The sequence below is a fragment of the Christiangramia pacifica genome (genome assembly GCF_057221535.1).
Window position 1 is genome coordinate 22,501 of sequence record NZ_CM170146.1, and the last position, 115,343, is coordinate 137,843.

Annotated in this window: 113 protein-coding genes, 2 tRNA genes and 2 rRNA genes (2 of these 117 only partly in view); 35 read left to right on the top strand and 82 right to left on the bottom strand. The window is 36.5% G+C overall.

The features are described from left to right. The 4 genes from AC2S94_RS00105 to AC2S94_RS00120 form a co-directional block, all read right to left on the bottom strand. Nucleotides 1-379, bottom strand: a 23S ribosomal RNA gene (locus tag AC2S94_RS00105) (it extends 2,453 nt beyond the left edge of the window). A 207-nt stretch (nt 380-586) separates the two neighbouring features. Further along, nucleotides 587-660: transfer RNA gene (locus AC2S94_RS00110), tRNA-Ala, on the bottom strand. A 121-nt stretch (nt 661-781) separates the two neighbouring features. Beyond that, nucleotides 782-855: transfer RNA gene (locus tag AC2S94_RS00115), tRNA-Ile, on the bottom strand. Nucleotides 856-954: 99 nt separating this feature from the next. Then, nucleotides 955-2,484 (bottom strand): 16S ribosomal RNA (locus AC2S94_RS00120). Together the 16S and 23S rRNA genes with 2 tRNA genes alongside form the textbook arrangement of a ribosomal RNA operon. A 774-nt stretch (nt 2,485-3,258) precedes the next feature. Here AC2S94_RS00120 and thrS point away from each other — a divergent pair. The 4 genes from thrS (at nt 3,259) to rplT (ending at nt 6,471) form a co-directional block, all read left to right on the top strand. Beyond that, the gene (gene thrS / locus AC2S94_RS00125) at nt 3,259-5,211 is read left to right on the top strand and encodes a threonine--tRNA ligase (protein ID WP_484629492.1); all 1,953 of its coding nucleotides are present in this window, start codon (nt 3,259-3,261) and stop codon (nt 5,209-5,211) included. A gap of 21 nt (nt 5,212-5,232) precedes the next feature. Beyond that, entirely contained in the window at nt 5,233-5,784 is a 552-nt protein-coding gene (gene infC / locus AC2S94_RS00130) for a translation initiation factor IF-3 (protein ID WP_484630877.1), read from the top strand. A gap of 36 nt (nt 5,785-5,820) precedes the next feature. Then, nucleotides 5,821-6,018, top strand: a complete 198-nt coding sequence (rpmI, locus tag AC2S94_RS00135; RefSeq protein WP_011708523.1) for a 50S ribosomal protein L35 — start codon at nt 5,821-5,823, stop codon at nt 6,016-6,018. 108 nt (nt 6,019-6,126) lie between these two features. Beyond that, complete coding sequence (rplT, locus tag AC2S94_RS00140; protein WP_300438439.1) at nt 6,127-6,471, top strand: 50S ribosomal protein L20; 345 nt, start codon at nt 6,127-6,129, stop codon at nt 6,469-6,471. A 53-nt stretch (nt 6,472-6,524) separates the two neighbouring features. Here the strand turns inward: rplT and AC2S94_RS00145 are convergent, their stop codons facing one another. The 6 genes from AC2S94_RS00145 to tgt all read right to left on the bottom strand — a co-directional run bounded on the left by AC2S94_RS00145 (nt 6,525) and on the right by tgt (nt 13,261). Then, nucleotides 6,525-6,953, bottom strand: a complete 429-nt coding sequence (locus tag AC2S94_RS00145) for a secondary thiamine-phosphate synthase enzyme YjbQ (protein WP_484629493.1) — start codon at nt 6,951-6,953, stop codon at nt 6,525-6,527. Continuing rightward, the gene (locus tag AC2S94_RS00150; protein WP_484629494.1) at nt 6,950-8,161 is read right to left on the bottom strand and encodes an asparagine synthetase B; all 1,212 of its coding nucleotides are present in this window, start codon (nt 8,159-8,161) and stop codon (nt 6,950-6,952) included. The genes AC2S94_RS00145 and AC2S94_RS00150 overlap by 4 nt, the downstream gene beginning before the upstream one ends. A gap of 112 nt (nt 8,162-8,273) precedes the next feature. Beyond that, nucleotides 8,274-9,824 (bottom strand): replicative DNA helicase, encoded by a 1,551-nt coding sequence (gene dnaB, locus AC2S94_RS00155; RefSeq protein WP_484629495.1) that lies wholly within the window; start codon nt 9,822-9,824, stop codon nt 8,274-8,276. A gap of 168 nt (nt 9,825-9,992) precedes the next feature. Continuing rightward, the gene (locus AC2S94_RS00160; protein ID WP_484629496.1) at nt 9,993-10,946 is read right to left on the bottom strand and encodes an acetyl-CoA carboxylase carboxyltransferase subunit alpha; all 954 of its coding nucleotides are present in this window, start codon (nt 10,944-10,946) and stop codon (nt 9,993-9,995) included. Nucleotides 10,947-11,044: 98 nt separating this feature from the next. Further along, complete coding sequence (locus AC2S94_RS00165; protein ID WP_484629497.1) at nt 11,045-12,121, bottom strand: LptF/LptG family permease; 1,077 nt, start codon at nt 12,119-12,121, stop codon at nt 11,045-11,047. 9 nt (nt 12,122-12,130) lie between these two features. Further along, the gene (gene tgt, locus AC2S94_RS00170) at nt 12,131-13,261 is read right to left on the bottom strand and encodes a tRNA guanosine(34) transglycosylase Tgt (protein WP_484629498.1); all 1,131 of its coding nucleotides are present in this window, start codon (nt 13,259-13,261) and stop codon (nt 12,131-12,133) included. Nucleotides 13,262-13,369: 108 nt separating this feature from the next. On the opposite strand from tgt, the gene AC2S94_RS00175 reads away from it, so the two are divergent. From AC2S94_RS00175 to AC2S94_RS00185, 3 genes are all read left to right on the top strand, one after another. Beyond that, a complete protein-coding gene (locus tag AC2S94_RS00175) occupies nt 13,370-14,275 on the top strand; it encodes a transketolase (RefSeq protein WP_484630878.1) in 906 nt (301 codons plus the stop codon). Between the two features lie 36 nt (nt 14,276-14,311). Further along, nucleotides 14,312-15,265, top strand: coding sequence for a transketolase family protein (locus tag AC2S94_RS00180; protein ID WP_484629499.1), 954 nt, complete (start codon nt 14,312-14,314; stop codon nt 15,263-15,265). Nucleotides 15,266-15,384: 119 nt separating this feature from the next. Then, nucleotides 15,385-15,987 (top strand): outer membrane beta-barrel protein, encoded by a 603-nt coding sequence (locus AC2S94_RS00185; protein ID WP_484629500.1) that lies wholly within the window; start codon nt 15,385-15,387, stop codon nt 15,985-15,987. 49 nt (nt 15,988-16,036) lie between these two features. Here the strand turns inward: AC2S94_RS00185 and AC2S94_RS00190 are convergent, their stop codons facing one another. After that, nucleotides 16,037-18,235, bottom strand: coding sequence for a RecQ family ATP-dependent DNA helicase (locus AC2S94_RS00190; protein ID WP_484629501.1), 2,199 nt, complete (start codon nt 18,233-18,235; stop codon nt 16,037-16,039). An 84-nt stretch (nt 18,236-18,319) separates the two neighbouring features. Here AC2S94_RS00190 and AC2S94_RS00195 point away from each other — a divergent pair, with 84 nt between their 5' ends. From AC2S94_RS00195 to AC2S94_RS00215, 5 genes are read left to right on the top strand one after another with little or no spacing between them, the layout of a single operon-like run. Then, the gene (locus AC2S94_RS00195) at nt 18,320-19,285 is read left to right on the top strand and encodes a KpsF/GutQ family sugar-phosphate isomerase (RefSeq protein WP_484629502.1); all 966 of its coding nucleotides are present in this window, start codon (nt 18,320-18,322) and stop codon (nt 19,283-19,285) included. Continuing rightward, nucleotides 19,285-20,118 (top strand): twin-arginine translocase subunit TatC, encoded by an 834-nt coding sequence (gene tatC, locus AC2S94_RS00200; protein ID WP_484629503.1) that lies wholly within the window; start codon nt 19,285-19,287, stop codon nt 20,116-20,118. Before AC2S94_RS00195 ends, tatC begins: the two co-directional genes overlap by 1 nt. A gap of 3 nt (nt 20,119-20,121) precedes the next feature. Further along, nucleotides 20,122-20,472 carry a carboxymuconolactone decarboxylase family protein gene (locus AC2S94_RS00205; RefSeq protein ID WP_484629504.1) on the top strand — a complete coding sequence of 117 codons (351 nt, stop codon included), beginning with the start codon at nt 20,122-20,124 and terminating at the stop codon, nt 20,470-20,472. A 43-nt stretch (nt 20,473-20,515) separates the two neighbouring features. Then, nucleotides 20,516-21,256 carry an LPS export ABC transporter ATP-binding protein gene (gene lptB / locus AC2S94_RS00210; protein ID WP_484629505.1) on the top strand — a complete coding sequence of 247 codons (741 nt, stop codon included), beginning with the start codon at nt 20,516-20,518 and terminating at the stop codon, nt 21,254-21,256. 25 nt (nt 21,257-21,281) lie between these two features. Beyond that, nucleotides 21,282-23,129 (top strand): hypothetical protein, encoded by a 1,848-nt coding sequence (locus tag AC2S94_RS00215; RefSeq protein ID WP_484629506.1) that lies wholly within the window; start codon nt 21,282-21,284, stop codon nt 23,127-23,129. Here AC2S94_RS00215 and AC2S94_RS00220 read toward each other — a convergent pair. Beyond that, a complete protein-coding gene (locus AC2S94_RS00220) occupies nt 23,110-23,868 on the bottom strand; it encodes a CDP-alcohol phosphatidyltransferase family protein (RefSeq protein ID WP_484629507.1) in 759 nt (252 codons plus the stop codon). The two genes, AC2S94_RS00215 and AC2S94_RS00220, sit on opposite strands and share 20 nt — an antisense overlap. 150 nt (nt 23,869-24,018) lie before the next feature. Here AC2S94_RS00220 and lnt point away from each other — a divergent pair, with 150 nt between their 5' ends. Continuing rightward, nucleotides 24,019-25,611 carry an apolipoprotein N-acyltransferase gene (gene lnt / locus AC2S94_RS00225; protein WP_484629508.1) on the top strand — a complete coding sequence of 531 codons (1,593 nt, stop codon included), beginning with the start codon at nt 24,019-24,021 and terminating at the stop codon, nt 25,609-25,611. 5 nt (nt 25,612-25,616) lie between these two features. Here the strand turns inward: lnt and AC2S94_RS00230 are convergent, their stop codons facing one another. The 42 genes from AC2S94_RS00230 to AC2S94_RS00435 all read right to left on the bottom strand — a co-directional run bounded on the left by AC2S94_RS00230 (nt 25,617) and on the right by AC2S94_RS00435 (nt 71,487). After that, complete coding sequence (locus tag AC2S94_RS00230) at nt 25,617-27,011, bottom strand: sugar transferase (RefSeq protein ID WP_484629509.1); 1,395 nt, start codon at nt 27,009-27,011, stop codon at nt 25,617-25,619. A 36-nt stretch (nt 27,012-27,047) separates the two neighbouring features. Next, entirely contained in the window at nt 27,048-28,055 is a 1,008-nt protein-coding gene (locus AC2S94_RS00235) for a glycosyltransferase family 4 protein (protein ID WP_484629510.1), read from the bottom strand. Then, nucleotides 28,055-29,068, bottom strand: a complete 1,014-nt coding sequence (locus AC2S94_RS00240; RefSeq protein WP_484629511.1) for a glycosyltransferase family 4 protein — start codon at nt 29,066-29,068, stop codon at nt 28,055-28,057. The genes AC2S94_RS00235 and AC2S94_RS00240 overlap by 1 nt, the downstream gene beginning before the upstream one ends. Next, nucleotides 29,022-30,389, bottom strand: coding sequence for an O-antigen ligase family protein (locus AC2S94_RS00245; protein WP_484629512.1), 1,368 nt, complete (start codon nt 30,387-30,389; stop codon nt 29,022-29,024). Before AC2S94_RS00245 ends, AC2S94_RS00240 begins: the two co-directional genes overlap by 47 nt. Next, nucleotides 30,386-31,447 carry a glycosyltransferase gene (locus AC2S94_RS00250; RefSeq protein ID WP_484629513.1) on the bottom strand — a complete coding sequence of 354 codons (1,062 nt, stop codon included), beginning with the start codon at nt 31,445-31,447 and terminating at the stop codon, nt 30,386-30,388. The genes AC2S94_RS00245 and AC2S94_RS00250 overlap by 4 nt, the downstream gene beginning before the upstream one ends. Then, on the bottom strand, nt 31,444-32,553 hold the full coding sequence (locus AC2S94_RS00255; protein ID WP_484629514.1) for a glycosyltransferase: 1,110 nt from the start codon (nt 32,551-32,553) through the stop codon (nt 31,444-31,446). Before AC2S94_RS00255 ends, AC2S94_RS00250 begins: the two co-directional genes overlap by 4 nt. A gap of 1 nt (nt 32,554) precedes the next feature. Then, nucleotides 32,555-33,355, bottom strand: coding sequence for a class I SAM-dependent methyltransferase (locus tag AC2S94_RS00260; RefSeq protein WP_484629515.1), 801 nt, complete (start codon nt 33,353-33,355; stop codon nt 32,555-32,557). Between the two features lie 18 nt (nt 33,356-33,373). Beyond that, nucleotides 33,374-34,381: a glycosyltransferase family 2 protein gene (locus tag AC2S94_RS00265; RefSeq protein ID WP_484629516.1), complete on the bottom strand. Its 1,008-nt coding sequence runs from the start codon at nt 34,379-34,381 to the stop codon at nt 33,374-33,376. 4 nt (nt 34,382-34,385) lie between these two features. Then, on the bottom strand, nt 34,386-35,933 hold the full coding sequence (locus AC2S94_RS00270; protein ID WP_484629517.1) for a glycosyltransferase family 2 protein: 1,548 nt from the start codon (nt 35,931-35,933) through the stop codon (nt 34,386-34,388). Continuing rightward, nucleotides 35,930-37,081, bottom strand: a complete 1,152-nt coding sequence (locus tag AC2S94_RS00275; RefSeq protein ID WP_484629518.1) for a glycosyltransferase family 4 protein — start codon at nt 37,079-37,081, stop codon at nt 35,930-35,932. Before AC2S94_RS00275 ends, AC2S94_RS00270 begins: the two co-directional genes overlap by 4 nt. Beyond that, nucleotides 37,082-38,443 carry a glycosyltransferase family protein gene (locus tag AC2S94_RS00280; RefSeq protein WP_484629519.1) on the bottom strand — a complete coding sequence of 454 codons (1,362 nt, stop codon included), beginning with the start codon at nt 38,441-38,443 and terminating at the stop codon, nt 37,082-37,084. Between the two features lie 72 nt (nt 38,444-38,515). Further along, nucleotides 38,516-40,222, bottom strand: a complete 1,707-nt coding sequence (gene asnB / locus AC2S94_RS00285; protein WP_484629520.1) for an asparagine synthase (glutamine-hydrolyzing) — start codon at nt 40,220-40,222, stop codon at nt 38,516-38,518. Beyond that, on the bottom strand, nt 40,222-40,914 hold the full coding sequence (locus AC2S94_RS00290; protein WP_484629521.1) for an acylneuraminate cytidylyltransferase family protein: 693 nt from the start codon (nt 40,912-40,914) through the stop codon (nt 40,222-40,224). Before AC2S94_RS00290 ends, asnB begins: the two co-directional genes overlap by 1 nt. Continuing rightward, nucleotides 40,911-41,708, bottom strand: a complete 798-nt coding sequence (locus AC2S94_RS00295; RefSeq protein WP_484629522.1) for a formyltransferase family protein — start codon at nt 41,706-41,708, stop codon at nt 40,911-40,913. Before AC2S94_RS00295 ends, AC2S94_RS00290 begins: the two co-directional genes overlap by 4 nt. Continuing rightward, nucleotides 41,683-42,663: a polysaccharide deacetylase family protein gene (locus tag AC2S94_RS00300; RefSeq protein ID WP_484629523.1), complete on the bottom strand. Its 981-nt coding sequence runs from the start codon at nt 42,661-42,663 to the stop codon at nt 41,683-41,685. Before AC2S94_RS00300 ends, AC2S94_RS00295 begins: the two co-directional genes overlap by 26 nt. 1 nt (nt 42,664) lies before the next feature. After that, nucleotides 42,665-43,822, bottom strand: a complete 1,158-nt coding sequence (gene neuC, locus AC2S94_RS00305; protein ID WP_484629524.1) for a UDP-N-acetylglucosamine 2-epimerase — start codon at nt 43,820-43,822, stop codon at nt 42,665-42,667. Between the two features lie 23 nt (nt 43,823-43,845). Further along, nucleotides 43,846-44,850, bottom strand: coding sequence for an N-acetylneuraminate synthase family protein (locus AC2S94_RS00310; protein ID WP_484629525.1), 1,005 nt, complete (start codon nt 44,848-44,850; stop codon nt 43,846-43,848). Beyond that, nucleotides 44,851-45,948 carry a glycosyltransferase family 2 protein gene (locus AC2S94_RS00315; RefSeq protein ID WP_484629526.1) on the bottom strand — a complete coding sequence of 366 codons (1,098 nt, stop codon included), beginning with the start codon at nt 45,946-45,948 and terminating at the stop codon, nt 44,851-44,853. Next, nucleotides 45,949-47,106, bottom strand: coding sequence for a glycosyltransferase family 4 protein (locus AC2S94_RS00320; RefSeq protein ID WP_484629527.1), 1,158 nt, complete (start codon nt 47,104-47,106; stop codon nt 45,949-45,951). A gap of 3 nt (nt 47,107-47,109) precedes the next feature. Then, nucleotides 47,110-48,351: a glycosyltransferase family protein gene (locus AC2S94_RS00325; RefSeq protein WP_484629528.1), complete on the bottom strand. Its 1,242-nt coding sequence runs from the start codon at nt 48,349-48,351 to the stop codon at nt 47,110-47,112. Next, the gene (gene wecB, locus AC2S94_RS00330) at nt 48,344-49,444 is read right to left on the bottom strand and encodes a non-hydrolyzing UDP-N-acetylglucosamine 2-epimerase (protein WP_484629529.1); all 1,101 of its coding nucleotides are present in this window, start codon (nt 49,442-49,444) and stop codon (nt 48,344-48,346) included. The genes AC2S94_RS00325 and wecB overlap by 8 nt, the downstream gene beginning before the upstream one ends. A gap of 3 nt (nt 49,445-49,447) precedes the next feature. Further along, nucleotides 49,448-50,398: a glycosyltransferase family 2 protein gene (locus AC2S94_RS00335; protein WP_484629530.1), complete on the bottom strand. Its 951-nt coding sequence runs from the start codon at nt 50,396-50,398 to the stop codon at nt 49,448-49,450. Nucleotide 50,399: 1 nt separating this feature from the next. Then, the gene (locus AC2S94_RS00340; RefSeq protein WP_484629531.1) at nt 50,400-51,344 is read right to left on the bottom strand and encodes a glycosyltransferase family 2 protein; all 945 of its coding nucleotides are present in this window, start codon (nt 51,342-51,344) and stop codon (nt 50,400-50,402) included. A gap of 59 nt (nt 51,345-51,403) precedes the next feature. Further along, nucleotides 51,404-52,513, bottom strand: a complete 1,110-nt coding sequence (locus tag AC2S94_RS00345) for a hypothetical protein (protein ID WP_484629532.1) — start codon at nt 52,511-52,513, stop codon at nt 51,404-51,406. Beyond that, on the bottom strand, nt 52,473-53,348 hold the full coding sequence (locus AC2S94_RS00350) for a glycosyltransferase family 2 protein (RefSeq protein ID WP_484629533.1): 876 nt from the start codon (nt 53,346-53,348) through the stop codon (nt 52,473-52,475). The genes AC2S94_RS00345 and AC2S94_RS00350 overlap by 41 nt, the downstream gene beginning before the upstream one ends. After that, nucleotides 53,341-54,555 carry a glycosyltransferase family 4 protein gene (locus AC2S94_RS00355; protein WP_484629534.1) on the bottom strand — a complete coding sequence of 405 codons (1,215 nt, stop codon included), beginning with the start codon at nt 54,553-54,555 and terminating at the stop codon, nt 53,341-53,343. The genes AC2S94_RS00350 and AC2S94_RS00355 overlap by 8 nt, the downstream gene beginning before the upstream one ends. 8 nt (nt 54,556-54,563) lie before the next feature. Then, nucleotides 54,564-55,505, bottom strand: coding sequence for a glycosyltransferase family 2 protein (locus AC2S94_RS00360; protein WP_484629535.1), 942 nt, complete (start codon nt 55,503-55,505; stop codon nt 54,564-54,566). 15 nt (nt 55,506-55,520) lie between these two features. After that, nucleotides 55,521-56,630 (bottom strand): glycosyltransferase, encoded by a 1,110-nt coding sequence (locus AC2S94_RS00365; protein ID WP_484629536.1) that lies wholly within the window; start codon nt 56,628-56,630, stop codon nt 55,521-55,523. Then, nucleotides 56,623-57,552: a glycosyltransferase gene (locus tag AC2S94_RS00370; RefSeq protein WP_484629537.1), complete on the bottom strand. Its 930-nt coding sequence runs from the start codon at nt 57,550-57,552 to the stop codon at nt 56,623-56,625. Before AC2S94_RS00370 ends, AC2S94_RS00365 begins: the two co-directional genes overlap by 8 nt. Next, entirely contained in the window at nt 57,549-58,691 is a 1,143-nt protein-coding gene (locus AC2S94_RS00375) for a glycosyltransferase (protein WP_484629538.1), read from the bottom strand. Before AC2S94_RS00375 ends, AC2S94_RS00370 begins: the two co-directional genes overlap by 4 nt. Further along, entirely contained in the window at nt 58,688-59,752 is a 1,065-nt protein-coding gene (locus tag AC2S94_RS00380) for a polysialyltransferase family glycosyltransferase (protein WP_484629539.1), read from the bottom strand. The genes AC2S94_RS00375 and AC2S94_RS00380 overlap by 4 nt, the downstream gene beginning before the upstream one ends. Beyond that, complete coding sequence (locus tag AC2S94_RS00385; protein WP_484629540.1) at nt 59,749-60,768, bottom strand: polysaccharide pyruvyl transferase family protein; 1,020 nt, start codon at nt 60,766-60,768, stop codon at nt 59,749-59,751. The genes AC2S94_RS00380 and AC2S94_RS00385 overlap by 4 nt, the downstream gene beginning before the upstream one ends. Next, nucleotides 60,747-61,934: an ABC transporter ATP-binding protein gene (locus tag AC2S94_RS00390; protein WP_484629541.1), complete on the bottom strand. Its 1,188-nt coding sequence runs from the start codon at nt 61,932-61,934 to the stop codon at nt 60,747-60,749. The genes AC2S94_RS00385 and AC2S94_RS00390 overlap by 22 nt, the downstream gene beginning before the upstream one ends. Before the next feature lie 11 nt (nt 61,935-61,945). Continuing rightward, nucleotides 61,946-62,776 carry an ABC transporter permease gene (locus AC2S94_RS00395; RefSeq protein WP_484629542.1) on the bottom strand — a complete coding sequence of 277 codons (831 nt, stop codon included), beginning with the start codon at nt 62,774-62,776 and terminating at the stop codon, nt 61,946-61,948. Between the two features lie 204 nt (nt 62,777-62,980). Further along, nucleotides 62,981-63,535 (bottom strand): sulfotransferase family protein, encoded by a 555-nt coding sequence (locus AC2S94_RS00400; protein WP_484629543.1) that lies wholly within the window; start codon nt 63,533-63,535, stop codon nt 62,981-62,983. Nucleotides 63,536-63,541: 6 nt separating this feature from the next. Continuing rightward, nucleotides 63,542-64,375, bottom strand: coding sequence for a polysaccharide pyruvyl transferase family protein (locus AC2S94_RS00405; RefSeq protein WP_484629544.1), 834 nt, complete (start codon nt 64,373-64,375; stop codon nt 63,542-63,544). A 385-nt stretch (nt 64,376-64,760) separates the two neighbouring features. Then, nucleotides 64,761-65,735, bottom strand: coding sequence for a glycosyltransferase family 2 protein (locus AC2S94_RS00410; RefSeq protein ID WP_484629545.1), 975 nt, complete (start codon nt 65,733-65,735; stop codon nt 64,761-64,763). A 17-nt stretch (nt 65,736-65,752) separates the two neighbouring features. Continuing rightward, nucleotides 65,753-66,475: a hypothetical protein gene (locus tag AC2S94_RS00415; protein WP_484629546.1), complete on the bottom strand. Its 723-nt coding sequence runs from the start codon at nt 66,473-66,475 to the stop codon at nt 65,753-65,755. Between the two features lie 38 nt (nt 66,476-66,513). Beyond that, entirely contained in the window at nt 66,514-67,362 is an 849-nt protein-coding gene (locus tag AC2S94_RS00420) for a class I SAM-dependent methyltransferase (protein WP_484629547.1), read from the bottom strand. 25 nt (nt 67,363-67,387) lie between these two features. Beyond that, entirely contained in the window at nt 67,388-68,197 is an 810-nt protein-coding gene (locus AC2S94_RS00425) for a polysaccharide pyruvyl transferase family protein (RefSeq protein ID WP_484629548.1), read from the bottom strand. A gap of 33 nt (nt 68,198-68,230) precedes the next feature. Next, nucleotides 68,231-70,699 (bottom strand): GumC family protein, encoded by a 2,469-nt coding sequence (locus AC2S94_RS00430; protein ID WP_484629549.1) that lies wholly within the window; start codon nt 70,697-70,699, stop codon nt 68,231-68,233. Continuing rightward, nucleotides 70,699-71,487 (bottom strand): polysaccharide biosynthesis/export family protein, encoded by a 789-nt coding sequence (locus AC2S94_RS00435; RefSeq protein ID WP_484629550.1) that lies wholly within the window; start codon nt 71,485-71,487, stop codon nt 70,699-70,701. The genes AC2S94_RS00430 and AC2S94_RS00435 overlap by 1 nt, the downstream gene beginning before the upstream one ends. A gap of 97 nt (nt 71,488-71,584) precedes the next feature. On the opposite strand from AC2S94_RS00435, the gene AC2S94_RS00440 reads away from it, so the two are divergent. The 7 genes from AC2S94_RS00440 (at nt 71,585) to secA (ending at nt 79,683) form a co-directional block, all read left to right on the top strand. After that, entirely contained in the window at nt 71,585-73,459 is a 1,875-nt protein-coding gene (locus AC2S94_RS00440) for an ABC-F family ATP-binding cassette domain-containing protein (RefSeq protein ID WP_484629551.1), read from the top strand. A 3-nt stretch (nt 73,460-73,462) separates the two neighbouring features. Further along, complete coding sequence (locus AC2S94_RS00445; RefSeq protein ID WP_484629552.1) at nt 73,463-74,239, top strand: O-methyltransferase; 777 nt, start codon at nt 73,463-73,465, stop codon at nt 74,237-74,239. Between the two features lie 44 nt (nt 74,240-74,283). Then, nucleotides 74,284-74,985, top strand: coding sequence for an ABC transporter ATP-binding protein (locus tag AC2S94_RS00450; RefSeq protein WP_484629553.1), 702 nt, complete (start codon nt 74,284-74,286; stop codon nt 74,983-74,985). 50 nt (nt 74,986-75,035) lie between these two features. Further along, entirely contained in the window at nt 75,036-75,209 is a 174-nt protein-coding gene (locus AC2S94_RS00455) for a hypothetical protein (RefSeq protein WP_484629554.1), read from the top strand. Between the two features lie 78 nt (nt 75,210-75,287). Further along, entirely contained in the window at nt 75,288-75,860 is a 573-nt protein-coding gene (locus AC2S94_RS00460; RefSeq protein WP_484629555.1) for a cob(I)yrinic acid a,c-diamide adenosyltransferase, read from the top strand. A gap of 152 nt (nt 75,861-76,012) precedes the next feature. Then, the gene (locus AC2S94_RS00465; protein ID WP_008272287.1) at nt 76,013-76,234 is read left to right on the top strand and encodes a DUF2795 domain-containing protein; all 222 of its coding nucleotides are present in this window, start codon (nt 76,013-76,015) and stop codon (nt 76,232-76,234) included. Between the two features lie 89 nt (nt 76,235-76,323). After that, nucleotides 76,324-79,683 carry a preprotein translocase subunit SecA gene (gene secA / locus AC2S94_RS00470; RefSeq protein WP_484629556.1) on the top strand — a complete coding sequence of 1,120 codons (3,360 nt, stop codon included), beginning with the start codon at nt 76,324-76,326 and terminating at the stop codon, nt 79,681-79,683. Between the two features lie 138 nt (nt 79,684-79,821). On the opposite strand, the gene AC2S94_RS00475 is transcribed toward secA, so the two are convergent. Continuing rightward, nucleotides 79,822-80,208: a hypothetical protein gene (locus AC2S94_RS00475; protein WP_484629557.1), complete on the bottom strand. Its 387-nt coding sequence runs from the start codon at nt 80,206-80,208 to the stop codon at nt 79,822-79,824. Further along, entirely contained in the window at nt 80,192-80,779 is a 588-nt protein-coding gene (locus tag AC2S94_RS00480; RefSeq protein ID WP_484629558.1) for an RNA polymerase sigma factor, read from the bottom strand. The genes AC2S94_RS00475 and AC2S94_RS00480 overlap by 17 nt, the downstream gene beginning before the upstream one ends. Before the next feature lie 138 nt (nt 80,780-80,917). On the opposite strand from AC2S94_RS00480, the gene AC2S94_RS00485 reads away from it, so the two are divergent. Next, complete coding sequence (locus tag AC2S94_RS00485) at nt 80,918-81,268, top strand: DUF6249 domain-containing protein (RefSeq protein WP_484629559.1); 351 nt, start codon at nt 80,918-80,920, stop codon at nt 81,266-81,268. A 114-nt stretch (nt 81,269-81,382) separates the two neighbouring features. Further along, nucleotides 81,383-81,865 (top strand): DUF4199 domain-containing protein, encoded by a 483-nt coding sequence (locus AC2S94_RS00490; protein ID WP_484629560.1) that lies wholly within the window; start codon nt 81,383-81,385, stop codon nt 81,863-81,865. Here AC2S94_RS00490 and AC2S94_RS00495 read toward each other — a convergent pair. Genes AC2S94_RS00495 through AC2S94_RS00510 form a run of 4 tightly spaced genes read right to left on the bottom strand, consistent with a single transcriptional unit; the run spans nt 81,862 to nt 85,100 of the window. Next, nucleotides 81,862-82,539: a peptidoglycan DD-metalloendopeptidase family protein gene (locus AC2S94_RS00495; protein ID WP_484629561.1), complete on the bottom strand. Its 678-nt coding sequence runs from the start codon at nt 82,537-82,539 to the stop codon at nt 81,862-81,864. The genes AC2S94_RS00490 and AC2S94_RS00495 overlap by 4 nt on opposite strands. Nucleotides 82,540-82,578: 39 nt before the next feature. After that, a complete protein-coding gene (locus tag AC2S94_RS00500) occupies nt 82,579-83,982 on the bottom strand; it encodes a hypothetical protein (protein ID WP_484629562.1) in 1,404 nt (467 codons plus the stop codon). Next, nucleotides 83,963-84,571, bottom strand: a complete 609-nt coding sequence (locus tag AC2S94_RS00505; protein WP_484629563.1) for a hypothetical protein — start codon at nt 84,569-84,571, stop codon at nt 83,963-83,965. The genes AC2S94_RS00500 and AC2S94_RS00505 overlap by 20 nt, the downstream gene beginning before the upstream one ends. After that, a complete protein-coding gene (locus AC2S94_RS00510; protein ID WP_484629564.1) occupies nt 84,555-85,100 on the bottom strand; it encodes an RNA polymerase sigma factor in 546 nt (181 codons plus the stop codon). The genes AC2S94_RS00505 and AC2S94_RS00510 overlap by 17 nt, the downstream gene beginning before the upstream one ends. A gap of 176 nt (nt 85,101-85,276) precedes the next feature. Here AC2S94_RS00510 and AC2S94_RS00515 point away from each other — a divergent pair, with 176 nt between their 5' ends. Then, nucleotides 85,277-85,870: a DUF2911 domain-containing protein gene (locus tag AC2S94_RS00515; protein WP_484629565.1), complete on the top strand. Its 594-nt coding sequence runs from the start codon at nt 85,277-85,279 to the stop codon at nt 85,868-85,870. A gap of 5 nt (nt 85,871-85,875) precedes the next feature. Here AC2S94_RS00515 and AC2S94_RS00520 read toward each other — a convergent pair whose 3' ends face one another. After that, nucleotides 85,876-86,301, bottom strand: coding sequence for an organic hydroperoxide resistance protein (locus AC2S94_RS00520; RefSeq protein WP_484629566.1), 426 nt, complete (start codon nt 86,299-86,301; stop codon nt 85,876-85,878). A gap of 104 nt (nt 86,302-86,405) precedes the next feature. Here AC2S94_RS00520 and meaB point away from each other — a divergent pair, with 104 nt between their 5' ends. Next, nucleotides 86,406-87,482: a methylmalonyl Co-A mutase-associated GTPase MeaB gene (meaB, locus tag AC2S94_RS00525; RefSeq protein WP_484629567.1), complete on the top strand. Its 1,077-nt coding sequence runs from the start codon at nt 86,406-86,408 to the stop codon at nt 87,480-87,482. On the opposite strand, the gene AC2S94_RS00530 is transcribed toward meaB, so the two are convergent. The 5 genes from AC2S94_RS00530 to AC2S94_RS00550 form a co-directional block, all read right to left on the bottom strand. Next, nucleotides 87,468-88,049 carry a phosphatase PAP2 family protein gene (locus AC2S94_RS00530; protein ID WP_484629568.1) on the bottom strand — a complete coding sequence of 194 codons (582 nt, stop codon included), beginning with the start codon at nt 88,047-88,049 and terminating at the stop codon, nt 87,468-87,470. The genes meaB and AC2S94_RS00530 overlap by 15 nt on opposite strands. Next, nucleotides 88,050-88,280, bottom strand: coding sequence for a hypothetical protein (locus AC2S94_RS00535; RefSeq protein ID WP_484629569.1), 231 nt, complete (start codon nt 88,278-88,280; stop codon nt 88,050-88,052). A 10-nt stretch (nt 88,281-88,290) separates the two neighbouring features. Further along, nucleotides 88,291-89,652, bottom strand: a complete 1,362-nt coding sequence (locus tag AC2S94_RS00540; RefSeq protein ID WP_484629570.1) for an MATE family efflux transporter — start codon at nt 89,650-89,652, stop codon at nt 88,291-88,293. A gap of 85 nt (nt 89,653-89,737) precedes the next feature. After that, nucleotides 89,738-91,159: a M20/M25/M40 family metallo-hydrolase gene (locus tag AC2S94_RS00545; RefSeq protein WP_484629571.1), complete on the bottom strand. Its 1,422-nt coding sequence runs from the start codon at nt 91,157-91,159 to the stop codon at nt 89,738-89,740. A 52-nt stretch (nt 91,160-91,211) separates the two neighbouring features. Next, nucleotides 91,212-92,099, bottom strand: coding sequence for a PPK2 family polyphosphate kinase (locus AC2S94_RS00550; protein ID WP_484629572.1), 888 nt, complete (start codon nt 92,097-92,099; stop codon nt 91,212-91,214). An 81-nt stretch (nt 92,100-92,180) separates the two neighbouring features. Between AC2S94_RS00550 and AC2S94_RS00555 the strand changes: the two genes are divergently transcribed. Continuing rightward, nucleotides 92,181-92,786 carry a hypothetical protein gene (locus AC2S94_RS00555; RefSeq protein WP_484629573.1) on the top strand — a complete coding sequence of 202 codons (606 nt, stop codon included), beginning with the start codon at nt 92,181-92,183 and terminating at the stop codon, nt 92,784-92,786. Here AC2S94_RS00555 and AC2S94_RS00560 read toward each other — a convergent pair. From AC2S94_RS00560 to AC2S94_RS00585, 6 genes are all read right to left on the bottom strand, one after another. Continuing rightward, entirely contained in the window at nt 92,783-93,949 is a 1,167-nt protein-coding gene (locus AC2S94_RS00560; protein ID WP_484629574.1) for a sigma-54-dependent transcriptional regulator, read from the bottom strand. The genes AC2S94_RS00555 and AC2S94_RS00560 overlap by 4 nt on opposite strands. Before the next feature lie 100 nt (nt 93,950-94,049). Next, entirely contained in the window at nt 94,050-94,982 is a 933-nt protein-coding gene (locus tag AC2S94_RS00565; RefSeq protein ID WP_484629575.1) for a mechanosensitive ion channel family protein, read from the bottom strand. Between the two features lie 2 nt (nt 94,983-94,984). After that, the gene (locus AC2S94_RS00570; protein ID WP_484629576.1) at nt 94,985-96,283 is read right to left on the bottom strand and encodes an ABC transporter permease; all 1,299 of its coding nucleotides are present in this window, start codon (nt 96,281-96,283) and stop codon (nt 94,985-94,987) included. Continuing rightward, nucleotides 96,276-97,205 carry an ABC transporter ATP-binding protein gene (locus AC2S94_RS00575; protein ID WP_484629577.1) on the bottom strand — a complete coding sequence of 310 codons (930 nt, stop codon included), beginning with the start codon at nt 97,203-97,205 and terminating at the stop codon, nt 96,276-96,278. The genes AC2S94_RS00570 and AC2S94_RS00575 overlap by 8 nt, the downstream gene beginning before the upstream one ends. Before the next feature lie 210 nt (nt 97,206-97,415). Beyond that, nucleotides 97,416-98,531, bottom strand: a complete 1,116-nt coding sequence (gene dnaJ, locus AC2S94_RS00580) for a molecular chaperone DnaJ (RefSeq protein ID WP_484629578.1) — start codon at nt 98,529-98,531, stop codon at nt 97,416-97,418. 33 nt (nt 98,532-98,564) lie between these two features. Beyond that, on the bottom strand, nt 98,565-99,158 hold the full coding sequence (locus AC2S94_RS00585) for a nucleotide exchange factor GrpE (RefSeq protein WP_484629579.1): 594 nt from the start codon (nt 99,156-99,158) through the stop codon (nt 98,565-98,567). Nucleotides 99,159-99,312: 154 nt separating this feature from the next. Between AC2S94_RS00585 and AC2S94_RS00590 the strand changes: the two genes are divergently transcribed. Further along, nucleotides 99,313-99,981, top strand: a complete 669-nt coding sequence (locus AC2S94_RS00590; RefSeq protein WP_484629580.1) for a YceI family protein — start codon at nt 99,313-99,315, stop codon at nt 99,979-99,981. A 49-nt stretch (nt 99,982-100,030) separates the two neighbouring features. On the opposite strand, the gene AC2S94_RS00595 is transcribed toward AC2S94_RS00590, so the two are convergent. From AC2S94_RS00595 to AC2S94_RS00605, 3 genes are all read right to left on the bottom strand, one after another. After that, nucleotides 100,031-100,933, bottom strand: coding sequence for a TIGR01777 family oxidoreductase (locus AC2S94_RS00595; RefSeq protein ID WP_484629581.1), 903 nt, complete (start codon nt 100,931-100,933; stop codon nt 100,031-100,033). A 71-nt stretch (nt 100,934-101,004) separates the two neighbouring features. Then, a complete protein-coding gene (gene mnmC2, locus AC2S94_RS00600; RefSeq protein WP_484629582.1) occupies nt 101,005-101,679 on the bottom strand; it encodes a tRNA (5-methylaminomethyl-2-thiouridine)(34)-methyltransferase MnmC2 in 675 nt (224 codons plus the stop codon). A gap of 1 nt (nt 101,680) precedes the next feature. Further along, nucleotides 101,681-102,193, bottom strand: a complete 513-nt coding sequence (locus tag AC2S94_RS00605) for a DUF4920 domain-containing protein (protein WP_484629583.1) — start codon at nt 102,191-102,193, stop codon at nt 101,681-101,683. Between the two features lie 119 nt (nt 102,194-102,312). Between AC2S94_RS00605 and AC2S94_RS00610 the strand changes: the two genes are divergently transcribed. Then, entirely contained in the window at nt 102,313-103,362 is a 1,050-nt protein-coding gene (locus tag AC2S94_RS00610; protein WP_484629584.1) for a branched-chain amino acid aminotransferase, read from the top strand. A 55-nt stretch (nt 103,363-103,417) separates the two neighbouring features. Here the strand turns inward: AC2S94_RS00610 and AC2S94_RS00615 are convergent, their stop codons facing one another. Next, nucleotides 103,418-103,915 carry a Gmad2 immunoglobulin-like domain-containing protein gene (locus AC2S94_RS00615; protein ID WP_484629585.1) on the bottom strand — a complete coding sequence of 166 codons (498 nt, stop codon included), beginning with the start codon at nt 103,913-103,915 and terminating at the stop codon, nt 103,418-103,420. A 10-nt stretch (nt 103,916-103,925) separates the two neighbouring features. Continuing rightward, nucleotides 103,926-104,312 (bottom strand): pyrophosphohydrolase domain-containing protein, encoded by a 387-nt coding sequence (locus tag AC2S94_RS00620; protein ID WP_484629586.1) that lies wholly within the window; start codon nt 104,310-104,312, stop codon nt 103,926-103,928. Nucleotides 104,313-104,358: 46 nt separating this feature from the next. Here AC2S94_RS00620 and AC2S94_RS00625 point away from each other — a divergent pair, with 46 nt between their 5' ends. From AC2S94_RS00625 to AC2S94_RS00650, 6 genes are all read left to right on the top strand, one after another. Continuing rightward, nucleotides 104,359-104,547: a hypothetical protein gene (locus AC2S94_RS00625; RefSeq protein WP_484629587.1), complete on the top strand. Its 189-nt coding sequence runs from the start codon at nt 104,359-104,361 to the stop codon at nt 104,545-104,547. Nucleotides 104,548-104,617: 70 nt separating this feature from the next. Beyond that, nucleotides 104,618-105,673, top strand: a complete 1,056-nt coding sequence (locus AC2S94_RS00630; protein ID WP_484629588.1) for an SRPBCC family protein — start codon at nt 104,618-104,620, stop codon at nt 105,671-105,673. Continuing rightward, nucleotides 105,669-106,037, top strand: a complete 369-nt coding sequence (gene crcB / locus AC2S94_RS00635) for a fluoride efflux transporter CrcB (RefSeq protein WP_484630879.1) — start codon at nt 105,669-105,671, stop codon at nt 106,035-106,037. The genes AC2S94_RS00630 and crcB overlap by 5 nt, the downstream gene beginning before the upstream one ends. 167 nt (nt 106,038-106,204) lie before the next feature. Then, nucleotides 106,205-106,543, top strand: coding sequence for a P-II family nitrogen regulator (locus tag AC2S94_RS00640; protein WP_484629589.1), 339 nt, complete (start codon nt 106,205-106,207; stop codon nt 106,541-106,543). Nucleotides 106,544-106,575: 32 nt separating this feature from the next. Beyond that, nucleotides 106,576-107,802, top strand: coding sequence for an ammonium transporter (locus AC2S94_RS00645; RefSeq protein ID WP_484629590.1), 1,227 nt, complete (start codon nt 106,576-106,578; stop codon nt 107,800-107,802). A gap of 134 nt (nt 107,803-107,936) precedes the next feature. Beyond that, nucleotides 107,937-109,025, top strand: coding sequence for a porin (locus AC2S94_RS00650; protein ID WP_484629591.1), 1,089 nt, complete (start codon nt 107,937-107,939; stop codon nt 109,023-109,025). Here the strand turns inward: AC2S94_RS00650 and AC2S94_RS00655 are convergent, their stop codons facing one another. Beyond that, nucleotides 109,026-109,640, bottom strand: a complete 615-nt coding sequence (locus AC2S94_RS00655) for a DUF1684 domain-containing protein (protein ID WP_484629592.1) — start codon at nt 109,638-109,640, stop codon at nt 109,026-109,028. It lies immediately after the preceding gene. A gap of 78 nt (nt 109,641-109,718) precedes the next feature. Between AC2S94_RS00655 and AC2S94_RS00660 the strand changes: the two genes are divergently transcribed. After that, nucleotides 109,719-110,924 carry an MDR family MFS transporter gene (locus AC2S94_RS00660; protein WP_484629593.1) on the top strand — a complete coding sequence of 402 codons (1,206 nt, stop codon included), beginning with the start codon at nt 109,719-109,721 and terminating at the stop codon, nt 110,922-110,924. Here AC2S94_RS00660 and AC2S94_RS00665 read toward each other — a convergent pair. The 3 genes from AC2S94_RS00665 to AC2S94_RS00675 all read right to left on the bottom strand — a co-directional run bounded on the left by AC2S94_RS00665 (nt 110,921) and on the right by AC2S94_RS00675 (nt 113,317). Next, nucleotides 110,921-112,354, bottom strand: coding sequence for a hypothetical protein (locus tag AC2S94_RS00665; protein ID WP_484629594.1), 1,434 nt, complete (start codon nt 112,352-112,354; stop codon nt 110,921-110,923). The genes AC2S94_RS00660 and AC2S94_RS00665 overlap by 4 nt on opposite strands. 104 nt (nt 112,355-112,458) lie before the next feature. Beyond that, on the bottom strand, nt 112,459-112,656 hold the full coding sequence (locus tag AC2S94_RS00670) for a DUF1328 domain-containing protein (RefSeq protein WP_484629595.1): 198 nt from the start codon (nt 112,654-112,656) through the stop codon (nt 112,459-112,461). 208 nt (nt 112,657-112,864) lie between these two features. Further along, nucleotides 112,865-113,317 carry an Lrp/AsnC family transcriptional regulator gene (locus tag AC2S94_RS00675; protein ID WP_484629596.1) on the bottom strand — a complete coding sequence of 151 codons (453 nt, stop codon included), beginning with the start codon at nt 113,315-113,317 and terminating at the stop codon, nt 112,865-112,867. 115 nt (nt 113,318-113,432) lie between these two features. On the opposite strand from AC2S94_RS00675, the gene AC2S94_RS00680 reads away from it, so the two are divergent. Further along, nucleotides 113,433-113,831: a hypothetical protein gene (locus AC2S94_RS00680; protein ID WP_484629597.1), complete on the top strand. Its 399-nt coding sequence runs from the start codon at nt 113,433-113,435 to the stop codon at nt 113,829-113,831. A 67-nt stretch (nt 113,832-113,898) separates the two neighbouring features. Here AC2S94_RS00680 and AC2S94_RS00685 read toward each other — a convergent pair whose 3' ends face one another. Further along, nucleotides 113,899-115,343, bottom strand: the end of a protein-coding gene (locus AC2S94_RS00685) for a methylmalonyl-CoA mutase family protein (RefSeq protein ID WP_484629598.1). It continues 2,011 nt past the right edge of the window; 1,445 of the gene's 3,456 nt are visible here — the last part of the coding sequence; the start codon falls outside the window, past its right edge — the gene reads right to left on this strand; the stop codon is at nt 113,899-113,901.

Sequence of the window (115,343 nt, forward strand, 5' to 3'; positions counted from 1 at the left end):
TTTATATCAACTTACTTATACCGGGCTGTCACCGTCTATGGCCAGGCTTTCCAACCTGTTCTAATTCCTGATACAAACAATGTTGCAGTCCTACAACCCCAATAAGTCCGTAAACTCATTGGTTTGGGCTACTGCGCGTTCGCTCGCCGCTACTAGCGCAATCACTATTGTTTTCTCTTCCTCCGGGTACTTAGATGTTTCAGTTCTCCGGGTTCGCCTCCTTGCGGATACTACACCTTCAATGTAGTGGGTTGCCCCATTCGGATATTCGCGGATCAATTTGTATGTGCCAATCCCCACGACTTTTCGCAGCTTATCACGTCCTTCTTCGCCTCTGAGAGCCTAGGCATTCCCCATACGCCCTTATCTAGCTTGTATGCGTTTTGCTTAATGCTCTAATCTAACTGATTACTCAGTTAGAAGTATTATAATGTATTACTTTATTAAATATTTCTATCTAATAGTGTTCTCGTATTCTTTGTTTCTCAATATGTCAATGAACGTGGCGAATCGCCACCGATAATTAAATTATCAGCGCTCCTTCGCGGCGAATCACTTAAGATTTACATCTCAAGGCATCGCCTTGTGGAGAATATCGGAGTCGAACCGATGACCTCCTGCGTGCAAGGCAGGCGCTCTAGCCAGCTGAGCTAATCCCCCATTATTTTAGTATCGCGCTAACCAGTTATCAGTTAACAGTACTTATAACGGCTACTCAACCTCTAAAATTTCCTAATTTCAAATGAACTTCTCGTTAAACCTGATGGCTTACTCTCTCAAGTAGTCTCAGGCAGACTCGAACTGCCGACCTCTACATTATCAGTGTAGCGCTCTAACCAGCTGAGCTATGAGACTGTCCATATAATCAAATTGACATAAGAATCAAGACCCGAAGGCCATGCTAAACTTCCCTTACTAATTGTCGCTAGCATTCTAGTGAATGCATCGCTCTAGAAAGGAGGTGTTCCAGCCGCACCTTCCGGTACGGCTACCTTGTTACGACTTAGCCCCAGTTACCAGTCTTACCCTAGGCGGCTCCTTGCGGTGACCGACTTCAGGTACCCCCGGCTTCCATGGCTTGACGGGCGGTGTGTACAAGGCCCGGGAACGTATTCACCGCATCATGGCTGATATGCGATTACTAGCGATTCCAGCTTCACGCAGTCGAGTTGCAGACTGCGATCCGAACTGTGATAGGGTTTGAAGATTCGCATCCCCTCGCGGGGTAGCTGCCCTCTGTCCCTACCATTGTAGCACGTGTGTGGCCCAGGACGTAAGGGCCGTGATGATTTGACGTCATCCCCACCTTCCTCGCGGTTTGCACCGGCAGTCTGGCTAGAGTTCCCGACATTACTCGCTGGCAACTAACCACAGGGGTTGCGCTCGTTATAGGACTTAACCTGACACCTCACGGCACGAGCTGACGACAACCATGCAGCACCTTGCAATCTGTCCGAAGAAGGGTCTGTTTCCAGACCTGTCAGACTGCATTTAAGCCCTGGTAAGGTTCCTCGCGTATCATCGAATTAAACCACATGCTCCACCGCTTGTGCGGGCCCCCGTCAATTCCTTTGAGTTTCATTCTTGCGAACGTACTCCCCAGGTGGGTTACTTATCACTTTCGCTTAACCACCCAGCCCTCAATTAGGCCGGACAGCTAGTAACCATCGTTTACGGCGTAGACTACCAGGGTATCTAATCCTGTTCGCTACCTACGCTTTCGTCCATCAGCGTCAATACATTATTAGTGATCTGCCTTCGCAATAGGTGTTCTGAGTAATATCTATGCATTTCACCGCTACACTACTCATTCCAACCACTTCATAATGATTCAAGAACAACAGTATCAATGGCAATTCTACAGTTGAGCTGCAGACTTTCACCACTGACTTATTATCCCGCCTACGGACCCTTTAAACCCAATGATTCCGGATAACGCTTGGATCCTCCGTATTACCGCGGCTGCTGGCACGGAGTTAGCCGATCCTTATTCGCAGAGTACCGTCAGCTCCCCACACGTGGGGAGGTTTCTTCCTCTGTAAAAGCAGTTTACAACCCATAGGGCAGTCTTCCTGCACGCGGCATGGCTGGATCAGAGTTGCCTCCATTGTCCAATATTCCTCACTGCTGCCTCCCGTAGGAGTCTGGTCCGTGTCTCAGTACCAGTGTGGGGGATCTCCCTCTCAGGACCCCTACCTATCGCGGTCTTGGTAAGCCGTTACCTTACCAACTAACTAATAGGACGCATACTCATCTTTAAGCCATAAATGTTTAATATAATCACCAGGAGGTGGCTATATACTATGGGGTATTAATCCACGTTTCCATGGGCTATTCCCCGCTTAAAGGCAGATTGTATACGCGTTACGCACCCGTGCGCCACTCGTCATCAGAAAAGCAAGCTTTTCTATGTTACCGTTCGACTTGCATGTGTTAGGCCTGCCGCTAGCGTTCATCCTGAGCCAGGATCAAACTCTTCATCGTTAAATCTTATATATATTCAACAACTACTAAAGAAATTGCTCAGTATGACTTCTTCTAGTCTTAATTCTTATACACTATAATAAAACATCGCTATTTTATTATTGTTGTCAATTCAATATATCAATGAACTTCGATCGGTCTCCCAATCTGTCTTAGTTAAAACCCAAGGATTCGAACCTCTCTAATCATGCCCCATCCGGCCGTTTTAATTCATTCTCAGTCTGTATCTCTGAACGTTTGCTCGCTCGCAAAGCGGGTGCAAATATACAACGCTTTTTCTTTTCTAACCAAAACTTTTTAATAAAAATTTTTGATTTCTTTTCAAAGCGCAATCCCTCAATTGCTTACTCCCAAATCATCCTCTATTTGAACTTCACTTCGTTTCCAAAGCGGATGCAAATATAAAACGAGTTTTACTCACCAACCAAATTAAAACCTAAAAAAATTTATTTATTTTTTTAACCCCTTTTTACGTGGTAAGCCCTACTCTCAGTACTTTCAGTGAACTTCGCCTTGCTCTCAAAGCGGCTGCAAATATACACCCCTTTTTTCATTACAACCAAAATAAATTCAAGGTTTTTTGAGAAGATTTCAAAATTAAAATATAATTGTTTGCTCATCAGCGCTTTCCAAGAAAAATAAATTTCAAACTATAAAGACACCATCAATACCTTATTATATAGGCACTATTTTATATTACTACCTATATACATATATGTATTGCGCAACCAAACTCAACACCTTATCTTTGTGCCTTCGTAAAAAATGTAAATAATGATCAAGATTACTCTGCCAGACGGAAGTATTAAAGAGTTTGAAAGCGGCACTACTCCAATGCAGGTCGCCAAAAGTATAAGTGAAGGTTTAGCTCGAAATGTAATTTCAGCTAAATTCAATGATGAAACTGTAGAAACATCCACGGCTTTAACTACCGACGGTAATCTTATTCTATATACATGGAACGACGAGGAAGGTAAAAAAGCATTTTGGCACTCAACATCTCACGTAATGGCGCAAGCAATTCAGGATCTTTATCCAGGCGCTAAATTAACTATTGGACCAGCTATTGAACGCGGATTCTATTATGATGTAGACTTTGGTGAGCATAAGATTTCAGAAAACGATTTCAAGAAAATTGAAGATCGAATGACTGAAATTGCAAGAGGAAAACATGATTTCGAGATGAGAGAGGTTTCCAAGCAGGAAGCTCTTGATTTTTACAAAAAGGAAAACAATCAGTTTAAGGTAGAACTTATTGAGAATCTTCAGGATGGAGATATCACTTTTTGTGACCATGATACCTTTACTGATCTTTGTCGTGGTGGGCATATTCCGAATACAGGAATTATCAAAGCCATAAAGCTGATGAGCGTGGCCGGAGCTTACTGGAGAGGAGATGAGAACAATCCGCAGTTGACCAGGGTTTACGGAATTTCATTTCCGAAGCAAAAGGAATTGAAAGAATATCTTGAACTATTAGAAGAAGCCAAGAAAAGGGACCACAGAAAACTTGGAAAAGAATTAGAACTATTCACTTTTTCACAAAAAGTAGGTCAAGGCCTTCCATTATGGTTACCAAAAGGGGCTGCTTTAAGAGAGAGATTGGAAAACTTTCTGAAAAAAGCGCAGAAGAAAGCTGGTTATGAAATGGTGGTAAGTCCACATATTGGAAGTAAGGAATTATATGTTACCTCTGGACATTACGCTAAATATGGTGAAGACAGCTTTCAGCCCATTTCTACTCCAAACGAAGGAGAGGAATTCATGCTAAAACCAATGAATTGCCCTCACCACTGCGAAATGTACAATGCCTCTTCTTGGAGTTATAGAGATTTACCAAAGAGATTTGCTGAATTCGGAACTGTATACAGATATGAACAAAGTGGTGAATTACATGGATTGACAAGAGTTCGCGGATTTACTCAGGATGATGCGCATATTTTCTGTACTCCAGAACAATTGGATGATGAATTTAAAAAAGTGATCGACCTTACCTTATATGTATTCTCTTCTTTAGGTTTTGAAAATTTCACGGCTCAGGTTTCATTAAGAGATCCTGATAATAAAGAAAAATATATAGGTTCTGATGACGTTTGGGAAAAAGCTGAAAACGCCATCCTAACCGCAGCGAAAGAAAAAGGCCTGAATTACGTGGTGGAAACAGGTGAAGCTGCTTTTTATGGACCGAAGCTGGATTTCATGGTAAAGGATGCCTTAGGTAGAAGCTGGCAATTGGGAACCATCCAAGTAGATTATAATTTACCGGAACGTTTTGACCTGACATATAAAGGAAGTGACAATGAGTCACACCGTCCGGTCATGATCCATCGCGCACCTTTTGGAAGCATGGAAAGATTTGTAGCTATTTTACTTGAGCATACTGGAGGGAACTTTCCTCTTTGGCTAATGCCGGAGCAGGCTATTATTCTCTCACTCAGTGAGAAATATGAAAAATACTCACAAAAAGTTTTAACTTTGCTTGAAAATAACGAAATTCGCGCCCTTGTTGACAACAGGAGCGAGACGATCGGAAAAAAAATAAGGGAAGCAGAAGTTAACAAATACCCTTACATGTTGATTGTTGGGGAGCAGGAAGCCAAAGATGGTACGATTTCTGTTCGTAAACATAGTGAAGGTGATTTAGGAACTATGAAAATTGAGGATTTCGCTAATTTGATTAATACAGAAATCAGTAGTACCTTAAAGCCTTTTAAAACTGAAGTTTAATTTAAATTTTAAGCCATAGCAATACGTAGAAGAAAACCGAACAGATTCGGACGTCAAAAAGAAGAACAACACCGAATCAACGAGAAGATTAAAGCAGACGAAGTACGCCTGGTAGGTGACAACGTGGAAATGGATGTATATCCAACCAAGAAAGCCCTTTCCATAGCTCAGGAATTAGGACTTGATCTTGTGGAGATTTCTCCAGACGCAAAACCACCGGTTGTAAAAGCCATGGATTACAAGAAATTTCTTTATGAGCAGAAGAAACGTGAGAAGGCCATGAAAGCCAAGGCCAGTAAGGTTGTGGTAAAAGAAATTCGTTTTGGTCCGAATACAGATGACCATGATTACGAATTTAAAAAACGTAATGCTGAGAAATTCTTGAAAGACGGTGCAAAGCTAAAGGCTTTCGTATTTTTTAAGGGACGTTCTATCGTCTTTAAGGACAAAGGAGAGATCCTACTTTTAAGACTGGCTCAAGATCTTGAGGAATACGGTAAAGTAGAACAAATGCCGAAATTAGAAGGAAAAAGAATGACTATGTTCTTATCTCCGACTAAGAAATCGAAATAAAGAAAATAAGAGAGTTAATTATAAAAAAGGACAGCAATGCCTAAGATGAAAACAAAATCCAGTGCCAAGAAGCGTTTTAAGCTTACCGGAACTGGTAAAATCAAAAGAAAGCACGCGTTTAAGAGTCATATCTTAACAAAGAAGTCTAAAAAACGTAAGCTAGCCTTAACGCACAGTACTTTGGTACATGATGCAGATAAGGACAATGTCAAACTTCAATTACGTTTAAAGTAATTTGAAGCTCTTGAGGTTTAATTAATTTATTTAACCATGGAGTTGGGCAAAATTGAAAGATTTTAAAAGTATCGTTAATCGAGCGCCTGCTACAAAAAAATGTAAAATATGCCAAGATCAGTAAACTCAGTTGCCAAAAGGGCACGTAGAAAAAAAGTTTTAAAGCAAGCAAAAGGATATTTCGGACGTCGTAAAAACGTTTGGACTGTTGCTAAAAATGCGGTGGATAAAGCAATGCTCTATGCATACAGAGACCGTAAAGCTAAGAAACGTAACTTCCGTTCTTTATGGATTATGCGTATTAATGCTGCAGCCAGACAAGAAGGATTATCTTATTCTCAATTTATGGGGAAACTTAAAACCAGTGATATAGGATTGAACCGTAAAGTTCTTGCCGACCTGGCGATGAATAACCCAGAGGCTTTTAAAGCAATTGTAGAAAAAGTAAAATAAACGATTATACTCTCTTATAGAAAAATCCTGCCGATTGGCAGGATTTTTTGTTTTTAACCTTCTCCAAAAGCTGTCAATACTAATTTTCTCGATCCACCACGGTCTCTATGTTCGCATAAGTAAATTCCCTGCCAGGTTCCCAAATTCAATTTACCGTCAGTGATAGGGATTTGAAGTGAAGTTCCCGTCAATGATGATTTGATGTGCGCAGGCATATCGTCTGAGCCTTCAGTAGTATGTTTATAATAAGATTGATTTTCCGGAACCATTTCATCAAAATGACTTCTAAAATCTTCTCTTACCGTAGGATCAGCGTTTTCGTTGATAGCTAATCCCGCTGATGTATGTTTTATAAATATTTGTAAAAAACCAATATCTATATCTTCTATTTCAGTAAACTGGTCTACAATCTCGTCAGTTATCAAATGAAAACCTCTTGATCGAGGTCTGAGTCGTATTTCGGTTTGATAAAATTCTGTCATGTTTTTTGTTCTTTTTTCTTTGCGGCTGGGAAAAGTACATTGTTCAATATAAGTCGGTAACCCGGAGAATTAGGATGAAGCTCCAATTCTGTTTTTGGATCCCCTACCCTATGCTGGTAATCTTCAGGATCGTGACCGCCATAGAAAGTAAAAAATCCTTTTCCTTTAACACCATGGATATATCTCGCTTCTCCGTTCAATTTACTTTCTCCCATAATCAAAACACCGGGTTTCACCGTATTTGGATCATAGCTTGTAGTCTGTCCCATAAAACCTTTAACCAACCTGGTATGGTTTTGTGTTAGCATTGTTGGCACTACGTCCCATTTTGCTGAATAATCCATCAGGGTAAAATAATCACTTTCCTTTTGGATCTGTCTTTTCTCAGTCATATCAATACTCGAAAACTCATAAACCATAGGGCTTCGCTCCAGTTCAAAATCTGTAAACGCAAATGTATTTTCAAAATTGATCTTGGACTGATAGCCCGGCTCGCTGGGATCACCATCAAACATCGCTTCAGCAATATCTACTCCTTCAGCCGCAAGTGCGATATCAAAGCTATCTGTAGCACTACACATTGCGAACATAAATCCGCCACCGATTACATAATCTCTGATCTTAACTGCCACGGCTAACTTTTCTTCAGAAACCTTTGAATAGCCCAGTTTTTTAGCCAGTTCTTCAGCTTCCTTTTTCTCTTCAATATACCAGGGAGTAGTTCTAAAGGCTCTATAAAATTTTCCGTACTGACCGGTAAAGTCCTCGTGATGTAAATGTAACCAGTCATATAGCAATAAAGCATCATTCAGCACTTCTTCATCGTAGATCGTTTTATAAGGTATCTCTGCGTATGTGAGCGCCATGGTCACGGCATCATCCCAGGGTTTATTTCCTGTTGGACTGTATACCGCAATTTTCGGTGCCTTTTCCAGAACTACAGATTCCATGTTTTTTGAAGGACTACTAATTTCTTCCAAGATAGAATTTGAAAGATCATCACTCAAAACTTCAAAATCAACTCCCCGGATCTGGCATTCTTTTCTAAGGTTTTCCGAATCTGTAACCAAAAAAGAACCTCCGCGATAATTTAGCAACCAATTAACCGAAAGTTGATTTTCCAGGGAATAATATATAATTCCGTAAGCTTTTAAATGGTTTCCCTGGGAATCCGCATCCATTGGAATTAATAATTTGGACGCTAACATTTGAAAACTGGTCAGTATAAAAAACGAAAGCAGCAAAATGGTTTTAAACACTTTGCTGCTTTTAATATTTCTAATTACGGACGTTTCCTGAAATTTGATCAGTTTAATATCATTAGAATGGAACGTCATTATCGTCATCATCGCTATTCATTGAGCTTCCAAAAGCCTCATCGGCACTTGGGTTAGGCAGATTAAAATTCCCAAAATCGCTATCAGAATCTCCACTGTTCATACTTGAAGGAATTTCTGATGGGAAATTAAAGTCTTCTAAATTATCAAATTTACCGAGTTCCCCAATAAATTTAAGCCTGATATTTTCCAATCCACCATTACGGTGCTTTGCTACTATGAATTCCCCTTGACCTGCAGTTGGAGTTCTTTCTTCATCATCCCACTCTTCGATCTTATAATATTCCGGACGATAAATAAACGATACAATATCTGCATCCTGCTCAATTGCTCCAGATTCCCTAAGGTCAGATAGCAGAGGTCGTTTACTTCCACCACGTGTCTCAACGGCACGGGATAACTGGGAAAGTGCAATAACAGGTACATTTAATTCCTTTGCCAAGGCTTTAAGGTTACGTGAGATTGTAGAAATCTCCTGCTCTCTATTTCCACCCTTTTGCGATCCACCGGCTGTCATTAACTGAAGATAATCGATCACGATCATTCTAATTCCATGTTGTGAAGCGAGTCTTCGAGCCTTTGCTCTTAGATCAAAAATTGATAGTGAAGGAGTATCATCAATAAACAATGGTGCTTTTTCAAGATCTTTTACTTTCACGTTCAACTGTTCCCATTCGTGTTGTTCTAACTTTCCGGTTCTAAGCTTTTCCGAAGAAAGACCTGTTTCTGAAGATATCAAACGGGTAATCAACTGTACCGAGGACATCTCCAGAGAGAAGAAGGCCACCGGGATTCCCTGATCTACCGCTATATTTCGCGCCATAGATAAGGTTAGGGCGGTTTTACCCATACCAGGACGGGCCGCCACGATAATCAAATCTGAAGGTTGCCAGCCAGAAGTTAGCTCATCAAGTTTATCAAAACCTGAAGGAACTCCACTAAGCCCCTCTTTATTCGAAATTTCCTGGATCTTCTTTTTCGCCTGGATCACTAAACTTTGCGCAGTCTCAGTAGAACGTTTAATATTTCCCTGGGTTACTTCATAAAGTTTTGATTCTGCTGAATCCAAAAGATCAAAAACATCTGTTCCTTCATCAAAAGCTTCCTCAATAATTTCATTGGAGATCTTGATCAAACTTCTCTGAATATATTTCTGAAGGATGATCCTCGCGTGGAACTCGATGTGAGCTGAACTTGAAACTTTTTGGGTAAGCTGGATCAAATAATAATCCCCTCCAACTTTATCAAAAACCTTTTCTTTCTTTAATTGATTAGAAACGGTTAATAAGTCAATTGCCTCAGAAGCATCAAATAATTTTTTGATCGCATCATATATAAGCTTATGACTGTTTTTATAAAAAGCTTCCGGAATTAAAATATCGATAATTTCATCTACACCCTTCTTGTCAATCATCATAGCTCCCAGCACAACCTCTTCTAAATCAACGGCTTGCGGCGGAACTTTTCCTTTTTCTAAACTAACTACATTAGATTTTTTGTAGGTAATATTCTGGGGGGAGGTGATTTTTTCCATAAAACGAAAATAATTAATTTGTTAAGACAATCTTAATAAAATCGACCTTAGTTACTTAACAGGTAATCAACAATCTACCTGTTGATAAGTATATTTTTCTGTTAATAAGATAAAAAAATCCGGAATTTTCTTCCCGGATTTTCTAACGATGTTGTATAAATAAAGAGCTTATCCTTTAAAGACTCCCATGTCTAAATATTTGTCCATTCTCTTTTCCACCAATTCTTCTGGTGATAAGTTTTTGAATTCAGAATAAGCTTTGGAAATCGAAGATTTTACCGTATTGAAGATCTCTTCTCTGTTTGCATGTGCACCACCAAGAGGCTCTTTTACGATCTCATCTATCAACTTCTGTTTTTTCATATCTGTAGCGGTAAGTTTAAGCGCTTCTGCAGCTCTTTCCTTGTATTCCCAGCTTCTCCATAAAATTGAAGAACAAGATTCCGGAGAGATCACAGAATACCAGGTATTCTCAAGCATCATTACCTTATCACCAACGCCAATACCCAATGCTCCTCCACTGGCTCCTTCACCAATGATCACTACAAAGATCGGCACTTTTAGCCTTGTCATTTCAAGTATATTTCGGGCAATGGCCTCTCCCTGTCCGCGTTCTTCAGCTTCCAAGCCTGGATATGCTCCCGGAGTATCTACGAAACATACAACAGGCACACCAAACTTTTCCGCAGATTTCATAAGTCTTAACGCCTTTCTATAACCTTCAGGATTTGCCATCCCAAAATTTCTATACTGCCTAGTCTTTGTATTATATCCTTTTTGCTGACCAACGAACATAAAACTCTGATCGCCGATCTTTCCAAGACCACCAATCATTGCTTTATCATCCTTTACATTTCTATCACCATGCAATTCCAGAAAAGTATCTCCACAAATCGCATTTATGTAGTCTAAAGTATATGGCCTGTTTGGGTGTCTTGAAAGTTGAACACGCTGCCAAGGAGTTAAATTCTTATAGATCTCCTTCTTCTTTTCTATTAACTTCTTCTCGATCTGCTTGCAGGTAGCAGTTACGTCAACCTCGCTTTCTTCACCAATATTACATGCCTTAGAATACTGTTCTTCAAGCTCTTTGATTGGTTGTTCAAAATCTAAATACTCCATATTGTTTATGGTAATTATTTTTTAATAGCTTACAAATATAACAACTTTGAAAGGATAGATTTCCCCGATAAAGTTTAAATTTTAAAGGATTTTGCCTATTAACGTTTCGCGCGGAATAAAAGCACAACCGCAAGTACTCCAAATACAATATTAGGAAACCAAACGGCGATAAGTGGTGAAAAAGTAGATTGCTCAGCCATGGTACCAAAAACCTTGTCGAAAAAGATGAAAATGAAAGCTAGCGTAATACCAACGGCCAGGTTCACTCCCATTCCTCCCCTTCTTTTAAAGGAAGCCACCGCTACAGCGATAATGGTCAAAATGAATGCTGAAATAGGGATACTCCAACGTTTGTAGGCAACCACGAGATACCTGTTAATATTACCCGAACCACGACGTCTTTCTTTCTCTATGAATTCGTTTAATTCAGTATAATTTAAAGTTTCAGCGATATAAGATTCAGGAGTCAATTCATCAAATTCAAAAGGAAGAATGGTATCCAACGTTCTATAGAACATGATGCTATCTTCTTCTTTTCCAATAATCCTTTTATCCACTCTGTTTAACTCGTAAAGGCTGTCTTCTTTATTATATTTAAGACTTGCAGCGCTAATCTTAAACTTTAATTGGTTTCCTTCAAAATGTTCCAGTGTAAAGTTCCTGGCAGATTTACTTTTCGGTTGGAAGTGACTTGCGTAGATATATTCGTTATCATTGATCTGCCTGTAAACATCGCTTGTCTCCTGGACCTGTTCCCCGCGTTTGAGATACTGATATTTGAACTCATTAAATCCTTTACTCGCCTGTGGAGCCAAATACATGGCCAGGATCAAAGCTCCAACGCACACGATACTTGCACCAATTAAATATGGCCTTAAAAACCGGTAAAAAGATACTCCACTACTAAGAAAAGCTACAATTTCTGTATTCATCGCCAGCTTGGAGGTGAACCAGATTACTGAGAGAAAGAGAAATATCGGGAATAATAGGTTCGCGAAATAAATGGTGAAATCGAGGTAATAATTGGCAACTTCAATAAACGGAACTTCATTTTCAAGGATCTTATCGATCTTTTCAGCTAGATTTACCGTAATTCCTATAGGTATGAAAAGAACCAGCATCATCGTGAAGGTTCCGAGGTATCGTTTAAGTATGTACCAGTCTAGAATTTTCAAATTCCGGATTTATAAACGTTTGTCCATTTGTTTTACCATTTTATCTTTCCATGAAGGGAAATCTCCGGCTAAGATATGTTTTCTAGCCTCTCTCACCAACCAAAGATAAAAGCTCAGGTTATGAATACTAGCAATTTGTCTGCCAAGCATTTCATTAACGCTGAATAAATGCCGAACGTATGCCTTAGAATACTGAGAATCTACAAAACTCACACCTTCCGGATCTATAGGAGAAAAATCATCTTCCCACTTTTTATTTTTAATATTGATAGTACCGTGGGAAGTAAATAACATTCCGTTTCTTCCATTTCTGGTAGGCATCACACAATCAAACATATCAATTCCGAGCGCTATATTCTCTAGAATATTAATGGGCGTACCAACTCCCATAAGGTATCTTGGCTTATCTTCCGGAAGTATTTCTGTAACTACATCAGTCATCGCATACATTTCTTCCGCCGGTTCTCCTACTGAAAGTCCGCCGATCGCATTTCCTTCTGCTCCCGCATTCGCGATATATTCCGCTGACTGTTTTCTTAAGTCTTTATAAGTACTTCCCTGAACAATTGGAAAAAGAGTTTGCCTGTAATCATAAATTTCCGGAGTCTTAGCCAAGTGATTGATACATCTGTCCAGCCAGCGATGCGTCATATGCATCGATCTTTTCGCATAATTATAATCGCAAGGGTATGGCGTACACTCATCAAAAGCCATGATGATATCTGCTCCAATGGCTCTTTGAATTTCCATGACATTTTCAGGAGTGAACGTATGATAGGAGCCATCAATATGCGACTTGAACTTTACGCCTTCTTCTTTGATCTTTCTTCTTGCAGATAATGAATAAACCTGGTAACCACCGCTATCTGTTAGAATATTCCTTTCCCAATTCATGAATTTATGAAGTCCGCCGGCTTTCTTCAGAATCTCGGTTTGAGGTCTTAAATAAAGATGATAGGTATTTCCCAATATGATATCAGGATTGATATCATCTTTTAATTCTCTCTGGTGCACTCCTTTTACGGAAGCCACCGTTCCAACCGGCATAAAAATAGGAGTTTCAATTACTCCATGATCTGTAGTTATTTTACCTGCACGTGCTCTACTACCGGGATCGGTAGTTAAAAGTTCAAAATCCATAGTTCAGTTTAATCGGTGCAAAGATACTCAAGTAAATATCAAATTGAAGTAGATTTGAAAACTAAGGCTGTTAGTATTTTCAATAAAAAGTTAATAACTGCAGCCTTGTTGCTTTGTCAAAGCCTATTAAAAAGTTATTTTTGCGGCAATAAAACAACACAATTTAAAATGCCAGACATCAACGAATTACAAGATTTTGCTACCCAGGTTCGCCGGGACATTCTAAGGCAGGTTCATAAGGTGAATTCCGGTCACCCGGGAGGATCTTTGGGCTGTACTGAATTTTTCACCGCGCTTTATCAGGAGGTTATGGATTATAGTACAGATTTCGATATGGACGGAAAAGGTGAAGACCTGTTCTTCCTTTCTAACGGTCACATTTCTCCTGTTTATTACAGTGTGCTTGCCCGTAGCGGATATTTTCCGGTAGATGAACTTAATACATTCAGACTTATAGATTCCCGTCTTCAGGGACATCCAACCACCCATGAAGGGCTTCCTGGGATCAGGATAGCTTCGGGATCGCTTGGACAGGGAATGAGCGTTGCTCTTGGTGCGGCTCAGACTAAAAAGCTGAATAATGATGATCACCTCGTTTATTCACTTCATGGTGACGGTGAGTTACAGGAAGGCCAGAACTGGGAAGCGGTCATGTACGCAGCCGGAAATAAAGTAGATAACATCATCTCTACCATAGATCTTAACGGTCAGCAGATTGACGGTAGCACTGAAAATGTACTTCCGCTTGGAAATCTGAAAGCAAAATTTGAAGCATTTGGATGGGATGTTCTGGAAATTGAAGATGGAAATGACATTCAGCAGGTTATTGATGGTCTAAAAGAAGCAAAAACACGAACTGGAAAAGGCCAACCAGTTTGTATATTAATGAATACTGTGATGGGCAATGGTGTAGATTTCATGATGCATACGCATGCATGGCATGGAAAAGCGCCGAACGACGAGCAGCTGGAAAAAGGATTGTCTCAAAATCCGGAAACACTGGGAGATTATTAACCCTGGAAATTCATTAATATCAAAAAATTATAGACCATGAAAGAATATAAAAATACAGGAAGTAAAGACACACGTTCAGGGTTTGGAGCAGGTTTAACTGAACTTGGAAAAACCAATGAAAACGTGGTTGCCTTATGTGCCGATCTTACCGGCTCTCTGAAAATGGATGAGTTCAAGGAAAATCATCCAGAACGTTTTTTCCAGGTTGGAATTGCTGAAGCCAATATGATTGGAATGGCTGCCGGAATGACCATAGGTGGAAAAATTCCATTTACCGGTACTTTCGCGAACTTTTCTACCGGAAGGGTTTACGACCAGATTCGCCAGAGTGTAGCCTATTCGGGTAAAAATGTGAAGATATGCGCATCTCATGCCGGAGTGACTTTAGGTGAAGATGGAGCAACTCACCAGATCCTGGAAGACCTGGGATTGATGAAAATGCTGCCTGGTATGACCGTGATCAATACTTGCGACTACAATCAGACTAAAGCGGCAACTCTGGCTATCGCTGAACATGAAGGACCGGTTTATTTAAGATTTGGAAGACCGAAGGTTGCCAATTTTACTCCGGAAGATCAGAAATTCGAGATTGGAAAAGCAGTAAAGCTATATGAAGGGACTGATGTAACGATCATTGCAACCGGTCATTTGGTTTGGGAAGCAATTCAGGCAGCTGTTGAATTGAATGAAAAAGGAATTAGTGCTGAAGTTATCGATATCCATACAATAAAACCTCTGGACGAGGAAGCTATAATTTCTTCCGCTAAAAAAACGGGATGTGTGGTAACTGCCGAAGAGCATAACTTTTTGGGTGGTTTAGGAGAAAGCGTTGCTAGAACTTTAGCAGAGAATCATCCAACTCCACAGGAATTCGTTGCAACCAAAGATACCTTCGGTGAAAGTGGAACTCCTGCCCAGTTGATGGAAAAATATGGTTTGAATGCAGCAGCCATTGTAAAGGCCAGCGAAAAAGTTATCAAAAGAAAATAAGATTCTAGAAATCAATAATTAAATGCCTTTCAGCTTAAAAACTGAAAGGCTTTTTTTATTTAATGAAAATAAACATTCGTTAAACAGCGTTATATTAGCTGAACTTAAAAAAGAAAAATATGAAAAAGCTATTAATACTGGCACTAATTTTAACTAGCGGCGGAATATTCGCTCAAAGTGCGAGTTTTGGGATTAAAGGTGGTCTTAACTACGGGGCCACCGGGGAATATGAATCTTTCAGCCAGGTTACAGGAGACTTTGCCTCATCATTTGAAGATGGAGAAGATAAAACAGGATTTCATGCTGGTCTTTTTGCTCAATTTGAATTATTGGGAATATTCATCCAACCTGAACTAATGTATACCGAATTAAATACAGAATACTCAGCTTTCGACTATAAATTAAGTAAAATCGACGCTCCGGTATTGGTAGGAATAAATGTGCTTGGACCATTGAATATAAAAGCGGGACCTTCATTTCAATATATTCTGGACAATAAAATAGAAGGTGCAAACCTTGATATTGATAAGGTGGAAAAAGATATTACCGTTGGCTATCAGTTAGGTTTAGGCCTTGATCTGGGCCGACTTGGTTTTGATTTAAGACACGAGGGTTCATTCCAGGATAACTTTGCACAAGGTGGAGATATAGCTACAGATTCTGGCTTCCAGATAGATTCAAGACCATCACAATGGATACTTAGTGTTTCTTATACTCTTTAATTAAATAAGAATAAAAAGAAAAACCCGGAATTTCCGGGTTTTTTTATGCTTAATTAGCAACCTGACTTATAAATTTGATACGGTATAACCTGAGTTCTTCATCATCATAATCACCGTCAAATTCTTCCATCGCTTCATCTATCTTGTCGGTTTCTGCTTCCAGGAAGTACTCATGTATCTCTTCTTGTTGATCTTCATCCAGAATATCATCCAGGTAATAATCAATATTTAATTTGGTACCGCTATAGACGATCGCTTCCATTTCTTTAATGAATTCAGGCATTTCCATGCCCTTTGCTGAAGCAATATCAGGCAATGGCAATTTTCTATCCACACTCTGAATAATATAAAGTTTAAGACCACTGTTTGCACCAGTAGATTTCACAACAAAATCATCGGGCCTTACAATGTCATTCTCTTCAACATATCTTTCGATAAGCTCTACGAAATCTTTTCCATACTTCTTGGCTTTTCCTTCTCCTACACCGTGAATATTGCTTAATTCCTCAATATTCACTGGGTACTTTAAAGCCATATCCTCCAGCGATGGATCCTGAAATATCACAAATGGCGGAAGATCTTTCTTCTTGGCCACTTTTTTTCTCAGTTCTTTCAGCATTTTAACCAGCTGGGCATCTACTGATGCTGCGCCTTTATCAGCCTTATTTACCGCTTCTTCAGTTGCAGCATTATAAATATGATCTTCTGTCATCATAAATGAGACAGGTTTCTTCAAATATTCATTTCCTTTTTCAGTAAGCTTAACAACTCCATACGTCTCAATATCTTTCTTCAAATAGCCTGCTACCAAAGCCTGTCGGGTAAGAGCCATCCAGTAATTGGAATCCTGATGTGATCCTTTCCCAAAAAGCGGATGTTCATCAGTCTTATGAGAAAGTATAATGGCATTCGACTTCCCAATCAGAGTTTTTACGACTTCCTTGGATTTGTATAGCTCGTTGGTCTCTTTTACTGTTTTCAGCAATAATTCCAGATCATCCTTTGCTTCGTGTTGTTTCTTAGGATTTCGAACATTATCATCCATGCTCGCTCCTTCACCGGTTTCTGAATCAAACTCTTCCCCAAAATAATGCAGAATGAACTTTCTTCTTGAAACGGAAGTTTCAGCGTAAGCAACTACTTCCTGAAGCAATGCATGGCCAATTTCCTGTTCAGCAACAGGTTTTCCACTCATGAATTTTTCCAGTTTTTCGATGTCCTTATAGGAATAAAAAGCAAGACAATGACCTTCTCCCCCATCTCTACCGGCACGTCCAGTTTCCTGGTAGTAACTTTCAATACTTTTAGGAATATCGTGATGGATCACAAATCTAACGTCCGGCTTATCGATTCCCATTCCAAAGGCGATTGTTGCGACTACCACGTCTATATCTTCCATCAAAAACATATCCTGATGTTTAGACCTGGTCTTTGCATCAAGACCTGCGTGATAAGGAACAGCTTTTATACCATTTACCTGAAGGGTTTGGGCTAACTCCTCCACCTTTTTCCTGCTCAAGCAGTATATAATTCCAGATTTCCCATCGTTTTGCTTGACAAACCGGGTTATGTCTGCTTCAATATTTTTAGTTTTCGGGCGAACCTCGTAATATAAATTCGGCCTGTTAAAACTTGCCTTGAATGTTTTAGCCCCGGTAATACCCAGATTTTTCAAAATATCTTCCTGAACCTTTGGAGTCGCCGTAGCTGTTAGACCAATAACAGGAATATTATCTCCTATCCTTTTCAGAATGTGTCGTAAATTTCTGTACTCAGGTCTAAAATCGTGTCCCCACTCACTGATACAGTGGGCTTCATCAACTGCAAGAAATGAAATTGTCTGACCCTTTAAAAAGTCGACATAATCCTCTTTGGTAAGAGATTCAGGAGCTACATAAAGCAGCTTACAGATACCGTTTTTGATATCTGATTTTACCTGGCTAACTTCAGTTTTATTCAAAGAGGAGTTAAGGACATGAGCTACGCCATGCTCAGAGGAGATACTACGTATTGCATCTACCTGATTTTTCATTAAGGCTATAAGGGGCGACACTACAATAGCAGTACCGTCGGTTATTAGCGCAGGGAGCTGGTAACATAGTGATTTACCTCCGCCAGTTGGCATTACCACGAAAGTGTCGTTTCCGTTCACGATGCTGGTAATAACTTCTTCCTGAAGTCCCTTAAACTGACTAAATCCAAAGTACCTCTTCAGTTCTTTGTGTAAATCAATTTCGGTCAAACCCATTCAATTGTGTTACAATTTTACATACATTTGCATTACTAAATATACATATTTCTTTAGTACTTGCAATTCTTAATTTAATCTAATTTGAAACTTAGCGATCAAATCATTTCCACTGCAAAAGAAACCATTTCAAACGAAGCAGAAGCAATTGCCAACCTAGAAAATTTCATCGATGAAGAATTCACCAAAGCGGTAGAGATCATTTATAGATCTGAAGGTCGTGTGGTAGTAACCGGAATAGGTAAAAGCGCCATTATCGCTAACAAAATAGTGGCTACTTTAAATTCTACCGGAACACCTTCCATCTTCATGCACGCCGCAGATGCTATTCATGGGGACCTTGGAATTGTACAGGAAAATGATATCGTAATTTGCATTTCTAAGAGTGGTAATAGCCCCGAAATTCAGGTTCTTGTTCCGCTTATCAAGAATTTCAATAATACCCTTATAGCATTGACAGGCAATCCCGAATCATTTTTAGGAAAAGAGGCAGATTATGTTCTGAACTCATATATTGAAAAAGAAGCCTGTCCGAATAATCTTGCTCCTACAACCAGTACTACTGCACAAATGGTTATTGGAGATGCTTTGGCTGTTTGTTTGCTCAATCTGAAAGGGTTTAGCAGTAAAGATTTTGCAAAATACCATCCGGGTGGATCTCTCGGAAAAAAACTATATCTAAGAGTTAGCGATATTACCGCACAAAATATGATTCCGCAGGTTTCTCCGGAAACAGAGGTGGCGAATGCCATTATTGAAATTTCAGAAAAAATGCTTGGTGTAACCGCAGTTTTGGAAAATGATAAAATCGTAGGTATTATTACAGACGGAGATATTCGACGAATGCTGAAAGATCACCAGGAAATAAAGGGATTAAAAGCAAAAGATATTATGAGCGAAAACCCGAAGACTATTGAACAGGATACGCTCGCGGTAGAAGCTTTAGATGTATTGGAAAAAAATAAAATATCACAATTACTGGCGGTGGAGAACGGAAGATATGCAGGTGTGGTACATTTACATAATTTAATTAGAGAAGGAATATTATAATGGATAGAATAGCCCCCCAGGAAGAACCAGAAAATGAAATGTCTTTTTTAGACCATCTGGAAGAATTGAGATGGCATTTAATAAGATCTGTACTTGCTGTAGTAATTGCCGGTGGTATTGCTTTTGTTTTAAAAAGTTTCATCTTCGATGTTCTGTTATTTGGCCCTGCGCACGGAGATTTTTTCTCTTATAAGGTTTTATGCCATTTATCGGGCGTATTTGGAATAGACGGTGGTTTCTGTGATCCGGAAATGCCTTTCCGAATTCAGAGTAGAACAATGGGTGGGCAGTTTTCAGCCCACGTTTGGACTTCCATAACAGCAGGATTTATTATTGCGTTTCCATATATAATTTATGAATTCTGGAAATTTGTTGCTCCGGCTATGCATAGCAACGAGAGACGACATGCCAAAGGATTTATCTTTGTAACGTCATTTTTGTTTTTCCTAGGAGTTTTATTCGGTTACTACGTGGTAACTCCTTTATCTATAAATTTCCTCGGGAAATACCAGGTAAGTGATACGGTTTTCAATGACTTCGATTTGAGCAGTTATATAAGCCTAGTAAGAGCTTCAGTTCTTGCCAGCGGACTGATCTTTGAATTACCCATAGTAATATACTTCCTTACAAAAGTGGGAGTGGTAACACCTCAGTTCCTAAAGACGTATAGGAAATATGCTTTGGTTATTGTTCTGGTACTTTCGGCAGTGATCACTCCGCCAGATATTGTTAGCCAGATTATTGTTGCTATACCCGTTTTGATCTTGTACGAAGTAAGTATTGTTATTTCCAAGTTCATGTATAAAAAAGAAGAAGAAAAATTAAAAAATTAAGCTATGATCGATAAGGTTGACGAATTCAATTCGTACCGCGCCAAAATGAATGATAAGATCCTATCTGAGAATAATAAAGTTCTTAAAAGGATTTTTAACCTCGATACCAATGCCTTTACAGAAGGAGCGCTGGATAAAAAAACAAAAGAGCTTTTAGGACTTGTAGCTTCTACAGTTTTAAGATGCGATGATTGTGTTAAATACCATTTAGAATCCAGCCATAAGGAAGGAATTACTCGTGAAGAAATCATGGAAACTCTTAGCATAGGAACTTTAATTGGTGGAACAATCGTTATTCCTCATTTGAGAAGAGCTTTTGAATACTGGGAAGCATTAGAAGAAAACAAACAGTAAATTCGGAATAATTTCTGCGCTATCAGGAATACAAAATTAGGATATGAAGTTACGTGCTGAAAAACTTGTCAAGACATATAAAGGAAGAGATGTTGTTAAAGGCATTTCAGTAGAAGTAAATCAGGGAGAGATTGTGGGATTACTTGGCCCAAATGGGGCAGGTAAAACCACATCTTTCTATATGATCGTTGGTTTGATCAAGCCTAATAGTGGGGATATTATTCTGGATAAACAGAATATCACCAAATTCCCGATGTATAAAAGAGCCCAATACGGAATTGGTTACCTAGCGCAAGAAGCTTCGGTTTTTAGAAAATTGAGTATTGAAGATAATATTATGAGCGTTCTGGAGCTCACCAAACTTTCGAAGAAAGAAAGGGAAATGAAAATGGAATCCCTGATCGAAGAATTTGGTCTGGGACATATAAGAAAGAACCGTGGAGATCTTTTGAGTGGTGGAGAACGTAGAAGAACAGAGATCGCTCGCGCTTTGGCTACAGACCCGAATTTTATTCTTCTTGATGAACCTTTTGCAGGAGTTGACCCGGTTGCGGTGGAAGATATCCAGCGTATCGTAGCGCAATTAAAAGACAAGAATATTGGTATTTTGATTACCGATCATAACGTTCAGGAAACTCTTGCGATTACTGATAGAACTTACCTGATGTTTGAAGGTAGTATCCTGAAACACGGAATCCCGGAAGAACTTGCCGAAGACGAAATGGTTAGAAAAGTTTATTTAGGTCAGAATTTCGAATTAAGAAAGAAGAAACTTTTTAACTGATTAACTTTAACTTCAAGGTTGTAAAATGAAATTCCTTTTTATCAATAAAGAAATTGACCTCAGGCTTGCAGGGGATTATGAAAAGTTAGAACATAGGAAAATTGGGGATTTCTCACTTTTAATAAATGACCCAAATACGATTTCTGAATCTGAAAATCTAACTGCTATCACAGATGGTTATTTAAGAGATTTTCAAAAGAAAGATTTAGAAATTCAAAAATCTTCAGCCATTAGTCACGTTTTTCATAATTGGCCGGTTTCGGATAATATCACAGGCACCTTTTCAACACTAATTTTTGATAAAATATCATCTGAAATAGTGATCACCTCAGATCTTTGTAATATTTATCCTCTATATCACCTGAGGATAGGAGATGACATTTATATTTCCAATAGCATTATTTTATTAGGAAGGTATTCTGAAGCAGAGTTAGATAATGCGGGAGTTTTTCAGAGAGCTGTCGGTCCAAATTTCAGCAATATTGGTTCAAGAACCATTTTAAAGAATTGTAAAAGATTATTACCGGGCGAGTGGATAAAATTCAATAATAAAAGAGAAGTAAAAGAGAAAAAGTATGATAATTCACTTTATGGCGAAATAGGATCAATTACTGATAACAAAAGCGACCTTGATAAATATTGGAAGCAATATAAAAAGGAGGTTTCTTTGGGACTTCAGGGTTTTAATAAAACTAATATCGCTCTAAGTGGTGGAATAGATAGCCGGGTCGCTCTAGGAGCAATACCTGATAACTATCAGATTCTTGCCAGAACTTTTGGAAATTCAGAAAATTATGAAAGTAAAGTTGCTAAAAAACTAGCACAAAAAAAAGGCGCAACACATAAGAGCTATTATTCACCTGATAAATATTTCCCAAAAACAGAAATTATTAAGAAGTATACATCACAAACAGAAGCGGTGAAGTTAAATTCTTGGTTAGAAATACTAGAAAATACGGATGGTGCAGCTAAAATTCCTTTAATATTAGGTGAATTATGCGAGGCTCTTCCTGCTAGGAATATTAAAAAATTTAGTTCAAGTAATTTTAGGAATAGGAATTTTTTCAAATACTATGTAAAAAAATCTTCCTTCGATTTTACAATTGCAAATCCTGAAAATTTTATTGAATGGAAAAATTTGAAACTACAACAAATTATCTCATGGCATGATGACAATTGGTTCCGAAAATTAGACCTCAATGAGTATAAAGATAAAATTATTAAAGCCACAATAAGAGACGCGAACGAAATTTTCGAAAGGGTTTCTGCCCACAAATTACCCTTCGCTGAATTATATGATGAATTATTTTCCTGGTTAACTTTCACTAGAATGGAACTGTCCCGGCAAGTAAATATTTGCAATGAAAAGTTCTACGCATTCAGTCCAGGCATGTCTTTACAAATGCTAAAAATGACTTCGAATATTCATCCTAACGATCGACTCTATTATCGATTCGCGAACAAATTATTAAGCAAAATACCTGATCTCAATAAATTCAAGAATATACCAACTAGTCAGATTCCTATAGTCCCTCAAAATTCTAATAATTTAATTAAAATTCCTGTTTGGGGCTTAAGATCGAAAATAGATGACTGGCTCGTAAAACGATTGATGAAAACGAAAAATGTTAATAAACGATATCGTTTATTTAAATCTATAAACTGGGTTAAAGTATATCAACAAGAAGATATGCTAAAGAACATTCACGATTATTATTCCAGAAATCATCTTTCAAAATCTTATTTTGAAACATATCATAAAGTTGCTCGTAGAAGAAAAGAATTAAAGAACTGGCCATTTGCAAATATGGATATCATTAGCGGCGCAACTTTAAATACAGAAATCGATTTAATTAAAAATTATCCTGAATAGCCATTCTGTTAGAAATAACCGAAAGAATTACGTAGAATAAAATTATCACCGGTATAGCGATAAATTTCAGCAATACGATCAACACAATACAACTGATTAGAAAAAAGTATCGCATTTTATTCTCCTTAAAGCCCCAATCAGAAAACTTCAAGGCAAATAACGGTAACTCTGCATTCAGCAAATAGCAACTTACCAAGGTTAATCCCACCAAAAACCATTCGTTCAATAATAATCCGGAAATAAACTGTCCTGGCTGATAAGTAAGAATTAGAGGAAGGCTTAAAATAAGTAAAGCGTTGGCCGGCGTTGGTAAACCTATAAAAGAATCGGTCTGGCGTTCATCAACATTAAATTTAGCCAGTCTGTAGGCCGATGCCAGAATGATCAACAAGCCTATCAGCGCAAAAGGCTTCATCTGAATATCAAATACGGAAGAATTCCAATCGGCTCCCACTCCACCACTTGCAGGCAATGCCTTAGTCAATAACTGGTACATTACAATTCCCGGCACTACTCCGCTTGTTACAACATCGGCAAGTGAATCCAATTGTAAGCCCACCTCACTTTTGACATTTAAAAGTCTTGCTGCAAGACCATCAAAAAAGTCAAAAAATATACCTGCAGCTACAAAAATTGCAGCAAGCACTAAATTTCCCTTTACCGCAAAAATAACGGCAACACTTCCACTAAATAGGTTTAGAAGTGTAATTAAATTAGGGATATGTCTTTTAATTCCCATTGGTTGGTTTTGTTAGTAGAACACTAAACTACTATTTTGAAATCAAAAACCTCCAAAAATAATGTTATTGTAAAGGCTATTTAATACTGAAACTTCAATCTTTGGTCAGTTCAACCAGAAGTTTCCTATTTTTGAAAAGATAAAAATTAAATGAAGAACTTTCTTTACGCTATACTAAGTGGAATTTTACTTGCCGTATCCTGGCCCACTTATGGATTTCCGCTTTTTATATTCTTTGCCTTTGCTCCATTATTACTCGCAGAATTTCGATTAAGAAATTATTCCAGCAATTGGGTAAAATTGAAGGTATTCGGTCATGCGTATCTAAGTTTCTTTATCTGGAATGTCATAACCACATATTGGGTTTCATACTCTACGCTATTTGGCGGAATCTTCGCCGTTCTAGCCAATTCTTTATTGATGTCCATTGTATTTCTACTATACCATATCGTGGCAAAAAGAACGGCCTTCACAGCTGCCTCAGCTTTTCTCGTAAGTATATGGATGGTATTTGAAAAAATTCACCTCAACTGGGATTTTTCATGGCCATGGCTTAATCTCGGAAATGTTTTTTCAGAATATATAAGCTGGGTTCAATGGTATGAATACACTGGAACTTTTGGAGGCACCTTATGGATCTGGCTGGCAAATATCGCAGTTTTTAAAACTATACTTCAGTATCAGGAATTTCGGGAAAGAGAAATTATTTATCGGTCACTTGTGAAAATTGGCTTGTTAATCATTATCCCTATTGCCTTGTCTTTAGGCTTGTATTATAGTTATAAGGAACCGGAGGAACAGATTAACGTGGTGATATTGCAGCCTAATATCAATCCTTATACTGAAAAATACAATACTACAGATACAAAAATCGGAAAGCTATTATTACAACTAAGTAAAAATTCAATTACCAATTCTACTAATCTTGTTATAGCTCCGGAAACTGTTTTCGCAGATGGTACTAGACTTTCTAATTTTGATAATTCTGAAGCTGTTTTTTTTGGAAGACAGATCAGTCGCCTCAAAAACGATATGAGTTTTTTGGGTGGCATCAGTTTGTATGAAAGGTTCAACGATCCAGAGAAGGTTAAAAAACAGACCAACCAGATTGGACCAATGGATTGGTACGATGATTATAACTCGGCATATCTTTCGAAAAACGGAGTAGATAGCACTCAATTATATCATAAATCGAAACTCGTAGTTGGGGTGGAAAACTTCCCTTATCAGAATATTCTAAAACCGATACTTGGGGATGTAATGATAGATCTTGGAGGGACAGTGGCAATGAAAACAACCCAGGAAAATCGCGAAGTTTTTAAGCTAAAAGACAGCATAAATACCGCACCGATAATTTGCTATGAATCTGTTTACGGAGAATATGTGACGGGCTATGTTGAAAATGATGCCAATTTCCTCAGTATAATTACCAATGACGCCTGGTGGGGAGAAACTCAAGGCCACAAGCAACACCTTAGTTACGCCAGATTGCGTGCAGTAGAAAATAGACGGTATGTTGCCAGAAGCGCTAATACCGGTATTTCCGCTATCATCAATGATCGCGGAGATATCATTAAAAAATTGGGTTATAATAAAAGAGGTACTATTTCAGGAAAAATCGGAACAAGAAAGAAAAAAACCTTTTATTCAAAATATGGTGATTTTATCCCTAGAATTGCGCAGTTTCTAGCGCTTTTTATTTTCTTGTTTTCTGTAGTAAAATATAAAAGAAACAGGACCTAGGTTTTTTACTGACCTCTAAAGAATATAACGGTGCTCAAGGTTTTAAGCAGAATACTAAGATCTAGAAAAATCCCTCTATGCTTGATATAGTAAAGATCATATTGAAGTTTCTCCAGGCTATCATCATAGCAATCACCGTAATTCGCCATCACCTGAGCCCAGCCAGTTAATCCGGGCTTAATAATATGCCTGGTTTCGTAAAATGGTATGAGGTTAGAAAGATCTTTTACAAACATTGGCCTTTCTGGTCTTGGGCCAATTAGGCTCATATCACCTTTCAAAACATTAAAAAATTGCGGAATCTCATCCAGACGAGAACGCCTCAGAAGCTTTCCAAATTTAGTAATTCTGTAGTCATTCTTTTGAGCGTATTGAGGTCCGGAAGCCTCTGCATCCTTCGTCATTGTACGCAATTTTAATATTTTGAAAATCACTCCGTTTTTTCCAACTCTTTCCTGTTGGTAAAACAACTTTCCACGGTTTGCAATTAAATTTCCAATAAGAATAAATGGAGTGATCAGGATGCCAAAAGCGATACCGAGTATTGAAACCAGAATATCAAAAATTCTAAAACTGAGAATATAAAATTTATTCTGGTTACTACGGCTAAATGGGAAATATTTATAAAAATCCTTATCAACGTTCTGCACTGGAATCCTTCTGGTCACTTCTTCATAAACTTGGGTGTAATCGCGAATAGGAAAACCTTTTTTAAGCAGCTCGCTTAACTGGTTATAAAGTGGTAACATCAACCCTTTCTGATACGCACTTGCAACCACGATTTCATTGATATGATTCTGTTTGATCGCTTGCTGGAGTTCCTCTACCTCAAATTGAAGTAAATCATCACGCTCCAAAACTGTCCTAATCTTAAGATCGGTATTTATGTAACCTACCACAAAATAGTTGGGATCAGATTTCTGAAGGGATTCTGCAATCAATTTAATATCGAATGAATCTCCTACTACAAGGACTCTTTTATAAAATCTTGGAGAGGAAATAAGACTAATATATAAGAAACGCCAGACCAATAATGCTCCCGCGACAGATAAAAAGAAGAATAAGATCTGCAATCGATTTTCTGGCAAACTAGGTGTCAAAAAAGGAGTTAACATGTAAAAGAGTACCGTTAAACTCGTTGTTAGAAGAACGTTTTTCAGAACGCTATCAAATTGATCTGCCTTCTGAAGATCATAGAGCTCAAAAATATTAGCGAAAAGATTCAGGTAGATTACAAATACAATCGTCCAGTTCCAGTTATCAGCATTAATGCGGAAATAATCAAATTTAAAGATGATGCCAACAACTGATAAGGTTAAAAGAACAGCAACAATGTCAAAAATCCTTAAAAGGATTTTACGTTCAGAAATCTCGAAATGGAAAAGGGGTTTCTGAGACATTGTAGTAGGTTTTCGGCCGGGTTAAATATATAATTTTTAACCTAGCAATTCTAGCCAAAGGGGTTTTACATTTTCCCAGGCAAAAGACTCAGCATGCTTTCTACCTGAAAAGCTAAGCTTTTTTGATAATTCAGGATTTTCAATCAACCGATTAACTGCTTTAGCCATTTCCATATAATTATTTGCTTCAACTAAAAGTCCATTTTCTTCATTGGAAATTAAATATGGAATTCCGCCAACATTAGTTGAAACAACCGGAAGACCAAGGGCCATAGCCTCAATGACGCTCACCGGAGTATTATCTATATTAGTAGTATTTATAAAAATATCGTAGTCCCTGGATAGAGAGATCCAATCCTTTTTATCGAGTTTACCGGTTAACTTGACTGGAAGTTTTTTCTTTTCCGCCAGAACTTTAAGCTTTTTAAGACTACCGTCCTTCTCCGGGCCAACCATACACAATTCTGTCTTAGGATATTTTTGCAAAATTTTTTCCAATACAAAAAGAGCCATTTCAGGATTATAAACCTCAGCAAAGCCTCGAACCCACAATAATTTAGGTTTTAGATATTCTCTATTTTTGAAAGAATATTGCGATATATCAATAAAATTAGGAATGATTGAAATATTGTCAAATTGAAAATTCTTCAATCTTTCCTTCAAAAATGATGAAGGAACAATATTCGCCTTTGCAGAACTGAACAATTTCAGAATTTTTTTATTCGAACTTCTAAAACGCTGATCTAATTTTCCACCGTGAAGAATGAATATGAAGGGAATATTTTTAAATTGACAGCATTTAGCACTTAAAACGGCGTACCAGAAATTTTTGGTGCTATATGTATCTATGATAACATTTTCAATTTTCCGCCTTAGCAGAATACTGCTTAGCATATGAAGGAGTCGGAAAGACTTAAATTTTATAGACGAAACAGCTTTTACCGAATATCCTGCTTTCTTAAGTAATGGAGGAATAGAATCAACGCTTGTTGGATTATTCCCATGTTTTTGAAGTTTATTACCTATATAAAGAATTGTTTTCATCAATTGAGAACACTAATCCATTGATCCTTTATTCTTTCCCAATCAAAAGTCTCTACCTTTTTCCGTGCATTTATACAAAGTTTTTTACCGATGTCTGGGTTTTCAATTATTCTTGTTATTTCTGAAACCATTTTATCTTCGGCTTCTTCGGGAACAAGAATTCCATCGAAATCATTTTCAATTAGCATAGGCATTCCACCCACATTCGTACTAACGATGGCTAAACCTAAACTCATGGCTTCTATCACACTAATTGGCGTATTATCTACTGAGGTAGTATTAATGAAAAAATCATAATTCTTAGATAATTGAGCCCATTGTTTTTTCTTGAGTTTCCCTGTAAATCTAACTTCGAGATCTCGTCTTTCAGCCATCTTTTTACACATAGCCATGGTTCCATCCTTTTCTGGACCTACCATGCATAAACTAGCATTCGGAAACTTATTTTGAAGTTTTGCTAATACATTTAAGGCCATGATTGGATTATACCTTCTTTGAAACCTTCTAACCCATAGTAATTTAGGTCGAAAATCAGCTCTTTTTGTGAAGGGATATTTATCAGATCTAATAGCATTGGGGATAATTTGTGTGTTATTAAATCCATAAGATTTAAAAACAGCATGTAAAAAATTAGAAGGAGCAATATTAACCTTGGACCTTCCAAAAAGGCTTTGACTAAGCTTTTTTGAATTTTCTAATCTTTCGGGCAAATTTCCACCATGTAAAATAGGAATATATTCGAGATTAAAAAACTCGCAGGTTTTTCCGACCAGATAAGCATAATAGAAGTTCATGGCTCCATAAGTATCGATTAAGACTATATCTGTGGTATCCTTATACTTTGCGATAAGTCCCAGCATCTCAGCCAGGCGTAAGGCCTTATTATTACGAGTAGAAGCTGTTTTAACCTTATATCCTTCTTTTTTTAGCATTTTACTGAAAAAAGAAATATAGGTGACCGTAAAACTATTGACCTGCAAATCGTTTCCTATGTATAGGATTCTTTTTTTCATCTACTATATATAATAAGGCAAGTCCATAAACAAATGCTGGTAGAGCTATCCTCATTGCCGAGTGATTTATAGTTAAAAACCAAAAGGCCACAAATGCTAGGAAATAATAATTATTTTTAAATTTAAACCAGAATACGAGTGGTACAAATATAAGTATCGCCAAAGCAACAATTCCTAAAATACCGTGCTCTGATAATAATCGACTAATTTCATTATGTGTGTTAATCCCTATGCCTAACTCCTCTTCCCGGTACTCCCGTCCTTTACCGACTCCAATACCGGTTAAAGGATGGTGATAAAATGCAGTTAGCTCAGTTTCAATAAGCTCAACTCTTCCAGTGGAAATATCTTCTTTTAGTTCACCCGCCGCATTTCTATTTGTATACCTATTTCCCAGCAATCCATTGGTTTGTGCATATGAATAAAACCAAATGCTAACAAAAATGAGGACCATGGATATTATCCGAAAATTCGTTCCCTCTATTTTCTTGGAATCCTGTTTGTAATAAAAGAAAATTAAAAAACATATAACACATACAAGTGCGGTAAAAACTCCACCTCTGGAAAAGGTAACCAGGGCTCGATACCCCATCAGAATAAGCAGAGAAATGTCAATTAAGTTTATCTTTTGGTTTCTAATAGTGAATAGTCTGGTACAGATAAGGAAACATCCAATTCCAAAAATCGTTGAGATCTGGTTCGGTCCAAATCCCCCGGTAGCGGCGTAATTACCTGAAAGGCTTATTCTTACTTCATCCATACTCGGAGTATAGAAATAGAGATATACCATTTGAGCTACAATAGGCATTAGCAACATGAGTAGTACTCTTTGAAAATCTTCCTTTTTGATTTTTTTATAATAGCAATACAGAGCTGAAATTCCTAGGCACACGGGACCGGAAATATTAAATGCTACCAATTTTCTAAAATCTGCATCATAACTTAATGTATAAGATGCATAAACAACACCGGGAAAAAGAATAAGCAAGTAAATCCAATATGGAACTGTTTTGGAACTGGCGCCCTTAAAAAACATTCCAACTAAAAGAAATAAAATAACGGCATATTTCCCAGTTTCATAAAAAAACAAGGCCCCAGTTTGCCGAAAGAAAACTTCTCCTCCCGCGATATAGGCAGCAGCCATTAGTGCTTCATTGCCTCTATTCTTTCTATCGAGGATAATAAAAAGAAATGAAGCAATTATCCCTAATAAAATCAACTTTGATAATGAAGGAATTAAAAAAATAAGAAAACCATAACCAAAATGTAGTAATAACATTTTGATATAAAACTGGTTATTGGTTTTATCGCTTCTTATCATATTTGTTTACAAAAAGATAAGTACTTAGGAATTACATACTCCTCCGAATATAATTGTTTTATTCTTTTTTGGACGTTTTGCGAATCCTCAATTAATTTTTTTTGGTCATTTATGTAAAAGGATATTGCTTTAGCAAGGTTATAAGGATCATTAGGTTTTACCGTAAGCCCGTAAGGGCCAATAACTTCTTTGCACTCTCCAACATCTGTAATAACAATTCCTAATCCAGCCCTGGCATATTCCAGTAAAGCCAGAGGTAAGCCTTCAGAGTTTGAAGAAAGAACTCCTATATCAGCCTCATATAAATAGGAGTTTAAATTTCTTTTTGCTCCATACCAGTAAACCGATAGTTCCGATTTAATTAGCTCCAGGATTCCCCTTGAATATTGATCCTTATTTTCCTTCCCGAATAAATGAAGAGATATATCACTATTCATCTGCTTCAAAATCCTGAATGCTTTTAGTAATGTTTTATGGTCTTTTTGCGGCCTGAGATTGGCCACACAAACTATATTGATTTTATAATTTCCTCGCAGTTTTATAGCTTCATCTTTCGTTTCAACTGGTTTAGCTATGAAATTATTTAAAAATAACACATTATCACATATAAGGTTATTCTCAGACCATTCCTTAAGTCTTAAATTTACTGAAAGTATACCGTCAAAATTCTTCGAAAAATGTTTTAGTAGAACTTTATTTCTTTTATTTAAAAATTCACTGTTTCCATAATGATCGTGCCATATGAGTTTAAAATTTAATCCTGATTTTTTACAGAGTACAGCGAAAAACCATGAGGAACCGTGAGCCTGAACAATATCAATTTTGTGACTTTTAATCACCCTTTTCAATCGATTTAGGGCTTTCAAATCAACAACACTTTTCTTTTTAATAAAATGAACATGTACCCTTTCCTCTAGCTCATCTTCTAAAATTCCAATTTCCCGCGTTACACATATATGAGACTCGACATCATATTGTAATAAGCCGTTAGCATAGTTTATTGCGACTCGCTCAGCACCTCCAGGATGTAGAGTGTCTATAAGCTGAAGGATCTTCATAAAATTTTTCTGATTTCCTGTTCAAATTTTTCAATGGTATACTTTTGAGACCAATCCTTTGCATTCTTTGAAATTGCTCCAAGCATTTTTGGATTATCCAGATAGCGAGAAATCTCATCTACAGAAGATTTAATTTCCGGCTTGATCAGAATTCCACGTTCTCCTTCTCCTAACATCCAGGATAAACAGGATATTTCTGTCGCTATAGGCACACAACCAAAATACATAGCTTCAGCAATAGCCTTAGGCCATCCTTCACTTTTTGATGGTAGAATTGAAAAATGAGCTAACTTATAGGCTTCTTTCAGGTTTTCTGGAGGCTGATTCCCAAATAATTTAATACTATCCCTGAGATTGTTTCTGGTTACATATGCTTGAAGTTCATTTTTTAGTATACCGTTTCCATAAATATCCATCTCTACATCAAAGCCTTTCCTTTTTAATTCCTCGATTAATTTAATGGCTAAAAATGGACGTTTACCTTCAACTAATGATCCGGCGAATATGAATTTAAAAGGTGAATCAAAAGATTTTTCAATCTCTATCTGCTCTTTTTGAGTATATGAGGCTGTAAAAAAGGGAATTATATTTGTACTCTGATTTTGCCATTCCCCATATACAAGAACCTTCGTATTCCGGGTTAGAAAAGTATTTGAAATAAGCCATTTCTGAAGCCGGTAACTTCTTGGTTGTTCACTTCCCGGAGCCCAGTTCCCGGCATATTTGATAGTCTTCGGTTTATCCGGAAATAAAATTTGGGTCAAAGATGCCAGAAGTCCAATATTTCCGGGGCAACGAATATGAATATGGTCTGCCTTCTTCATTTCCTGAAATACTTTTCTAACCACCGTGATTGAATTGAAAAAACTCTTTAGAAATAATTTTTTGTTTTTGAAATGCAGCTTAGGTAAAGGATCTAGTTTTATATTATTTTGGATATAAGGGGCATCAATAGCATAAGGTTTTTCATGAGACAATGGACCTAGAACACATATTTCCTCAAAATGAGAATTCCAGAGATTCATTTCTTTAACATAAGGTGTATAAGAATATAATTTATTTTTATAAATTTTATGTTCTGCATGAGTAAATATTGAAAATCTCATACTATTCAGTTTTATTCTGCAATAGCATAGTTAGGTGCATGCAACGAAATAAATGAGTATTGGATAACTTTGACTTTTTCCAATCTTCCTTATGCCATTTTCTACCAATGTCATTTTTTTTATCCTCTGAAATGGGTAAGAAATTCATTAGAAAAATCCATTTAGATTTTCCAAACACTGCCCTTCGGTCTAAAATGTCAAATTCTTTTTCATATTTATTGAACACCCTTTTTGTAAATGGCCATTCCCAATCCTTGTCAGATTGAAATGGTCTATATAGTGTACGAGCGAATTTTATTGGGAAGCTAGTTTCCAGAGGATCATAACTTACAATTCTACCACTGAGTCTTAATTTTCCTTTTAATTTCGCTATTAACTCATCGGTGTCTTTAAAATGATGAAGAACTCCATAAGCATAAATTAGATCAAAATCCTTTTCTTTAAATTCTTCAGAAAGAAAATCTATTGCCCTGGCTTCAGCATTTGGAAGGTTTGAAATTCTTCTTTTCAAACTTTCAATCGCTGGTGAACTTAAATCAATTCCTAAATAAGATTTAGAATTTTCGGCTAAATAATATGATAATGAATTCCCGGCATAGCATCCCAGGTCCAGAACTTTAGAATCAGACAGATCTCCTAGCCAGTTTTTATGAAGTTCATATATCTGAGCTTCGGCTCCTATATTTTTTCTGATATTTCTAAAAAGACCGTTCCTGAGCGAATACCATATTTTGGTTGCTTTATTCTTTTTGAAGTTCTGGTAGAACTCCGCCTGTCTCTCATTTACAGTCTTTTTCGTCAAGAATATGGTTTTTTCTGATTAAGATTTATGAAATGACAAAAGCATCCAGGTTTTAATCCTTCCCAAAGCATCCTGTCTGGCTCCATTCTCTCGGTCTAAAATATCATTTTTAAATCGAATTACCAGAAGTAAGAGAGTGATTAAATTCCATTTTAGAATTGCATTTAATCCTGGATTGGGGTTCTTTATCTTCCAAACATAATGACCATTTCTTACTACCATTGTTCCGTATCTAAAGTAGTCAGGTCTTCCCGATTCATGATGAAAATGATAAACCCTGGCAGATGTATTTACATATAAATCACCATGTTTTGAAGCTCTCAGGCAAAAGTCCATATCTTCATAAAGTCCATATCCTTCAAAATAATCAGAGAAGTTAACTTTTTCGAATAAAGATCTACGGTAGGAAGAGACTCCACCCATAAAAAATTCTACGGGATAGATCTTTCCTGAAGGTGGTAAAAATCCGGTCGAAAAACCATGGGAGAATTCAGGCATAAACCCAGGTGGTTTGTTAGACAGTAAACCTAGCCGTTTCCTAAGAACATTTCGACTTCCGAGTTTTCTAACATAACCATCAAACACAAACTCATCATAATTTGCTTTATAAGTATCAGCAGTCTCTCTCCATGCTTCCTCATCTACAATTGCTCCACCTACGGCAACAGCATCCGGCTGGAGTTTATATGTATTGATCAGATTTTTAAAATAATCGTTTTCCAAAACTATGTCATCGTCCAGGAAGCAAATTATTTCTGATGATGGACTAACCTTTTTTATTCCGAAATTGCGTTGTTTGGTCAATCCTTTATTTGCTTCATCAACCTTGTGATAAATTAAAGATCTGTAGCTTTTTGCAGATAATAGTCTTTTGGTTTTTTCATCTTCGGAAGCATCAACAATCAGGATTTCATTAGGGTAGAGACTCTGAGACACTACCGAATCAATCAATTGTAAGACAGATTCAGCTCTGCGATAGGTACAGACAATCAGACTAAACTTAAAATTATCCTGTAAATCTCTCATTTCTTTATTCTGAAGAGGTCTTATTTATAAGCTCATCTGCCATTCTCTCACTCAATTCCCATCTTTTTCTCATCCTTCTAATATAATTGAAAGGATTTTTGATGGCTTGCTTTCTGTAAAACCTAAGAAAGAGTTCAGTTTTATAGCCTAATTTCATCTGAGTAGAATAATATTTTTTAATCAGTACCATCATTGTTGGTGATGGCTTTGGTTGAAGATCGGCATTAGTCCATTGGTTCTCTGAAATTGAGCGGAAACCACCTTTAGTTTCTTTTAGATGTAAAATAGAAATTTCAGGTATATAAATTATATCTATTCCTTTAGATCTTAGCTGCATACCAAAATCCAAATCTTCTCCATAGCCATGCTCGAATAGTGTATCAAACAAAACTCCAATGGTTTTCGAACTTCTTCTGATTATTGAATTCCCTGATCCGAAAGCACCCCATTGTTTCAATTTTGAAAACTTTACTTCCTCATTTCTTTGAGGATATGCTGTGTTTATAGCGTCTACCCCCAATTTATTAAGAAAAAAAAGGGATTGCTCCAAGACTTCATTACTTATCCTATTATCATCATCACACAAGAAAATATATGAGGACTTCATTCTCAACAATCCATAATTCCTAGCATTACAAGCGCCCGTTTTATGTGTAAAAAAGTGATTTATTTCAAATGGCCAGTTTTCTGATTTTAAAAATTTTAGATTTGATTCCGAATTGATTTTCGGATTCTGTTCAATAATAAATATTCGAGAGGGTAATAAGGATTGCTGTTTTAAATCAATTAAAACGTTTCTCAAACAGTTTGGTCTACCCATCGTAGGAATTATTACATCAATGGAATTGTCATCTAAATTTTTTCTTGAACTTTCAACTTTAATAGTATGAAAATCTACATTTTTATTGAAAAATGATCTTAACCTGATAGATTTTATTAATGACCAATATGGAAATTTCCTTTCATATTTTACTAAACAGAAGAAAAGTATATACAATCGCACCTTTTTATAATGCTGTGCAACAAATTTAAATAACTCTCTTTCCCCTCGAAATTCAGTATGGTTTTTAAATTTTGAGGCTGCTATTAATTCAGGTGCCGAATAACAAAAAAGGGAGTTTTGCTGACCTATTTTAGCCATTGAATTTAAGAGATATCCAAAATCTGAGATCCCGTCTAATAAGTCTTTAAATTTGATTGCCACTTTCCCTTTAATACCGCCAATATCGGTACTCATTCTCCAGGTAGCATACTGCACATGATATTCAGGTTTTACAAATGGTAATTGGTCTATATAACCTATGCTTTCCGGTATATATTGTGTTTTCACCGCATAGGATGCCATGATCAGTTCATGTTGAAAAACCTCTGCCCATTTTTGGCTTAGCTCCATTTCAATATCATCATCTATCCAAGCGATCAATTCATCAGGAAACCTTGCGCTTAATTCCCAAAAAGTTTTGACAAGGTTTTTATTTGCAACCTCTATCTTTTCTCCATTCTTAAAAACGGAATTTATTTTTTCACCCTTACTATGTCGTAAATAGATCAATAGACGCTGCTTTTTTCTATTACTGAGTTATAAAATTCAATATTCTTCTGAACTACTTTTTCGCTTGCAAATTTTTGCATTACTCTCCTCCTGGCTGCACTTCCCATTTTTCGGCACAATTTCTCGTCATCAAGTAATTTAATAATCTTTTCAGCATAGATCTGGTGATCCTTAGGGTCTACCGTAAATCCTGTTTCACCATCTACCATCACCTCTTTGGCCCAACCGATATTTGAAGTTACTAGAGCTTTCTCCAAGGCCATTGCCTCTATCCACGTCATTGGTAAGGCTTCTGCAAAACTGGGTAAGACCACTACTGCTGATTCCTCGATGTATTTCTTTACAGATTCATATTTAACTGGTCCCAAAAAAGTGGTTTTCTTCATAGCCTGTTTTGAAAGTCGTTCCTTAAAAAGCTTTGTTGTAGACTGCCCTTCGAAAATATCCTCAACATCTTTCCCGACCAGTAATAATTCACTTTCCGGTCTTTGCTCATTCACTTGATTAAATATTTCAGCCAGTTCAAGAACTCCTTTTTTCCGAATAACAGAACCAAAATAAATAATTCTTCCCTGGGTAATGGGTAAATTCGAAGGCCTGAAATTCTTAGCCTCAATATTATTAGGTATAATTTCGAATTTCCGGTTTATTCCAAATATTTCATTCGTTTTATCGGCGGTAAACTGACTAACTGAAATTAAAAAATCGGCCGCTTTAAGGGCCTTTCTTTCAAAGAATCGATTTTTTTGTTTTTGTTTTCGCTCTTCCAGAGCGCAGAAATAAGCATCACTCCCATTTAGTCTTATTACAAGCGGACAATTGATCTTCATAAACGCAGTTATCCCGGTCCAGTCCATCGCTTCAACTACATCTATTTTATTAAGTTCTATCAGCTTATTAACTAATTTTTGAATATTTTTTCGGTAAAAATACCAGCCTCCGGTTTTATATTTCTTTTGTTTTATAAAGTAAAAGCTGATGCCATCCTCGTCCCATTCCCTATCAGATTCCTGTCCATAGATAATAACACTTACCCTAACTCCATTCCTGTTCAGGGCAACGGCCAGGTTCTTTATACTGGTTCCCAGTCCTCCTGAAGGCCCAGTAAGTTTGTGCGGATATTCCGGTGTAAGGAAAGCAATATGCATTTAACTTATATGATATAATTGTTGAACTATATTCTTTGAGGCATCTGTTGCACAACAGTTAATTTGTCGAAACCAATTCATGGCAATGGTTAGTTTCTCTTCATTATGACCATTTAAGGCCTTTAGAATAACATCCCCTATCTCCTCTTTCCTATTTATCCAAAAAACGGCATTTTCTGGAATGGTCTTAAAATGAATATAGGCATATATTTCCCTGATATCTTTTTGCAAATCTTCAAGTTCCAATAAATAATTGAGATATGCACAGGGTTTTCCTTTTGCAGCAAAATCGAAGATCATGGAAGAAGCCACGTTAATAACCATAAAACTGTGTTCTGCAATATTCGTTTGTAATGCGAGATCTGCCTTCTTTGGCATGGCCTGGTTCCATGAGTTTCCATTCCCTGTCCAGTCAGGTTCAACCGGAAAGATAACAGACGAAAAATCTTTCAATACTTTTTGATAACGATCTGAAAAATCTACCGGGCACCTTCTGAAAATTATACCTAGATTCTCCCCTTTTTTATTCAAATTCTGCACCGCTTCGGCAACATCATTCAGAAAATGTTCATCATGAGGAGAGGTAGTAATATCATCTCCCGAAAAGCACAAATACTCCCTCGCGGGATCTAAATCATATTTTGAAAAAAATTGATCCTTGGAAAGAACAACCGACCTATCATAGTGAATTTCGAACTGAGGCGTTCCTGTTATTCTTACTTGATGAGAATTTATATATGGATAATAGGCTAGTAGTTCATTTTTCATATGTTCACTCCATACCAGGTAGTAATCGGGATCTATCACTTTGGTCGCTTTGGGAAGATTATCCCATGAAAAAATAAAACAGGAGGTAGGGATACCAAGCTTTTGTGCGGCTAGCACCGGTGAAATAGCATTTACCGGCCTTTGATTGGTGCAGAAAACGGCATCTGGGTTTTCCTTTTTCAAAACATCTATGCAGTTATTATAATATTCAGAATTCCTTTCTGAATATTGCATCATTAGCCTTAATCTATTTAAGCCTTTTTCACCTTTATATTTTCGTACAAGAACACTAACAAGGAGGTTCTTGATCTTATTCTTCAGGCCCTTTGTGGAAGATGGAAATTTATACTTTTCATATACCGGCTCATCAAATTTCTTCTGAAAATGTTCAAGTTCCACATTGATCTTTGCCTTTTTCAGTAAATCTGTCCATGCCTTCGGCCTGGGATTCAATTTGATCTCCTCCAGGCCCAATTCTTTTAATTGAAAGCCGGTGGCATTCCAGTAGATCAATTCCCATCCAGCAGCTTTCACCTCTTCGGGAAATTTACTGTAGGCAAAGTTTCGAAGGCCAACTCCGTCGGGTATAATCACAAAAAGTTTTTTTGATGTCAAATCGGGATAGGTTTACTGGACTTTCCAAATATAGAAAACTGAAAGATTATTTCAGGTATTTTCCAGGAGCAGACTTGCATTTATCCATTGCCAGAGATAGAAACTATTCTGATTATTACCATTTTGATAATCTTTCCATTCTTTTTGAATAATCCTGAAATCAAACCAATCTCTTATTGAACTATTTTCGAGAACATTTAATCGATCATTCACAAACTCTCTCAGATCTTCAGCCAGCCATTCCCTTTGAGGTGTTTGCAAAGCTCTTTTCGGTGCTTCCGAAATTTTATATGGCACATAATCTTTTGTGATCTGCCTTAGTAAATATTTATGAACTCCATTCCTTATTTTCATATTTTCAGGCAGAGCAAATGCATATTCAACCAGTAAATGATCCAAAAATGGTTCCCTTAATTCTGTACTATAGGTCATAGAAATACGGTCGTTAAATCTCAAAGCACGGGGAAGCTTAGTAAAAAAAAGGTCACGGTACTGTAAATTCTGCAATGAAGAAGAAAAAGGAGTAGGATAACCTGGCTTTTCTGCCAGGTTTTTCAAATATGGACTTAAAGCTTCTTGTTTATATGACGATGATTTTCCAGTACCCTGAATATTATTTTGGGCCCCGGTTCTATAATAATCATATCCCGCCCATTGTTCATCCATACCCTGACCGTCCAGTAAGACTTTGATCCCCGACTCTCTAGCCTTTTGAAAGATCTTGGCATAGGCTATTGTTGGGACCCCCCCGAAAGGCTCATCCTGAAGACCACTGATCAGCCTTGAATATTCTGGAACTTCTTTCGAAGAAAGTTTTACTCCCTCCAGAGGATTGTTTGTCTGAGCGATCATTTCTTCTACCCAGGGCAATTCATCATATCTGTCATCGCCTGTAAAAAATGTAAATGCTTTAATTTTTTCCGAAGATTTATAATTGTTCACCAAAGCCAGCAATAGTGAACTGTCAATGCCGCCGCTTAAATTAAAACCAAGTTCTACATCGGCTCTGAACCTAAAATTTATGGAATCTTTCAGAAGCTTAAGATAATTCTGCTTTATCGCATCTTCAGAATAACTTTCCTTTAAAGCCGCTATCCTTGCCGGAAAATCATACCACTGCTCCATTAGAAGCTTTCCGCCTTTAAATTGGAGATAATGGCCGGCAGCTAATTGTTCAACATCTTTATAAAAGGTTTGTGAAGGATGCCCATAAGAGCCATAATAGAAATAATTAGCCCATAATTTTTCATTTGCTTTTGTCGGCCTTATTTTTTTTATGGCCTTGATCTCACTGCTGAATATAAATTCACCAGTATGCCGGTAATAAAATGGTTTAACTCCAAATCTGTCACGAGCTGCAAATAAAGATTTCTCTTTAGAATCCCAGATAGCGAAAGAAAACATCCCTCGAAATTTTTCAAGACAGTCCTTACCATAAACCAGGTATGCTGCAAGTAAAACTTCGGTATCTGAAGAGGTTTTAAAATTATAAGCTGAACCTATCTCCTTTTTAAGTTCCAGGTAATTATAGATCTCGCCATTAAAACTAAGATGATAACGACCTGAAGGCCCCTTAAAAGGCTGATCGGCATCATGAGAAAGATCAATAATGGATAGCCGATTATGGCCTATGACTGCAAAACCATCATCATAATATATTCCCCTGGCATCAGGACCGCGATGAGCGATCGACTCTAACATCAGATCAATATCAGATTTTTGAATTTCAGGCCCCACAATTCCGGCAATCCCACACATCAGCTCCGCTTTTTTAATAGTTCTTCGGCTCTCTCCCAGTCATCCATAGAATCTATATTTACGTAATCATCTGCCGTAGTATCGATAAATCCGATATTCTTTCCTAACAGCGAATTCTTATCTAATATCTGACTGGCTTTGGTTAAATAGATTGCTCCGTCACGATGATATGCTTTTGGGAGCTCCTGTCTCCTCGGAATGGGGGAAGATTCCCCAGTAGCAATTTTTAACTTTCCGGCTTCCTCCTCAAAGGCCCAGTGCGGATTAAAATCGGATGGGATTTCCCTTACACTGATTACTGAATCATATTCTCCAGATCTGAATTTTTCAATAGCCTCATCGATAAGTCCCTTTTTTCGAAAAGGTGTAGTAGGCTGCAAAAGGCAAACAGCATCAAAATTCTCATTATTTGACTTATAAAAACGTAAAGCATGCTGTATCACCTTTAGACTTGGAGTATTATCTCCGGCAAGCTCAACAGGTCTCGTAAAAGGAATCTCAACACCCTGCTTCCTGGCTACTTCTATGATCTCTTCATCATCTGAACTAAGCACTATTCGTGAAAGATAATCCGATTCTCCAGCTGATGCGATAGTATAATTTATCAATGGAATGCCTCCAAGAATTTTTATATTCTTACCCGTAATTCCTTTGCTCCCTCCTCTGGCTGTGATTAGACCTAAAATTTTCATTCTTTCAAATTAGCAATTACTGGGTATTGGTTATCTATCCTATCTTTTTCTTTTAAATATGCTGAAATTAATCCATTTTCAAGAATACGATAAATTGTACGCAATTTCTCTGGACTAAGGTCATTATTCCTGCAAATTCTACCTTCTCCACTTTGTTCTTTTGGAATTATTTTTCCCTGATAATATAATTCCAATATTTCAGGTAACATTTGTCCCGCTTTCTTAATCACCTTATTCCCGGCATCATGAAGACTATCATCATTAGCAAGATCGGGTCTTAATTGATGTAATATTTTACCGGAGTCCACTTTCTTTTCGGCCACATGAATGGTGGCTCCAATACATTGAGGTTGCTCATATAGGAGTGGAAACAAATTGGTGGCAGAGCCTTTATAATATGGAGATAATCCTAAATGAAGATTAATGATTCTATTTGAAAAAGCCTTTAGAAGGCGATCTTTAATTATCGAAGTTCCGAATAAGACAATGATATCCGGTTCAGTTTCCTTAAGAAATTCTAAGGTAAGCTCAGAATTAATTTCTCTGTACTCAAGTTTTATCTGAAGAACTGTCTGGGGAAAACCTGAGTTCCCAAAGAACTTTTCTTCAGAAGCAGACCGGGCTTTAAAATGATCTTTTAAAAATCTGGCGTCTGTCTCGCTTAAATCCGAAGTACTTTCAATTGAAGGAGACTTTTCTTCAGTGATTATTAGTTGAAGTTTCGTCCCGCCCGCCAGGCATTGAGCGATATACTGATGCCGGAGACTATTACTGGTTAAAAGTACCGTTTTCATAGGTATGCCATTTTGCAAAAACCGGATTTTCAAAAAGTCCTTTCCTGGTAAATATATCAGCCTTTCCACCGGGAAGGTCATTACAGTCATATCTTGCCAGTAAATATGGATTTTCTGAAAAGTCTTTATTTACTGCTCTTTCCATGCTAAAAGCTAATTTAAATCCAGATTTTTTTAAAGGTAATGAAAGTTCTTTACAGGCTTCATATGATCCATACGGGTAACTGAACGAACGAGCTTTTTGACCAAAATTAGAGACAAAGAAATCCTGTGTCATTTGCAGGTCCTTCTCTACCTCTGTAGTTTCAATTAATCCTAGAGGATCATGATTATGTGCATGAGAGCCAAGGCTGCCTTGGCACCAAAGGGATTGAAGCTGTTCCTTATCCATATATAAATCTTTGGCCATTTTAGCTTCATTAAAATATTCATCAAAAATTGGGTCTATAATTTTCTTCAGGTCCTTGATTTCTATTTTAAAATTGAGCAGATATTTTAATCGTGCTACTTCTGCCGGATCATAATTATAATGAATATGTGCTTTATTTCTTTCGTCTTCACTAAGCCGAACAGAACAGACTTTAGAAATATGATCTTCCAACTCCATAGAAGATATCCTGGATCGGAGCAAATGGATTTTATGAACAAGAGAAAGCCTTTTTTCGGTAAAATTTGAAGTATTGATAAAAAATATAAAAGGAATTCCCATTCTGTTAAGAATAGGCTTTGCAAGTTCAAATTGTTCCTTTAATCCATCATCAAAAGTGATAAGTAATAACTTCTCCTCAGTAGATAAATTATCAGGATTTAATAAATCACTCTGGGAAATAAATCTACCCTGTTTGGATAATATTTCCAGCTGGCTTTCAAATTGCCCGGGGGTTAACCCAAAAATACTTGGGTAGGGAGCCTTAAAATCTTCGCGGATATAGTGGAAATTACCAATTGCAAGCATTTTAATAAGCAATAGTTTTCGATGATCTCAATTCTACCCTGGCCAGGATTTCCGCGATTTTTTTACCTGAATCTCCATTTCCATATATCTCCGAAGCCTTGAACCGCCCTTTATTTTCTAGTTCCTTAATGGTTTTAGAGATTTCTTCACGGTTGTATCCAATATCCTTTACATTGTTATGCCTTAGTCTTCTCTGCTGGCGATTACCGATATTAATAACTGGTAAACCCAGATAACTACCTTCCCTTATCCCGGCGCTGGAATTTCCTATTAACATTTTTGAATGTTTTAGAAGTCTTAGGAAATCCAGGGAATCCATATTTTTAAAGAAATGGATATTTTCGGGCTTTTCTTTTTCCCTGAACGTTCGTATTCCATTGGAGGTTCCGTCTGAACCAGCATCTACATTTGGCCAGAACCAAAAAGTAGGTAAACCAGAATCTCTTACTGCATGGAGTGTCTCCATAATATTTTCTCTGGAACGCGAATATTCTGTAGTAACCGGGTGTTGCATCACTACTATATAACCATCCTGCCATTTTATTTCATTTCCTACTCCACCGTACTTTTTTAATGGATCAAAATTCAGGCTATGCTCATCCATAATTGCTTTGGCCAGATCAATAGAAGGACATCCGGTATTGACTACCATTTCTGGATCTTCCCCAAGTTTAATTACCCGTTCCCGTGCATCCTCACTTGATACTAAATGAAGATCGGCAAGTTTTGTATTAGCATGGCGTACCTTCTCGTCTATATTTCCAGTCACCTCACCACCCTGTAGATGTACTAACGGAATGTTCTGGTAAGCTGCCGCTATGGAAGTAGCTATAGTCTCAAATCTATCGGCTATACTAATTACCGCATCGGGTTGAAGATTATAGAAAACATTGGTAAGTTCCATAAGACCAATTCCGGTTGTTTTGGCCATAGTGGTAGGGTTTTCACCTTCCAGTACCATATATACTTTAGCCGCAGCTTCAAAACCATCTTTTAAAATAAAATCTGCCGCATTGCCATACCGGTCTAGCAGCGCTGAACCTGCAATAACCAATTGCAAGTCCAGATCAGGATGTTCTTTTATTGCCTGGAGTGCAGACCTTACCCTGCTGTAGGATGGACGCGCTGTAATGACGACACAGATTTTTCTTTTACTCATAAATAGCTAACAAATTAAAAAATTTAAAAATGATTCTCGGTCAGGAATTCCCATTTATTCATAGATGATTTTAATTTCATCCCTATAATTTTCGTAAAATCTTTTGCTTGAATCCCCTTATTGCTTGGCTTTTTAGCTTCCAGGTCTTCAAACCTTATAACATGACCTTCAGCTAAATTTTTATTTACCGCCAGCGATTTTTCAAAGATTTTCTTTAATTCCTTAAATTCCGAATTATCATTTTTATTAACCGGATTATCCAGAGCTTTTGATATATTCCTTACAGCTTGCACCATTTTTTTAATTTCTTCTATCTCCAGTGAAGATGAAGCATCCGGACCGAAACTTTTCCTGCTATAAATTGCATGAAACTCCAAGATTTCTGCCCCCAGGGCTGTTGCCGCAATACAGGTTTCCATTTTCGCAGAATGATCAGAAAAACCTACCGGAACCTTATACCTATCTTTTAATTCTCCTATTACATCCAAACCATAATTTTCAGGTAATGTTGGGTAAGACGTTGTGCACTGAAGTATGGAAAATTCAATTCCCTTTTCCCTGAGAAAAGAAATAGTATTATCCAATTCTTGCAACGAACTCATTCCGGAGGAAATAATTACCGGTTTTCCGGTTCGGGCAATCTTCTCCATCAATAGGAGATTATTCACTTCTCCCGAACCTATTTTATATCTCCTCACATCCAATTCTTCCAGAAGATCCACCGCCGCATTACTAAAGGGAGAAGCAAGAAATTCCATTCCTTTTTCTTCACATCTGTTTTTTAGCAGCCTCCATTCATCCAGCGTAAACTCCATTCGCTTCCAGTAATCGAAACGGGTTTTATCCTGATCAGAGAATTTTATCCGGAACGGTTCATAGATGCTGCTCTCGGCATCAGCGATATGAACCTGAAATTTCACTATGTCTACTCCGGTTTCCGCAAGAGCATCAATATAAGATAACGCCATTCCCAGGCTACCTTCATGAGCCTGGCCAATCTCTGCAATGAGTTCCACTTTTTTATTCATTTAAAGTTCTATTCGAAAATCAATACTCTTTAAATCTTCCGCTACTTCATAGGAATAATTCGAATCCCTATATTCAAAAACTATTTTCTTCAGAATCAGATCATTGACTTGCTTTAAAGAAATATAGGGTTGGGATAGTTTTCCTAGCATTTTTTTCACTTTATATTTCTTACTTAAATAAAAAGCATCAATTTCAAAAACAGCGTTTACAACTCCCGAATGGCAACGTAGTTCCTCTTCTAAAAAATGTTCTACAAATGCCTGAATATTTGGAATTCTGTATTCAAAATCTACTTCATTAAATAATCTCTCTATTTTATCATCACTTATCTTTCCCATTTCAGTTTGCCTTGGTGGTTGAATGATTCCATTATTTTTGTTAAGGAGATGATGCCTTTCATTAATTCGCATAATATTTTTAATTCTCGGTTTTCGTGTAATTAATTTATCTTCTGAAGCTGCAAAACTTTTATGCCAGATATGATAAAATAGTTTACATTCAAAATTTTCTTTCCTTACGTAACCGGCATTTTCCAGTCGATCAAATAAATCTACATCTTCAGCTCCATAGAAATGGAAAAACTCATCAAAACCCTTAATTTCTATAAAGGCATTCCTGGGAGCTAGAACCATTCCATTAACTGTCCCTGTTCTTTCAGGGACAAAATTAGATATTTCACAATTTTGACATAGCCTAATTGATTCATTTTCTGAGAGATATTGCAAGGAAAACAAATTAAAAATTGTTTGTTTTCCTATACTTTCCAGATAAGAAAAAGTTTCAGGATGAAAAACGAGATCAACATCAGATATAAAGATTTGATCAGTGTTAGATTTTAGAATGCCAAAATTTAGGGCTTTACTTTTATTCCACAAAAGATGTTGTACCTGCAAGGCATAGAATTCAACAAAAAAGAAACCACTACAAAGCTTTCTCAATTCGCTCTGAATTGAAAGCTCACTACCATAGTCCACTAATATTACTTTAAAATTCCTAGAGGATTGCAAGGCTAAAGATTCTAATGAAACTTTAATTCTCTCAGGTGAACGGTCCCGATTTGCATAAATTATAGTAATCCTTTTTTCACTTTTATTCATTTAACGAACAGATTTAATTTCCTCTTCTATTAAACTATAACAATCCAAAACTTCTAATTTTATATTTTCTCGGTCTAGTGAGGGCTTTACAAAATTAGTGTTGAAATCGATTGCTTTTTGTAGAGCATTTTTTTTACTTAAAACTTCATCTATTTTTCTGGTTAAATAATTAATATCTTCGGGATTTTCAAGAAGAATTCCATTTTTACCTTCTTCAATTATTTCTGCCGATGCCCCCCCAGGATTCGATTGTACTGGAAAAGCTTCCATAATTATAGCCTCAAGAAGAGTATTAGGCAAACCATCAGACATACTGTTCCCTATAACGATTCTTGCCTTCCCCATAAGTTTCATTACTTCAATATGAGGAATCTTACCATAAATTTTAAAATTGGTCCAATTTTCTATTTCTAAAGACTTTGCAAATTCGATCACTTCATTATCAGCTCCATATACGACAACTTTATAATTTTCTAATTCCCGTTTGAGGTTAATAATAGCCTTTAAAACTTCAATGCATCTTCCATGCAATCCTTGATATCCTTTAATCAGAATTACATTTTTGGAATCAAAGTCTTGAATATAAGATGACCAAAATTCCAGATCGTATCCTCCCCCACCTGGGAACACCCCCATAAACCTTCCTCGAAATCCATGTTCCGCAGCAATAATATAATCCCTTTTACAGTCTGTAAATAAATAATCTATTCGAGGAAGAACTTCTTCTATATCTCTGAGGTAATCTTCTCGCTGTCTGTAATAATATAGATCACTCCCCCAGCTAGATAACATCCATTTTATTTCAGGAAATTTTGCTACTACTGGTAGTATGGGCACTGCTGAAAGATATATCACAAAACTATGTATTATATCAGGCTTCAAATCTAGGATCTTATTCTCAAGAGTAACTTGTAAGTTTCTTTCGTTTAGTTTATTTATTACTTTGGTAATCTTAGGAACATTCCTTTTAAGGAAATATCTTCCAGGATAGTTCCACTTATAACGCCAACCCCTGATTTGATTTACAAAATCTATTTTCTCAACATGAGTATTAGAGTCAAAAACATCTAGCCAGTAGATTTCGTGTTCGGAACCTTTTAACTGTTCGGTCCAGTTGAAGAAATGAGGAGCAAAAATAGAGATCATAAGGATTTTCATATTCTATTTTAGGCTTTGAATTACTTTTTTTAGGTTTGCAGCAGAAAGATAATTCTCAATTTTATTATATTCAACCTCAGTATTGCCATCCACCCAGTTTTGATATAATTTCTCTATAAGGGTTGAAATTCTTGATACGTTATCAATTTCAGACCAGTACGGATAATCTTGCCCTAAGATCCGCTTCACTTCACTTTTTGGAGGTCCTAAGACCAGCAAAGGCTTCTTAGCCATGATTATATGCGGGAATTTCCCTGGAAGAAACGGACTGAAGTCAGCTTTAGCTTCAATAATTACATTTACTGAGACCTTATCCTGAAGCCAGGCCACCTCATCAAAAAGTTTGTTTTCACAATATACTTCAATCGAGGAGTTCATTTGTGATTCTTTTTTTAGGTAATTCTCATAATGTGGTGCGGGCCCCACATGAATAAATCTGGCATTGACTTCAGGATACTTCCTAGCGAATTGCTTAAAACCTTCAATTAACCCCTGGGGCTGTCTTGCCTGCAGAAAATTCCCGGCATGTAAGATTGTAAACTCAGAATTGTTTATTCCTGTAAAAGATGCTCTGGTCTTTTTGATCGTCTCACTAATTTGATGAGGAATTACTACTCCCTTAGTAGAAAAATTACTGTAATGACTTCCCATCCAATCTTTTAAATATAAGGATGGAAAAGCTGCATATTTACAGTGATCTGCAATAGCTTGCATAAACTTTTCCTTGGCCATAAATCCGGGTTCTTTCCAGGTATATGGTTTTGGATACCAATGCATAGGATAAGGATCATGAATATAGGCGATCCATTTATAATGTAATCTAGGTATTTTAAGAAGCGCATGATGAGGTCTAAAACTTCCTCCCTGACTTAATGTAAGCACCCAGTCCGGATTAGAGCTCTTTTCTTTTTTCAAGCTCGAGACAATACTATTTCGGTCATTCATTAAGGTGAATGAAAAGCCAGTCTTTCTCTCGATTTTTGGATTTAAGCTAATTTTAAATAAATATCGGAGGTAGCGCTCAGTGCGACTCAGAAAGAAAATCAAACTACGGCGATTTTCGGGAATGGAAATACTCTCTACCCCTTCAATATTTATCTCAGTTCTAGTATAGTGATAAACTTTGATTTTGAAACCTGCACGTATCAAATTATTAATTAAGGCAAAATTAGCCTTTCCACCACTGCTTGAATTTTCATCAAGAGATTCAGCTACAACGAGTATTTTTAACGGTTTTTCACTCAAAATGTCTTTTTAAACAAGAAACAATTTTTAAAGAAGCTTCTCCGTCCCCATATGGATTTGAGTAAATCATTTTATTATTATCTTCTAAAAGATAATTAGCCTCCTCTATTATTTTATTTTTGTTCGACCCGACCAATATTGAGAAAGATGATTGCACCCCTTCTAACCTTTCTGAATGTTTTCTGGTTACAAGAACTTTTTTACTAAAACTTGGTGCTTCCTCCTGAATCCCTCCCGAATCGGAAATTATAAATTCTGAATTCTGTATCAGCCAGAGCATTATAGGGTAGGATACCGGTTTTATCAAATGTATATTTTTATTCTTTTCTAATCTTACCATTACCTTTTTTTGAACATTGGGATTTAAATGAACCGGATAGATTACTTGAACTTTTTTTGAAAGAGTATCTATGGCATCACATATATTCTCTAATCCATCTCCTAAATTTTCTCTACGGTGACCAGTAACCAAGATAAATTTTTCTAAGACTTTATTAGGAATTCCTGTTATTTCAGATATCTTCCTGTAGGAAAAGTCCGAAATATTCTTTTTCCCTATATTTAAAGCATCTACCACAGTATTGCCGGTCACTACTATTTTCTCTTCTACTATATTTTCTTTTATAAGATTCTCTTTGGCAGAATGAGTTGGTGCAAAATGGAAAGATGCCAGTCTACAGGTTAACTGCCTATTCATTTCTTCTGGATATGGAGATTCGATATTATAGGTTCTTAGCCCTGCCTCAACATGACCTACTTTAATTCCTTTATGAAAAGCAGCCAAAGCTGAGAAAACTGAGGTGGTAGTATCTCCATGTACCAATACAACATCAGGATTTTCTTTAGTCAACACTTCATCCAAATTCTCAAGAATTTTAGATCCAAGTCCGTTAAGTCCCTGATTTTCTTTCATTAGATCCAGATCGTAATCTGGTTTAATATTAAAGAATTCCATCACTTGATCCAACATTTCTCTATGTTGACCCGTTACACAAATCTTAAATTCTATTTTTTGCCTTTCAAGCTCATGAATGACTGGAGCCATTTTTATAGCTTCCGGGCGGGTTCCAAAACATATTAGAATTCTAAACAATTTTTAATTTTTTATTAATCGTTTATAAGAAGGATAAACTCTTTTATACATAAAATACCTGCACATATATATTTTCTTCAATGTCAGGGACAAATTGAACTGTTTGAATAAAAAGGAATATTTTTCAAGGATAGCAGAATGCTCTTTTTCGTGATCAAATATAATTTTGAGTAATTTCCATTTAAAAAATTGATCGCCGTGAAAACCTTTAAAATTCAAATGAGCCTGCATAAGGTTTAAACTCAGCATTAATGATTCAATATGAACCTTGGTATACTGCTCACTAATTCTTTTACCACTATGAGATCTATATAAAACATAGCCTTCGCTCACATTTAAAACAAATTTACTCTCAGCAATAACCCTACTAAAAAACTCAGCATCGTCATTTAAGGTTAATCTGGTATCCCATAAACCGCCTTTTAGGACAAGTTTTACAGGGCTCAGATATGCACTACAAGGGACAAAGGTTTTCTTTTGTCCAATTATTTCAAATACTCTAGATGAATCTACTTGAGATACATTCCCGAATGAATTTCTCTTCTCCAATTTTTTTCCAGGCCAATAAAGATCCCAGCTACAGACACTAATAGCAAAATCACTTTCAGAGGCTTCCAACAGATCTACTTGATTAGCTATTTTATCACTTGAAATTAAATCGTCATCATCAAGCCATTGTACATATTTACCAGTGCTTTTTGAAAACCCAAAATTCCTACATGCAGAAGCTCCAGAAGGATAGTTCTTAGGCCTAAGATAAAATTTAAATCTTTTATCCTTCCTACCAAATTCGTCTTCAAATAATTTCAAATAAGGTTTTGCAGAGTGATCATCGACAATAATACATTCCCAGTTCTGATATTGCTGATTTTGTACAGAATTTAAACATTCTCTTAAAAGTTGCTCCCTATTAAAGGTTGGAATAATTATAGATACCAATGGAGAATTACTCATCTTAAGCTAGATTGATAAGTTTCCCAATTATTTTATATGAGAGGGTATGTATATTATTACTAATTTTAAGCAGTTTTAAACTACTACTGTTCATCCCTATCTTTCTAGCTTCCAAAATAAGCTTTTCTATTCTCTTAGGTTTAAAATCCAATAAAAGGAATGTTTTATAAAAAAATTTAATACTGGTAATAGTATGTAAGTTATTTGAACTAATATAATCCATCAATATTTGCCTACAAACTATGGAAGATTTAATTTTATCTATATTATTATTTCCCAGAGTTAATGTTCCAGGATGTTTTCTATATGTAAATAAATACTGATCAACAAACTCGTAATTTGAAGGGAAATGATAGCCTATTCTACAAAAAAGCTCCCATTCCTCGGCATAAGTTAAGTCACTATTAAATCTAAACTTTTCGAAGATATTAATATTCCATAAAGGTGTTAGACTATTAATAATCAAGCCTCCGGTTAGAATAGCATCTCCAAGATGAGAATGATCAAGTTCAAAATTTGGATAGATTCTTTTTTCCTCTCCGTCTGCCTGAATAATTAGCTTATCGAATTTACATACTGTGAAATTTAAATCAGGTTTTCTTTTAAAAGGCGCTAACTGCATTTCCAGTTTTCGGGGGTGCATTAGATCATCGTCATCAAAAAACTGGATGTAATCAAACTCCTTATCAGCTATTAAATCTAAACCAAAATTTCTGTTTCCAGAAAGACAAGCAGGATAACTTTTTGGCTTAGAAAACAACTGGAATCTGTCATCATCCTGGATATAAGAATTAATTGCTCTAAGTACTTCTTTGGTAGATCGATCATCTGTAATATAACAAGCCCAATTCTCAAAAGTCTGGGCTTTAATGGAGTCGATGGTCTCCTTAATAAGATCAGGTCGATTTCTCGAGGCCAGAAGTATGATCACTTTAAATTCTGTCATGAAATGATAAAAATATGGGTTTTCCAATAACTACTCCCATGATTATTCTTGACTTTACCTTAAACATGCAATACATTACCATATTTTCTAAATATAGCAATACTTTTCTCCTCTGCCTGAATATATATTTTTGTAAAGTTTTTGTTTTCGATTTGCCGAACAATTGAGGCAGGAGAAATATAATTATCGAAATATTCAAGGACTGCTTTCTGAATGCTAATTATGTGTGGCAATTCTAATTTAAAAATCATTTTTATCAATTCGTCTAATTCTTCCTTGTCATTATATACAAAAGAATTTTTCATATGAATTAATTGCGGCTCAAATAATTGAGCATAGCTTTTATGTAAAACTGGAATACAACCTACAGAGATAGCCTCATAAATATTATGAGATTGCGGAATTAATATCCCAGGTAGCGCCAGAAAAAAATGGAATCTTGATAAAGTATTTTTTAATTCCTCCCCAGGAATCCTGAAAGTTTTGGAAGTATCTATTAAAACTACCCGGTAATCGAAATCTCCATTCAAAAAGACATCAAAATCCTCTAAACTCTCTATATCAATATAATAATCCTTACTCCGTAAATAGTTAGACATACTTACACGATTAGGGATATCAAAAAAATTCATTTCAGAAATTTTCTGGTAGGTATCACTCATATTTCCTGCTATAAAAATTGAACGCTTTCTATTATTTATAGCTTTTTCGGCAGGCCTACTTGAAACTTCCCTATATAATTCAGGAAACTCACCAATAGGAACGCGAAAGACATTTTTGTTCCCGATGTTAGCAAAGTAATTATTGCTAAGTTTCTCTTTATTTAGATTTAAATCAGGACTATTTGGCTTACCAAATTTTATTTTTTCTTCTAAGATCCAGGAACTATAAATAAATTCTCCCTTTCTATGATGCAATAAGTTTATAAGCTTCTTATCTTTAGGAAGATATACCGTATACCCACTTATAATAAAATTTTTTATAAAATTATAGAGGTATCTGTTTGCTGCTAATTTTATAGGGTCTATATATACAGATTTATTATTTCTCTTTATGAATTTTGAAAACAGAATAGTTCGTCTGTAACGATATTCAACTAATAACCATTTTTTAATTTTGCTTAAAAAACTAAGATGGCTTCCCAAATTTTCTTTTTTTAAAAAATCCAAATATTCTGAATGGTTTTAAAAGATAATCCCCAATTTTATATTCCTTACTCTGCATAACATGTTGCTTAAAAGCTTCGCTTTTTTGCACACTTTCTAACCAGTCTGTTATAAACATGTCAAAATGCTTTTTATAAATCTCCGAATTTTTTAAAAAAATATATTTTAGTATTTCATATTTTTTCAGATTGGCATTCTTATTCCTGGAAAACTCCCTATTCCGATAATGAAAAAGTACTTCAGGAATCACTTCTACAAATCCACCATCTTTCAGGATCCTAATAAAGAATTCCCAATCTTCATAACCTTCGAGCATTTTTTCATCATACCCACCTGTAGCATGCCAGTCCTCCTTTAAAAACATAGAGGTACCTATGGCAATGTTTTTTATTAAAGTTTCTTTTATTTCTCCGCCTGAAGGTTTAAAAATTTTTGAATGATTGCTATCGAACCAGTTTCCATAACAGGATACAATTTTTACCGTTTTATTTTCTTGAAAAATATGAATTGCTTTTTCGGCAAAATCATTTTCAAAATAATCATCACTGTCAAGTACAAGAATGTATTCACCGCTAGCCCGTTGTATGCCGGAATTCCTGGCAGAACTCACACCTTTATTCTCCTGAGTAATTAGAAGATCTACCTTAGGCTCAAATTTTTTGAGAATTTCTTTCGTTTTCTTATTAGATCCATCATCAACTATGATAACCTCTTTATTTTTCCAGGTTTGATTTAGAGCAGACCTAATAGATTCACCTATATAATTATGGTCATTATAACATGGAATCACTATAGATAATTTACCAGAATCTATTTCTTCAACATTTACCTTAAGCATATATCTTTTTCCATTTTTTTTTGACACTTTCTTCTGAGAATTTATCTTGAATAAAATTCACTGCATTAATCCCCATTTTTTTGCGCATCTCAGGATTAGTCAATAAAAACTCTAATTTATTAGAAAAACAACTTACATCCTTTTCGGGGCAAAGAAAACCTGTATCTCCCTCTAAAATTGTATATTTCACCCCCCCACTATCAAAAGCCACCACTGGCACACCACATGCCTGAGCTTCGGCTGTGACCAATCCCTGGCTTTCCGCCATTCCTTTAGGATTTGTAATAGAAGTCATTAAAAAGACATCTGATTTCTGTAAATAATTAAGAACTTTCGACTGATTAGCAGGACCATGAAGAAAAACCTCATTATCCAGTTCCAATTGCTTTACTCTTGTTTTTAAACTATTTATAGAAGGACCATTACCCAGAATATGATACTGAACCTTATAGCCTTTTTGTTTTAGAATCTTCACCACTTCTATTCCAAATTCCTGACCTTTAAGTTCATCAATTCTTCCAACTGTAATTAAATTAAAAGTTCCACTCGTCTTATTTTGAGATACTGGCTTGAAAAATTGGGTGTCGACAGGAATTGGAATAATTTCAATTTTATTTCCTGGTGCACCCATTTTTATTAGTTTCTCCTTTAAATAAATAGTATTACAAACCAAATAATCTGAAACTTCAAACAACTTCTTGTAATAATTCTCATCTGTAATTATTCCATTTATTGGGAAATGCAGATCGTGACCATGAAAACTTACTATAATTTTACCTTTTAACAATCCGAAATATTTTAATTCATCCAAAGGATATTTGTTGGTTCCGAATTGAATATGGAATATATCAACTTTCTCTAATTTTTGATAAAAATTATATTCATAGTAAGGCGATATACAGCCTTCCCTTGAATTGAAAATATATTTAATAAAACCCTTTTTTTTAATGTTTTTGGCAATGGTTTGTAATGCATTTATAAATTTCCGGGTTTTGTTGTTATGAATTTTATAGTCTATAACTTCAATTCTTTCTTTTATATCATACTCATTGAATAATTCAGGATTAGCAATTTCAGCCAATGAGGTAAACTCACCTATTAAAACCTTAACATCATAACCCAGCTTGACTGCCAAAGCAATTTGATTGACAATAAATGTTTCAGAAAGCTTTGGAAATTTCCATATTTTAAAAACTATCCTTTTCACATCACAATCTAAAAGAGGTTACGAAATCTATATGGTGTACGGCCCATTATTAGAAAAAGGGGACCTAGAGTCAATAATTTATTTATTTTTCCAAAGTAAGAAATAGGAAGAATGGTGAAAAGTTTAAAAGAGTATTTATAAAATAGACCGATTTCATTTTGCTTGAGCACTTTTATTAGAAATAAATAATAATATCTTAACACCAAGCGTATATCTTTCTTGGTTCCATTCTTAAGAATAAAATCGACTCCTTTTAATCTCACCTTCATTTCACTGTTAATAGCCTCTTTATTCCCTGTATTAAAACTGGAAGTGATATTGTTATCATGTAATCTTACTTTTACCGTTTCCTGAGGAATATGGCTTATTTCCAAATCTGGTTTCTGTAAAAACCGGAGAAAAAATTCTACCTCCTGAGCTTTATAGAGAGTCTCATCTAACGTTAAATTCCGTAGAGATTCTCTTTTAAATAAAGCGGTTGGTAAATTGAAAAAAGCCCTTTCTGTGAGATAATTAATTAGATAATTACTTTTGGAATAGGGTCTATGCTCTATCAAATTCATCTCCGCATCGTTTAAACTGTATTGGGATAAACATATATCCAATTGAGGGTTCTTGAAAAACTCCTCTATTTGCATAGCTAGTTTATTGGGAAGCATAAGGTCATCACTATCAAACCACTGTATATATCTTCCTTTACTCAGTTCAAATCCATAATTTCTACAGGCATTCGCGCCATTTTTAATTTCCTTCGGTCTTTTATAAAAGCGTATGCGCTCATCTTTCAAACTGTAAAACTCCATCAATTCCTGGGTATAATCAATCGAACCATCGTCAATTACTAAACACTCCCAATCAAAATAGGTTTGACTAATTATGGAATCTAAAGTTTCTCCTAGAATTTCTGAGCGGTTATATGTGGGTATTATGACAGAAACTAACTTTTGCATTTCAATTAATAAAATCTAATTAAGACTTTTCTGTACTAAGTCATCTAAGATATTTATATGCTTATCTAAACTAAACTCTGCAGCAATACGTTCCCTTGCTTTTTCACCCATTTCTTTGGCCAGTAGAGGATTTTGAAGGAGCTCAATCATACATTCAGACATAGAACTGATGTCATGTTCCTCTACAAGCAAACCTGTTTCTCTATTTAAAACAACATCTGGAATTCCTGCATGTTTAGTCGAAATAACAGGTAAACCGGCGGCGCCCGCTTCTAATATTGCTACGGGTGTCCCCTCCTTATCCCCATTTTTAGCAATAATTGAGTGTTGAACAAATGCTAGAGAATTTGCCAAATATTCCATGAATTCTTCCCTACTAATAACACCAGTTAATACTACCTTTCCCTCAAGTTTATAATACTTAATTAGGTTATTGCAGCTATTCCATAGTTCACCAGCACCAGCAATAAATAATTTTGCTTCTGGCTCCTTTTTTATTACCTCAATAAAAGCTAAAATCAAATAGTAAGGTGCTTTTTTATCTACGAATCGACCAATGGCAATAAATTGCTTTTTCTTGAAAAACGGCATTACTTTTCGAAATTCATTTGAAGGTCCGCAAGGATTGTAAATCAATTTATCTCTTGGACAACCAATCTTTTCAAGGTCGTATATCATTTCTTTAGATACTGCAATTATGTAGGTAGCATACCTGAAAAGATCTTTATAATAATTATTAAGTTTTAATACATCTCGTTGTACAGCATCATAACCATGAAAATGAACAATTAAAGGTAAATTAAGATTTTTACAGGATGAAATAAGTGCACTTCCCGTAATACCATATTCTGCAAAAACAAGGTGTATCTTATTTTGCTTAAACGATTTTAAAAGTGCTTTTTCTGCAAGGGAGAATTTATTTAAGCTGAAATAACCTTTTAATATATCTACGATACGTTCTCGCCTTGAATTAGTAACAATTCCACCTTCCAACTTAGTAGGAAGCTCACCTCCGTAATAATAAAATATTCTACCATTTAAATGGTCTTTGTGAGCTTTTATAAAAGTTTCTGAATATTTATCCTTCCCAGGTGAACATAAAGCTATATTAACTTGTTTATCCATTTAAACGGTATCGCACGAAATTACTTAGAAAGGAAAGATAGGAAGTTTCAGATAATTTCACAGAGTAAAATCTGTTTCTTATTATATCTTTTAACTTATGTATATGATACCAACGATCATACAAATTACCTATTTCAACATTTTGTTCAATTTTTAATTGACTTATGTGATTTCTTATTGTAGCCTCTTCAAGAAGACGGTTAATAAATTTAGACCGAAAATTATGATTGCGACTTGTTGCGGAATGATCACGAAAAAAATTTAATGTTAGTGGATTAAATGCTATATCTCCTGTTTCACACAATCTCAACCAAAACAACCAATCTCCGCACATCTTCATATTTAGCAGTTCTTCAGAAAAAAGATACTTGGAGATCAGGTCTTTTCTAAAAAGCACTGCGCTAGCATTTGGAATTACATTTTTAACTTTCAAGTATTTCTTGATAAAAGTTAATCCATCAAATTTAAATTGGTTCTTCCAGATATTAGGTGAGAATTCTGAAGTATATTTTTCCCTGGAAAATAATATATTATCATGTTCGTCCACATCATAAGATTGAGAATAAATTATATCTATAGATGGATCTTTTTTTAAAGAACCTACCATTTCTTTTAGAAAAAATGGATCAGAAAAATCATCACTTTCAGCGATCCAGATAAAATCTCCCTGAGAGAGTTCAATACCTTTTTTCCACTGGATAAAAGGACTTCCAGAGTTTTCTGTGTTTTTAATGAAATGACTTACTTTTTTATTTTTTGAGTACTTATCTAAGATCTTTTCACTTTCATCTAAGCTGCAGTCATCTAACAATATTATTTCAAAGTTTTGATAAGACTGATTCAAAACGCTTTCTATTCTTTGCTCTAAAAATCGAGCATGATTGTAATTCGGAATAACAACAGAAACAAAGATATTCTTCAAATCATTAGACTTTTAATAGCGCTATATAATCTTGGACACTGCTTTTCTGAAGTGAATTGGCTAAATAACTCCCTGGATCTGAAACCATCCCTTTTAAGTTTGTCTCTATCTTTATAATACTCAACAATCTTCTCTGCCATAGATGCTATATTTAAATAAGGAACCACTTCACCACCTCCATGAACAAGTATTTCTTGAGTTCCCGTTGCTTTATCAAAACATATAATAGGTTTTTCCAAATTACCAATTTCGACTGCTACTAATGGAAAAGGATCTTCCCTCGATGATAAAAGAAAAACATCAAACCTGGAGAAAGAAGGAAATGGATTTTTTTGCTCACCTATAAAAGTCACATGATCTCTCAATCCTGCTTTAGCTATATCTGCTTCTATTATTGCTTTTTCTGATTCAGAAATAAAACCTACCCATTCAAACTTTATATCAAGCTCTTCGTAATTTTCTTTAATAAAATTGGCGATTTGTATGAATAAATCGCTTCCTTTTCTCCAATGTACTGTGCCCGCCCCACCTACTATAAAGCCAGATTTAGAAATCGATTTGATATGATTATTTTCCTCAATGAACTCATAAATCACTTCAATCTTATTTTCATCCCAACTAAAATTCCTGATTAGTTCATTTCCCACTGCTTCAGATGCTGCTATTAAATAATCAATATCTGGCTTATAATTCGTAAAATAAGGAGATTTCTGTTTTAGAATTGTGCTCATCTCATGCACATGTGCCAGAAGATAAAGCTTATGGCCGGTTAGTCTTTTAATATTACTTGCGATAGGAATAGAAAGAGCACTATTCGCATAAATCAGATCAAAGGTTTGTGCAGCTAAATTTTCAAATAGCTGTTTTTGCCGAGAAGATTCAAATATTTGAAACCCAATCTTTCTAAGAATTCTTTTTTTTAAATCTTCATGGAGTTTTAGTTTCTTTCCTTTAAAATCTTCTAGAGCAATATATTTATTACAGTTTGATCTGAAATCATTTTTAAGTCCTCCGCATTCGAGATCTAATACCGTACTGTTTATTTCAGGATGATGTTCTTTCAACCACTTTAAAAAATTTAAAAGAACCCTAGGTGCACCGGTTAACGAAGTGGCATGAGTAACAAATAGAATATTCATAGTGCTATAAATCTAGTTTGATATCTCTGACTAAATTTTTGTATTTCCTCATTGAATTTTTCTGGTAAGTAACTAGCACTATAGTTATAGATCATATTACTACTAGATCTCACACCTAAACAGGCAGAGGATGATGCCGTTACTAAATTTATAGAGTTTTTGATAATATCATCTCTATATATTTCAATTGGAATTGTTGCAAAATTATCCTCAAACCATATTACTTTATTACCTAAAGGCTCAAGAATCATCCTGAGCCTATTAATTTTACTTTGAGGATCTCTTGGATGAGGTTTTATAAGTATTGGATATTTATTTTTTGAAATTAAATCCTTTATTACATTGGTATAAAAATCAATTTCAATTTCCTTGGTACAAATATGGCTTAAGGCAAGATGTTGCAGAAACAGAATAACTTTTGGTTTAAACTTTTTCAATTTATTTTCGTAGGCAGAGAAAAAGTCATCTTTAGATAATTTAGCAATGCTCTTACTATATATGCTATCAGGAATAGCGACAGCGGTGCCCACCTTATTTGTATCTTCCATTAAATAATAAGGCGAATAAATCTTTTTATCTACCGGTATTTTATTTATTGGAGATCCTAATCCAAAATAATTTAGACTTTTTAGATCTCTCCTTTTTGGAGTATGAATCACCCCATCTGCAGTAAGAATTACAGATTTTGGTTTTAAGGCATTTAAAAGTAGGATATCTCCGGTCATTTTTTCTCTAAAAGTGATCATAACATCTTTCCCCCTCAACCCATCAAACTTATTATTGAATAGTTCTTTATTATAATTAAGTTTTTTTAAAAGACCCACAGGATTTCTTAAATCATTCTTTTTGATTGGCAGGGGATCTGGTATGTTTTTTAGCTCTCCTTTGTATTGAAGATCAAAACATTTACAGATTTTTATTAAACATTCAGTTAAGTGCTCACTTCTGTTGCCAATATAAAAAACTTGAAAATTTCTATGATATAAATTCAAGAATTTGAGGGTAGAAATCTGGGTAATCAACTGGCTACCTCCTGAGGTAAATATTAGAAATTCCTTCATTTAGACTCAAACAAATTAGAATAATTTTTACGTATCTCATTTCTAACCGAGTCAAGATCAATTTCTACTTTAATGGAATCATCAATTTTCAATCTTTCCTCATACGGATCTTGAATAATATTCTTTACAGAAACTTTGAAATTATTAAACAAACCCTCTATTTTCAGGGAATTGCTTTTTAGTGGTATTATTTCCTTTTTCAACATTATTGCAAATAATGCGATATGATACCTACCAGAAATAATCAGTCTGAATTCACTAATTATTTCCATGATTCTTGAAACATCAGTATCTCTAACATCTATAACAAATCCTCCAAGATTTCGCCAAAAATTGGCTAACTCAACTTCCTTATTTTCAACCAATAAAAAAGTTGGCTTACTTATTTTATTAATTTGAAAAAAATGATTTTCAAGAATTTTCTTAACTGTATTATTATTCTTACTCCCATATGTAAACAGAACTCCAGGAGTATATAGAAATTCTTTTTTTTCTTCAACCAAATTATAATTCTGGATAAGAAAAGCACAATCTGGAACAAGCTGGGTGGAAATACTACAATTTGACAGGTATTCATAGGACTTCTTTTCTCTAACAAAAACTTTATCACAGCTGGCTATTAGATTCAGTAGCGTTGGATTTAAATTGAAAAAAGATCCATTTACCAAAAATACTTTCTTTCCTAATTTCTTTCCTAATTTGGCAAAGGCAAGAAGAGCTTGAGCGCCTTGAGAATTTGAATGAATGGTTCCTTCTGCATTGATTAAAAAAATATCCACAAGATTCAATAATTTTATAATTTCAGGATTTGAACTTATTGAATCATAGCCGTTATTAAATTTATTCGGCTTTAAAAAAGATGATTTGAAAAAACGGTAGCAAAAACCTAAAGGAAATTGATATAAGATGTCACCTGGAACAATAGATTTAAGACCTTGAAGAGTTGCTTTGCATCCTGGATTTTTATCTACCAAATAAGTTACGTTAAAGAGCGCTATTCTGTTAATATTTCCCATTCAGTATTTTTAATAATTGAGGCAAATGAGTTAATAGAATTACCATAAATTAAGAATTCTTCAGCAGCATCATAACGGCAAATATTTCTACCTTGATAATTACCTTCTATGAATCCAATATTGATGAAATATTTTCCATTAGTTAAATCGATGTTTGGAATTTTTAGACGCATACGGGTTATTTTTCCAGAATTCTCGAAAACCTCTTTATCTGAGATAGAGAAAGATTGATATATTGACCGCATTTCTTGATCCAAAATTGTATAATGAACTAAGTAATTTTTTATTTGTAGTGGAAGTGAAAATTCCAAATAAAGAACTAAATCTTCTCCATAAAGAACTCTGTGATTCGATAATTCTGCCTTAAAATGTTTTAGAACAATATCACCTACGATAGCTTTTAAGCCAGAATTTTGATTTTTTAAATATAAATGAATAACGTCATTTATATCTCCAGATTTTTCTGTTATACCTCTTTTTAATAAAATTGCTTTTTGACAAATCCTTCCAACTAAAGGCATTGAGTGACTAACAAAAATCATACAACAGCTCTGACTTAATTCAGTCATTCTATTAAAACATTTTGCTCTAAAACTTGCATCCCCAACCGCTAGAACTTCGTCAATTATCAAAACATCCGGCTCCATTTGAGCTGCAACTGCAAAGCCTAAGCGCACCTTCATCCCACTACTATAATTTTGAATAGGCATATCAATAAATTCTCCCAGTTCAGCGAAATCAATAATCTCATGCAGCTTCTCGGTAATCTCTTTTCTACTAAAACCAAGAATAGCACCGTTATTGTATATATTCTCCCTCCCTGTAAGAATAGGGTTAAAGCCGGCACCTAGTTCGATTAAGGCACCTACTCTACCATTTATGGTTACTTTCCCCGCATCAGGGTTTATAAGGCCATTAAGAATTTTTAGTAATGTCGATTTTCCTGCACCGTTATGACCAATCAACCCAAGACACTCACCCCTTCTTAATTCAAAATTAATATCCTGCAATGCCCAAAATTCCTTATCCCTTAAAAGCCTTTCTTGTTTGTTCCCACTTACTCCAGATACCAGGTCTTTTATACCATACCATAAACTGGTCTTTAAATCCTTACAGAATTTTTTTGAGAGTCCCTCGACCTTAACCAAAACTTCATTCTCTTTCATTAAACCTTAATTTATCTTTCAACAATTATAGGAATAGACATTCTATAAAATAATAAAGCAATCATTAATAAAGGTAAACATAACACTATTACTATGACAAAATATAAGAGATGTTCCGGATATGCTCCTGTAATAAAATCTCTGCTGGTAAGAATAAGCGGTGTAAGAGGGTTTATTTCCATTATGCTTCTCATAGTTCCAGATTCTGGAATAGGATACACTACCGGAGTTAGGTACATTAAAAAACTAATCCCGTAAGATACTATCTTCCCAATGTCTTTATACAACATACTTACCGGGGTTAATAGTAGACCTAAAGTCGTTCCAAATAATATGGCTCCCAATATCGCAAAGGGCAATAAAATAATAGTCCAGTGAAATCCCACTCCATAAATTAAAATAAACACTAGTAAAAGTATAATCTTAACTGAAGAATTAAACAATAATTTATAAATACCAGAAACAATGATAGCTTCTTTCGGAAAATTAATTTTCGTTAATAAACCTTTAAACATATTGGTATTCTGCGTAGGCGAATTAATAGACTCTGTAAGTATAGACCAAATTAATGTTCCTGTAAATGCATATACTGGGTAAGGAATACCTGTATCTGTAACTTTAATAGTACCTGAATTATTAAGAAAAATCCAAATCGCAGCGGTTACAATTGGAGTGATGAAAGCCCATAAAATACCCAAATATGACTGCCGGTATTGCGACTTGATATCCCGCTCTGCCATTTGCCGGGATAGAAACCTGGATTTCCATATACCCAAAAAACTTTCTCGGGAAAGTCTCAGGAGATTTCTATTATTTTCTTTCTGGTATATTCTGGTCTCCAAAACTTCTTAATTATTTTCCCTATGTGCCTTAATTCTCTCTCTTCTAAGGACCGAATTAATATTTGAAATTTGCTCTTTTGTTAGAGTTTCTTTCCATTTATCCTTGGAACTAGAATTTAAACTTTCAATTTTTGGTTTATAATTTATTTTCAAAAATTCTTTAATTTCTGTGATTACTGATTCAGTATCTAGATAAAAGTCTTCCTATTTAAAATCTTTAAAATTATAAGGATATTTCGTTTTTAGTTCCTGAATTCTATTAAAATGAGACACCCATCTATAGGCACATTTACTTTCGTTAGGAAGATCCTGATAAAAGGAAAGGTTAGAATCCTTAATACCCAAAAGAGAATTCTCCTTATTTAAGAGCAACTTGGTATACCATTCTAAAACACCTTTATGCCTTAACATACTAGCAACAGTTCCGTAAGGATTTCGGTAGATACCTAAAAATTTTGCTTTAGGAATATAACGAAGAATTTCTTCTACATGCCATAAATTTGGGTGTGATTTTTCAATAATGAATGGTCTTGGACTAATAAACAATAAGAATTTATATTTCCATAGAACCTTTCTTAAGCTTGAGTGATTTGAATTTAGACCAGCGGCAAGTTCGACTAAAGAGTTAAAGGAAAGATTGTTTTCTATAAAAGAATAGGTTTTCTCAGGATGAGTGAGTGTTCGCGCAAGCAGATGTGTTCCCGATCTTCCCGTCCCTACTATAAAAACAATTTGTTTATTCTTACTAAAATTAGACATACAATTTTAAAATGGACACGAATTAAATAAATCCCTTTTTCTAGTATCTATAATTTCTCGTTTTGGTAAATATTCCATTGCGTCGTGAATTGAACAAGCCAAACTAAAATCATCTAGGCTATTTATTATTCTTGGTTTCGGGCAATCCATATTAACAGAAGCGTAATAATCATTAAATTTGATATTGTCTCCATATACACTATCACCAAATTTCACCCAAATGGCAGGTATTCCATAGGCATGTGCTACAATTAACCCATGTAAAGATGAGGATAATATCAAATTGCAATTTAAAATTTTACGAGTTACTGCCTCTACATTTCTTGTTAATAAATTAATTACTGATATTTCGTTTTTATTCTTGAAAACCTTTTTTGCCTTGCTAAATTCTGTAAAGTGTGGCACTACTCCAACTTTGAATTTAGGTTTGATATTTGGCCTGTAAAATTCAGGTAATAAGAGTGCGGGGTCTCCATAAACTTCGGGGCAATCTATATTTAATTCTAGAAGTCTTTTACGCGTAAATGGTCCTCTAACAGCCCTGAAATCGGCTTTTGCTATATCATGATTTACATTAATAATACCGCTCCCCCATATAACACTACATTCATCGCAAAAATTTAAAATGCTACCAACGCAGAAATAATTTTTAGACTTAAAAAACTCCTTAGGTTTATACCATTTTATTCTTTTACTGGTCATTTTTTTTGCTAAATACAATGATAATAAATCACCATAGTTCTCTTCTTGAAATCCAAATGTTCCTTTGATTCCTTTTTTTCTATAGAGTGATTTAGGGTAAGGATGGAATTGCTTCAATGAATACCAGAATAAATACATATCTCCTTAAGATTAAGATCTCTTTTAAGACCTTGTAAGTTATTATTTAATTTGACTTGTGCTCTTAATTCTAAAAGCCATGCTCTAATTTGCTTCTAAAAATATGTTTTATAGATCGGAACTAAGTTTTTTTTGAAAAAAGTTGAGACCCAGTTCTATTTAAATGCAACGTATTACAGAAAAAATTCTTTTGATAGGTTATTAAGTCTTTATAATAATCAAGAAAAATTAGATTATAATTCTGCGCAAAAGTTTTAAAAATTCTGATCATTTTCTGCCGAATCTCAATAAATTCTGTAATTTTAGATTGTCAGGAAATACAAACCAGTAAATAAAGAATACTGTTGGTAGGAAGATTGCAAAATCAATAGTATTGAAATACATTTTAATCTACCAGGGTTTGTGAATTTATAATAAACGTATTTTTAAATTTAGATAATCCCTTACCAGAAAAAACTACTAAAAGAAAAACAAAATAAATTTTAATAAACTTAAAACGCTTTTTAATAGTAAAGAAAGCATAATTAGCCCAAATAAAATTGAGAATTCTCAAAGATATCCCTAATCTTCTCTTACCTAAATTGAATTTAAAAACAGAAATCAATTGATTAAGATAGTAATCTTGGATCAACTGATTATCGCAATATTCTGTAAAAATTTGTTTTCTTAATTTAAAGAAACTAGCAAAATACAAATCCATATTTTTATAAAAATTCGAAGTGATACTATCATGCCCTCTTCTTAATTTAAATAATGGTTTGTGTACAACGGCAATTATTGGATTCATGCCAAACAAGCGTGTATGAAAATCTAAGTCTTGTGATATTTTTAAATCACTATCAAATAATGTTTTATTTAACAAATATTTCTTCCTCCATAAAGGACTGTGTGTGGGAATTCGATGATTTTCAATTAAAAGATTTTTCAAAATTTCTTTGTCCTTTATTCCGAAATATTGAGCTGTTTCTTTGTTGTAAGAAATTTTAAAAGATTCAAATTCACAGAGGCAACAATCAGCATTATATTTTTTTATTGCTCGGAGTTTTAGGTTTAAAAAATCAACCTGCATTATATCATCACTATCAAACCAATTTATGTAATTTCCTTTGGAAACTACAAAACCAAAATTTCTACAGGAATTAGCACCTGGGATCAAGTTATCAGGCCTTATATAAAATTTAAACCGAGAATCTCTTTCAGTGTAGAATTGAATTAATTCTTTTGTATAATCCGTACTCTGGTCATCGATTATAATACATTCCCAATTCACGTAGTTTTGATTGAGAATTGAATCCAAAGTTTGTCCAATAATTGGATACCGATCATGGGATGGTATTATAATAGATATTATATCGTCCAAATTTTCAATTTAAGTAATTAAAAAGATCTGGTATTTTTGTACGTTTCAGTTGCAACCACTAACACTTCTTTACTACCGAAATATGGTGTGGCATAAAATTTAATCCCTTTTTTAACTAAAATTTCTAAAAGGACTTTAACTGATTCCTTTTCAGCATCCCTTTCAAAATCATCAATTATAATTACAAATTCACTAGAAGCATCTAAGGACTCTCCGATCTTCAACATGTCAATCCTTGAATAATTTTTTGAACCAACTGGTCCATCAACTATATAGAGATCATAAGACTTAGAAAGAAATTTTTCAATCCCAGAATAAGACATACATTCTTTAGAATCGTATAATTCCGATGTGAGTTCACAAATTATAACTTCTGACCTTGTACTTAGTTCATTATTCTTGAGAAACTGCTTTTTCCATCTTTCATTCTCCTCGATAACTAGATGATTACTTGTTATAAGTATATTATCTAAATAGGTACTTATAAATTTTGAAGATTCACCTAATCCTAATTCCAAAATATTCTGCGGCTTTATTTCAGATAAAATTCTGTTTAAAATGTAAAAAAAGGCATAATTACCTGCCCATCTACCCACGTTTAAGGACAAGGTTTCTAGAAAGATTTTTCCACGAATACTGTCATGGTAAGTATGAGCCCAATTTAATTCTCGACATTCCTTAATTATCTGTTTCTGATTCCTTCTATTTTCACGAATTAAATTTTTAATTTTATCAATCATCTTTTTAGTTTAATAAGAAATAGAGAATAAAAATTCCTTCAAATGTTCTTCTTTCTAAGAATTATTAATTGACTTCTTGTAAATTTTAGATTTATAAATTTGGGTAAATACCTTTCATTTCGCAATGCCCAACGACGATATTTTAAATTTATCAAATCTTGCTTAGGAAAAAATCGATGAAATCTCTCCAAAGTTCCAATAGGAAAAACTTTTACATATTCGAAAAACAATTTTCCTACATTTTTAAAATGTTTAGAGCTATAACTCCTATCTGGATGAGGATCCTCATTTTTCCACAATTTAAAGGCCTTCTTATCAAATTTAGAGGGACGGTCTGTAACGGGAATATACCACCGTATTTCATCAAGAAGCTTGCTATTAACAGCCGGTTCAAAAAATCTTGCCTCGCCATTTATTTTCAATAATCTTGCGCACTCCTTTAAGAAAAGTTTCTCTTCTTCTAACTCCAAATGATGCAAAAATGCCTTACCAACAATTAGATCAAATGATTGATCTTCCAAATTATTATTAAGAAAATCACCCTGATAGAATTTGATAGGTATATCAAAATCATGAGCTTTATTTAGTTCTTTTATAATATCTCCAGAAGTATCCGCTATATCGTTAGCCCAAACCTCTGCACCTAATTGTGCCATCACAGCAGCGTTGGTGCAATCCCCGCAACCAAGTTCCAGAACTTTCTTTCCGTGTAACCGTTCAGCAAAATCAAACTTATATAATCCATGCCAACTTGTTTCGGTTTTAATAGCATTATCCAGAAAACGATCAAGATTATTTATCTTCCATAAAATCGTGCCGATAGAAATTTTTGAATAAGCTTTATCATAATGTTGCTTATTTTTAATATGATTATCCTTAACTACCATGACAAAATTTATTAATTCTGAAGAACTACGACGTTTTAAAAGGACATGATTTTATCAATCCTAATTTCAAATCTTCAATTTTTTTCATATTGGGTTGATCTATTTTAGAAACCAAATCCAGTAATCTTTTTAGCGAAAGACTAGAGCTCATATTTATTTGCTTAAAATCGTTAATGCCAACTGAAGCATAATAATCTTCGTATTTAATTCCATCACCAAAAACATTATCAGAGAACTTCACTGATAATGCCGGAATTCCATACGTATGAGCTATGATTACCCCATGAAGAGACGACGAAACGATCTTCTCACATTCCAGAATCTCTCTAGTTGTTTTTTCAACATCAAGAGTCATCATATTAACTATTCTAATTGAGTCAACATCTTTATATCGGCTTACAACCTTATGATAATCATTGTAATGAGGAATGATTCCAAGTTTATATTTAAACTTGATTTTTGGATTAAAGTAAACTGGAAGTAGAAGAGCAGGATCACCAAAAACCTTAGGAACCTTTTTATTTAAGTTTAATAAAAAATCTCGCGTTTTAGGTCCTCTTACGGCTCTATAATCTTTAGCTTCAATAGAATGCTTTCTGTCGATAACTCCGCTTCCCCATATTATACTATTCCTATTGGAATGCTGTAAAATACTACCTATAGCTAAATAATTATTTTTTTTTCTATACCAAGAAATCTTTTTAGGATGAGTCCAATTCACCTTTTCTCCAGAAATCTTTTCAACAATATATTTCGACAACAAATCGCCATAATTCTCTTTCTTCTTTTGCATGAGCCTGGGCTCACTCCACCAAAATAAAGGTATTTTAGACATAATAACTACCGTATTGTGAATTTGAAGAAAAATCTACTCAAAATTCCTCATAAACTTTTTCCAGGACTTTTTTATTTGTGAGATTTTGGTAGGTGTAGCTCCGTAGTATCCTTTAGCATATCTATTATATCCATAGCCATAGCCGTAACCATATCCATAGCCATAACCATAGCCGTATTTCGCGCTGTGTACGAAGTGATTCAGTACAAAGCTGATATTTTTAACTTCCTCTTTAGCGTATTTCTGGTTGATGGTTTCCAGCATCCCTCTTTTAGTATAATCCTGTCTTACAAGGTATAAGGTCGCATCGGCGTGTTTTACCAAGTTAAGGGCATCTGCCACCATTCCAATTGGTGGGGTATCCAAAATAATGTAATCATATTCCTCTTTCAACTCATCAATCAAAGTGTCCATTTTTTCAGATAATAGTAACTCAGATGGATTTGGAGGCACTGGTCCTGAAGTAATCACATCTAAATAAGGTATTTTACTACTTTGAATTATCTCTTTTGAAGTAACCTGATCTATAAGATAATTTACTATTCCCAGATCATTATTCAATTGGAAATCATCAAAGATCTTTGGCTTTCGAAGATCCACCCCAACCAGCACAGTTTTCTTTTCACTAAGCGCAAACACGGTAGCCAAGTTCATGGCACAAAAAGTTTTTCCTTCACCTGAAACGGATGAAGTGATAAGCACGGTTTTTGAACCCGTAACTCCCTGGCGTTTGTACATAAATTGTAAACTAGATCGAAGCCCCCTAAAGCTTTCTGAAATGGACGACTTAGGCGATTCAAATACCGCCAGATTACTACTCATCTTATTTTTACCGATTAAGCCAATTATCGGAATAGGAGATAATCTGGTAATTTCCTGGGCGTTGTGAATATTGGTATTTAGAAATACTAGTAAGAACACAAAACTCAAGGGTATCAAGCCACCAACCATTACGGCCATAACATAGTTTAATTGCGTATCAGGTCCTATCCTTCCTCCACCGGTATCTTTTGCTTCATCGATAACTAAAACATCACTTACATTAGCGGCCTTAATTAAACCGGCTTCACTACGTTTTTCCAAGAACATATTGTAAGTACGCTCATTAATAGCATATTTACGTTGAATTTTTAACAAATCTTGCTCTTCCTGTGGTAATTTCCGGACTTCATTTTCCAGTCTACCAATCCGCGCATTTATATCCTGAAGCTCACCTCTTATCAGACTCTTGGAACTATTTATATTTTCTATTAGTATAGATTTAACTGAATTGATCTGCCTATCAATATCGTCGAAAACAGGCGAATTCTCTTTTAGGGTATATTGGTAATTCTGTCTTTCTTCCGCTAATTGAATGATCTTTTGAACCCCAGAGGCTATACTTCCTTCATCAATTCCAGCCACTGTTGGAGCTGGCACGTTAGAATAATCCGTTCTTGTTTGTAGATAGGTTTCAAGATTATCGTAATAAGATAACCTTCGTCTAATCTGTTCTTTTTGCAGATCAAGCTCAGCAAGCCTTCCGGATATTTGACCACTCTCTGCAGAAATATCCATGATGGAATTCTCATTTCTAAAATCATTTAATTCATTCTCCACTTCCTTTAATTGAGCCGCCTGTACCGCCAGGCTGCTGTCAATAAATCTAATGGTCTTGGTAGCAAACAGATTTTTTCGTTCCAGCATATTTTCACTTAGAACCTGCACAGATCCATTTAAATAATCAACAATTCTGGCCTTGTTTAGACCGGTTTGACTAAGGTTTAATACGGATGAACCTTGAGATTGCGGCGATATCCCTACACTTCTATATCTGCCAACAGCGGAGTTGAAAGACATAAAGTTAACATAATAAACTTTTCCTGAATTTAATGGCTTTGAGGTTCTTTCCAGATAACCTGAAAAAAATGGTAAGTTAACCTGCTCGCCTATTTTAAAATTCCTTTTAAATTCCCTGGCCTCTACAGTTCGGTTATCAGTTTCTTTTGTTGAATAATTCGTCCGACTAAGATTTTCCGGAACTTTTGCACTGATACTATAAGTAATATCGTCAACCATATTAATTTCCATGGTAACGTTATTTGCCTGGTAAACATTAGTATCGGCAACAATTTTAAAAGGTGTAAAGCCATAAGCATCTACTCGCTGATATTCCCCCTGCTGCAAATAATTGATATAGAACTGTAATTTCTCTACTACCTCTTCGTTATGTGATCGAGACCTGAGAATGGTCATTGCAGTATTCACTTTATCAGACGTCCCTCCCCAATTAAAAGTTAGACTCGTATTCGAAGTAAAAAATGGATTCTGGTCATCCTTAATAGAGATTGTATTTCCCAAACGGTAAACAGGTAGCTTTCTTACATTATTATAATATGCTACCGCCAGACTGATCCCAACAGAAAGAAGTATCAACTTCCAATAACTGATTATTTTCAGGATAAAACCTTTAAAATCGAAGGTAGATCCTACATCTGATATGTGATCATCTTCATGCGCCATTATCTGGTAGTTAAAAAATAAATTGAGGTTGCCAAAGTAATCAAACTAGTTACCGTTCTAAAAACTTCAAGACCAGTGGTACCCAATCCTAGAGCTTTCCTAGGCAACGGGTTGACCACGATCATATCGTTGGGCTGTATATAATAATAAGGGCTACTTAAAGCATCAATATTTGTAACATCTATTTCATGAACTTCTTCTCCTTGCGGATACTGCCTAATGATCTGAACATTTTCTCTATCCCCGTAATCGGTAATTCCACCGGCATTAGCGATTGCCTCCATAATGGTAACCTGTTCCTTATAGATAACCTGGCTGCCCTGCCCTATTTCACCCAGGGTAGTATACCGAATCCCCGCAAGCTTTACGGTCACGAATATATTCGCTTCCTCCTTAAAATATTCTTCCAGTAACTTTTGCTCTATTTTTTCTCGAACTTCTTTCTCCGTAAAACCAAGAACATTTACTTCGCCCATGGTTGGAACCCTGATATTCCCGTGATCATCAACGGTGAAACCATCAAAATATACTGCCTCTTCTGTAGTTGCATTTGGATTTTCGCTTCCGATTGGGTTGAACATACCCACAATATCCTGATCAAGAGCCTTCACCCTGATACTTAAAAGATCTCCAGTTTGAATACGGTAGGGTTTGCGCAATCGCTGAACCTGGATAATGCTGTCTACCTCTTCATCATATTCCTGAAGATAGGACATCTGCTTTGTAGATACGCATGAGGTTAAGGCTAGTACTGCAGCGAATAAAAACAAAAAGGATTTAAATCGCATAGAGGGCTTCACATTGTTTTAACAAATATAGTTTTTACGAGCTAATAATAAAATAAACCGGAGAATTTCTCTTTATTTTGCATTCAAATAACTTTAAGTGAATTACCTCTCAGTAGAAAACATAGCCAAATCATACGGCGAGCGCCGACTCTTTGAAAATATAAGTTTCGGAATAAACAAGGATCAAAAAGTTGGGTTTGTGGCCAAGAACGGAACCGGTAAAACCAGTTTATTGAATATCCTCGCGGGAACCGATTCCCCAGATGAAGGCCAGGTGATCTTCCGGAATGATATTCGCGTAGCTTTCTTATCTCAGGAGCCGAACCTGGATCCTGAACTGACTATCGAGCAAAGTATTTTTTCCAGTGAAAACCCAACGCTTAAAGTAGTGGCGCAATATGAAAAAGCCATGCAAAATCCTGAGGATGCCGATGCCCTTCAAAAAGCAATGGATGCCATGGAAGCTAATAACGCCTGGGATTTTGAAACCGAATTCAAACAGATCCTTTTCAAACTAAACCTGGAAGATCTGCAGGCGGTGGTAAAAAACCTTTCCGGTGGGCAGAAGAAAAGACTTGCATTAGCCAGAATGCTCTTGAAAAAACCTGATTTTATAATTCTGGATGAACCCACCAACCACCTGGATCTCGATATGATAGAATGGTTGGAGGAATATTTTAGAAAACAGGATTTTACAATTTTCATGGTGACTCACGACCGTTATTTTTTGGAACGTGTTTGTAATGAGATCATCGAACTGGAAGATGGTAAACTCTATACTTATAAGGGAAACTATTCCTATTACCTTGATAAAAAAGAGGAAAGGCATCAACTCGAAGCGACCAATACCGACAAGGCTCAGCAACTATATAAAAAAGAGCTGGAATGGATGCGCCGACAACCAAAAGCGCGTACCACCAAATCAAAATCCAGAATTGAAGATTTTCACGAGATCAAGCACAGAGCGAGTCAGCGCAGACAGGACCATAAGGTTCAGCTGGAACTCAACATGGAAAGACTGGGTAGCAAAATCGTAGAGATCCATAATATTTCTAAGGAACTCGGTGGGAAACAACTGATGAATAAATTCAGTTATACTTTTCAAAAAGGGGAACGCCTGGGAATTATCGGCAAGAATGGTACGGGAAAATCCACTTTTCTGAATATGCTTACGGGCAATATGAAGCCGGATACCGGGAAAATCGTGATTGGTGAGACGGTAAAATTCGGCTACTACACTCAAAAGGGTATCAAGATCAAGCCAGGACAAAAAGTGGTAGAAGTTATTAAAGAATTTGGTGATTATATTCCGCTAAAAAAAGGCAGACAGATTTCTGCCGAGCAACTTTTAGAGCGCTTTTTATTCGATCGTAAAAAACAATACGATTACGTAGAAAAATTGAGCGGTGGGGAAAAGAAGAGGCTTTACCTATGTACGGTTCTAATTCAGAATCCAAATTTTCTTATTCTCGATGAGCCAACAAATGACCTTGACGTGCTAACCCTTAATGTACTGGAGAATTTCCTAATGGATTTTCCTGGATGCATCATCGTGGTTTCTCACGACCGTTATTTTATGGATAAGATCACAGATCACCTTTTCGTCTTTGAAGGAAAAGGAGATGTTACAGATTTCCCGGGGAATTATACCGACTACCGCGAATATGAATCCTCAAAACCAAAAGTTGAAAAATCTGCTTCCGACAATTCCGAAACGAAAAAAGAAAAGAAGGAGTATAAATCCAGTAATTCCGGTACTGCATTAAGCTACAATGAGAAAAAGGAATTTAGTAAGCTTGAAAAGGAAATCGCGAAACTGGAAAAGAAAAAAGAAGAAGTTCAACAGCGATTTCTTGAGGAATTAAATGGAGACGAAATTGCGGAGAATTCGGTGAAGTTGAAGGAGATCGAAAATGACATTGAAAGTAAAACTGAAAGATGGTTTGAGTTAATGGAAAAACTCGAGTCTTAAAAAATGTATTTTCAGGTAAAAGCATATTTCAATTTTCTAATTAAAAGCCAGAATCAACATGGCCTGCACTCGCCTTTCGTGTATGATCTGGTAACCAAATCCTTTTACGATAAATCAGAATATCCCGAATATCAGCTCATCAGGCAATTCAGGAATGACCTTCTGGGAAATAAGACGCAGATAAAAGTTCAGGATTTTGGAGCAGGAAGCAAAGTTTTTAAATCTGCTGAACGACCGGTCTTCTCGGTTGCCAAAAACGCTGGCATCACTTTATACAGAGCGAAATTGCTGAACCGAATTATTAAGTATTTGAATATTGAATCAGCCCTCGAATTGGGAACTTCATTAGGTATCGCCTCTTCAGCGATCGCAGGCAATAAAGAGACTAATTTAATCACCATCGAAGGTTGCCCGGAAACGGCAAATTTTGCTGATCAGCAATTTCAGAAATATCAGCTTGAAAATATTGATCTCAGAATAAATAAATTTGAAAAATCCATAGATGAAATTCTTCAGGAGGATAAAAAATTTGATCTGATCTATTTTGATGGAAATCATCAGAAAGATGCTACCCTCAAATATTTTCAAAAACTTTTAACTACTGCACACAATGATTCCGTATTCATTTTTGATGATATTCATTGGAGCCAAAGCATGGAAGAGGCCTGGAAAGAAATTATCATTCACCCCGAGGTAAGAGTAAGTATAGACACTTTTCAATGGGGACTGGTATTTTTCAGAAAAGAGCAGGTGAAGCAGCATTTTAGAATTAGGGTGTAACAAAAAAACTAAATTCACGTCATACAGATGAAAATTTATTCTGAATGAGCAAAGTAATCGAGATTCGAAATATCACCAGGGATTTTCCATTGGGACAGGAAATTGTAAAGGTTTTAAAAGGAATCAACCTGGATATTGAAAGAGGTGAGTATGTTGCGTTTATGGGTCCTTCTGGATCTGGAAAGTCAACCCTGATGAATCTTCTTGGCTGTTTAGATACTCCTACTTCGGGTTCATACATCCTGAACGGAAAAGATGTTAGCCAGATGACCGATGATGAACTTGCTGAAATCAGGAATAAAGAGATCGGCTTTGTTTTTCAAACTTTTAACCTCCTACCCAGGACTACAGCTCTAGACAACGTTGCCTTACCAATGATCTACGCTGGCGCTTCTAAAAGTGAGCGTAAAGAAAGAGCTGAAGATGTTTTGCGAAGTGTTGGTCTTGGAGACCGTATGGATCACAAACCTAACCAGCTTTCTGGTGGACAGAGACAGCGTGTAGCGGTGGGTCGTGCTTTGGTTAACAAACCTTCCATTATACTTGCCGATGAGCCTACTGGAAACCTCGATTCTAAAACTTCAGTAGAGATCATGAATCTATTTGATGAAATTCATGCTGCTGGAAATACTGTAATTCTCGTGACTCACGAGGAAGATATCGCTGAGCATGCACATAGAATCATCCGTCTTAAAGATGGTATGGTAGAAAGAGATGAAAGAAAATCAGTAGTTAGCCCATCGTAGTTGAAAAATAATTTCAATTTTCATATCTTAGATTTTATAAAACATTCATAATGATCGATCTGGACCAGGAAACCTGGATTTATCTTAGCATCATCGCCGTATTCTTAGCCTATTTTCTCTGGAACTCACGCCGGACAAAAAGGATCAAAAAAGAACGGAAGAATAGAAATTTCCGAAGAAGATATATGGAAAGAAAACAGGAAAAAGAATCTGATTCCCTGTAAATAATAATCGGTCAATATAGGCTGAATACTTTCCTCTCCCCACTAATCTTTGTAACTTTAGGCTTCTAAAATCTGAAGATGAAAATTTACACCAAAACTGGTGATAAAGGAACTACTTCCCTATTTGGAGGTACTCGCGTTCCTAAGCACCATATAAGAATTGAGAGTTACGGAACCGTGGATGAATTGAATTCCCACATCGGTCTGCTTAGAGATCAGGATACCGATACAGAAACGAAAGAATTTCTGACTGAAATACAGGATCGCCTATTCACTATTGGCTCTATCCTGGCCACAGATCCCGAAAAAGCTACTTTGAAGAACGGTAAGGAGAGATTGAATATCCCGAAGATCTCTGAAAAAGATGTCGAAAAACTGGAGCTTGAAATAGATAAGATGAATGAAGAACTTCCAGAAATGACACATTTCATTTTACCGGGGGGCCACCAAAGCGTGTCATTCTGTCACATAGCGCGCTGTGTTTGCCGCAGAGCCGAAAGACTTTCAAGCGCATTGTATGACATTGAAGAGTTTGAAGAGAAGGTTCTGGTCTACCTCAACCGACTTTCAGACTACCTATTTGTGCTGGCACGGAAGTTGTCTAAACAATTACAAGCTGAAGAAATTCAATGGATCCCAAAAAAATCCTGATTACTTCTCAATTTTGAAAAAACCTTTGCGAAAATTGCAAAGAATAGTAGAAATTATTATGTTCTTATCATTATTGTATAAATAATAGATTTTTTTCTTGGCTATTAAGGCAAAAAAATTATTTTTGCCAAAATTTAAAACCCGATTAATCAATGTATTGGACTTTAGAATTAGCATCCTATTTAAGCGATGCCCCTTGGCCGGCAACAAAAGATGAGTTAATTGACTACGCAATTAGAACCGGAGCTCCGTTAGAGGTAGTTGAAAATTTGCAGGCTATAGAGGATGAGGGCGACTCTTATGATTCTATTGAGGAGATCTGGCCGGATTATCCAACCGATGAAGATTACCTCTGGAATGAGGATGAATATTAAATTGACAACACGCAAAAAATAGGGAAAAGTCTCATTCATGAGGCTTTTTTTTTGCTTAAATTTGAACCCGTTTAAATAAAAAAACCACCATGAGTTTTTTAAATTCTGTATTGAAAGCATTTGTAGGCGATAAGTCGAAAAAAGATGTAAAAGAAATACAACCCATAGTAGATAAAATAAAGGCTCTTGAGTCTGAATTTGAGGCCCTCAGCCTTGATGAACTAAGAGCCAAAACTTCTGAATTCAAAGCGAAGATCGCTGAAGCAACCAAAGAAGTAAAAGATAAAATTGAAGCGCTAAATAAAGAAGCAGACGAAACTGATGATATCACCCGTAAGGAGGACATCTATGCTGAAGTTGATGCTCTAAAAGACAAATCTTACGAGATTTCAGAAGGCGTTTTAAATGACATTCTTCCTGAAGCTTTTGCTACCGTAAAAGAAACAGCAAAACGCTTTGTAAATAACCCACAACTTAAGGTAAAAGCAACCTCTTTTGACAGAGAGATCTCTGCAGAAAAAGATTATGTGAATCTTGAAGATGATTATGCCATATGGAACAATTCCTGGGATGCGGCCGGAAAGCCGGTTACCTGGGATATGGTGCATTATGATGTGCAGTTAATTGGTGGTGTTGCCATGCACCAGGGTAAAATTGCTGAAATGCAGACAGGTGAAGGTAAAACCTTAGTGGCTACTCTTCCTATGTATTTGAATGCGCTTACCGGGAATGGTGTTCACCTCGTAACTGTGAACGACTACCTTGCAAAACGTGATAGTGCATGGATGGCTCCTATTTTCCAGTTCCATGGTCTCAGCGTGGATTGTATAGATTACCACCGTCCAAATTCGGCAGCACGTAGAAAGGCTTATAACGCAGATATCACTTACGGAACGAACAACGAATTCGGATTTGATTACCTGAGAGATAATATGTCTCATGCCCCTGATGATCTGGTGCAAAGACCACATAATTATGCGATCGTGGATGAGGTGGATTCGGTTCTTGTAGATGACGCCCGTACTCCGCTTATAATTTCGGGACCTGTTCCAAAAGGAGACACGCATGAATTTATGGAGCTGAAACCGGCGATTGCCAACATTGTTGAAGTTCAGCGTAAGTATTTAACCAAAGTACTTGCCGAAGCAAAAAGGCTTATCAAGGAAGGAGACACTAAAGAAGGTGGATTCCAGTTATTGAGAGTTTACCGTGGATTGCCTAAAAATAAGGCACTTATTAAATTCCTTAGTGAGGAAGGCGTTAAGCAGCTATTGCAGAAGACCGAGAATCACTACATGCAGGATAACAATCGGGAAATGCCTAAGGTTGATGCCGAATTGTATTTCACTATTGAAGAGAAAAGCAATCAAATTGATCTTACCGATAAGGGTATTGAATACCTTTCAGGTAAAGACGATCCAGATTTCTTCGTGATGCCGGAAATAGGAATGGAGATTGCCAAGATTGAAAAAGAAGATCTTCCTCCTGAAGAAGAAGCTGAAAAGAAAGAAGAGTTATTCAGAGATTATAGCGTTAAGAGTGAACGTATTCATACGCTTCGCCAGTTACTTAAATCCTATACCCTATTCGAAAAGGATACGGAATATGTGGTAATAGACAATAAGGTGAAGATCGTTGATGAGCAAACAGGTCGTATCATGGAAGGTCGTAGATATAGTGATGGTTTACACCAGGCTATTGAAGCGAAAGAAAATGTAAAGATCGAAGATGCAACTCAAACCTTTGCAACAGTAACCCTTCAGAACTACTTTAGAATGTATCGCAAACTATCTGGTATGACGGGTACGGCGGTAACAGAAGCTGGTGAATTCTGGGAGATTTATGAATTGGATGTTGTTGAAATTCCAACCAACAGGCCAATCGCCAGAAATGATAAAGAAGATTTAGTTTATAAAACCAAAAGAGAAAAATATAACGCGGTAATTGATCATGTAACCGATCTTTCAAATGCTGGAAGACCGGTACTTATTGGTACAACTTCGGTAGAGATCTCAGAATTACTGAGTCGTATGCTGAAATTGAGGAATGTACCGCATAACGTGCTGAACGCGAAACTACACAAAAAAGAGGCAGATATTGTAGCGGAAGCCGGTAAATCTGGTATCGTAACTATTGCCACGAACATGGCAGGTCGTGGTACCGATATTAAATTGAGTAAGGAAGTGAAAGAAGCTGGTGGTCTGGCCATTATTGGTACAGAGCGTCACGATTCCCGACGTGTAGACCGTCAGTTAAGAGGTCGTGCGGGTCGTCAGGGAGATCCGGGAAGTTCTCAATTCTACGTTTCTCTGGAAGACAACCTGATGCGTTTGTTCGGTTCTGAAAGGATCGCTAAACTTATGGACCGTATGGGTCTGGAAGAAGGTGAGGTTATCCAGCATTCTATGATTTCCAAATCTATTGAAAGAGCTCAAAAGAAAGTCGAAGAAAACAATTTCGGAGTTCGTAAGAGACTATTGGAATATGATGATGTGATGAACGCGCAACGTGAAGTGATTTATAAGCGTCGTTACCACGCACTTTTTGGAGACAGGTTGCGAGTGGATCTTGCTAATATGATCTTTGATATTTCAGAATCTATTACTGAAACGAACAAAGCTGCGGAAGATTTCAAGAATTTTGAATTTGAACTGATCAGGAATTTCTCAATGAGTTCTCCTGTAACTGAAGAGGAATTCAAAAAGATGAATACGCAAAAGCTTGCCGGTGAAGTTTACAAAGCTGCTTACAAACATTATGACGAAAAAATGGCTCATAATGCAGAAAGAGCATTCCCGGTGATCAAACAGGTTTATGAGGATGAACGTAACAATTTTGAAAAGATCTCAGTTCCGTTTACAGACGGCACAAAAACTCTTCAGGTAGTTACCAATCTTGAAAAAGCATATGAGACGGAAGGTAAACAGCTGATCAAGGATTTCGAGAAGAATATCACGCTTGCAATCATTGATGATGCCTGGAAAACCCATCTTAGAAAAATGGATGAATTAAAGCAAAGTGTTCAGTTAGCCGTACACGAGCAAAAAGATCCGTTGCTTATTTACAAGTTTGAGGCATTCGAATTATTCAAAGTAATGCTGGAAAATGTGAACCGTGATGTTATGTCATTCTTGTTCAAAGGAGAAATTCCTTCGAGCGGAGCGCCAAAAATCCATGAAGCACGTCAAACCAGATCAAAAGAAAAGGTGGAAACCAAGAAGGAAGATATTCCAAACCTTGATGAACGTGCAGCTCAAAGCAGGGCAGCCGGAAATACTCAGCGCCAGCAACCTGAAGTAACTGAAACTATCGTTAGAGATCGTCCTAAAATTGGAAGAAACGATAAGGTGACCGTTAAGAACGTCATGAGCGGTGAGAATAAAACCATGAAATTTAAACAAGCGATACCTCTTCTGGATAAAGGAGATTGGGTGCTTGTTGATGAATAAATTCTAAAATTATATTTTAATAAAAAAACCTGAAGTCTTCACTTCAGGTTTTTTTATTTTATTGATTAATTTTTATTATAACTATTACTTTTATTACTCCACCATTTACAAAAGAAAACCTAAACAGTCCCGGACTAATTAAAATTTATATTCTCTATCGATCAACCTTTTCAAAAAAGGAATTTCCAAAAAGAACAACGCAATAAAGCCAATAGCAATTTGCATGGTTCGGGAAAGATTTATCGAAGGAATTCGAAGAGAATCGAAATAATCAAAACTAACTTTGAAAGTAAATGTCTGGTCTAAATTCAAAATATATAAGCCAAGCATTGCTACAATGAGAATTCCTCCAAGACCGAACCAGGTTGCTTTCGAAATTAGGGGTGTATACGGTGAGATCTCAGTATTCCTTGCTTCGATCTTCATCATGATCCTGCTTTTGAAGTCTGCTGATGGTTTTTCAGTTCCTGCATCATTCAGCAACTTTTTCATCAACTTGTCCTCTCTGTTAAATTGCTTTTCCATTTGTCTTCGATATTTCTGGTGTTATATACCCCTTTAATAATGAAAATAATTTTTTTCTACTGCGATACAACTTAATTTTAATATTGTCTTCCGTAAGCTCTGTAATCACTGCAATTTCTTTAACCGATTGCTCTTCAAAATAAAAAAGACTGATAATCGCCGCATCATCTTCCGGTAACTGCGCAATACATTTTTTAATGATATTAGTTCTTTCTTCACTCAACATAAACTCAAGTCCGTTCTCAATATGGTTCAAACTATCATCGGTTATTTCTTCGATAATCTCATAGGTTCTTTGTCGATTATTCATTTTCAATCTATCCAGGCTTTTGTGATACACAATCCTGTACAACCAGGTAGAAAACTTTGCATCTCCCCTAAAACTTGATAACGAATCATAAGCCTTTATAAAACTATCCTGCGCAACTTCTTCTGCCTCCTCAGTATTTCGCAAGGTCCTCATGGCAATCGTAAGCACAAAATTCTGATATCGCTCTACCAACTCCCCAAAAGCATTGTTATCGCCATCGAGGACCTTATCGATCAAAAACTGGTCAGTGTTAGTGTTCATTATTACTTATGACGACCTGTGGAACAATATGGTTACAGAATTTTTCAGAAATAAATTTACATTTTTTTGTAACCGGGTTAGAGATCGTGGCGTCCTAATAGCAAACGAACATTATTTTCAATTAAAAACTAAAAAATTATGGGATCAGAAGTCATTGTACTACCAGTTATCTTCGGAACGGTATTCGGAATATTTTATCTCTACATTTCCGCTCGAAACCGTGAAAGACTCGCGCTAATAGAAAAAGGAGCTGAGGCCAGCATCTTTTATAGTAGAAAGAAAAGTGTTACTCCAATCTGGAAAGTTATCATCGTTAATCTTGCCTTACTATTGGTTGGTATTGGCGCTGGTATTTTCATAGGAGCCATGATTCATTATAATCTGGGCGTTGATGCTGATATTGCCTATCCGGGAACTATTTTCCTTCTGGCAGGTCTTGGTCTTTTCGCTGGATTTTTTGCTACCAAAAAACTGAATAAAGACGCGTAATCATCAATAAAACATTGTCATCACATCCCGGGTCTAACATCCGGGATTTTTATTTGCAGTCAATACTATCTGAATTTTAGTAATTTTAGCTTCGCTAATCAATCTGAACTATAAATGAAAAAATTCTCAATTGAAATTAAATGGGGAATCATCTTCAGCATCATATCACTTCTTTGGATGTTTCTCGAAAAAGGACTCGGCTGGCATGATGAAAATATCGCTCAGCATGCCATCTACACCAACTTTTTTGCCATAGTAGCCATCGTGATTTACGTGCTGGCCTTATTAGATAAACGAAAGAATTTTTACCAGGGAAATATGACCTGGAGCCAGGGATTTATTTCGGGAATAGTAGTTAGTATCGTAGTGGCCATTCTATCACCGCTGGGGCAATATATCACCCATGAGTTTATAACTCCAGATTATTTTGAGAATGTGATCGCGTATTCGGTTGATAAAGGAGCAATGTCACGGGAAGCTGCTGAAGAATATTTTAACTTGACGTCCTATATTATACAGTCTTTCTTTTTCGCGCTGGTGGTAGGAGTAGTGACCTCAGCAATAGTCGCATACTTTGTTAAGACTAAAAAAGCTTAGATCTTCAATAATAAATTAGGATCTGGGCAGTTTTTTAAATACATGTCCAGATCTTCTTTTCTTACCACACCTGGATAGTCTCCCCTATAACTCTGAAGATCTTCCATCACCTGGAAATGTAAATGCGGGGCATAATCACCATTTTCATCAAAATCTCCCAGCTCAGCGATCTTCTCGCCTGCCTTTACTTCCTTACCCTCAGTAAGACCATCAAGTGATCTACGGGAAAGGTGACCATAGAGGGTATAAAATTTCCTATTATTTTCAGAATGCTCCAAAATAATGGTTGGCCCATAATCTCCAAAATTATCATTATCCCGAAAACTGTGAATTTTACCGTCTAGCGGACTAATAATTTCTGAAAAGGCCGGCACCCAGACATCAAGACCAATATGAATATTCCTATTGGTTTCAGTATTATTAAAGAGCTGACTTCTGTTATACAACGTTCTTAGCTCATTATAACCGCCGTAAGCCGCAGTAGCTTCCCTGTTCCTTAAATATTCTGAAATGAAAATAGAAAATGCTTCCGAAGAAGCAACCTCAAGTCTCAATAGATCACGGTTATTTTCCGAAAGATCTATATAAACATAATCTGTATGATGATATTCACCTCCAATTACCGGAGTAAATCCGGAAGTAAGACCATTTATAAAATCAGAAAAACTTTGCATGTTATTCGGCTTAAGAGTGCCAAATGTAATTGCTAAGTTTTAATTTATCAATACATCGCTAAAATTAGCCTTTATAGTGATATTGGAATTTCCTTCCCTGGATTTATTGTACCCATTTAGAATCTCATTATCATAAGATTTGGTAGATTTCAATTTCAATCCTGAAGGATGTTTGATGGAACTTTGCATCCCGTTAAAAGTGAAATTAAAGGCTGTATCTGGCACATTTAATTCCAGGTCACTATTCTCAAGACTTATATTCAAAGTTTCAAATCCTGAACCTAAATTATTGATATCAAGCTTTCCAAAGGAACCGGTAAGAACACCGGTTTTCTGAAGTTCATTGATCACAACATCGCTGGAATTTGAATTGAGTTTTATACTTACCGCCTTATCAATTTTGCAGTTCTTCACGAATTCAGTTGAAAGCACACCATAATCCCAATACGCTACTTTAACCGGGGTATAAGAAGCTTTTACATTAGTATTCTTGCCGATGATACGGTTAGCTGAAAGCCGACTGTGTGACAGATCGGCCTTCAGGTTTTTTGTAGTGCTGCCAAGTTTGAGCTCGCCGTGACGAACATTAAGATCCAGCTTAGCATCTTTAGGAATTTTTATTTTGATGGTCTTCTTGGATTTCGCTCCGGCTCCATCTTCCATGATGAAAATTTTATTACCGTTCTTCTCCATTTGCGCTTCGAAATTTTTCCCGAATTGTTCTCCCCAGGCTTCCATTTTCTTACCGAACTCTTCGCCCCAGGCTTCCATATCCTTTTCAAAATCCTTGCCCCAGGCTTCCATTTTCACCTCATATTCCTTTTCCCATTTCTCGGAATTCTTTTCCATTTTTTGAGCCCACTTTTCCATCTTGGTCTCATATTCCTTTCCGAATTTCTTCTCAAAGTCGGCTTCCCATTTTTCCAGGTATTTATCGCCGTCCTTCTTATAGGCTTCATAATCGAACTTCATTCCCTGCATATCCTCAGCAAAACCAGCAGGAAGCGGATTTTCTGCAATATTATTCAGAATAGGCCCAACCAGGTTTTCCATTAAAGGCCCCAACATTTCTGGCAATTCTGAAAGTGATCCCTGTAACTGAGCCATTCCGAGGTCAACATTCATATCGTTCATATTCCAGTTCGTATTTCCGCCAGATTTAATTTTTACTTTTCCATTTGAGGAAGAAGTATTCAGCGTCCATGAATCCAGAAGTATTTGGTTCATTTCTTTGTCACCTAAATCTCCTTCAAGATAAGCCTCAATTTGCACCTCGTTCTTGTCCCAGTTTTCAATGATGATATTGGTATGTCTGGAGTCGAGTTCTACATTCACATCTGAAGAAGTCTTATAGTTCTTGCTTAATTTTTTTGTTTGAGCAAAACTTCCAGCTGTGATAAAAAGCAGTGACAGTATCACATATTTAAGCTTGATAGTTCTCATATCTGTTGTCTTTTGATTGTTTAATCTCGTTTAACTTTGTTTTCAACTTTTTAAGGAGATCCAGTCTTAGCTGTAAGTTCGCGATCATCGCTTCAACGGTTTCCTCATTCACACCGGTTTCCTGAATTTCAGCATTAAGCGCTATATACTCTTCGTTCAGGGTTTCCAGTTTCTTCATAAATGCATCTATAAGTTCTTTATTCTCTGGCGTCATATCCAGTTTAGCAAGCTGAATATTAACACTTGCCATGTAGTAATCTTCTATTTTCTTAAATTCAGGAGAAACATCACTTAATCGGTATTCTGTAGTAGGAGTTTCTTCTTTCTGAGTTTCTTCCACAGGCGTTTCAACTATCTGGTTATTTTCCACGACTGTTGATCCTGAATCATTGAACAGAAAGAAAGCTCCAACTCCTATTGCGACCACAAAAATTGCGGCTATATGAAAAAAGCTGGTATAATTTCTCTTCTTTTTCTTCGGAAGCGCCTCTTCCAGCCTGGCTTCAAATCGTTTCTTATGCCCTTCGCTAAGCTTTCTTCTTTCCAAATGTTCCTCACTCCGAAACATTTCTCTAATATCCTGTCCCATTGCTCAATGTTTTAAGTTCGTCCTGTAATTTCTTTTTTCCTCTGTGTACCAATGTCCTCGAAGCTACCTGAGAAATATTCAGTATTTCGCTTATTTCCTCATGATCATAGCCCTCTACCAGATACAGCATTAAAGGATACCTGTATTTTTCCGGAAGATTTTCCATTTTCTTTTTTACTTCCTCTATACTCACGCCATCATCCACCTGCCAGTTCTCTTCATCTTCAACTGTTCCCAGAGTTTGCTCATTAATAGCGACCAGTTCCAGTTTTTTTGCTTTCAGCTTGTCCAAACATTTATTGATGACGATTCGTTTTAACCAGGCCCCGAAGGATACCTCTCCATTAAACTGATGTAATTTGGCAAATGCTTTGATAAAAGCCTCCTGCATAGCGTCTTCAGCTTCCATAGTATCTTTCAAAAATCGCAATGCCACGTAATACATCCCGTCACAATATTTGTTGTACAGCTGCAACTGAGCCCGCCGGCTATTCTGTTTACAAGCTTCTATTAGCTTATGCTGTATCAATTTAATTGGTTTTTGATGGGTTAGTTCACTTTAAAGACGAGACTAAAAGACTCGCGTTGCAAAAATTCTGAAAAAAATTACAATTTTATTTTCTATTTGTATTTTTAATCATAATAATCGCTGAGTTGAAGCGTTGTGGCTAAATTTTTGAAATATTCTCCCTGAATTAAAATGCTATGAAAAGAAGTTTAAAAATAGGTTTGATCATTGGTGGTGCTATTCTACTGATAGGGCTCATTCTTACAATTGTAATGAGATATACCACCAAAGCCCATAGTCCTGAAGAAACTATTTCATATACTGATAACGATCTACAATTGGAAGTTTTTTATAACAGGCCTTATAAAAAAGACCGGGTAATTTTCGGAAATCTGGTGCCATATAATGAAGTTTGGCGCACCGGGGCAAATGAAGCTACTACTTTTGAAACCAATGAAGATATATTGGTGGATGGGAGTTTACTGGAAGCGGGTAAGTATACCCTCTGGACAATCCCCATGGAAAATAGCTGGAAGGTGATCTTCAACTCTAAAATGTATCCCTGGGGAATTAATCTCGACAAGGAGGCTTACAGAGATCCTCAATATGATTCGCTGGTTCTGGAAAGACCGGTAGAAGAGATCAATGATAACCTGGAACAGTTCACAATTTATTTTGAAAAAAGTGGAGACTTTGTGAATATGACGCTGGCCTGGGACGATATTAGCGTGGATGTGCCTATAAAAAAAGAAGAGGCGCCGATGGGCACCTCTTCCTTAAGTAATTTCTGATAAACCTACTCGTCTAGTAATAGATTTAAAGTTACGTCTATATTGTCTCTGGTTGCTCTGGAATAAGGGCAAACTTCATGTGCCTCATTTACTAGTTTTTCACCAGTTTCTACGTCTACACCAGGAATGTAAGCATCTAGAATTGCAGAAAGCTGAAGATTTCCAGAATCGGTTTGTCCTAGCTTCACAGTGGCTGTAACGCTGTAATCACCAAGATCTACTTTGTGTTTTTTTGCCACATGCTCCAGCGCACTACCGTAGCAGGCAGAATAACCTGCAGCGAACAATTGTTCAGGGTTAGAATAATCTCCACCTGGGCCTCCAAGACCTTCAGGGTTTTTAAGTTCCATATCTAGAATACCATCTTCACTGCGCGTGTGCCCATTTCTACCACCTTGCGTAGTTACTTTAGTTTTATACAAGTTTTTCATTGCGTGAAATAATTTAAGTAATTTAGTTTGCTTCAATATACCAAGCATTTGATGATGCCTGAAACGCGAATTCATAAATTTGTCATAAATATTCTACCTTAATTTTGAGTAAACAACAGCAAAAATCAGCCTTGAGCGAGTCTGAAAGCAAACCTGCTTCCGGAAATGTAAGTGCAGAATCTGCCCGGAAAATAAGGAATTTCAGGAAGAACAGATCTTCAGAAAAAGAATTGCTGAAAGGCTTGCTGGAAGGGAACAAAACGGCTTTGGGAAGAGGTATTACACTCATTGAAAGTAACCAGAAGTCACACCAAAAGCAAGCTGAATATCTTATCGAAGGAGCATTACCTCATGCACAAAGATCTATCAGGATTGGGATAACCGGAGTTCCCGGGGTTGGAAAAAGTACATTTATTGAAAGTTTTGGTTCCTATCTCATTGATCAGGGAAAGAAAGTAGCGGTGCTTGCTGTAGATCCCAGCAGTTCTGTTTCTCATGGAAGTATCCTTGGAGATAAAACCCGTATGGAAAAACTGGTTACTCAAAAAGATGCTTTTATCAGGCCTTCTCCAAGTGGCGATTCCCTCGGTGGCGTAGCCCGTAAAACAAGGGAAAGTATTATACTCTGTGAGGCTGCCGGATTTGATGTTATTTTGATAGAAACTGTTGGAGTTGGGCAAAGTGAAACCACTGTGCATAGCATGACAGATTTCTTCCTATTACTGAAACTTGCCGGTGCAGGTGATGAGCTCCAAGGCATTAAGCGAGGGATCGTGGAAATGGCAGATGCTATTGTAATAAATAAAGCCGATGGTGAAAACCAGAAAGCGGCAAGGGATGCCAAATTGGAGTTCAATAGGGCGTTACAACTATATCCGCCGAAAGAAAGCGAATGGAAACCAGAAGTAAAGCTTTGCAGTGCTCTTTATAATGAAGGTGTTTCCGAAATCTGGAAAATGATTTCCAGTTTTAAGGAAAAGGTTGATGAGAATGGTTTTTTTCAACAAAATCGTCTTGAGCAGAATAAATTCTGGATGTACCAAACTATCAACGACTATCTGAAAAGCAGGTTCTATGATGATCCAAAAGTAAAGAAAGCCTTGAAGGAGCAACTGGAACTTATTGAAAATAACAAGACCACAGCTTTTGCTGCTGCTAGGCATTTGCTAAGCCTCGCTTAGATCTCTTTTTAAAATTTTCGATGTAAAAAATTTTCGGAGCAAGTGAAATAAATATCCGAATATAGCACCAATAAATATTCCGGTGATGACATCCCCGGGATAATGTACTCCTAGATAGACCCTGCTATAAGAAACCACAATGGCCCAGATCAATAAAAACACGAATAATTTTGGGTAATGCTTTTTAAAAAGTAGACTAAGAAAAACAGCAACTCCTGTTGAATTGGCCGCATGGGCAGAGAAGTAACCAAACCTTCCGCATCTTTCAGCCACAAAACGAGCGTATTCCATAACGCCTTCCTGTCGGCAAGGTCTTGGTCTTTCAAAACCATGCTTGAAAAGGTTCGCAAGCTGATCTGTTGCGGTGATCAGCAATGCTACCACAACCATTGTAATTAAAGCAGGTTTCCAGCCAAATTTTCTTAATATCAGGTATAAAAGCAATGCGTAAAGCGGTATCGCCATCCATTTGTCACTGATAGCGATCCATAACCAGTCCCATTGCTCTGTCCCCAGATTATTCAGGAATAGAAATAGTTCTCTGTCTAATTCGGCTAATCTTTCCATTTATCCTTCTTCATATCTGTTCACTTCGCGATCGTAGAATTCGTTCGCTTGGGTGATCAGAGATTCTGCTTCACTGGAAAGTTCTTTTTCGTCATCCTTGTCAAAATCTTCCAGCCATTCTACCTCATCATCTTTTAGATCTATGATAAACCTTGGGAACTCAGTATGAATTACAAATATTGAATCTGGCAGATCTGTGTTATCACCTAAAATAAATTTTGGAAGCTCCATATATCGTGTGTTATGCTGTTATAGTTTCTTTTGTTCGAATTAATTTCCGAGTTAAATAATTGAAACGGAAATATAATAATATTGCAGAGGATGTCAATCCTGCTAGTAAGCCTAACCAGATTCCCATACTACCCATGCGCTCCGGTTGTCCAAAGTAATAACTAACCGGAAAACCGATGATCCAGTAAGCTATAAAACAGATAAGGGTAGGAATTTTCACATCCTGAAGACCTCTCAAAGCCCCGAGAATTACTACCTGCATCCCGTCACTTAGCTGAAAAATTGCTGCAATGATCAGTAACTGGGCGGCCAGACTTACAACCTCGTAATTTTCTATGTAAAATGTGGGTAAAATATCTTTCAGTAAAATAAACAGCAAGGCAAATACGGCCATTATAATAAAGACCAGCAGAAAGATCGAAAAACTAATTCTTCTCAATTCTCTATAAGCTTTCAAACCAACCTGATTCCCCACTCTAATAGTTGCCGTAACCCCGAGACCAACTGCGATCATAAAGGTCATGGAAGCAAGGTTTAAGGCAATCTGATTTGCCGCCTGCGGGTTTGTACCAAGATTTCCTGCTAGGAAAACTGTTGCTGTAAAAATAGCTACTTCAAAAAGCATTTGTAATGCCGTAGGAAAGCCTAAAGAAAGTATCCTTTTGAAAATGGACCATTTCAGCATTTCCTTTTTAGACCATTTAAAATACTCTGCAAATTTCGATTTTCGTCGAAGAATTTCCCAAACAAACCAAAGCATGAAAAATCTGGATATCAATGTTCCCCAGGCCGCACCTTCTAATTCCAGCCTCGGGAAAAACCATATTCCGTAGATCAGCAAATAGTTAAAAATAACATTTACCACATTTGCCAGGATCGTAGCATACATGGCATATCTGGTCTGAGAAAGACCATCTGCAAATTGCTTAAAAGCCTGGAAAGCCATTAAGGGAAGCATCGATAGCGCTACAATATTGAGATATGGTATAGCCAGCTCAACAACTTCTGCAGGCTGATCCAGGTAGTATAAAAGTGGCTTAGCGATCAAAAGCAGGATAAATAATAACAAGCCGTTGATCGTACTTAAAATAAGACCGTGATGAAAAAAACTTCTTCCTCCTTCCAGATCATCGGCGCCGTCTGCCTCCGCGATTAATGGAGTAATAGCAAAGGAAAAACCGATCCCCATAGACATCGCAATAAATACCAATGCGTTTCCTAAAGAAACTGCGGCTAATGGTGCAGCCCCTAACCTACCAATCATCAGGTTATCTACCAATCCTACCATCACATGGCCGAGCTGACCCAACATTACGGGATAAGCGATATTCAGATTTTTACCAAATTCTTTTGTGTAGGCCGATAGCTGCAAAACTAAATTTTAGGTCTGCAAAGGTAGATGCTTTATGTTTCTTTTAAAGCGATAATCAGAAAATTATTGGAAAATGAGAAACAGTTTAATCTGCTATCTCCGTAGTATTTTTGCTGATATTATTGAAGCCATATTTATCCACAAGATAAACCAGGGAAGCCATAGTTGCTGCGCCTAATTCCAACTCTCGCTTATTCACATGCTCAAAAGTATCATTAGAAGCGTGATGGTGATCAAAATATCGCTGTGAATCTGGTCTCAATCCGGCCCTAACGATATTTTTGTCTTTCAACGGACCAATATCTGCGCCACTACCACCTTTCTCAAAATAATGTATAAAATAAGGCTTGAATAAATGCTTCCAGGATAAGACCTTTTCAAACTGAGCATCGTTAGACTCAAAACTAAAACCTCTTGGAGTAAATCCGCCGGAATCACTTTCCAGTGCAAATACGTGATTTTCTGATTTATTTCTGGCAACTTCAGCATATTTGTTCCCGCCTCGAAGTCCGTTTTCTTCATTCATAAAAAGAACAACTCTAAGCGTTTTTTTAGGCTTATAACCTGTCTCTTTAAATAACCTCAGCACTTCCATAGATTGCACCACTCCGGCTCCATCATCATGAGAACCATCACCAAGATCCCAGGAATCGAGATGTCCTCCAACTACCATTATTTCATCAGGAAGCTCGCTACCCGTAATTTCACCAATCACGTTATACGATTGTACATCCTCATGAACTTCGCAGCTCATTCTGAAATAAAGTTCAAGGTCATTCTGAATTTTTAAAATACCGCTAAGATATTTCGCATCGTTTGTGGAAATGGCTGCAGCTGGAATTCTTTTATCTTTCGGGGTATCTCCGTAACTCATCGACCCGGTATGTGGCAGATCATCCATTCTTAAATTCATGGAGCGTACAATTACACCAACGGCACCGTATTTCGCAGCCTCTTCAGCCCCAGAATATCTTTGATCCACACATCCGCCGTAGGCTTCAAAAGTCGAAATTAAGTCGGCACGCATTGGCCGGTTATAAAAAACAATCTTTCCCTCTATATTTTCCCTACCATATTCTTTTAATTGCTCCAGACCCTGAACTTCGATCACCTTCGCTTTGGTTCCTCCAACCGGAGTGGCTACAGAACCACCAAGAGCGGTGATATTCACATTGCGCGTAACCCCCGGAGCGGTTTGCACATAAGCGAATTCCCTTTCTCCTCTTGTCCATTTTGGAACCATTACCGGTTGCAACCAGACTTTATCAAGACCCAGTTTTTCTAATTCGGCTTTGGTATATTCTACCGCTCTCTGGGCATTGTAAGAACCCGATAATCTACCACCAATTTCATTAGACAAATGATCTAGCCAGGCGTAACTCTTCCCGTTAAGCAAAGACATATCATACATTTTTCTGATGTTGAGGGAATCTTCGGTACTTTCTGTTTGAGCATATAATGATATTCCTGACAAGACCAGCGCCAGGAAAAAGGAAATTGATTTCATTGCAATAAAATTTTGGCGATAAATAACGGTAATTTTTTAATTAAGTAAAACCTTAAACGTTCTTTTCATGATTAAGTTGTTCCCGATATTCATCAATATTATGCCTGATCTCCGGATCTAACTCCGGCTCCTTCACATCCTCGTATTGAGTTAATTCGGAAAAGAGGATTTTTGCCACCAGGTATCGCGCCGTGTCTTTATCGTCTGCCGGAATAATATACCAAGGAGCATTTTCAGTTGAAGTTCTATTGATGGCATCCTGGTAACAAAACTGGTATTCGTCCCACAATTTTCTTTCCTTCAGATCTCCTGGGGAAAATTTCCAGTTTTTACTTGGTTTATCCAGCCTTCTCAATAAACGTTGTCTCTGCTCCTCTTTTGAAAGATGTAAAAAGAATTTGAAAATAATTGTACCATTTGCGGTGATATGATTTTCAAAATTGCGTATCTGTTCAAATCGTTTGTCCCAGAATTCTTCAGTAATATCATCTGTTCTGTTTATTCCTGGTAAATTTTCGGCGAGGATATACTCAGGATGAACCCTGGTCACCAGTACGTTCTCATAATGCGTACGGTTAAATACGCCAAACTTCCCTCTTTCAGGCAAAGCAATATAATGCCTCCAGAGATAATCATGCTTTAATTCCTTTTCCGAAGGCACCTTAAAACTATGAACCACCACTCCCCGACTATTAAAATCCTTGAAAACCTCTCTGATCAGGCTATCCTTCCCTGCGGTATCCATTCCCTGTAAACAAATGAGTACCGAATATTTTTGATGGGCGTAAAGTATATCCTGCCAGTCGCCAAGATCTTTCCGGAACTCCTTCATTTCATCCTTGATCTTGTCTTCGCCAGCTTCAAGGTCTAATTTGGTACTCACCTTTTTTAAATCGATTTTTTCGGAAACTTTGAATTCTGAATGGTCTATTTTCTTCATAATTTGGAATATATCTTCAACTAAATATACAATCTTTATCAGAGTTAATTTTTTTATCTTCGCAGCAAACAAATTTTCAGCTTGGACAAACTCGAAAGAAAAGATATCATTGATAAGGTTACTACATTATTGAAGGAAATTCCATCTTCTATGGATGTAGTGAAAAAAGGAAATAACAGAGACAGAAGGTTTAGGTACCTAGCTACGCATATGGTAGACAAGGCTATTGAAAAAGATGCGCTGATTGTTTCTGAAAATCGACAGGGTATCGCGATCTTATTCAAAACGAATAAGAAAGATGACAATATCTGGAAGGATCTATGGTCTGAGCTAAAACTTGTAGCAAACGTTACCGGCGTTAAAAACGCATTGAACATCCTGAAAACCCAGAAATATATTAAAAATCAACGTCCACAGGAAGGTGAATATCTTTATTGCTGGTTTTGGGGGATTTTAAAAGAATATCGCGGTGCTGATACGCAGGTTGGAAAAGAAATGAAAGATGTATTTTTCCGTACTGCGCATGATACTGGATTACCCTTATATGCAGAAACCCGCGGAAGAACGAATGCGATCGTTTATCAACGGGTTGGTTTTGAATTATTTCATGAATGGGCCCACCCTAGTGGTGATACCATGTATTTTCTGAAATACGATCCTAAAAATCCTAGAAATAAAAGACCTTAAAATCGACTTCCGAAGAGTTTCACATCTTCATCTGTGATCTCTTTACCGCCGAGAATAATTAATCTTTCTACAACATTCCTTAATTCACGAACATTACCACGCCATTCGCTTTCTTTTAGCACTTTAATGGCCTCATCGGTAAATTCTTTTTTGTTGGTTCCCTGTTCCAATGCGATCTTCTCACTGAAATAATCTACCAATAGCGGAATATCGTCTTTACGATCTTTTAAAGCCGGAACTTCAATAAGAATTACTGCCAGACGGTGATAAAGGTCTTCACGAAAATTATTTTCTTCGATCTCCTTCTTCAAATCTTTATTGGTTGCCGCTACTACGCGAACGTCAACCTTTATATCTTTATCGCTTCCAACTCTGGAAATTCTGTTTTCCTGAAGTGCTCTAAGTACCTTTGCCTGAGCGGAAAGGCTCATATCTCCAATTTCATCCAGAAAAATGGTTCCCTTATTCGCAGCCTCAAATTTACCAGCTCTATCTTTATTTGCGGAAGTAAACGCACCCTTAACGTGTCCGAATAATTCACTTTCGATCAATTCTGAAGGAATCGCAGCACAGTTCACTTCTACCATAGGTCCTTTAGACCTGTCACTTTTCTGGTGCAGCCAGTGAGCTACCAATTCTTTACCTGTACCATTGGGTCCGGTAATTAGCACCCGGGCATCGGTATGAGCAACTTTTTCGATCATATCCTTGATATTATGAATCGCTTCCGACTCTCCTATCATTTCATAATTCTTGCTCACTTTTTTCTTTAACCTGGTATTCTCAACCACAAGTTCTTTCCTGTCCAGGGCATTTCTTACTGTATTCAGTAATCTATTAAGATCTGGCGGCTTAGAAATATAATCGAATGCACCTACTTTCATCGTATTCACGGCAGTATCCAGGTCACCGTGACCGGAAATCATCACGACAGGAATTTCGGGCTTTATTTTTTTCACAGCTTCAAGGACTTCCACACCGTCCATTTTCGGCATTTTGATATCGCAGAGAATAAGGTCGAAATCTTCATTTTTCACCAGTTCCATTCCCCCCAAACCATCTTCAGCTTCAGTAACTTCATAGTCCTTACTTTCTTCCGTAAGTATTTTATTCAGCACTCTTCTAATAGATGCTTCATCCTCTATCAATAAAATCTTTGCCATTGTTTTTCTAATTATAAAATCCCGTTTAAGCGGAAAACTTTAGTCCAATCTATTAAATAGCCTTGAAATCTATTATAAATTGAAGTTAATTAAATTTTGATCACGCGTCTTCTTCAGATTCTTCTGCAGCTGAATTCTGTATAGGTTTTGGATAAAACATATGAACATCTCTCTGCGGGAAAGGAATCGTGATATTATTCAATCTGAATTTGTTATTCACCTTGAACCTCAATTCACTTTTTACCTTAGGATCCACAAAACTGTCTGAAACATAAAAATGCAGGGCAAATAGTAGTGCAGAATCTCCGAAATCTTCAAACAATACGAAGGGTTCAGGCTTTTTCAAGATCCCCTTCTGTTCCCTGGCGCATTCCAGTAGGACTTCTCTAACTTTTTCCACATCACTACCGTATGCCACACCTACTTTTACAGCTTCCCTGGTAGTTTTATGATTCTGGGTATAATTATAAACCGTATCGCTGATGAACTTATGGTTAGGGATGATCATTACTTTATCGTCCCTGGTTAGTGCCCTGGTAGTTCTTAGTTTAATCTCAAAAACCCTGGCAACCCTGCCTTCCATCTCGATAACATCGCCCACAAGAAGTGATTTATCCAGGATGATGAAAATACCTCCAATAACATCCTGAAATAGTTCCTGCAATGCCAGACCAAGTCCAACAAATAGCGCCGCTGAGGCAGTTAAAAGAATAGTAACATCTACCCCGGCAGAACTTAGGGTAATAAGAATTACGGCCAGGTATACGAAATATTTGATGAATTTAAATACACTGATAAACTTCAGTTTATCTTCATCCAGTAATTTTGAAGTTATAAATGATCTGATGATCCGAAGCACAATGCTGGTGAGCAAAAACGCCAGAATTACGAGAACTACCAGACCTACTGTAACCTTCAGGTTTTCTCCACCGATAGTATAACTAAATCCGGCATTCCAGATATCCAGCATGAGACCCCAGATATCCTGTTCAATAACTTCAGTAACTTTTTCTTTGGTAGACTGATCCTGCATACCTAATATTTAAGCCATTTATACAGTTCTTTATAACTCGGTTTCTTTCCATACATAAGTATTCCCACCCGGTAAATCTTTGCAGATAACCATAAAACGCCAAAATTCGTTGCGATCAACACAATAATGGAAATCGTGATCTCATACCATGGCACTCCAAACGGTATTCTCATGAGCATTACGATAGGAGATGTTAGCGGAATTATTGAAAATATAGTGGAAACTGTTCCATGAGGATTTTCCACTACCGAAAAAAATCCTACGTAAATACCGAGAATCAAAGGTAAAATGATAGGAAACATGAATTGTTGCGTATCGGTTTCGCTATCTACTGCTGCCCCAATAGCCGCATAAATAGCGCTATATAAAAAATACCCTCCAATGAAATAGACAACGAAGAAAGCAAGCAAACTTGCATATGGCAGCTTAAGAATATCTATGACCAATTGATTGATCTCCGGTCTGGCAGCATTCTCAATAGCTGCGGAAGCCGGTGACTGTGCGGCCGCTGGATCTATTCCCAGGAAAGAGGAAACACCAAGAAGCAATATTGTCCCAAGGATCACCCAAACAGTGAATTGGGTAATTCCGGCTAATGAAGTTCCTAGAACCTTACCCAAAAGAAGCTGAAATGGTTTTACAGAAGAAACAATGATTTCGATTATCCTGTTCGTTTTTTCTTCAATAACGCTTCGCATTACCATATTCCCATAAATGATAATAAACATCATGAGCAGGTAACCGGCAGCTCCTCCAAAAAACATCTTGATATAATTAGACATTTTTGAACTGCGTTCCCCGGAAAAATTCTGAATTTGAACAATAATATCAGCCCTGGCCTTATCGATCTCTGATACATCGATACCTTTGGCAATCAATTGTTCTCGGGTTAATTTATCTGAAATTGTCTTTTCAATATTTTCTATTGTTCCAAAACCTGGAGTATCCTTACCAAAAAACTCAACTTCCGTAGGTTTTCCAGTAACATCATTAATATCGGCAATATGTATCAAACCAAAATACTCCTTATCCAGCACCTCCTGTCTCGCGGTTTCCAGTGATTTTTGAGAATAATCCAAGTACTGAACCTGTTCCCCGTCTTTGAATTCTGAAGCAAACATGCCACTTTCATCATGAATTCCTATGATCTTTTGTTCTGTACTGTTCAACATGCTCAAATAGGCGATCAACATGATCATTCCCACAAAAATCAGCGGACTCAAAAAAGTCATTACAATGAATGTCTTATTTCTAACCCGTGCCAGATATTCTCTGTTTATTATTAATCTAAGGTTACGCATTTTGAGTCACGGTTTTAATAAAAATATCGTTTACTGAAGGAATTACCTCAACAAAATGGTTGATCCTGGCCCTGGAAAGCAAGAACTGAATAAGGTCGTTTGAAGATTCATCGTCTTTAAGCTTGATGCTTAATTTAAGATCATTCTGAATACTTTTGAATTTTGCCGGTCCTACTTTGAAGCGATCCTCAAGTTCACGTTTCAGGGTTGGTTCATCTACGGCATCCAGACCAACTTCGTAGGTATTGGATTTATAAGCTTTTTTAATATCTGAAACCTTACCATCCAACAATTTATTCGATTTATGAATAAGCGCAATGTAATCGCATAATTCTTCGACGCTTTCCATACGGTGCGTTGAAAAAAGAATGGTTGCTCCCTCCTCTTTCAATTGAAGAATTTCATCTTTAATGAGGTTAGCATTCACAGGATCAAATCCGCTGAATGGTTCATCAAAAATCAGTAATTTCGGCCTGTGTAAAACGGTAATGACAAATTGTACTTTTTGAGCCATACCCTTGGAAAGCTCTTGGATTTTTTTATCCCACCAACCTTCAATTTCAAATCTTTTAAACCAGTATTGTAGGCGTTCTTTCGCTTCAGCCTTAGACAAACCTTTTAACCTGGCCAGGTACAAAGCCTGCTCCCCTACTTTCATAGATTTATATAAACCTCTCTCTTCCGGAAGGTAACCTATATGGGCAATATCATCGGGATGCAAGGGCCTGCCGTCTAAGTAAACTGTGCCTTCATCTGGCATGGTGATCTGATTGATAATACGCAAAAGGGTAGTTTTTCCAGCGCCGTTGGGACCTAAAAGACCAAAAATACTTTCTTTGGGTATATTGATTGAAACGTTGTTGAGTGCAGTGAAATTTCCGAAGCGTTTATAGATATTTTCCGCAACCAAAAGATTTTCCATATAGTCAATTGTAGAAATGTTAAAGATATAGAAATAGAAAGAGAGTTGGAGGCTATTAAGAGGATTTTATAATTTCAAAAACAGCCCCAAAAAACAAAACCCACCCTTAATAAATTAAGGATGGGAAAAAAATTGCTATGAAAAAGAAAAATTATCACTAAAAGACTTAGTGATTCTCAAATATATAAATTTTTTCTTAAAATTGGGTTTTTAAGAAAACATATCTTTAACTTTTTCAAAGAAGGATTTATCGCTCTTTTCCGGATTTGGCTGGAAGTTCTCGTCATCAGCCATTCTTTCAAAAAACTCCTTTTGTTCTCTGGATAGGTTTTTTGGAGTCCATACATTTACATGAACCAGTAAATCACCTTTTCCGTATCCATTTATACTACTTATACCTTTGCCTCTAAGTCTCAATATTTTACCAGACTGCACTCCTTCTTCAATCTTGATACGCACTTTTCCAGTGACTGTATCGATTTCCTTAGAAGTACCAAGCGCTGCTTCAGAATAACTTATATAAAGGTCGTAGTGTAAATTATCACCTTCCCTTTGCAAGGTTGCATGCTCCTTTTCTTCAATAGCCACTAAAAGATCTCCGGCAATTCCATTCCCTGGAGCATCGTTACCTTTCCCGGAAACTTTCAATTGCATTCCATCTTCCACACCAGCAGGAATTTTAATGGAAACTGTTTCTTCCTGCATTACAAGTCCCTGAGCATCGGCACCCTCCGGCTTTTTATCGATCATTTGACCACTACCACCACAAGTTGTACACGGAGAAGCTGTTTGCATTCTACCTAAAATGGTATTGGTTACTCGTGTCACCTGCCCTGTTCCATTACAGGTGCTACAGGTTTTATAAGTTGTACCGGCAGCCTGAACTTTACGCTTCACCTTGATCTTTTTCTCGCAACCATTTGCGATTTCTTCAAGATTGAGACTTACACGTATTCTAAGATTACTTCCTTTCGCACGACGCTGGCCTCCGCCGAATCCTCCAAAACCAGAGAATCCACCACCGAAACCGCCGCCAAAAATATCGCCGAACTGGCTAAATATGTCATCCATATTCATACCGCCTCCGCCGCCGAAGCCACCGCCTTCAAATGCCTGGTGACCAAAACGATCGTATTTAGCTCGTTTTTCCTGATTTCCTAAAACTTCATATGCTTCAGCAGATTTCTTAAACATTTCTTCAGCTTCCGTATCTCCCGGATTCTTATCTGGGTGATACTTCAAAGCTTTCTTCCGATATGCCTTTTTGATTTCAGCCGCCGAAGCGTCCTTACTCAAGCCTAATATTTCGTAATAATCTTGTTTCATGTTGGGTTTTTACAAATTTTGTAAAAGCGGTTCTTATTTTCCGGTTACTACCTTAGGATACCTAATGATTCTTTCGCCTAGCTTGTAACCTGGTTCTACAACATCAACAATCTTGCCTTTAAGCTCATCTGACGGTGCAGGGATCTGGGTTATAGCTTCATGAATTTCTGAATCGAAGTCTGATCCATGCTCCACATCCATACGTTCAAGACCTTTGGCCTTAAGCGTTTCTTTCAATTTATTATGGATAAGTTCGATCCCTTTCAAAAGGTTTTCGTCTCCAGATTTTTTCAATTCGTTTAAAGCCCTGTCAAAATCGTCCATTACTGGCAGCATAGCTGTCATTACTTCCTGATTGGCAGTTTTGAATAGCTCTAACCGTTCTTTTGAAGTTCTTCTTTTATAATTTTCAAATTCAGCGAATAACCTGAGGAATTTATCTTTTTCCTTCTGAACATCCTCTTTGAGTCTTTCTTCTTCAGATAATTCACCATCATTTAATTCAGGCTGCTCTTCTGAATTTTCATCATTTGCCTCCACTTCACTAATGGCGTCATCAATCGCTTCTTCCACCTGGTCTTTCACCTCTTTATTCTCGTCTTTGATTTTATCTTCTTTTCGGCTCATTATATTAAATTTTCTTTCACGCACTTCAGGTCAAATTCATTGCCAATTCAGGAAAAATGTCAAAATGTCACAAGATTATTTTAATAAAATTTTATGAATCACGGTATTCAATTCCTTTTACATTTGCGCCGAACTTTTAAAATCATTGAACCAAATGAAAAGATTATTTTTAAATGCATTTGTAATCGCAGGTCTTGGACTAGCTGTTACCGGATGTAAAGACAACAATAAAGAGGCTGATGTAGCTGAAGCAAAAGAAGCTGCTACTGCTGAAGCTGAATCAATGGAATTTACTGTAGATACAGCATCTTCTGTTATCGAATGGAAAGGTGAAAAACCAACTGGAACTCACACCGGTACTATTAAGGTAGCCAATGGTACTTTTATGGCTAATGACAGTGTAGTTGAAAGCGGAACTTTTGTAATAGACATGAAGTCTATTGAAGTTACAGATCTTGAAGGAGATCAAAAATCTAACCTTGAAGCTCACCTAATGGGTACAGTAGAAGGTAAAGAAGGTGATTTCTTCAACGTAAATGAATACCCTGAAGCTACTTTTGAAGTAACAGGAATTACTGAGGAAGAAGGACAGGCTATGTTACAAGGAAACCTTACTATTAAGGAAGAAACTAAAAACATCGCATTCCCGGTAAAAATTTCTAATGACGGAGAAATGATTGAAATCACTAGTGAAGAATTCACCATAGACCGTACTAAATGGAACGTGAACTATGGTTCTAAATCTGTTTTTGACGGACTTGGAGATAAATTCATCAATGATGATGTAGCTCTTAAGATAAACCTGAAAGCTAAAAAAGCTTAGTTTATAATTTGAATCAAGAAAAAGGCTGCCAGTTGGCAGCCTTTTTTATTTATGTAAGATCACCTAAAGCTCTGGATAAATTGGTAAATTTAAAATTGTATCCTGCACTTTCGATTTTCTTATTACTGACTAACTGACTCGATAAGACAATTTCTGACATCTCTCCAAGCAAAGCCTTTAATGCAAATGATGGAACATTAGGCAACCAGACTGATTTTCCCATCTCCTTGGCTAATACTTTTGTAAGTTCTTTATTAGTTACGGGATTTGGAGCTACTGCATTATAAATCCCTGTGAGATGATTTTGAATGGCAAAAAGAAAAATCCCCGCGAGATCTTCGATATGGATCCAGGACTGCCACTGCTTCCCACTTCCTAAAGCTGCACCCATATTTAAAGAAATTGGTTTCTTGATCTTTTCAAGCATTCCGCCATCCTTGGCAAGCACAAGACCCACTCTTATTTTCGCTACATCCAGTCCAAGATTTTCAAATTCATCTGCTGCTGCTTCCCATTTTCTTACCACTTCACCAACAAAATTATCTGCGACTTCTTTATCGTCTTCAAAATATAATTTCTCAAGAGAGCTCGGATAAACTCCAATGGCACTGGCAGAAATAAAATTTTCTACCTGATTTGAATTTTCTTTTAAGGTTTTGTGCAATAAGGCAGCTGTGCGTGTCCTACTTTTAATGATGGTCCTTTTATAAGAATCTGACCATGGTTCAGCAATACTTGCGCCGGCTAAATGCACTATAGTATGAACATCTTTAAGACAGGCTTCTTCAATCACACCATTTTTCGGATCCCAGAAAAATCCCTGATAATCCTCTTCATTTTCAATTTTGGATTTACTTGTGGTGAGATAATTGACTTTAATTCCTTCTTCGCGACATAAACTACTAAGTTTTGAGCCGATTAATCCTGTTGCACCTGTAATTAATACCCGCATTTTTTTCTTGTTAAGATACACAAGAGTATTGGGGGATGCCTGATTTTATAAGAGGTTTAACTGCGGAAAGACTAATTTTTAACAGCTCTTAACATCTCACGCTTTCCTGGAGGACCAGGCAGTTTCTGCACTTCAAATCCAGAGGCTAGCATTGCTCTTCTTACACTTCCTTTCGCTGCATAAGTTACCAGCATACCTTTTGTTCGAAGCGCATTATACATTCGATTGAAAATTTCTTCGGTCCAGAGCTCCGGTTGCACTCTCGCACCAAAAGCATCAAAATAGATGATATCATATAAATTTGAATCTTCTATTTCATCGAACTTTTTCTGAAGTTTAGTCAGCGTGAAATTTTCTGTAATTTCAGCAGAACGCTCCCAGTCAATTTCGTGCATTTTCAAAAACAGATCTTTTTTTTCTTCAGCTTGGGAAGCTTCAGGATAATTTAAAAGCTGAACTTCTTCCGGTGGCACCGGGTAAGCTTCAACCCCGGTATAATTTATTTTCAGATCCAGTTTTTCAGATTCCAAAAGGCTTAGAAAAGCATTTAAACCAGTTCCAAAACCAATTTCTAAAATTGAAATTTGCCGAGATTGAAATTGGTCTAAAAAATAATGTAAGCCCATTTTTAGAAAAACATGACGCGCTTCCTGTATCGCACCATGTTTGGAATGATACTGCTCGTTCCATTCCGGTATATGAATGGTTACCGATCCATCGTCGGTCTTTATGATCTTGCGTTCCAAATTATTCCTTTAAAAGAACTCCATGGGCCAGAAAAGCCGGGGATTTCTTCACTTCATTAATCTGGCTGATCTCATCTGCTGACTGACCGCCATCTTTTGCAAAATGCTTTTGATCTTCTATCGAAGTTTCTTCAATAAATGCCAAACCTTCAACAATCACTTCTTTTCCCTCGATATCCTTCGGAACAAAAAAGCCATAATCCTTGAATTTCACCATTGGCGCTTGCTCTGTCTCTGGTAACTCAAGTGTCATCCAGCATCCCTTCATTTTACAAACACTATTCACCTTAGTAGTAAATTTTGCTTCCAGTGTATCGCCGGGCTGCAGTGCTGCAAATTTTGATTGCATTTCAGCTGCAGATAAACTATTTTCCGGGCTTATCTTTTCACCAAAACTTTTGTAAGATTGTTGAACTTCAGATACCTCGGCAATATCTTTAGTTTCTTTAAATTCGTTATTCTTACAGGATATCAAACCTGCGAGTACGATCACGATAAAAATGAAATTTCTCATAATTGACACCTGTTTTTAAGAGGTTAGGCCTCAAATTTACCAAAAGTTTAGATTTTGATTCTGCTTTTAATTAGGTAAATTTGTTGACTTATCACAATAACAACCAAAATCTAACATCAATGATAGACATACAAAGAGCTCCCCATTCTAAAATAAATGAAACTAATTTTGACAATCTGGTTTTCGGGCAGGTCTTTTCAGATCATATGATGGAGTGCGATTATAAGGATGGTAAATGGCAAACTCCTAAGATCAAGCCATACGGACCACTTTCCCTTGAACCTTCAGCCAGGGTATTCCATTATGGACAGGCTGTTTTTGAGGGAATGAAAGCTTATAAAGATGACAAGGATAAGATCTGGCTTTTCAGACCTGATCAAAATTTTGAAAGAATAAACAAATCCAGTAAGCGTCTGGCTATTCCGGAATTTCCGAAGGAGTATTTTTTTGAGGCTCTTGAAGAATTATTGAAAATAGACAAGGACTGGATCAAAAAAGGATTTGGAAACAGCCTTTATTTAAGACCTTTCGTAATAGCTACTGAAGCCGGAGTTTCAGCCTCGCCAGCAAAGGAATATAAATTCATGATCATTTGTTCACCTGCTCAGTCCTACTACAGTGGAGAAGTACGAGTGAAATTCTCTGAAAAATACAGTCGTGCGGCAGATGGCGGCGTTGGTTTTGCAAAGGCAGCAGGTAATTACGGAGCTCAATTCTACCCTACGAACCTCGCTAAAGAAGAAGGTTTCCAGCAAATTATCTGGACAGATGCTAATTCTCACGATTATCTTGAGGAAGCTGGAACGATGAATATTTTCTTCAGAATAGGTGATAAATTGATTACTGCGCCTACTAACGATAGAATTCTTGATGGGGTTACCAGGAAAAGTGTATTAACGCTTGCGGAAGAATTCAATATAGATGTTGAAGTGAGAAGGGTGAGTGTGAAAGAAATAATTGAAGCTGCAGAGAAGGGCGAACTCAAGGAGATGTTCGGATCTGGAACGGCTACCGTGATCAACCCGATAGTTGGTTTTGGATATAAAGACCAGAAATTTGAGTTGCCAAAAATTGAAGATTCATATGCCTCGTTTTTTAAAGATAAGCTGATGAAAATTCAGTACAACGAAGCTGAAGACAAATTTGGATGGAGACATGAAGTAAAATAGACTTCATCTTTAATACAAAAAATGAATCCCGGTTTAAGACCGGGATTTTTTATTTTTAATAAAACCGAATTGGAATTCGATATTCCTGATCATTCTCTTTTTTATCGGATGGATTAGCTCGCTTTAATAATAAAAAACCGCTTTCATCCTCTGTAGCATCAAATTCAATACTGCCGTGAAAATTCACGAAGTCTGTGGTCATCCATTCTCCATCAGCCTTAATATAGCCTTCAGCAATCTCATGTAAATCAGTATCTAATATCACCACCGGAGCATCAGCTTCGAAAAACCAGTAACCTCGAGCTTTTCCTTCTATTTCAATTGGAGAAGTAACTACCATATCTGGTTTAGGCATTTCTATCTGGATTAAATCTGTAGGGTTTTGCTCTTTTGATTTATTAATTTCTATAGATTTATTATCCATAGGGCGAACTTCTTTCCCTTCTTTATTCTTACAGCTATTTAATCCACCTGCAATCAGTAATAAAATAACAAATCGCAATCCTAGTTTCATTTTGAAAAATTGAATATGTGAGCTTTTGAATACTCTCATAACTTTCGCTTTATTTTTCTAAAATCCTGGAGATCTCCGGTTTAAAGTAGTTCGGACCTTTTAAAACTTTCCCATCTTCCCGGTAAATTGGTTTTCCATCCGCTCCCAGTTTACTCATATTACTTGACTGAATTTCATCAAAAACTTCTTCAATTTTATGCTGCATTCCATGTTCAATAATGGTTCCGCACAGAATATAAAGCATATCTCCTAGTGCATCTGCTACTTCAGTAAGATCGTTATTATTCGCAGCTTCAAGATATTCTTCATTTTCTTCCTTCATAAGATTAAATCGTAAAAGGTTTTTTGCCTCTCCCAGATCTGCAACTGGTTTTTCATTAATTCCCAGTCCGAATGCCGAATGAAATTCTTTTACGGCAGCAATTCTTTTCTTCATATTGATTCAAGCTTTAAAAAGTTAACTTTGCATAAAAATAACCAAAATGTTTTCTACCGGACAATTAATTTTTGCTGCACTATTCCTGGTTTCATTTATAATAGTGATGATTTTCAGTTATCGAAAAGATATACGCTTACACAGAAAATATTATAAAGGCAGTTTCTATGTTCTAATTGGATTTATCATTTTCATATTACTGCTGTTTTTCATAAAAACTCAGCTTAACCATTAGTTTCAAAGGCTTTCAACTATTCTTGATTTCTGAATTTAATTATATTAGCATCACCTAATCGTAACCGAACATGAAAATCTTCAAATATCTACTGTTTTTAATTCTCATATTTATTATAGGCGCATCAATTTATATTGCCACCAAAGACGGCAAATTTCAGGTAGAGCAAAAGTTAATGATGGAGGCCCCTCAGGAAGTGGTATTTGATGAAGTGAATGACTATACAACCTGGGCAAATTGGGAACCGTGGTCTCAAGAAGCAGATGATATGATTCTTGAATATGGTAAAAAGACCAGTGGTGAAGGCGCTTCTTATTCATGGAAAAGTGAAGAGATGGGTGATGGAGAAATGAGGACCATTAAAGCAAATCCGCACAGCAGCCTGGAGCAGGAAATAACCTTTAATACACCTTTCGGGGAATCTACTAGTGATGTTTACTGGGAATTTGAGCAACAAGGCGATAGCACCCTGGTTACCTGGGGCATGATGGGAGAACAAAGCTTTATGGAGAAAGCGGCTTTTATTTTTCAGGAGGAAAGTATCTCTGAAATGATGCGCCCAATGTTTGCTAAAGGTCTCGATAATCTTCAGGAAGAATTAAAAGTAAAAATGAATAGTTATACGATTAATATTGATGGAATAACTAATCATGGAGGCGGATATTATATGTACATAACCACCGCGAGTAAGATCAGCCAGGTAAGTGAACGTATGGAAAGCATGGTGAGTGAAGTTGGTAATTTTATGGCCACAAATAATATTGAACAAGTAGGAAAACCATTCATTATTTATAACGAATGGAATGAAGAACAGGGCACAGCCATATATTCCGCAGCATATTTTACTCCAAGTGAAGTGATCACAACTTCTGAAAGTAATGTTCTAACAGGGTTTATGCCGAATCAAAGAACCCTGAAGACTACCTTAAAAGGGGATTACGAAAACCTGAAAGAGGCATGGGACTCTTCTTATGCTTATCTTCAGAAGAATGGATTACAGGCAGATGATGAAGCGAAACCTTTTGAAGTTTATATCACCGGCCCTAAGGATAATGCTAACCCTGCAGAATGGGTAACCACTTTATATATCCCTTTGCAAAGACAAATAGCTGAAACTGATGATTAAAAATCTTCTTCTGGTATTTATTGGGGGTGGCCTGGGAAGCAGTTTTAGGTTTATAATTAGTAAATATCTAAACGTTTCTTCCCTTATTCCTTACGGGACCCTCCTGGTAAATATTCTGGGAAGTCTAATTCTTGGTATCGTTCTCGGCTGGGCACTTAAATCTAACTCTTTAAGCAGTCCGATAAACCTTTTACTGGGAGTTGGCTTTTGTGGAGGCTTTACCACTTTTTCCACTTTTTCATTTGAAAACTACTCGATGATCAAGTCTGGAGACTACTTAAGTTTTTCAGTTTACTTTTTTGGAAGTATCATCCTTGGAATTTTGGCAATCCTTGCCGGGGTTCTTATTTCAAAGCTCTTATAACTAAGAAATTAGAATACCAAATTCTTAATAATTATTGATATAAATAAATACCCCTAAATTTTTAGGGGTATTTATTTTATATATCATAAAAGTTATATTCAACCCCTATTTTTTTGGGGGTATACTCATCTATTTTTATAAATTTAACCAATTCTTAATAATTAATTATGAAAAAAATTGAAGCAATCATTCGAAAATCTGAATTCGATGAAACCAAAGAAGCCCTTCATGCCATAGGGGTTACTTTTTTTAGTTACTGGGACGTTACCGGTGTAGGTAACGAAAAAGTAGGTCATGTATATAGAGGTGTTAGCTACAGCACCGCAGATATCCAGAGAAGATATCTATCTATAGTGGTGACCGATTCATTTGTGGAGAAAACAGTAGAGACCCTACTTAAGTCTGCCTATACAGGTAAGGTTGGTGACGGGAAGATCTTTGTTTCATCCATTGATGAGGCTTACAGAATTAGAACAAAGGAAAAAGGCGGAGAATCCCTAAAATAAATTAGTAAAAGCATATTAACGATTAAGAAATTATGGAAGGACTATTAACTGTAAATAACGTATGGATGATGATCTGTACCGGACTGGTGTTTTTTATGCACCTCGGTTTCGCATTATTAGAAATAGGTTTAACAAGACAAAAAAATACCATCAATATATTATTCAAGAACATGTTCATTATAACCATGGGTCTATTATTGTATTGCCTGCTTGGATTCAATTTAATGTATCCTGGGGAATTTAATGGATACCTTGGTTTCGCTGGTTTTGGATTAAGCAGCCCTATGGTTGACGGAAGTCTGGATCTTGCTTATAATGAAGGTTATACCTACTGGACAGATTTCCTATTTCAGGGGATGTTCGCCGCAACCGCTGCAACTATCGTTTCAGGAGCTGTTGCTGAAAGAATTAAGCTGAACAGCTTCATGATATTCGTGGTGCTGTATGTTGGAATCATTTATCCTATCGCCGGCTCCTGGAAATGGGGAGGCGGATTTCTTGATGAAATGGGATTCTACGACTTTGCAGGATCTACACTTGTTCACTCTGTAGGTGGCTGGGCTGCACTAGTAGCTATATGGTTGCTTGGAGCAAGAATAGGAAAATTCAAGGATGGAAAAATAGGAGCATTCCCGGGACACAATATGCCTTTCGCTACTGCTGGAGTAATTATCCTTTGGTTAGGCTGGTTTGGGTTTAACGGAGGTTCTGTACTTTCTGCAGATCCGGAACTTACTTCGCTTACTCTGGTAACCACATGTCTGGCCGCTGCTGCCGGTGGTGTTGCTTCATTCATATTCTCCACTATTCTTTATAAGAATTATGATATCACCATGTTTTTGAATGGAATTCTAGGTGGACTTGTTGGAATTACTGCAGGTGCAGACCAGATGTCTCCAACAGATGCTATTTTAATCGGTGCCATTGCCGGAGTGATCATCGTTCTTGGAGTTGCACTAATTGACAAGATAAGACTGGATGATCCGGTTGGAGCGGTAGCAGTTCACTTAATCTGCGGAATCTGGGGAACTTTAGCCGTGGGAATCTTCGGAAACCTTGCCGGATTTGACCAATTCATCACGCAACTTATTGGTATAGGTTGTTATGCTGCCATATGTATCGTGGGATCATTCATCATCTTTTACGTCCTGAAAGTCACCATTGGAATAAGAGTATCAGCCAAGGAAGAGACTGAAGGCCTTGATATTCATGAACACGGAATGGATGCCTATCCTGATTTCGGGTTAAAACAACAATAAACTGAAGCTGGCTAAATAAAAAAGGAGCGTTCCTCCAAACGCTCCTTATAAATAATCACTTCAAATTCATGATCAATTCCAGATCAACCGAGTCACTAAACTATTAGTTAATCAAATAATTAATCCATATTATTATGAAAGTAATTACGCCTTCAAAATTAGTAAAATTTCTCCTTTTACTGCCTGTTGCATTCACAACTTCTGTACTGTCTGCACAGGAAGAAGAAGAAACCCCAAAATTCACTATCAGCGGTAGTACAGATGCCTATTTCAGAACTAATTTCAACGGTTTAAACAAATCGCGCGAAATTGTAGGCGGAGATGAAGCTGAATTTACTCCCGCCGCCCCAGCAACCTCATTTGCTAATGATCCTGGTTTTGCTATTGGGATGGCCAATGTAATTCTTGGATATGAGGGAGATAAAGTAGGTTTCGTAGCAGATCTCGTTTTCGGACCTCGCGGTGAAGATGCCGTTTTTCTTTCAGCACCCTCCACAAATGTAGTCAACCAGCTTTATGCTTATTACAAAGTGAATGATGCATTAAAATTTACCTTAGGAAATTGGAATACCTTCCTAGGATATGAAGTGATCTCTCCCGTGGCGAATTTCAATTATTCCACGTCTTATATGTTTTCTTACGGACCCTTTTCTCACACTGGTTTAAAAGCAGATTTTAGCTTTGACGATAACTGGACAGGAATGCTGGCGGTTATGAATCCAACAGATTACACTGAATTCAATCCCATAGGAAAATATTCACTGGGTGCGCAGTTAGGCTATTCAAATGCTTCCGGAAGTGCTTATCTTAATTTGATTTACGGAGAACAATCTCTTTCTGATGAAGCTTTATTCCAGATAGATCTAACTACAGGTTGGGACCTTACTGAAACTTTTTATCTTGGATTCAATGGAACTTATCAGGATACAGACGGTTTTGGTTTTTATGGTGCAGCGCTATATCCACAACTGGCACTCTCAGATAGTTTCGGTTTAGGATTAAGAGCGGAGTATTTTAAAGAATTGGAAGAAGGCGGACCCGTTTATGGCGCCGATGTTAGATCTTTAGACTTCACGCTAACCGGAAGTTATACAGTAGGAGGCTTAATTATCAAGCCGGAATTGAGATTAGACAGCATTTCAGAAAAAGTATTTCTAGACCAGGATCTTCAAACTACAGACAATCTTTCATCTTTCGTAATTGCTGCCATTTACGCCTTTTAACTAATGTTTTTTAAATGCCTTAACGCCGGCAGGTATTTCAATTTCCAGATCGTTTTCTTTGGGCGGAATGGGACAGGAATACCTGCCACTGTAGGCACAATAAGGATTATATGATTTATTGAAATCCAGGATGACCTCATTAGATTCCGGAATTCTGAAATCTACGTATCTCCCTCCCCCGTAAGTACTTTTTCCATTCGTAAGATCTGTAAATGGAAGGAATAAATAATCGAAATATTCAGGATCCTGTGTTAATTCCTGGTTTTGGTATAAATTAAGCTTAAAATCTTTCCCCTTGATGTTGAAATATAATTCACCATATTTCACATAAACAGGCTCTCTGTTTGTACTTGTTTTCATTCTGAAAGGCGACTCTGAAGGAGTTCTCACAAATTCAGCTTTCACAATGTATTCCTGATCAATTTCAAAAAAATCTAGCCCTTCGAATTCCTCAAGATCTTCAGGTTCCAATGGTGATTCCTCCGGATTTGCATATTCTTCATTCAACTTTTTTTGAAAAGCTTCCGCATCCTGGATAAGATCAGAATCCTGCGCATGGATAGAATTGATAAAAATGAATACAAAGCTGAAAACTAAATAAACCGTTCTAGGCATAATTGAAAATTTAACAAGCCCAAAATTAATAATTAAAAGAGGGAAAATTTAAATTAATTTTGAGGGATACTACCAGCCATGCAAAAATTATTCAGATCATACATTGACTCCTTTGGAGGATTAAGAAGAGAAATCTGGCTTTTATCATTAATTACACTTATTAATAGGGCGGGTACCATGGTTATTCCTTTCCTTTCTCTTTACCTCACTAAAAGTCGAGGTTTTAGCTTGGAAGAAACAGGCTGGATACTAACTTTTTTTGGCCTTGGATCTGTTACCGGATCATGGCTTGGAGGAAAACTAACTGATAAAATTGGCCATTATCGAACCATGGCACTGAGTCTTATCCTTTCTTCGATTCTATTTGTCTTATTGCAATTTCCCTCAACTTTCTGGTCCATTTGTATTGGTATTTATCTGGTAATGACGGTTGCAGATATATTCAGGCCAGCCGTATTTGTTGCTATTAACGCTTACAGCAAACCGGAGAACAGAACCAGATCTGTAACTCTCATTAGACTTGCAATAAACCTTGGATTTTCTGCTGGACCTGCTATTGGCGGATTCATTATCGCTACTGCCGGTTATAGTGGTCTATTCTGGGTAGACGGACTAACCTGCCTGGCTGCAGGTATTTTATTATTGAAATTATTGCATCCCAAACGAGCAAAAGAAGAAAAGGAAGATATTATTATACAGGCCAAAACTGCCATGAGCGATAAATTATACCTCATCTTTATTCTAGCCATGATGATCTTCGGTTTTATTTTCCTACAGTATTTTTCAACAATCCCACTATTTTATGCGGAACGTCATTTACTAAGCGAATTTGAAATTGGACTCTTATTAGGATTGAATGGTTTGACCATTTTTCTATTTGAAATGCCCCTGATAAAATTCATGGAAAATCGAAATTATTCCGTGATATCTTATGTAATATTAGGAACGATTCTAACGGGATTAAGCTTTTTAGCAATTAATCTTACAGGCTGGGTAGGAATTTTAGTAATTGGAATGCTACTGGTAACGATTGGTGAAATGATCGCTTTTCCATTTTCAAACAGTTTTGCACTTACCAGGTCTGATGGAAAAAAAAGAGGTTCATATATGGCGCTTTACAGCATCGCCTTTTCGGTAAGCCACATTTTTGGGCACAATAGCGGTATGCAACTAATTGATAATTTCGGATTTGAATTCACCTGGTATACCATGTTGGGATTGTCAATAGTTGGGTGCACTCTATTGCTTATCCTGAAAGCACTCTTAAGAAAAGAAAAGGTCTAATTGTCCTTTTTCTCAACGCTCTGCTCGCTGTAAAATTTAGATTCACCCAGATATTTCTTGATAAGTTCATTGTATTCCGCCGAAAATCTAAGATCCAGAGCTCCGTCTATATTATAGAGAGATTCCAAATCAGAATACCCTGTTTTTAAAAGATCTTCAAGGTATAGAAGTGCCGTTTCATAATCTCCATCGCTACCTGCCAAAGAAATAATTTTCAAATATGCTTCAGGATCATTTTTGTTAATCGCTGTTCTGAGAACACTAATAAAGATCTTATTTTCGATTGGCGCTTTAGATTTCTGAATCGCATCAAATTCTCGTTTGGTCACAAAATCGAGGTAACCTAGAAGTCTATAAGCCATATTCGTTTTTGCTTCGCTAGAACCTTCTTTGATCTTTTCCAGTTCATCAACCTGGTAAGCCCACCAACCTATATTCTGAAAATTTACGGTCATGATATCATTGTTCAGTAAATATTCATATTCTTCCTGCTGCATTTTTTCAAAATCGATTGCTTGACGGAATTCTCTGCGCTGCTGGCGAAATCCATCGGTTTTTTTGAGCGTTTTTAGCCTTTCTTCAATATCCTCTTCATAGCCAAAACCCTCATACTTTTCCTCCATTCGTTCCAGCTTCTCAAAGGCATCAAAGTACTTCCTGGTCCTCCTCAAACTCTCTACAAAACTGATCTCATCTTCATATAATTTCTGAATGAATTCTTCATCTCTAGGCCTTAATCCATTTTTTATGGCTTCCAAAGTAAATCCGGTCATCGCATTGGAAATTACTGCAGGAGTGGGCCACTCATTTTCCATACCATCAAAATAATAGATATCAGAAGGGAAGTCTAAATCTTCATAAAACTTAGAATAGCTTTCCATTTGATAAACCATATAATCTTTGTCTCCCGCAATCCCTATAAACATATACGGATTCTTCTTGTCCACATATTCAGGATTAACAAAAGAATTTCCAACGGCCATAATTCCAGCCATCTTGCTGTAAACTAAAGGCAATGCTGAACCAACCTGGGCACCTTCACCCATTCCTGCTGCATAAACAAGGTCTGTATTAACAGGAAATGAGCTGATTACGCTATTCATCATCGCTGTTGCCGTTTTGATAATGCTATCTATAGGTTGAGATTTCAGATCAAAATTAGAAGATGCGATTAAGTATTTTTGATTTTCAGCCGCCGTACGGAATAAGTTTGCGGTATTAGCGCCTCGTCCTTTAGTATCAAAAACGAAGACTACCGGCCATTTTTTATCTGTAGAATAGTCTGAAGGCACATAAAGCGAATAAGTTTTATTTTCAGAATAAGGTATGGGAAGTGAATCTGTAGTTCCTCCTTTGGTAATTCTATATTCTTGCGCATAGAAGTTGGAGAAAAAGAAAACAGATAATATGGTTAATAGCAGTTTCTTCATAATTTAGATTATAAGCTTAAATATAGGAATTGCATCATTAATTATTCCATAAAAAAAGCCCGTTGTAAAAACAACAGGCTTTTTATAAGTCTTTTTGATAATTTCTATTTGTTTACTGGCTGATATTTCAATTTCGGCTTGTCTGGAAAAAATAACTTAGCTAGAAGTGAAATAACTAGTAAATCTGCAAAGATCAGGAACATTACTCGTATAACTTCAATACCGTCAAATGATAATCCGGTAAATCCTACAACTCCTGTAATCAATGCGAGTACTAAAAATAATAATGCTTTGCTTTTCATAACTTGTTTAACTTTCTTTTCTTACAAATTTAAGTACAGATAAGACGTAATATTCCTAAGAAAATTACAATTGGAATCATTTTAACTAAAACAATTTAGTTTGAGAAGCAGATGTTAAATTCTGGGTATAAAAATTTAATTTTTAACAATTGTTGCAATTGCTGGATGACAATCAAAATGTTGAATACAAATCATTTGCATTTAATAATTAGTAATCCCCTATTCGTTGCTTTATCGGGGCGTCCTCCACGACATTAGACAAAATAATATGGGTTCTTGTTTCACCGTAGGTAATAAGTCGATCAATTAATTTTTCAAGATGAACCTGGTCATGCAAAATCACTTCCATAATGATATTCTCATTACCGGTAATTCGATAACAGTTGACTACTTCCTTAAAGGTTTTTACAGTCTCAAGGAAAGCTTTTAATCTACCGGTAAAAGCCCTCAAGGTTATTACAGCTCTAAGTTGATAACCAGTTTTTTGATGTGAAATGTTTACTTTATAGGAACTTATAACTCCTGAATCTTCCATTTTCTTTACTCTTTCGGCAACCGCAGGAGAGGTCAAACCTACTTTTCTACCAATTTCAGAAAAAGAAGCCCTGGCATTTTTTTGAAGTTCATCCAGGATAGCCCAATTCAATTTGTCTAGATACATTTAAAGTTATTATATAAATTTTCTTTTAAATTTAAATATAAATATTATATTACCTAATCTTTTTAAAGACAAGAAAGCGATTTGTACAGTAATTTAGAGGAAAATTGCTTTTAGAATGTCATACTTTTTCAGAAATTCTGATAGTCCGCGCCAGGCCTTGTATTCAAAGGCTCGTGACATCATGAAGATGTCTAAATATATCTCAGATTATTTAGTGCCGGATCTTGCAGTATTGAATGAACAAGGGAATGAAGACAAGCACGTATATTTTACGGGTGACATTGTTAGATACTCTAATTCATTAATTCCCAACATTGTAAAAGCTGAAAATGAATTTTTTCAGGAGGCAAGGGTTCAATATATAAATGCTATCGGGAATCTAATTGACAGATTATCGCGCAATTGCGAAAGACTGGAATTGAGCAATAGTAATGGAAAGGAATTTGTAAGCCTGCTTAGAAAGGAGATTCAGAAATTTAGAAAATTACAAAGGGTCTGGAGATTGACTTTATAGATCTATAAAAATATAATTCGAAAAAAGCCGGTCAATTGACCGGCTTTTTTAATTCTTATACTAAAAATTACATATTTCTTCTGTACTGCCCTCCTACTTCGAATAACGCATATGTGATCTGGCCTAAAGAACAAACCTTAGTCGCCTCCATTAGCTCTTCAAATAAATTCTCATTATTTATTGCAGCCTTCTGAATACGGTCCAATGCGGCCTCTGCCTTAGATTCTTTAGCTTTATGTAAAGTTTGAAGAGTTTTTATCTGAGCTTCTTTTTCATCTTCCGTAGCTCTAATAACTTCTCCAGGCGTTACCGTTGGTGATCCTGTTGAACTTAAGAATGTATTTACTCCAATTATCGGATAATCCCCATTATGCTTTAGGGTTTCGTAATAAAGGCTTTCTTCCTGGATCTTCCCACGTTGGTACATCGTCTCCATTGCTCCAAGAACACCACCTCTTTCAGTAATCCTGTCAAATTCAGTTAATACTGCTTCTTCCACAAGATCAGTAAGTTCTTCAATAATAAAAGATCCCTGGATTGGATTCTCGTTTTTCGCCAGCCCTAATTCCTTATTGATAATAAGCTGAATAGCCATAGCTCTTCTTACAGAAGCTTCCGTAGGAGTAGTAATCGCTTCATCGTATGCATTTGTATGTAATGAATTACAGTTATCATAAATCGCATACAGTGCCTGAAGAGTAGTTCTGATATCATTAAAATCAATTTCCTGGGCATGTAAAGATCTACCAGAAGTCTGAATGTGATATTTCAGCATCTGCGCACGGGAATTAGCGCCGTATTTATGTTTTAAAGCCTTGGACCAGATTCTTCTGGCCACACGACCAATAACGGCATATTCCGGATCTACCCCATTTGAGAAAAAGAAAGATAAGTTCGGTCCGAATTTATTGATATCCATTCCTCGACTTAGATAATATTCTACATAGGTAAATCCATTTGCCAAGGTGAATGCTAGCTGGGTAATAGGGTTTGCACCGGCTTCCGCAATGTGATAACCTGAAATTGAAACCGAATAAAAGTTTCTCACTTTCTCTTCAATAAAATATTCCTGAACGTCACCCATTAATCTTAAGGCGAATTCTGTAGAGAAAATACAGGTGTTCTGTGCCTGATCTTCCTTCAGAATATCTGCCTGAACAGTTCCTCGAACTACGCTGATAGTTTCAGCTTTAATTTTTTCATATACATCCTCCGGCAGAATTTGATCTCCTGTCAAACCTAAAAGCATCAATCCAAGCCCATCATTTCCTTCCGGTAGCTCTCCTTTATAAGAAGGACGGTCTATGCCATTATCATCATAAAGCTCTTTCAGCTTCGCCTCAACTTTATCCTCGAGACCATTTTCTCTAATATATTTTTCACAATTCTGATCGATAGCTGCATTCATAAAGAATCCAAGCAACATTGGCGCAGGGCCGTTTATAGTCATACTCACCGATGTCATCGCATCAGCAAGGTCGAACCCTGAATACAATTTCTTTGCATCGTCCA

Bases quoted from the DNA above. Each gene is read 5' to 3' on its own strand.
- thrS (WP_484629492.1), top strand. From the start codon at position 3,259: ATGATCAAGATTACTCTGCCAGACGGAAGTATTAAAGAGTTTGAAAGC.
- rpmI (WP_011708523.1), top strand. From the start codon at position 5,821: ATGCCTAAGATGAAAACAAAATCCAGTGCCAAGAAGCGTTTTAAGCTT.
- rplT (WP_300438439.1), top strand. From the start codon at position 6,127: ATGCCAAGATCAGTAAACTCAGTTGCCAAAAGGGCACGTAGAAAAAAA.
- AC2S94_RS00145 (WP_484629493.1), bottom strand. From the start codon at position 6,953: ATGACAGAATTTTATCAAACCGAAATACGACTCAGACCTCGATCAAGA.
- AC2S94_RS00150 (WP_484629494.1), bottom strand. From the start codon at position 8,161: ATGTTAGCGTCCAAATTATTAATTCCAATGGATGCGGATTCCCAGGGA.
- dnaB (WP_484629495.1), bottom strand. From the start codon at position 9,824: ATGGAAAAAATCACCTCCCCCCAGAATATTACCTACAAAAAATCTAAT.
- AC2S94_RS00160 (WP_484629496.1), bottom strand. From the start codon at position 10,946: ATGGAGTATTTAGATTTTGAACAACCAATCAAAGAGCTTGAAGAACAG.
- tgt (WP_484629498.1), bottom strand. From the start codon at position 13,261: ATGGATTTTGAACTTTTAACTACCGATCCCGGTAGTAGAGCACGTGCA.
- AC2S94_RS00180 (WP_484629499.1), top strand. From the start codon at position 14,312: ATGAAAGAATATAAAAATACAGGAAGTAAAGACACACGTTCAGGGTTT.
- AC2S94_RS00185 (WP_484629500.1), top strand. From the start codon at position 15,385: ATGAAAAAGCTATTAATACTGGCACTAATTTTAACTAGCGGCGGAATA.
- AC2S94_RS00190 (WP_484629501.1), bottom strand. From the start codon at position 18,235: ATGGGTTTGACCGAAATTGATTTACACAAAGAACTGAAGAGGTACTTT.
- tatC (WP_484629503.1), top strand. From the start codon at position 19,285: ATGGATAGAATAGCCCCCCAGGAAGAACCAGAAAATGAAATGTCTTTT.
- AC2S94_RS00205 (WP_484629504.1), top strand. From the start codon at position 20,122: ATGATCGATAAGGTTGACGAATTCAATTCGTACCGCGCCAAAATGAAT.
- lptB (WP_484629505.1), top strand. From the start codon at position 20,516: ATGAAGTTACGTGCTGAAAAACTTGTCAAGACATATAAAGGAAGAGAT.
- AC2S94_RS00215 (WP_484629506.1), top strand. From the start codon at position 21,282: ATGAAATTCCTTTTTATCAATAAAGAAATTGACCTCAGGCTTGCAGGG.
- AC2S94_RS00220 (WP_484629507.1), bottom strand. From the start codon at position 23,868: ATGGGAATTAAAAGACATATCCCTAATTTAATTACACTTCTAAACCTA.
- lnt (WP_484629508.1), top strand. From the start codon at position 24,019: ATGAAGAACTTTCTTTACGCTATACTAAGTGGAATTTTACTTGCCGTA.
- AC2S94_RS00230 (WP_484629509.1), bottom strand. From the start codon at position 27,011: ATGTCTCAGAAACCCCTTTTCCATTTCGAGATTTCTGAACGTAAAATC.
- AC2S94_RS00235 (WP_484629510.1), bottom strand. From the start codon at position 28,055: ATGAAAACAATTCTTTATATAGGTAATAAACTTCAAAAACATGGGAAT.
- AC2S94_RS00240 (WP_484629511.1), bottom strand. From the start codon at position 29,068: ATGAAAAAAAGAATCCTATACATAGGAAACGATTTGCAGGTCAATAGT.
- AC2S94_RS00245 (WP_484629512.1), bottom strand. From the start codon at position 30,389: ATGATAAGAAGCGATAAAACCAATAACCAGTTTTATATCAAAATGTTA.
- AC2S94_RS00250 (WP_484629513.1), bottom strand. From the start codon at position 31,447: ATGAAGATCCTTCAGCTTATAGACACTCTACATCCTGGAGGTGCTGAG.
- AC2S94_RS00255 (WP_484629514.1), bottom strand. From the start codon at position 32,553: ATGAGATTTTCAATATTTACTCATGCAGAACATAAAATTTATAAAAAT.
- AC2S94_RS00265 (WP_484629516.1), bottom strand. From the start codon at position 34,381: ATGAGAGATTTACAGGATAATTTTAAGTTTAGTCTGATTGTCTGTACC.
- AC2S94_RS00275 (WP_484629518.1), bottom strand. From the start codon at position 37,081: ATGCATATTGCTTTCCTTACACCGGAATATCCGCACAAACTTACTGGG.
- asnB (WP_484629520.1), bottom strand. From the start codon at position 40,222: ATGTGTGGGATTGCCGGAATTGTGGGGCCTGAAATTCAAAAATCTGAT.
- AC2S94_RS00290 (WP_484629521.1), bottom strand. From the start codon at position 40,914: ATGAAAATTTTAGGTCTAATCACAGCCAGAGGAGGGAGCAAAGGAATT.
- AC2S94_RS00295 (WP_484629522.1), bottom strand. From the start codon at position 41,708: ATGAAAACGGTACTTTTAACCAGTAATAGTCTCCGGCATCAGTATATC.
- AC2S94_RS00300 (WP_484629523.1), bottom strand. From the start codon at position 42,663: ATGCTTGCAATTGGTAATTTCCACTATATCCGCGAAGATTTTAAGGCT.
- neuC (WP_484629524.1), bottom strand. From the start codon at position 43,822: ATGAGTAAAAGAAAAATCTGTGTCGTCATTACAGCGCGTCCATCCTAC.
- AC2S94_RS00310 (WP_484629525.1), bottom strand. From the start codon at position 44,850: ATGAATAAAAAAGTGGAACTCATTGCAGAGATTGGCCAGGCTCATGAA.
- AC2S94_RS00315 (WP_484629526.1), bottom strand. From the start codon at position 45,948: ATGAATAAAAGTGAAAAAAGGATTACTATAATTTATGCAAATCGGGAC.
- AC2S94_RS00320 (WP_484629527.1), bottom strand. From the start codon at position 47,106: ATGAAAATCCTTATGATCTCTATTTTTGCTCCTCATTTCTTCAACTGG.
- AC2S94_RS00335 (WP_484629530.1), bottom strand. From the start codon at position 50,398: ATGAGTAATTCTCCATTGGTATCTATAATTATTCCAACCTTTAATAGG.
- AC2S94_RS00340 (WP_484629531.1), bottom strand. From the start codon at position 51,344: ATGACAGAATTTAAAGTGATCATACTTCTGGCCTCGAGAAATCGACCT.
- AC2S94_RS00350 (WP_484629533.1), bottom strand. From the start codon at position 53,348: ATGCTTAAGGTAAATGTTGAAGAAATAGATTCTGGTAAATTATCTATA.
- AC2S94_RS00360 (WP_484629535.1), bottom strand. From the start codon at position 55,505: ATGCAAAAGTTAGTTTCTGTCATAATACCCACATATAACCGCTCAGAA.
- AC2S94_RS00365 (WP_484629536.1), bottom strand. From the start codon at position 56,630: ATGGATAAACAAGTTAATATAGCTTTATGTTCACCTGGGAAGGATAAA.
- AC2S94_RS00375 (WP_484629538.1), bottom strand. From the start codon at position 58,691: ATGAATATTCTATTTGTTACTCATGCCACTTCGTTAACCGGTGCACCT.
- AC2S94_RS00380 (WP_484629539.1), bottom strand. From the start codon at position 59,752: ATGAAGGAATTTCTAATATTTACCTCAGGAGGTAGCCAGTTGATTACC.
- AC2S94_RS00385 (WP_484629540.1), bottom strand. From the start codon at position 60,768: ATGGGAAATATTAACAGAATAGCGCTCTTTAACGTAACTTATTTGGTA.
- AC2S94_RS00390 (WP_484629541.1), bottom strand. From the start codon at position 61,934: ATGAAAGAGAATGAAGTTTTGGTTAAGGTCGAGGGACTCTCAAAAAAA.
- AC2S94_RS00400 (WP_484629543.1), bottom strand. From the start codon at position 63,535: ATGTCTAATTTTAGTAAGAATAAACAAATTGTTTTTATAGTAGGGACG.
- AC2S94_RS00405 (WP_484629544.1), bottom strand. From the start codon at position 64,375: ATGTATTTATTCTGGTATTCATTGAAGCAATTCCATCCTTACCCTAAA.
- AC2S94_RS00415 (WP_484629546.1), bottom strand. From the start codon at position 66,475: ATGATTGATAAAATTAAAAATTTAATTCGTGAAAATAGAAGGAATCAG.
- AC2S94_RS00420 (WP_484629547.1), bottom strand. From the start codon at position 67,362: ATGGTAGTTAAGGATAATCATATTAAAAATAAGCAACATTATGATAAA.
- AC2S94_RS00425 (WP_484629548.1), bottom strand. From the start codon at position 68,197: ATGTCTAAAATACCTTTATTTTGGTGGAGTGAGCCCAGGCTCATGCAA.
- AC2S94_RS00430 (WP_484629549.1), bottom strand. From the start codon at position 70,699: ATGGCGCATGAAGATGATCACATATCAGATGTAGGATCTACCTTCGAT.
- AC2S94_RS00435 (WP_484629550.1), bottom strand. From the start codon at position 71,487: ATGCGATTTAAATCCTTTTTGTTTTTATTCGCTGCAGTACTAGCCTTA.
- AC2S94_RS00445 (WP_484629552.1), top strand. From the start codon at position 73,463: ATGTATTTTCAGGTAAAAGCATATTTCAATTTTCTAATTAAAAGCCAG.
- AC2S94_RS00450 (WP_484629553.1), top strand. From the start codon at position 74,284: ATGAGCAAAGTAATCGAGATTCGAAATATCACCAGGGATTTTCCATTG.
- AC2S94_RS00455 (WP_484629554.1), top strand. From the start codon at position 75,036: ATGATCGATCTGGACCAGGAAACCTGGATTTATCTTAGCATCATCGCC.
- AC2S94_RS00460 (WP_484629555.1), top strand. From the start codon at position 75,288: ATGAAAATTTACACCAAAACTGGTGATAAAGGAACTACTTCCCTATTT.
- AC2S94_RS00465 (WP_008272287.1), top strand. From the start codon at position 76,013: ATGTATTGGACTTTAGAATTAGCATCCTATTTAAGCGATGCCCCTTGG.
- secA (WP_484629556.1), top strand. From the start codon at position 76,324: ATGAGTTTTTTAAATTCTGTATTGAAAGCATTTGTAGGCGATAAGTCG.
- AC2S94_RS00475 (WP_484629557.1), bottom strand. From the start codon at position 80,208: ATGGAAAAGCAATTTAACAGAGAGGACAAGTTGATGAAAAAGTTGCTG.
- AC2S94_RS00480 (WP_484629558.1), bottom strand. From the start codon at position 80,779: ATGAACACTAACACTGACCAGTTTTTGATCGATAAGGTCCTCGATGGC.
- AC2S94_RS00485 (WP_484629559.1), top strand. From the start codon at position 80,918: ATGGGATCAGAAGTCATTGTACTACCAGTTATCTTCGGAACGGTATTC.
- AC2S94_RS00490 (WP_484629560.1), top strand. From the start codon at position 81,383: ATGAAAAAATTCTCAATTGAAATTAAATGGGGAATCATCTTCAGCATC.
- AC2S94_RS00495 (WP_484629561.1), bottom strand. From the start codon at position 82,539: ATGCAAAGTTTTTCTGATTTTATAAATGGTCTTACTTCCGGATTTACT.
- AC2S94_RS00500 (WP_484629562.1), bottom strand. From the start codon at position 83,982: ATGAGAACTATCAAGCTTAAATATGTGATACTGTCACTGCTTTTTATC.
- AC2S94_RS00505 (WP_484629563.1), bottom strand. From the start codon at position 84,571: ATGGGACAGGATATTAGAGAAATGTTTCGGAGTGAGGAACATTTGGAA.
- AC2S94_RS00515 (WP_484629565.1), top strand. From the start codon at position 85,277: ATGAAAAGAAGTTTAAAAATAGGTTTGATCATTGGTGGTGCTATTCTA.
- AC2S94_RS00520 (WP_484629566.1), bottom strand. From the start codon at position 86,301: ATGAAAAACTTGTATAAAACTAAAGTAACTACGCAAGGTGGTAGAAAT.
- AC2S94_RS00530 (WP_484629568.1), bottom strand. From the start codon at position 88,049: ATGGAAAGATTAGCCGAATTAGACAGAGAACTATTTCTATTCCTGAAT.
- AC2S94_RS00535 (WP_484629569.1), bottom strand. From the start codon at position 88,280: ATGGAGCTTCCAAAATTTATTTTAGGTGATAACACAGATCTGCCAGAT.
- AC2S94_RS00545 (WP_484629571.1), bottom strand. From the start codon at position 91,159: ATGAAATCAATTTCCTTTTTCCTGGCGCTGGTCTTGTCAGGAATATCA.
- AC2S94_RS00550 (WP_484629572.1), bottom strand. From the start codon at position 92,099: ATGAAGAAAATAGACCATTCAGAATTCAAAGTTTCCGAAAAAATCGAT.
- AC2S94_RS00560 (WP_484629574.1), bottom strand. From the start codon at position 93,949: ATGGCAAAGATTTTATTGATAGAGGATGAAGCATCTATTAGAAGAGTG.
- AC2S94_RS00565 (WP_484629575.1), bottom strand. From the start codon at position 94,982: ATGCAGGATCAGTCTACCAAAGAAAAAGTTACTGAAGTTATTGAACAG.
- AC2S94_RS00570 (WP_484629576.1), bottom strand. From the start codon at position 96,283: ATGCGTAACCTTAGATTAATAATAAACAGAGAATATCTGGCACGGGTT.
- AC2S94_RS00575 (WP_484629577.1), bottom strand. From the start codon at position 97,205: ATGGAAAATCTTTTGGTTGCGGAAAATATCTATAAACGCTTCGGAAAT.
- dnaJ (WP_484629578.1), bottom strand. From the start codon at position 98,531: ATGAAACAAGATTATTACGAAATATTAGGCTTGAGTAAGGACGCTTCG.
- AC2S94_RS00585 (WP_484629579.1), bottom strand. From the start codon at position 99,158: ATGAGCCGAAAAGAAGATAAAATCAAAGACGAGAATAAAGAGGTGAAA.
- AC2S94_RS00590 (WP_484629580.1), top strand. From the start codon at position 99,313: ATGAAAAGATTATTTTTAAATGCATTTGTAATCGCAGGTCTTGGACTA.
- AC2S94_RS00595 (WP_484629581.1), bottom strand. From the start codon at position 100,933: ATGCGGGTATTAATTACAGGTGCAACAGGATTAATCGGCTCAAAACTT.
- AC2S94_RS00605 (WP_484629583.1), bottom strand. From the start codon at position 102,193: ATGAGAAATTTCATTTTTATCGTGATCGTACTCGCAGGTTTGATATCC.
- AC2S94_RS00610 (WP_484629584.1), top strand. From the start codon at position 102,313: ATGATAGACATACAAAGAGCTCCCCATTCTAAAATAAATGAAACTAAT.
- AC2S94_RS00615 (WP_484629585.1), bottom strand. From the start codon at position 103,915: ATGAGAGTATTCAAAAGCTCACATATTCAATTTTTCAAAATGAAACTA.
- AC2S94_RS00620 (WP_484629586.1), bottom strand. From the start codon at position 104,312: ATGAAGAAAAGAATTGCTGCCGTAAAAGAATTTCATTCGGCATTCGGA.
- AC2S94_RS00625 (WP_484629587.1), top strand. From the start codon at position 104,359: ATGTTTTCTACCGGACAATTAATTTTTGCTGCACTATTCCTGGTTTCA.
- AC2S94_RS00630 (WP_484629588.1), top strand. From the start codon at position 104,618: ATGAAAATCTTCAAATATCTACTGTTTTTAATTCTCATATTTATTATA.
- AC2S94_RS00640 (WP_484629589.1), top strand. From the start codon at position 106,205: ATGAAAAAAATTGAAGCAATCATTCGAAAATCTGAATTCGATGAAACC.
- AC2S94_RS00645 (WP_484629590.1), top strand. From the start codon at position 106,576: ATGGAAGGACTATTAACTGTAAATAACGTATGGATGATGATCTGTACC.
- AC2S94_RS00650 (WP_484629591.1), top strand. From the start codon at position 107,937: ATGAAAGTAATTACGCCTTCAAAATTAGTAAAATTTCTCCTTTTACTG.
- AC2S94_RS00655 (WP_484629592.1), bottom strand. From the start codon at position 109,640: ATGCCTAGAACGGTTTATTTAGTTTTCAGCTTTGTATTCATTTTTATC.
- AC2S94_RS00660 (WP_484629593.1), top strand. From the start codon at position 109,719: ATGCAAAAATTATTCAGATCATACATTGACTCCTTTGGAGGATTAAGA.
- AC2S94_RS00665 (WP_484629594.1), bottom strand. From the start codon at position 112,354: ATGAAGAAACTGCTATTAACCATATTATCTGTTTTCTTTTTCTCCAAC.
- AC2S94_RS00670 (WP_484629595.1), bottom strand. From the start codon at position 112,656: ATGAAAAGCAAAGCATTATTATTTTTAGTACTCGCATTGATTACAGGA.
- AC2S94_RS00675 (WP_484629596.1), bottom strand. From the start codon at position 113,317: ATGTATCTAGACAAATTGAATTGGGCTATCCTGGATGAACTTCAAAAA.
- AC2S94_RS00680 (WP_484629597.1), top strand. From the start codon at position 113,433: ATGTCATACTTTTTCAGAAATTCTGATAGTCCGCGCCAGGCCTTGTAT.